The organism is Thermosynechococcus sp. Uc (assembly GCF_029335995.1).
In the GTDB taxonomy this organism is placed as follows: Bacteria; Cyanobacteriota; Cyanobacteriia; order Thermosynechococcales; family Thermosynechococcaceae; genus Thermosynechococcus.
This window is the reverse complement of the sequence record NZ_JARJMS020000093.1, coordinates 1-82551: the sequence shown is the minus strand read 5'-3', so window position 1 is coordinate 82551 and position 82551 is coordinate 1. Positions and strand designations below refer to the sequence as shown.

74 protein-coding genes, 1 tRNA gene and 4 pseudogenes are annotated in these 82551 nt (G+C 52.4%); 40 read left to right on the top strand and 39 right to left on the bottom strand.

Going from position 1 to position 82551, the window contains the following annotated elements; genetic code table 11:
• From P3X23_RS10695 to P3X23_RS10670, 6 genes are all read right to left on the bottom strand, one after another.
• Positions 1–888 (bottom strand): Hpt domain-containing protein (locus P3X23_RS10695; protein WP_300876499.1); only part of this gene is annotated, 888 nt, incomplete at its 3' end.
• Positions 888–3698 carry a methyl-accepting chemotaxis protein gene (locus P3X23_RS10690; RefSeq protein ID WP_300876497.1) on the bottom strand — a complete coding sequence of 937 codons (2811 nt, stop codon included), beginning with the start codon at positions 3696–3698 and terminating at the stop codon, positions 888–890. The genes P3X23_RS10695 and P3X23_RS10690, both read right to left, overlap by 1 nt.
• 33 nt (positions 3699–3731) lie before the next feature.
• Positions 3732–4247: a chemotaxis protein CheW gene (locus tag P3X23_RS10685; protein ID WP_300876494.1), complete on the bottom strand. Its 516-nt coding sequence runs from the start codon at positions 4245–4247 to the stop codon at positions 3732–3734.
• Positions 4248–4249: 2 nt separating this feature from the next.
• Positions 4250–4612, bottom strand: coding sequence for a response regulator (locus P3X23_RS10680; RefSeq protein WP_300876491.1), 363 nt, complete (start codon positions 4610–4612; stop codon positions 4250–4252).
• A 53-nt stretch (positions 4613–4665) separates the two neighbouring features.
• Positions 4666–5901 (bottom strand): response regulator, encoded by a 1236-nt coding sequence (locus P3X23_RS10675; RefSeq protein WP_300876488.1) that lies wholly within the window; start codon positions 5899–5901, stop codon positions 4666–4668.
• A 285-nt stretch (positions 5902–6186) separates the two neighbouring features.
• On the bottom strand, positions 6187–7953 hold the full coding sequence (locus tag P3X23_RS10670; protein ID WP_300876485.1) for an iron uptake porin: 1767 nt from the start codon (positions 7951–7953) through the stop codon (positions 6187–6189).
• A gap of 305 nt (positions 7954–8258) precedes the next feature.
• On the opposite strand from P3X23_RS10670, the gene P3X23_RS10665 reads away from it, so the two are divergent.
• Together P3X23_RS10665 and P3X23_RS10660 are read left to right on the top strand one after the other, a co-directional pair.
• Positions 8259–8432, top strand: a complete 174-nt coding sequence (locus P3X23_RS10665; RefSeq protein WP_300876483.1) for a hypothetical protein — start codon at positions 8259–8261, stop codon at positions 8430–8432.
• On the top strand, positions 8429–8572 hold the full coding sequence (locus P3X23_RS10660; protein WP_300876481.1) for a hypothetical protein: 144 nt from the start codon (positions 8429–8431) through the stop codon (positions 8570–8572). The genes P3X23_RS10665 and P3X23_RS10660 overlap by 4 nt, the downstream gene beginning before the upstream one ends.
• Positions 8573–8617: 45 nt before the next feature.
• On the opposite strand, the gene lipA is transcribed toward P3X23_RS10660, so the two are convergent.
• On the bottom strand, positions 8618–9505 hold the full coding sequence (gene lipA / locus P3X23_RS10655) for a lipoyl synthase (protein ID WP_300876479.1): 888 nt from the start codon (positions 9503–9505) through the stop codon (positions 8618–8620).
• Between the two features lie 173 nt (positions 9506–9678).
• On the opposite strand from lipA, the gene P3X23_RS10650 reads away from it, so the two are divergent.
• The 3 genes from P3X23_RS10650 to P3X23_RS10640 all read left to right on the top strand — a co-directional run bounded on the left by P3X23_RS10650 (position 9679) and on the right by P3X23_RS10640 (position 14311).
• The gene (locus tag P3X23_RS10650) at positions 9679–10647 is read left to right on the top strand and encodes a protochlorophyllide reductase (RefSeq protein WP_300876511.1); all 969 of its coding nucleotides are present in this window, start codon (positions 9679–9681) and stop codon (positions 10645–10647) included.
• Positions 10648–10726: 79 nt separating this feature from the next.
• Positions 10727–12169 (top strand): NADP-dependent phosphogluconate dehydrogenase, encoded by a 1443-nt coding sequence (gene gndA / locus P3X23_RS10645; protein WP_300876477.1) that lies wholly within the window; start codon positions 10727–10729, stop codon positions 12167–12169.
• 378 nt (positions 12170–12547) lie between these two features.
• A complete protein-coding gene (locus P3X23_RS10640) occupies positions 12548–14311 on the top strand; it encodes an ABC transporter ATP-binding protein (RefSeq protein ID WP_300876475.1) in 1764 nt (587 codons plus the stop codon).
• Here P3X23_RS10640 and glgB read toward each other — a convergent pair.
• The 4 genes from glgB to P3X23_RS10620 form a co-directional block, all read right to left on the bottom strand.
• A complete protein-coding gene (gene glgB / locus P3X23_RS10635) occupies positions 14308–16608 on the bottom strand; it encodes a 1,4-alpha-glucan branching enzyme (RefSeq protein WP_300876473.1) in 2301 nt (766 codons plus the stop codon). The two genes, P3X23_RS10640 and glgB, sit on opposite strands and share 4 nt — an antisense overlap.
• Positions 16609–16691: 83 nt before the next feature.
• Entirely contained in the window at positions 16692–17783 is a 1092-nt protein-coding gene (locus P3X23_RS10630; protein ID WP_367186608.1) for a quinone-dependent dihydroorotate dehydrogenase, read from the bottom strand.
• 38 nt (positions 17784–17821) lie between these two features.
• Entirely contained in the window at positions 17822–18364 is a 543-nt protein-coding gene (locus tag P3X23_RS10625; RefSeq protein ID WP_300876468.1) for a hypothetical protein, read from the bottom strand.
• A 157-nt stretch (positions 18365–18521) separates the two neighbouring features.
• Entirely contained in the window at positions 18522–19208 is a 687-nt protein-coding gene (locus tag P3X23_RS10620) for an energy-coupling factor ABC transporter ATP-binding protein (protein WP_300876508.1), read from the bottom strand.
• 63 nt (positions 19209–19271) lie between these two features.
• Between P3X23_RS10620 and P3X23_RS10615 the strand changes: the two genes are divergently transcribed.
• Positions 19272–21422 (top strand): HAD-IIB family hydrolase, encoded by a 2151-nt coding sequence (locus P3X23_RS10615; RefSeq protein ID WP_300876465.1) that lies wholly within the window; start codon positions 19272–19274, stop codon positions 21420–21422.
• Positions 21423–21557: 135 nt separating this feature from the next.
• On the opposite strand, the gene P3X23_RS10610 is transcribed toward P3X23_RS10615, so the two are convergent.
• Genes P3X23_RS10610 through P3X23_RS10600 form a run of 3 tightly spaced genes read right to left on the bottom strand, consistent with a single transcriptional unit; the run spans position 21558 to position 26016 of the window.
• Complete coding sequence (locus tag P3X23_RS10610) at positions 21558–21695, bottom strand: hypothetical protein (protein WP_300876463.1); 138 nt, start codon at positions 21693–21695, stop codon at positions 21558–21560.
• Positions 21696–21697: 2 nt separating this feature from the next.
• Complete coding sequence (locus tag P3X23_RS10605; RefSeq protein ID WP_300876461.1) at positions 21698–23740, bottom strand: putative PEP-binding protein; 2043 nt, start codon at positions 23738–23740, stop codon at positions 21698–21700.
• 44 nt (positions 23741–23784) lie between these two features.
• Entirely contained in the window at positions 23785–26016 is a 2232-nt protein-coding gene (locus tag P3X23_RS10600) for a bifunctional (p)ppGpp synthetase/guanosine-3',5'-bis(diphosphate) 3'-pyrophosphohydrolase (RefSeq protein ID WP_300876505.1), read from the bottom strand.
• Positions 26017–26549: 533 nt separating this feature from the next.
• On the opposite strand from P3X23_RS10600, the gene fabG reads away from it, so the two are divergent.
• Positions 26550–27287: a 3-oxoacyl-[acyl-carrier-protein] reductase gene (gene fabG / locus P3X23_RS10595; RefSeq protein WP_300876459.1), complete on the top strand. Its 738-nt coding sequence runs from the start codon at positions 26550–26552 to the stop codon at positions 27285–27287.
• Positions 27288–27312: 25 nt separating this feature from the next.
• The gene (locus P3X23_RS10590) at positions 27313–30042 is read left to right on the top strand and encodes a valine--tRNA ligase (protein ID WP_300876457.1); all 2730 of its coding nucleotides are present in this window, start codon (positions 27313–27315) and stop codon (positions 30040–30042) included.
• Between the two features lie 167 nt (positions 30043–30209).
• Here the strand turns inward: P3X23_RS10590 and P3X23_RS10585 are convergent, their stop codons facing one another.
• Genes P3X23_RS10585 through P3X23_RS10575 form a run of 3 tightly spaced genes read right to left on the bottom strand, consistent with a single transcriptional unit; the run spans position 30210 to position 32458 of the window.
• Entirely contained in the window at positions 30210–30566 is a 357-nt protein-coding gene (locus P3X23_RS10585) for a ribulose bisphosphate carboxylase small subunit (RefSeq protein WP_300876456.1), read from the bottom strand.
• Positions 30567–30596: 30 nt separating this feature from the next.
• Entirely contained in the window at positions 30597–30977 is a 381-nt protein-coding gene (locus tag P3X23_RS10580) for a chaperonin family protein RbcX (RefSeq protein WP_300876454.1), read from the bottom strand.
• 53 nt (positions 30978–31030) lie between these two features.
• Complete coding sequence (locus P3X23_RS10575) at positions 31031–32458, bottom strand: form I ribulose bisphosphate carboxylase large subunit (protein ID WP_300876452.1); 1428 nt, start codon at positions 32456–32458, stop codon at positions 31031–31033.
• 411 nt (positions 32459–32869) lie between these two features.
• On the opposite strand from P3X23_RS10575, the gene ylqF reads away from it, so the two are divergent.
• Positions 32870–33706, top strand: a complete 837-nt coding sequence (gene ylqF / locus P3X23_RS10570; protein ID WP_300876450.1) for a ribosome biogenesis GTPase YlqF — start codon at positions 32870–32872, stop codon at positions 33704–33706.
• A gap of 237 nt (positions 33707–33943) precedes the next feature.
• Here the strand turns inward: ylqF and P3X23_RS10565 are convergent, their stop codons facing one another.
• Positions 33944–34099, bottom strand: coding sequence for a hypothetical protein (locus P3X23_RS10565; RefSeq protein WP_300876448.1), 156 nt, complete (start codon positions 34097–34099; stop codon positions 33944–33946).
• A gap of 66 nt (positions 34100–34165) precedes the next feature.
• Here P3X23_RS10565 and P3X23_RS10560 point away from each other — a divergent pair, with 66 nt between their 5' ends.
• From P3X23_RS10560 to P3X23_RS10550, 3 genes are all read left to right on the top strand, one after another.
• Entirely contained in the window at positions 34166–34345 is a 180-nt protein-coding gene (locus P3X23_RS10560; RefSeq protein WP_300876446.1) for a hypothetical protein, read from the top strand.
• Between the two features lie 77 nt (positions 34346–34422).
• Positions 34423–34617, top strand: coding sequence for a hypothetical protein (locus tag P3X23_RS10555; RefSeq protein WP_300876444.1), 195 nt, complete (start codon positions 34423–34425; stop codon positions 34615–34617).
• Positions 34618–34802: 185 nt separating this feature from the next.
• Positions 34803–34964 carry a hypothetical protein gene (locus P3X23_RS10550; protein WP_300876442.1) on the top strand — a complete coding sequence of 54 codons (162 nt, stop codon included), beginning with the start codon at positions 34803–34805 and terminating at the stop codon, positions 34962–34964.
• On the opposite strand, the gene bchI is transcribed toward P3X23_RS10550, so the two are convergent.
• On the bottom strand, positions 34961–36022 hold the full coding sequence (gene bchI, locus P3X23_RS10545) for a magnesium chelatase ATPase subunit I (protein WP_367186603.1): 1062 nt from the start codon (positions 36020–36022) through the stop codon (positions 34961–34963). The two genes, P3X23_RS10550 and bchI, sit on opposite strands and share 4 nt — an antisense overlap.
• Positions 36023–36368: 346 nt before the next feature.
• On the opposite strand from bchI, the gene P3X23_RS10540 reads away from it, so the two are divergent.
• The 3 genes from P3X23_RS10540 to rsmI are packed head-to-tail and all read left to right on the top strand — an operon-like array spanning position 36369 to position 38320.
• On the top strand, positions 36369–36854 hold the full coding sequence (locus tag P3X23_RS10540; RefSeq protein ID WP_300876435.1) for an RNA-binding protein: 486 nt from the start codon (positions 36369–36371) through the stop codon (positions 36852–36854).
• Between the two features lie 18 nt (positions 36855–36872).
• Positions 36873–37475, top strand: coding sequence for a precorrin-6Y C5,15-methyltransferase subunit CbiT (gene cbiT, locus P3X23_RS10535; RefSeq protein WP_300876432.1), 603 nt, complete (start codon positions 36873–36875; stop codon positions 37473–37475).
• Positions 37475–38320, top strand: a complete 846-nt coding sequence (rsmI, locus tag P3X23_RS10530; RefSeq protein WP_300876429.1) for a 16S rRNA (cytidine(1402)-2'-O)-methyltransferase — start codon at positions 37475–37477, stop codon at positions 38318–38320. The genes cbiT and rsmI overlap by 1 nt, the downstream gene beginning before the upstream one ends.
• 132 nt (positions 38321–38452) lie before the next feature.
• Here the strand turns inward: rsmI and P3X23_RS10525 are convergent, their stop codons facing one another.
• The 7 genes from P3X23_RS10525 to P3X23_RS10495 all read right to left on the bottom strand — a co-directional run bounded on the left by P3X23_RS10525 (position 38453) and on the right by P3X23_RS10495 (position 44236).
• The gene (locus P3X23_RS10525) at positions 38453–39163 is read right to left on the bottom strand and encodes a class I SAM-dependent methyltransferase (protein WP_300876426.1); all 711 of its coding nucleotides are present in this window, start codon (positions 39161–39163) and stop codon (positions 38453–38455) included.
• Between the two features lie 34 nt (positions 39164–39197).
• A complete protein-coding gene (locus P3X23_RS10520; protein WP_300876502.1) occupies positions 39198–39968 on the bottom strand; it encodes a DUF268 domain-containing protein in 771 nt (256 codons plus the stop codon).
• 66 nt (positions 39969–40034) lie between these two features.
• Entirely contained in the window at positions 40035–40982 is a 948-nt protein-coding gene (gene cofG / locus P3X23_RS10515) for a 7,8-didemethyl-8-hydroxy-5-deazariboflavin synthase subunit CofG (RefSeq protein WP_300876424.1), read from the bottom strand.
• An 838-nt stretch (positions 40983–41820) separates the two neighbouring features.
• Positions 41821–42060 (bottom strand): hypothetical protein, encoded by a 240-nt coding sequence (locus P3X23_RS10510; protein WP_300876421.1) that lies wholly within the window; start codon positions 42058–42060, stop codon positions 41821–41823.
• An 11-nt stretch (positions 42061–42071) separates the two neighbouring features.
• Positions 42072–42317 (bottom strand): ferredoxin-thioredoxin reductase variable chain, encoded by a 246-nt coding sequence (locus P3X23_RS10505; protein ID WP_300876418.1) that lies wholly within the window; start codon positions 42315–42317, stop codon positions 42072–42074.
• A 119-nt stretch (positions 42318–42436) separates the two neighbouring features.
• Complete coding sequence (locus P3X23_RS10500; RefSeq protein ID WP_300876416.1) at positions 42437–43453, bottom strand: CHAD domain-containing protein; 1017 nt, start codon at positions 43451–43453, stop codon at positions 42437–42439.
• Between the two features lie 180 nt (positions 43454–43633).
• Positions 43634–44236 carry a superoxide dismutase gene (locus P3X23_RS10495; protein ID WP_300876413.1) on the bottom strand — a complete coding sequence of 201 codons (603 nt, stop codon included), beginning with the start codon at positions 44234–44236 and terminating at the stop codon, positions 43634–43636.
• 191 nt (positions 44237–44427) lie between these two features.
• On the opposite strand from P3X23_RS10495, the pseudogene P3X23_RS12055 reads away from it, so the two are divergent.
• The 6 genes and pseudogenes from P3X23_RS12055 to folP all read left to right on the top strand — a co-directional run.
• Positions 44428–44877: pseudogene (locus tag P3X23_RS12055) on the top strand (phosphoglucomutase/phosphomannomutase family protein); the annotation flags it as partial.
• A 28-nt stretch (positions 44878–44905) separates the two neighbouring features.
• Positions 44906–44950, top strand: a pseudogene (locus P3X23_RS12050) (hypothetical protein); the annotation flags it as partial.
• A gap of 8 nt (positions 44951–44958) precedes the next feature.
• A pseudogene (locus P3X23_RS12045) lies at positions 44959–45594 on the top strand (phosphoglucomutase/phosphomannomutase family protein); the annotation flags it as partial.
• Positions 45595–45606: 12 nt separating this feature from the next.
• Entirely contained in the window at positions 45607–45906 is a 300-nt protein-coding gene (locus tag P3X23_RS12040) for a hypothetical protein (RefSeq protein WP_367186607.1), read from the top strand.
• A gap of 78 nt (positions 45907–45984) precedes the next feature.
• Complete coding sequence (locus P3X23_RS10485; protein WP_300876406.1) at positions 45985–47415, top strand: MFS transporter; 1431 nt, start codon at positions 45985–45987, stop codon at positions 47413–47415.
• Positions 47412–48254 (top strand): dihydropteroate synthase, encoded by an 843-nt coding sequence (gene folP, locus P3X23_RS10480; protein WP_300876404.1) that lies wholly within the window; start codon positions 47412–47414, stop codon positions 48252–48254. Before P3X23_RS10485 ends, folP begins: the two co-directional genes overlap by 4 nt.
• A gap of 190 nt (positions 48255–48444) precedes the next feature.
• Here folP and P3X23_RS10475 read toward each other — a convergent pair whose 3' ends face one another.
• The 6 genes from P3X23_RS10475 to nuoH all read right to left on the bottom strand — a co-directional run bounded on the left by P3X23_RS10475 (position 48445) and on the right by nuoH (position 53381).
• Positions 48445–49458 (bottom strand): DUF3326 domain-containing protein, encoded by a 1014-nt coding sequence (locus P3X23_RS10475; protein WP_300876402.1) that lies wholly within the window; start codon positions 49456–49458, stop codon positions 48445–48447.
• Position 49459: 1 nt separating this feature from the next.
• Positions 49460–50629: an HhoA/HhoB/HtrA family serine endopeptidase gene (locus P3X23_RS10470; RefSeq protein WP_300876399.1), complete on the bottom strand. Its 1170-nt coding sequence runs from the start codon at positions 50627–50629 to the stop codon at positions 49460–49462.
• A gap of 76 nt (positions 50630–50705) precedes the next feature.
• On the bottom strand, positions 50706–51011 hold the full coding sequence (gene nuoK / locus P3X23_RS10465; protein WP_011056517.1) for an NADH-quinone oxidoreductase subunit NuoK: 306 nt from the start codon (positions 51009–51011) through the stop codon (positions 50706–50708).
• A gap of 9 nt (positions 51012–51020) precedes the next feature.
• Positions 51021–51623, bottom strand: a complete 603-nt coding sequence (locus tag P3X23_RS10460) for an NADH-quinone oxidoreductase subunit J (RefSeq protein WP_300876395.1) — start codon at positions 51621–51623, stop codon at positions 51021–51023.
• An 11-nt stretch (positions 51624–51634) separates the two neighbouring features.
• Positions 51635–52234 carry an NAD(P)H-quinone oxidoreductase subunit I gene (gene ndhI / locus P3X23_RS10455; RefSeq protein WP_300876392.1) on the bottom strand — a complete coding sequence of 200 codons (600 nt, stop codon included), beginning with the start codon at positions 52232–52234 and terminating at the stop codon, positions 51635–51637.
• 28 nt (positions 52235–52262) lie between these two features.
• On the bottom strand, positions 52263–53381 hold the full coding sequence (gene nuoH / locus P3X23_RS10450; protein ID WP_298611885.1) for an NADH-quinone oxidoreductase subunit NuoH: 1119 nt from the start codon (positions 53379–53381) through the stop codon (positions 52263–52265).
• Positions 53382–53763: 382 nt separating this feature from the next.
• Here nuoH and P3X23_RS10445 point away from each other — a divergent pair, with 382 nt between their 5' ends.
• The 7 genes and pseudogenes from P3X23_RS10445 (at position 53764) to bioB (ending at position 62149) form a co-directional block, all read left to right on the top strand.
• Positions 53764–55077, top strand: a complete 1314-nt coding sequence (locus P3X23_RS10445) for a dihydroorotase (RefSeq protein WP_300876389.1) — start codon at positions 53764–53766, stop codon at positions 55075–55077.
• Between the two features lie 86 nt (positions 55078–55163).
• On the top strand, positions 55164–56120 hold the full coding sequence (locus tag P3X23_RS10440; protein ID WP_300876387.1) for a UDP-glucuronic acid decarboxylase family protein: 957 nt from the start codon (positions 55164–55166) through the stop codon (positions 56118–56120).
• A gap of 137 nt (positions 56121–56257) precedes the next feature.
• Positions 56258–56545: pseudogene (locus tag P3X23_RS12035) on the top strand (RNA-guided endonuclease TnpB family protein); the annotation flags it as partial.
• A gap of 53 nt (positions 56546–56598) precedes the next feature.
• Positions 56599–57978, top strand: a complete 1380-nt coding sequence (locus P3X23_RS10435) for a UDP-glucose/GDP-mannose dehydrogenase family protein (RefSeq protein ID WP_300876385.1) — start codon at positions 56599–56601, stop codon at positions 57976–57978.
• Between the two features lie 2 nt (positions 57979–57980).
• Complete coding sequence (locus tag P3X23_RS10430; protein WP_300876382.1) at positions 57981–58628, top strand: ribonuclease HII; 648 nt, start codon at positions 57981–57983, stop codon at positions 58626–58628.
• A gap of 35 nt (positions 58629–58663) precedes the next feature.
• Positions 58664–61126: a phenylalanine--tRNA ligase subunit beta gene (pheT, locus tag P3X23_RS10425; protein ID WP_300876379.1), complete on the top strand. Its 2463-nt coding sequence runs from the start codon at positions 58664–58666 to the stop codon at positions 61124–61126.
• Between the two features lie 21 nt (positions 61127–61147).
• Positions 61148–62149, top strand: coding sequence for a biotin synthase BioB (bioB, locus tag P3X23_RS10420; protein ID WP_367186606.1), 1002 nt, complete (start codon positions 61148–61150; stop codon positions 62147–62149).
• A 150-nt stretch (positions 62150–62299) separates the two neighbouring features.
• Here the strand turns inward: bioB and ruvA are convergent, their stop codons facing one another.
• Both ruvA and P3X23_RS10410 read right to left on the bottom strand, forming a co-directional pair.
• Positions 62300–62947: a Holliday junction branch migration protein RuvA gene (gene ruvA / locus P3X23_RS10415; RefSeq protein ID WP_300876374.1), complete on the bottom strand. Its 648-nt coding sequence runs from the start codon at positions 62945–62947 to the stop codon at positions 62300–62302.
• Positions 62948–62988: 41 nt separating this feature from the next.
• Positions 62989–63060: transfer RNA gene (locus tag P3X23_RS10410), tRNA-Thr, on the bottom strand.
• 142 nt (positions 63061–63202) lie between these two features.
• On the opposite strand from P3X23_RS10410, the gene P3X23_RS10405 reads away from it, so the two are divergent.
• Genes P3X23_RS10405 through P3X23_RS10395 form a run of 3 tightly spaced genes read left to right on the top strand, consistent with a single transcriptional unit; the run spans position 63203 to position 66392 of the window.
• Positions 63203–64546 carry an adenylosuccinate synthase gene (locus P3X23_RS10405; RefSeq protein WP_300876371.1) on the top strand — a complete coding sequence of 448 codons (1344 nt, stop codon included), beginning with the start codon at positions 63203–63205 and terminating at the stop codon, positions 64544–64546.
• A 23-nt stretch (positions 64547–64569) separates the two neighbouring features.
• Complete coding sequence (gene rplY, locus P3X23_RS10400) at positions 64570–64875, top strand: 50S ribosomal protein L25 (protein ID WP_300876369.1); 306 nt, start codon at positions 64570–64572, stop codon at positions 64873–64875.
• 50 nt (positions 64876–64925) lie between these two features.
• Positions 64926–66392 carry a TldD/PmbA family protein gene (locus P3X23_RS10395; protein ID WP_300876366.1) on the top strand — a complete coding sequence of 489 codons (1467 nt, stop codon included), beginning with the start codon at positions 64926–64928 and terminating at the stop codon, positions 66390–66392.
• A gap of 231 nt (positions 66393–66623) precedes the next feature.
• Here the strand turns inward: P3X23_RS10395 and ftsH4 are convergent, their stop codons facing one another.
• Complete coding sequence (gene ftsH4, locus P3X23_RS10390) at positions 66624–68480, bottom strand: ATP-dependent zinc metalloprotease FtsH4 (RefSeq protein WP_300876364.1); 1857 nt, start codon at positions 68478–68480, stop codon at positions 66624–66626.
• 200 nt (positions 68481–68680) lie between these two features.
• Here ftsH4 and prfB point away from each other — a divergent pair.
• Positions 68681–69794 (top strand): peptide chain release factor 2 gene (prfB, locus tag P3X23_RS10385; protein WP_300876362.1). Its coding sequence is split into 2 segments (ribosomal slippage): positions 68681–68755 and positions 68757–69794, totalling 1113 coding nucleotides; the frame shifts between segments, so codons are not numbered across the junction.
• Positions 69795–69913: 119 nt separating this feature from the next.
• Here prfB and atpC read toward each other — a convergent pair.
• From atpC to P3X23_RS10370, 3 genes are all read right to left on the bottom strand, one after another.
• Complete coding sequence (gene atpC / locus P3X23_RS10380; protein WP_300876360.1) at positions 69914–70330, bottom strand: ATP synthase F1 subunit epsilon; 417 nt, start codon at positions 70328–70330, stop codon at positions 69914–69916.
• A gap of 69 nt (positions 70331–70399) precedes the next feature.
• Positions 70400–71848 (bottom strand): F0F1 ATP synthase subunit beta, encoded by a 1449-nt coding sequence (gene atpD / locus P3X23_RS10375; protein WP_300876359.1) that lies wholly within the window; start codon positions 71846–71848, stop codon positions 70400–70402.
• Between the two features lie 227 nt (positions 71849–72075).
• A complete protein-coding gene (locus P3X23_RS10370; protein ID WP_300876356.1) occupies positions 72076–72270 on the bottom strand; it encodes a DUF2862 domain-containing protein in 195 nt (64 codons plus the stop codon).
• Positions 72271–72342: 72 nt separating this feature from the next.
• Between P3X23_RS10370 and P3X23_RS10365 the strand changes: the two genes are divergently transcribed.
• The 6 genes from P3X23_RS10365 (at position 72343) to P3X23_RS10340 (ending at position 79625) form a co-directional block, all read left to right on the top strand.
• Positions 72343–73374 carry a D-alanine--D-alanine ligase family protein gene (locus P3X23_RS10365; RefSeq protein WP_300876353.1) on the top strand — a complete coding sequence of 344 codons (1032 nt, stop codon included), beginning with the start codon at positions 72343–72345 and terminating at the stop codon, positions 73372–73374.
• A 104-nt stretch (positions 73375–73478) separates the two neighbouring features.
• Positions 73479–74021 (top strand): 4Fe-4S binding protein, encoded by a 543-nt coding sequence (locus P3X23_RS10360; RefSeq protein ID WP_300876350.1) that lies wholly within the window; start codon positions 73479–73481, stop codon positions 74019–74021.
• Positions 74022–74077: 56 nt separating this feature from the next.
• Complete coding sequence (locus P3X23_RS10355) at positions 74078–74572, top strand: isoprenylcysteine carboxylmethyltransferase family protein (protein WP_300876347.1); 495 nt, start codon at positions 74078–74080, stop codon at positions 74570–74572.
• An 88-nt stretch (positions 74573–74660) separates the two neighbouring features.
• The gene (locus tag P3X23_RS10350) at positions 74661–77414 is read left to right on the top strand and encodes a CBS domain-containing protein (protein WP_300876344.1); all 2754 of its coding nucleotides are present in this window, start codon (positions 74661–74663) and stop codon (positions 77412–77414) included.
• Entirely contained in the window at positions 77411–78346 is a 936-nt protein-coding gene (locus P3X23_RS10345) for a DNA polymerase III subunit delta' (protein WP_300876341.1), read from the top strand. The genes P3X23_RS10350 and P3X23_RS10345 overlap by 4 nt, the downstream gene beginning before the upstream one ends.
• 25 nt (positions 78347–78371) lie before the next feature.
• Positions 78372–79625, top strand: a complete 1254-nt coding sequence (locus P3X23_RS10340; RefSeq protein ID WP_300876338.1) for an efflux RND transporter periplasmic adaptor subunit — start codon at positions 78372–78374, stop codon at positions 79623–79625.
• An 8-nt stretch (positions 79626–79633) separates the two neighbouring features.
• Here P3X23_RS10340 and P3X23_RS10335 read toward each other — a convergent pair whose 3' ends face one another.
• A complete protein-coding gene (locus P3X23_RS10335; protein ID WP_300876336.1) occupies positions 79634–81148 on the bottom strand; it encodes a pyruvate kinase in 1515 nt (504 codons plus the stop codon).
• A 378-nt stretch (positions 81149–81526) separates the two neighbouring features.
• On the opposite strand from P3X23_RS10335, the gene P3X23_RS10330 reads away from it, so the two are divergent.
• Positions 81527–81859, top strand: a complete 333-nt coding sequence (locus P3X23_RS10330) for a hypothetical protein (protein ID WP_300876333.1) — start codon at positions 81527–81529, stop codon at positions 81857–81859.
• Between the two features lie 49 nt (positions 81860–81908).
• Entirely contained in the window at positions 81909–82088 is a 180-nt protein-coding gene (locus P3X23_RS10325) for a hypothetical protein (protein WP_300876330.1), read from the top strand.
• Positions 82089–82551: the final 463 nt, after the last annotated feature.

The window sequence follows — 82551 nt, the reverse complement described above, 5'->3', positions numbered from 1 at the left end:
AGACAATAAATCTGCAAAGGAGAAAGATTCAACGTCAGCACTGGCAAAGTCTTCGACCCCTAGTTCTTGATTGAGGGTTGCCAGCGGTAAATCAATAATGGTTTGCTCCTCGTCCTCCTTTGCGTCATCGGTTTCAGGGGTTTCCAAGCGAGTGGGCAAAGCTTCCAGTTGACCAGTGATCACAAGGGCTTGACAGCGTCGCCATTGCTGCACAATGTGGGCACCCGCTTTGCTGACATCGCAGTTGGGTTGTTCTAGATAGGCACTGACGGAGGCACAAAATTCAGCAAATTGAGGTAGTTCGAGCATTTGCCCTAGGCCTTCCAATTCTTGGGCGGCGATCGCCAGCTCCTCCTTGAGGCAGGGCTGTCCGGGGGTTTGCAGCACCGTCTCCAGTCGTTGCAAGCAGGCCTCCACCTCAGTTTCAAAGAGAACTACCCGCACCTGCTGACCATCATCGCCGCTAAGGAGAGCCAAATCATCCTCCACTGTGACATCCCCTAGCCGTCCCTGCAACTCATTCAAAATCGGCTCCACTTGGGTGCGCCACCAACCCTCATTAGGTTCAACCCCTTGGCGATGGAGGGTAATCATTACTTGCAGTTGATCCGCTGCCTGAAGCAGCAGATGTTGTACCGTTACATCGTCACAGGGTCGCGATTTCAAGATCTTGAAGAAATCCTCAAGGCGATGTGCCAGTTCACTGAGGGACATAAAGCCCATCATTGCTGCCCCGCCTTTGATGGAGTGGGCCGCCCGCAGCACGCTATCCATCACCGTCGGCTGGTGAGACAATTGCAGTATCCCTGCTTCGATGGTTTGCAGGTAGTCCTGAGCTTCCTCGAGAAACTGGAGGCGGATCAATTCATCGGGGCCGGCAGCTGCCATTATTGCTCCTCGGTGCTGACCTTGAAGACATTGACAGACTCCTGAAGTTGCTGTGCTGCATGGGCTGTTGCCTGAAGGGATTCAGAAATTTGGTTGACCGTGCCGGAAAGCTCTGTCCACACCTTGGCAACTTCTCGCATTAAAACACCAATCACTTCTGAGGTGCGGGTTTGGGAAATGGTAGCCTCGGAAATCGAGCCAACAAGGTCATCAATTCGTTGTGACTCAGCCACAATCTTTTGCAGATTGTCTTTTGCTTCTTCAACCAAGCGGGTTCCCTCCACCACTTGGGCAGTCCCGGTTTCCATTGCACTGACCACTGCTTGGGTTTCCTGTTGAATGGTCTCGACAACTTGTTCGATTTCGCGGGTGGCTGCGGCTGAGCGTGCGGCCAATTCACCCACCTCTTCGGCAACCACAGCAAATCCTCGCCCCTCTTCGCCGGCACGGGCGGCCTCAATACTGGCATTGATGGCCAAGAGATTTGTTTGTAAGGCAATTTGATTAATTAAAGAGATAACTCTCGAGATTTGCTGTGAGGCTTCGCCAAGGCGTTTTACTTTCTTCGCCGCTTCGGCAATGGTTTCCCGCAACTGGAGAATACTTTGCACTGTCTTATCCATACTCTGCCCACCCTTGAGGGCGCGATCGCTTGCCTCGCGGGCAACTTCAGCAGCGGCTTGGGCACCCTTGGCCACACCTTGAATGGAGGTCACCATTTCCTCCACTGATTCTAACAGCCGTTCTACTTTTTTTCCTTGGCGGAAAGCCTCTTTTACCAAGCCCTGCATTCTTTGATCCTCCGCCAAAAGGGCACTGCTGACTCCCTCGGTTGTGGCTTTTACCCGCAGCACCAAATCCCGCAGGCCTTCAATGAGGGCATTAAAGATATCCGCTACGGTTCCCACTTCATCGGCAGTAATGTCTGCCCGCACTGTGAGATCTCCCTGGGCGGCTGCTTCGGCTTCATCCAGAAACTGAATCAATTGCTGCTGAATGCGATCAGTACGCTCTTTTTGCTGCTGCGCCAATTGCTGGGCTTTCTGCTGCGCCCGGATGGCTTCTTGAAGAAACACCTGGCGCTCTAAAGTCACTCCTAACTGAGTAGCCAACAGGGAAAAGTTATCTATTTGCGTTGGCTGCCACTGCCGCGGACCTGCACACTGGTGGGCAATGAGCAAGCCCAACAGAGAATCTCCTACCCGCACTGGCACCACAAGGTTGGCGCGCACCTGGAGGGGTTTGAGTTGGTTCAAGTGGCATTCTGTTAAACCCGCCTGAAAAATATCGGCGGTTGCTTGAATGCGCCCCCTGCGGTAAGCTTCAACCCAGTTTTGGCGGAAACAGGGGTCATCAATAACTCGATCTAGAGCCTTTGGCCAACCTTCGGCTACCGATTCAGCCACCACTCGACCCACAAAGTTTTCATCGAATTCGTAAAAAATGACGCGATCGCAGGCTAACAATTCTCGTCCTACTGTCACTGCCTCAGCAAGCACCTCTTGGCGCTGCGACTTTTCACTCAGCCGCAGAAAGGCATCCCGCAGCAAGGCTGCCTCTTGAGCATCTACTTGAATTTGACTCAAGGAAGCCTGTAGCTGATCAACCATTTGGTTCACAGTTTGGCTGAGGATGGCGAGCTCATCATTCCCTTGCACTGGCAAGTAGATGTCAAAATTGCCTGCGCTAATTTCCTCCACGGCTTGAATTAAACGTAACAGCGGTTGGACTTGCCGTCGGCTGAAGAAGACAGCAATTCCTGCAAGCAAGAACACAAATGCACACCCGCATAGAACCATTACCCAAGTAATTGTTTGTACGGGTTGTAGGATAGTGCTCTCATCAACTGCCAAGACAAGACTCTTAAAAGGAGCAGAAAGAGCCTGGGCAGCCACCACCACTGGTCTGTTGTTCAATTGCTGCCACCGCCGGCCTACGTCTTGAACGCCGAGTTGGGGAAGTACTGCCTCTAGGGGCTTTCCTTCTGCTTCAGCCTCAGAGGCAACAACAATCCGACCCTGCTGATTGACAAGGTAGAAGTTACGGGCTAAATTTTGGGGCGTTGTGTTTTGCAGAAAGCCTCTCAAGTTGGCAGCAGAGATACGAAGCCGCAAGACAGCTATAACCCGTTTAGTTTTCGCATCCAGAATTGGTGTCGCTACAAATAGACTAAGGGGTTTCTCAGGAAGAGAGAGTGCGGGTTCGAGGGTTAGGACGGATTGTTTAGTTTTTACAGCCAACTGAAAATACTCTTGCCGCTGCAAAACGTTATTCGGAAGCGGATTGTTCAAATTTGATTGGCCAAGAATAGTGCCGCGACCGTCGTTGGCGATTACGGCAGCGCTGTCGTAATTAGAAGAACTTTCAACGATTTTTTCTATCAAGGATGAGAGCGCTGCAACATTGACATTGCGCTGTTGGATATCTCCTAGGAATCTTAATTGCAGTTGGTAAGCCTCTAGTTCGGCATTCCCTAGTCGTTCTTTCAAATAATTGTTGAATTGAATCCCAATCACTCTTGCCTGCTCAGCTTGTGTCTGTAGGAGCTGGCGAATTAGCACCTGCCGCAAGCTCAAAATTGCCACTGAGCCAGTAATCAACAACGGTACAGTAGCAATGGCGATCGCCCCCAGTGTAATCTTGCGCCGCAAACTTCCACGCTTTTTCGGCGGCTGAGAACCCGCCGGCGGTGAGCCGCTAGTTTTGAGAGCACGAGTATCAGCGGCGGATTCCGTTGGCGGCTCAACTTGGTAGTTAAGAACCGAAGGAGGTAAAGGCGGTAGATCAATTGGCGGTTTAGCAGTAGTCATTGTTTACCTATCCCAGTTGCATGAATCATCAGCCTACCGAGCAGTTACAGGAACACACTTTGCCCAACAATGTTCGGCGATCGCCTCCCCATCGAGGATAAAAAACATTTCTTCTTCCAGACGGCAACAACCCTTCACATAGGGAACTAGCGCTGCACTGAGTGTACCCACAGGCGATTGAATTAAACTCTCAGAAAGACGAGCAATCCCACCCACTTGGTGCAGAGCCAGTGCTAAGTGCCCCTTAGAAGTTTGCAGTAATACAATCGTAAATAGCGAACTCTCCTCCAGTGGGTTGAGGCTCAACAAAAGAGCTAAATCAAACACCCAAACAATACGGTTACGAAAGTTCAGCAGTCCCATCACCACTGCGGGCATGTTAGGGATCAGCGTCAACTGTTGCGGCGGAATCACCAGCACCTGCTGAATCTGAGTCATCGGCAGCAATGCCGTTAATTGGTCGTGTACAACCAAGCGCAAGTAGGGCGTTCCTTGGGGGCGATCGCCTTGTCCTTCACTGTAATTCAACCAAGGTGCTGCCCCAATCATCACTACATCACCACCGACTTCAGTGCTCGCACAAGATCGTCACGGGTAAAGGGCTTGGTGACATAAGCATCTGCTCCCTGTTTCATTGCCCAAAGACGGTCTAATTCTTGGTTTTTAGAGCTACAGACCACCACTGGCAGCTTTTCCGTCTCCGGATTTTTCTTGAGTGCACGACAGAGTTCAAAGCCACTCATCTCCGGCATCACCACATCAGTAATCACCACATCTGGTTTATATTGGCTGATCTTTTCAAGTGCCTCCTTTGCCCCCAGCGCCTCAATAACCATATAGCCAGCTTCCCTGAGTAACGAACTGATGAAAGCCATTTCCGAGGGCATATCTTCCACAACTAAAACTTTCGTCATTCCTTCTCCCCTGCTTCTGTTCTATTCAGATTGTAATGCCAATATACTTCGTCCTAGCTTAAGTAGCGAAAGACCATTTTCAGCAACGCTTCTTGCGTAAAAGGCTTGGTCATGTAGTCCGTCGCCCCCACAAGGCGTGCTCTATCTCGATCAATGAGTCCTGTGTTACCCGTCACCATAATGATGGGTACCGACTTAAAGCGTTCATGGTTACGAATAACTTTGCAAAACTTATAACCGTCAATATTGGGCATCCCCACATCCAGCAAGATGAGATCCGGGTTGAGACGCATCACCTCCATGAGGGCTTTCACAGAATCATTGAGGGCAATCACCTCAAAGGCATCATCTGCCAAAAACCGCTTAATTTCATTGAGCATGGCCGGACTGTCATCAATACAGACAATCCGATAGGTGCGGTTGGGCACCTGAGAAGTAAAGAAGCCACTGCCTAAATCACCACTTTCCTCTGCCACTGCGGGCGCAGTTTCCTGCCACAAACTGGTATCAAAACTGGGCAGCAAATCAAAGGGGTGTTGCGGCTTTCGAACAACTACGGCTCCCTTCTCAATCAACGGCAAAAGGCTACGTACCAAGGTAATTTCATTTTGGTTGAGCAACACCGCCAAATGGCGAAAGCTAAAACCCCGTAGCATAGACCCCAAGCGTTGCTTCTGGTCTGGGGTTAAATTGACTTGGCTACCCCCAAAGAAGTAGGGACGCTGGAAAGGAGAAACAATTTTGTGGCCAAGACTCAGCCATTGCTGAATTTTTGACTTGCACTGCTGAATGAGTCGGCTGGGGTTAAAGCGGTTAACAATCGGCACCTCGACATAAGGCACTAACTGGTGATGACCACTTTTGAGATATAGAAACGACTCTAGGACTTCAACAATCAGCCCCTCCACCAATTGGTTAAACTGCTCTGGGGTAATGATGTGCTGAGTCAGCAACCAGCGCAGACTCTCATACTCATAAATGGGGGTTGGGGTATCGGCCTGTTCCCATTGCTGTCGTACTTGGACACGCAACTCGCGATTGAGTTCAGGAACTGTATGGCTCAGTTGCCGTAAATGGCGCTCAAAGCGATCGCCTGGCTCAATCGTGTGGGTAGCATAAATCAAGTCCCCCTGATCAAAGTAGAGAAACCATTGTTGCTGTTGAACACCAACCTTGAAACACCCTGTCCCTCCAGAACTGCTGAGTTGCTGAAGCAATGACTCAGGGTGAAGTGTTTCTATAAATTGTGGTGTTCCCCCAGCACTAAAACCGCGATCTGATGTCATCATATTAACCTCCAAGCTGCTACCCCCACCGAAGCCTCGTGAAACTCCAGCAGCAGCCAGTAACTTTGATAGGCAAACTAGTTGAGTTCTTGATCGATACCTTAAGTAAGATATGCTTAAGAATACCGATATATTGACTATATTAAACGGTATCAGTAAAAAGATGAAAGAAAACTTCAGAAAAATTAATGACTTTTACAAAGGACAGTAAACTAAATCCCCTTTCTCAAAAACAAAGATGAAAATTGAATTCCCCTCCCCTTTGAGGAGAGGGGCTAGGAATGAAGGTTAGAACGTAAACGTTGTACGAATCACACCTTGGAGAATCGGCTGACCGGAGATTACACCACCTCCATTGGTATTGTTGGGGTTGATGATTGCCGTAAAGATAGGCGTGATGCTGATGTTGTCACTGATAGGGAATTTGTAGAAGGCCTCTACGTTAAGTTGGGTGGCGTTATTACCAGCCGCAAAATTAGGCGCATCGTTGATAAACGGTGCACCCGCAGCAGCAGCTAAAACAGACCCCGGCACAAGGAGATCTTTGTAACCAATGCCGGCCATGAAATTATAGGCCGTCATACCGGCAGCCCCGAAACCGTTAGGAGCATCCGAAAAAGGCAAGGGCGACACACCCGGAAAATAACCACCCGGAATACTGGCAACACCAGCACGGCCAAAAATACCTAAGCGACCCAGATTCAGCTCAAAGTTAATCCCCCCTGCTCGAGCTTCGATGCCATAGGTCTTAGAGTAGGTACCCTGCAGACGAACTGCATAACTGTTTTTGCCACCACCGAACCGATTGGCATACTCTAGCTCTAATGAAGCTTGGAACGGATCACCTGCAAACCCCCCCCCCGGACTTGGTGGAGCAATGCCTGAAGCTGCACGATTTGCCTCACCCGCAAGATAAAGGGCACGGACAGTAAAGGGGCTTTCCTTGGGATTCCATTCAATAGCAGCGCCTGCACCCCCTAAGTAATTCATGGCATAGGGAACGATGAAGGGGTTATTGAGGAAAAAGTACGTACCAAAATCGCTGGCTCCATCATTTGCCCAGCTATTCTTGTCAATAATATCGCTGGGGTAAAATAGAGGCCCTGCAGTGATTGTAATGTCTTGAATAGGCTTGAAGCTGTAAGCTAGGCGGTCAAGCTCAACATTCGGACCGATAACAGACCAGTAGTACTGGCTAGGACTAAAGTAGGGAAGTGGTCCGACTGTATTGTCAAAGGTATCTCCTGCTCCTAGGGTTGAGCCTGTCTGCAATCCCAGGCCATAGGTACTAATGGCATCAAGACCACCATTTCCTGTAGAGAGGTTTATTTGCAGTAGGTCAGTGCCAGTGAAGCTGGTGTTCAGACTCAGAAGCACGGCAGCAATGACGGTGGGGTTTGTGTTACTAGGAGCAGGTCCAACAGGACTGACAGAAGGATTCGCACTACTGGGACGACCGCCGTACTGAACGGACATAACAGCCGTAGCTGTCAGTTTAGTAGTAGTTGAGAATTGAGTTGCTTCAAGGGCAGCAGTACGGGCTTCAAGGTTATCCATGCGACCGCGCAGTGTAGCGAGTTCAGTAGCAAACTCATTCATCAGCCGTTGCAAGGCTGCTAGGTCTTCCTTGGTGGCAAAGCGATCGCTAATTACATCGAGGCAGGCATTTAAAGCCGCTGCCATTTCATAACGGGTCGCGGCACGGTTGCCCCGGAAGGTGCCATCGGGATAACCCGCAATACAGCCGTATTTTTCAACAAGGGAAGCCAAGGCTTGGTAGGCCCAGTCGGTGGGGCGGACATCAGAAAGTTGAGAGACAGAGGTCACCTGCCCCATGGATTTTTCATCAGCCAGGAGCTGATTAACAGATGTAATGGTGCTAGAAGCGTCTGCAATGGTGTTGGCAGTAGGCGGTGCTTCAGAAACTTGGGAATGTTGTGGTTCAACAGCAATCAGGTTTTCAAAGTTAGCAGGTTCACTAGCGGTAGCAATGTTAGCCCCTGCAACCACACCCAGTAGGCTCAAGCCACCTGCTAACAGGTAAGTCTTTTTCACAATGTTACTCCTCACTCACGAGCATCTGGGTTCGGCAGAGCGATCAACTCATTCTGCTGTCTCCTAATACTTAGCTTACATAATACAGCTCCAATTTATTATGAGCCGACTATGCCAGTTTTGATAAATACCAAACACTTACTCTTTGATTTGTTAAATCTAGCCTGCCTTGCCGACAAAGTAGGAACTGCGCCCCAGGAGCCTTTCTGAGAGAGGTTGTGGAAACTAGAGAAGCACTGTGCGGTGGGTAGAGTGTAAAGTATAGCCGCAATCCACAACTCTAAATCTGGACGTAATGAAATGTAATGACCTCTCTCCTTGAAGAAAAACTGCGGGCAGCGTTTCCCCCGAAACAGGCACATCTACGCGGTAGTTATGAGTTTGATTTGGTCATTCGCGGTCAAGTCCATGGAGAGCTGGTTCTTGTACTTGGGGAAGTCAAAAGGAATATTACCGAATCTAAGGTGAAGCGATTTTGAGTCTTGTGGCTCAAGTGGAAGCGACTGAGGACATTCGCCCCCTGTTTTTTGGCTTTTGTGTTGAGGGTGCAGCCAAGGAGTTGATTCGTGAGCGGGGAGCTGTGATGGTCACTACAAGGGGCAAATACTTTCCTGAGTAAACCGTCACTTGAGCAGTGGGGACGAAAAACTTAATGGAGTATCCATCACGCTTCTTGGGTTGGCGTGGAGTCTGCTGCATGGTAGGAACTGCGCACAAGGGGGCCTGAACGCACATGAGAAAACCCTAGTTCCCGTGCGATATTGCCCAAGGTGTTAAATTCTTCAGGTGTCCAATACTTCACTACCGGTAAATGATTCAATGAGGGGGGTAGATATTGTCCTAAAGTCAGGCGATCGCACCCCACTGCTCGCAGGTCTTCTAGGGTTTGAATAACTTCTGCTTCGGTTTCCCCTAACCCCAGCATCAGTCCTGATTTGGTGGGAATGTGGGGGTTGAGTTCTTTGACAGTGGCTAAGACCCGCAGTGAACTGTCGTAGGTGGCACCACGACGCACCGGTCCTTGAAGGCGGCGGACGGTTTCAAGGTTGTGATTATAGCAGGCGGGCTTTGCAGCCACAATTTGAGCAATGCAGTCTCGTTGGGAGAGACGACCCCAATCCATGCGAAAGTCGGGGGTGAGGACTTCAATGTCGGTGTCTGAGCAGCGTTGACGAATCGCCTCCATGGTGGCTACAAATTGACCCGCCCCCTGATCCGGTAAATCATCCCGAGCCACAGAGGTTAAAACCACATAGCGCAATCCCAAGGCAGCCACAGCAGCAGCAATTTTTGCAGGTTCCTCCGGATCAACCGCAGCAGGCGCACGCCCCTTTTCCACTTGGCAAAAGGCACAGGCACGGGTACAGGTGGCACCCAAAAGTAGAAAGGTGGCGGTTTTGTGAGCATAGCATTCACCGCGATTGGGACAGCGCCCCTCTTCACAGATGGTGTGGATGCCATAGTGGCGCACGAGGCGTTGAACAGTGGAGAGTTCACTGGCTTTGCCAAGGGGTTTACGCAGCCACGGCGGCAAGGGTTGGGAGATCGTCATAGAGTCGGGTTAATCCTGAAAATAGGGGAAAAACGAACTAGATACAAAACTTGATTAACTATCGAGTCTATTTATTAAGTAACTGTAAATGATTGCAGGTGGTGCTTCTAGGGGGCGATCGCTTCTATGGCAGGATCAATAGCGACGTTACCGCAGGTATGCCACAGAAACCTATGAGTGATCAGCCACGCCCAACGGTCATTATTACCGGTGCATCCTCTGGAGTTGGATTGTATGCCACCAAAGCCTTAGCCAATCGGGGCTGGCACGTTGTTATGGCCTGCCGCAATCTTGAGAAAGCAGAGCAAGCCGCCAAAGACTTGCAAATTCCGCCGGAGGCCTATACGATTTTGCATTTAGACTTGTCCTCGTTGGCCAGCGTGCGCGGCTTTGTTGAGTCATTTCGGGCATTAAATCGCCCCTTGCGTGCCCTTGTCTGCAATGCCGCCGTCTATTACCCCTTGCTCAAAGAACCAATCTACAGTGTAGATGGCTATGAAATCAGTGTGGCTACCAACCATTTGGGACACTTTCTGTTGGCCAACCTCCTCCTCGATGATTTGAAGAACTCCCCTGAAAGCGATAAACGCTTGGTGATTCTCGGCACAGTGACAGCCAACCGCAAAGAACTCGGCGGTAAAATTCCCATTCCTGCTCCCCCTGATTTGGGCAACCTTGAAGGCTTTGAAAAGGGCTTCAAAAAACCGATCGCCATGATTAACGGCAAGCCCTTCAAGTCTGGTAAAGCCTACAAAGACAGCAAACTGTGCAATATGCTCACGGTGCGGGAACTGCATCGCCGCTTCCATGACTCGACGGGGATTGTCTTTAGCTCCTTGTATCCTGGTTGTGTGGCGGATACGCCTCTATTTCGCAACCACTTTCCCCTCTTCCGGAAGCTCTTCCCCCTCTTCCAGAAAAAAATTACTGGGGGCTATGTCAGCCAAGAACTGGCGGGTGAGCGCGTCGCAATGGTGGTGGCAGACCCAGAGTTTCGCCAGTCGGGGGTGCACTGGAGCTGGGGTAACCGCCAAAAAGAAGGCCGCAAAGCCTTTATCCAAGAACTCTCGGCGGAGGGCAGTGATGAGCAAAAAGCGCGCCGTCTTTGGGAGTTGAGCGAAAAACTTGTGGGGTTGGCCTAAAAGTTAATACCTTCTTCCATTCCTCTTGCTGACCTTGCCGCTATGGTGGAAGTGATCCTTGCCATTGCAGGACGGATGTATGTCACAGCAAGATTTTGGCGTTATTGGCCTCGCCGTCATGGGGGAAAACCTTGCCCTCAACGTGGAGCGAAATGGATTCTCAGTGGCGGTTTATAATCGCACGCCTGCCCGCACCGAAACCTTCATGGCTGAACGAGCCGCAGGCCGCCGCTTCAAGGCCACTTACAGTCTTGAGGAGTTTGTCGCATCCCTGTCGCGTCCCCGCCGCATCTTGGCGATGGTCAAAGCCGGCAAGCCCGTGGATGACCTGATCCAGCAACTCAAGCCACTTCTTGAACCCGGCGACATCCTCATTGATGGCGGCAACTCCCTCTACACAGATACTGAACGCCGTGTTGCTGAAATGGAGGCGGCAGGACTTTGCTTTTTTGGTATGGGGGTCAGCGGTGGTGAAGAAGGTGCCCTCAATGGTCCGAGTCTTATGCCCGGCGGTAGTCGTGAAGCCTACCAAGCCCTCGAACCAATTCTCACCAAAATTGCAGCCCAAGTGGATGATGGCCCCTGCGTTACCTACATTGGACCAGGGGGGTCGGGTCACTTTGTCAAGATGGTGCACAACGGTATTGAGTACGGCGATATGCAACTCATTGCCGAAGCCTATGACCTACTGAAAAACCTCCTAGGCCTCAACCACCAACAGCTCCATGAGGTCTTCAAAAGCTGGAATGAAACCCCCGAACTTAACTCATTTTTGATTGAAATTACTAGCCAGATTTTCACTTATATTGACCCAGAAACCCATCTGCCCCTGGTGGATGTGATTGTGGATGCCGCGGGTCAAAAGGGAACCGGTCGCTGGACCGTAGAAAGTGCCCTAGAAATGGGGGTGGCTATTCCAACAATTACCGCTGCTGTAAATGCCCGCATTATGTCCTCCATCAAAGCTGAGCGGATGGCGGCTGCCCAAGTCCTTCCTGCTCCTGCGGTGCATTTTAGCGGCAATACTGAAGAATTCATCGGCAAAATTCGCGATGCGCTCTACTGCTCAAAAATCTGCTCCTATGCCCAAGGGATGGCTCTAATTGCCAAAGGGTCGCAGGAACTGTTTGACAACCAACTTAACCTGAGCGAGATTGCTCGCATCTGGAAGGGGGGCTGTATTATTCGGGCTGGCTTCTTGGATAAGATCAAGCAGGCCTACAGCGAAAATCCCCAACTGGCCAATCTACTGCTGGCGCCGGAGTTTCGGCAAACAATCCTCGATAAACAGGCGGCGTGGCGGGAGGTCTTGGTGGAGGCGACCCGTGCTGGGATTGCGGTGCCTGCTTTTGCCGCATCGCTGGAGTACTTCGATAGCTATCGGCGCGATCGCCTGCCGCAAAATCTCACTCAAGCGCAGCGGGACTTCTTTGGTGCGCACACCTATGAGCGAATTGATAAACCGGGAACCTTCCATACCGAGTGGGTACCAATTCAGGAGGCAGGTAAAGCCTCCGTTTAAGCAGTGCCGCCGCGCATCCTACGCATGAACGCGAGGCGTCATATTCCCAGTTTCCCAGAAGCAGGCTGTAAAATCACCCGAAACGTAGGGAACAGGCTAAAAGTTGGCCTGAACAATTTCAGCCCCAAACCCACAGGCAGAAATGACCTAGGGTGCTGCAAAGGGAAACGTTCTTGGCAGTAGGCGAGAGCGCCGCCTCCCTCTCTGGTAACAGGATTGGGAAGCAACGATTGAATTGCGAGTTGCGTTCACCGGCAGGAAGTACAGTTGGGTGGGCGGCTTTCCTAGGGAGCAGTTCTTTAGCTTATCTTAAGTAAGAATTAGGCAAGTCAACCGCTTGCTTGCAATTATCCTGCACTTTGGGGAGGCCAAGACGCTTTGCATCCGTTTCTACAACTTTTGAAGCACAGCCAACGCTACCAACGCCAAGTGGGGCGTGCCTCCCTTTACTCCATTCTGAATAAAATTTTTGATCTTGCTCCCCCCGTTTTGATTGGCATTGCCGTGGACTTAGTGGTGAAGCGACAGGACTCCCTCTTTGCCCGTTGGGGGCTGGTGACCTTTGAGCAGCAACTCTTGGCCTTGGCGGGTCTTTCGTTTGTGATCTGGAGCTTGGAGTCGCTCTTTGAATACGCCTATGCCCGCAGTTGGCGCAACTTGGCACAGCAGATTCAACATGATTTGCGCCTTGAGGCCTATGCCCATGTCCAAGAGATGGACTTGGCCTTTTTTGAGGATCGCAGCAGTGGGGTGTTGCTCTCGATTCTCAACGATGACATTAACCAACTGGAGCGATTTTTGGATGGCGGAGCCAACGAGGTGTTGCAGGTTACAACCACGGTTCTTGTCATTGGCGGGATTTTCTTTTATTTGGCTCCAGGTGTGGCCATCTGGGGCATGCTGCCCATGCCCTTTATTCTTTGGGGATCGGTGATCTTTCAGCGGCAGCTTGCCCCTCGTTATGCCGATGTGCGGGAAAAGGCGGGACGTCTCAGTGAACGCTTGGCCAACAATATCACGGGCATTCAAACCATCAAGAGCTTTACTGCCGAAGCCTACGAGTTGGAGCGCTTGGCTTGGGATAGTGAAGCGTATCAACAGAGCAATCGCCGCGCCATTCGGCTGAGTGCGGCCTATATTCCCCTGATTCGCTTTGTGATTCTCTTTGGGTTTACGGGAACGCTGGTGTTGGGAGGCTTTGCTGCTTTTCAAGGGCACTTGGATGTGGGTGCCTACAGCACAATGGTCTATCTAATTCAACGGCTGCTCTGGCCCCTAACCCGTTTGGGGGAAACTCTGGATCAGTATCAGCGCGCCATGGCCTCAACGCAGCGGGTGCTGAATTTGCTGGAAACGCCGATCGCCATTCCTACGGGCGATCGCCCCCTCAATCCGCGCCATGTCAAAGGAGAGGTGCGCTTTGAATCCGTTAGCTTTGCCTATGGCGGGCGTTCCCCCGTTCTCACTGGGGTTAGTTTACATGTGCCTGCTGGTCAAACGATCGCCATTGTCGGCGCTACGGGATCCGGTAAAAGTACCCTTGTGAAATTGCTACTGCGCTTCTACGAGATACAGCAGGGGCGCATCCTCATTGATGGGGTGGATATTCGGGAGTATCGGCTGCGGGACTTGCGCGCTGCCATTGGCTGGGTGAGTCAAGATGTCTTTCTCTTTCACGGCACTGTCTTGGAAAACATTGCCTATGGCACTCCGGGGGCAACCCTTGCTGATGTTATCCACGCAGCAAAGCTGGCTGAAGCCCATGAATTTATCCAGGAACTCCCCCAAGGCTATGACACAGTGGTGGGGGAGCGGGGGCAAAAACTCTCTGGCGGTCAGCGACAACGGCTGGCGATCGCCCGTGCCCTTCTCAAAGACCCACCGATTCTTGTTTTGGATGAGGCCACGTCGGCAGTGGACAACGAAACCGAAGCCGCCATCCAGCGATCGCTAGCACACATCACGGCGCATCGTACCACCATTGCCATTGCCCACCGCCTCTCGACAATCCGCCATGCCGACTGCATCTATGTCCTTGAGCGCGGCAAAATGGTTGAACAGGGAACTCACGAGGCCTTGCTGGCTCAGCAAGGAGTCTATTATGGCCTCTGGCAAGTCCAAGCAGGCATTCTGGAGACTTAGGGTTGCAGGTTATAGCGCGCCCGCTCTGCTGCTGTCTTCTCTCGATCTAGTTTCAAGATCAGCACCGCCAAGGGGGGCAAGCAGAGATCTAAAGAATAGCGACGGTTGTGGTAAGGCCACTCATCTGCCCATTTACCGCCGAGGTTGCCCATATTGCTGCCGCCGTATTCACGGGCATCGCTGTTAAAGAGTTCACTGTAGAAACCATGCTCTGGTACACCAATGCGGTAGTGGCTATGGGGCTGCGGGGTAAAGTTACAGACGACAACGACAAAATCTTGATAGTCCTTGTCCCAGCGGATAAAGGAAACAACGCTATGGCGGTTATCGCTACAGTCAATCCACTCAAAGCCCTCCTGTTTGAAATCTTGGGTATAGAGGGCGGGTTGGGAACGGTAGAGGCGATTGAGATCCTCAAAGAAGCGTTTGGTTTGCTGGTGGGGTTCGTATTGCAGCAGGTGCCACTCTAAATCACTCCAGACATTCCACTCGCTCCATTGGGCAAACTCCATCCCCATAAACATTGTTTTCTTGCCGGGGTGAGTGAACATGTAGGCAAACAAACAGCGCAAATTGGCAAATTTTTGCCAGCGATCGCCGGGCATTTTGCCAATCATGCTACCCTTGCCGTGCACCACCTCATCGTGGGACAGGGCCAACATGAAGTTCTCGCTGTGGTGGTACCACATACTAAAGGTGACATTATTTTGGTGGAACTGGCGGAACCACGGATCCATGCTGAAGTAATCCAGAATATCGTGCATCCAGCCCATATTCCACTTCAAATTAAAGCCCAGCCCGCCCATGTAAGTTGGCCAAGAGACCATCGGCCACGCCGTTGACTCCTCAGCGATCGAGAGAATCCCCGGAAAGTAGCTAAAGATTACATGGTTGACTTGGCGCAGAAAGTTAGCCGCCTCTAAGTTCTCCCGCCCGCCGTATTCATTGGGAACCCACTCACCCTCCTTGCGGCCATAGTCAAGATAAAGCATCGAGGCCACCGCATCCACACGAATACCGTCAATGTGGTACTTGTCAAACCAAAAGAGGGCATTGGCCACTAGAAAATTGCGCACTTCGTGGCGACCATAGTTAAAGACAAGGGTGCCCCATTCCTTATGTTCGCCCTTGCGCGGATCCGCATGTTCGTAGAGGTGGGTGCCGTCAAAGAATGCAAGGCCGTGGCCATCCTTAGGAAAGTGCCCCGGTACCCAATCGACAATGACGCCAAGGCCGTTTTGGTGGCATTGATCTACGAAATACATAAAGTCCTGGGGACTGCCATAGCGAGAGGTGGGGGCATAGTAACCGGTCACTTGATAGCCCCAAGAGCCGTCGAAGGGATGCTCGGCAATGGGCAAAAGTTCAATATGGGTGTAGCCCAATTCCTTGACGTAGGGAATGAGTTTAGCCGCCAATTCGCGATAGGTGAGAAAGCGTGCCCAGGGCTTAAGTTCTGCCACCTGTACGGGTTCTTGGGGTTGACCATCGGCACCAATGGGCGGATTCTCCATTGAGGCGTGGAGCCACGATCCTAAATGCACCTCAAAGACAGAAATCGGTTGGGTGAGGGGGTCAGTGTGGCGCCGCTTTTCCAGCCAGTCGCCATCGTTCCATTCGTAGCTATTTAAGTCAGTGACAATGGAAGCGGTCTTGGGGCGTGGTTCTTGGTAAAAGCCGTAGGGGTCTGATTTTTCGTAGATGTGGCCGTCTTGGTTTTTAATTTCGTACTTATAGTGCTCGCCAACCCCCAAACCAGGGATAAAGAGTTCCCAGACGCCATTGCCGCGTCGTGCCATTTGGTGTTTGCGCCCATCCCAGTGGTTAAAGTTGCCAATGACAGAGACATTGCGGGCATTGGGTGCCCAGACGGCAAAATAAACGCCTGTGACCCCCTCCACCGTCAGTAGGTGCGCCCCCAGTTTCTCATAAATGCGGTGGTGATTGCCCTCGGCAAAGAGATGAATATCAAAATCCGTTAGCTTTGAGGAGCGGAAGGCATAGGGGTCATAGATGACGCGCTCGTGGCCATTTTCGTAGATTTTCAGTTGGTAATTATTGAGTTCCGCCACGGGAATGCGGCACTCGAAAAAGTGGGGGTGGTGAACCGGCGTCATCGGATATTCTTGCCGCAGCTCCGGACAGAGGACACTCACCCGTTCGGCGTTGGGTAAATAGGCGCGTACCGCCCACACGGATTGGCCATTCTCACTGATCTGATGACAGCCCAAAATTTCAAAGGGGTCGTGGTGCTGGTTGGAAACAATACGGTCAATCTGTTCGGGCGAAACGGTCATATTTTTATACTTTCGTAAAATATAGAGACAATACTATAGAAAAGTTAACAGTCAGAATGCTCCCCTTGACAAGGGCATAGATCCTATTTCTCTGGTTTCTCTTGATCGGCTGAGTGAGTTAGGAGTCCTTTGAGTAGCTCTCGCAGTAGGCTCGGTCCTTGGTAAATCCAACCGGTGTAGAGTTGCACCAGGGTGGCACCGGCCGCCAGTTTCTCAATCACATCCTCTGGCGTAAAAATACCCCCCACCCCAATAATCGGCAGTGTGCCTTGGGTCTGTTTGTGGATAAAGCGAATGACAGCAGTGGCGCGATCGCGCAAAGGTCTGCCACTCAGCCCTCCTGCCTCCTCCCCTGGCGATCGCCCCGTCTGAGGAATAATCTGGGTTTTCAGTCCCTCCCGTGCCACTGTGGTATTGGTAGCTACAATCCCAGCGAGTTCATAGGTTTGAATCAAATCAAGAATTGCCGCAATTTGCTCCCAACTCAGGTCGGGGGCAATTTTCAGGAGCAGGGGCTTGCGGGGGTAATTGGCGCTTTGTAGGGTTTCCAAAATGGGTTCCAGTTGTTCCTTTGCTTGCAGGTCCCGTAACCCCGGTGTGTTGGGAGAACTGACATTAATCACGAAGTAATCTCCTAGGGGATGGAGCCGGCGAAAACTTGCTAAGTAATCCTCTTTAGCGGATTCTAAGGGGGTAATTTTTGACTTGCCCAAGTTGATACCGATGGGAATTGTCGGGTCGGGCGATCGCGCCAACAGGGCAGCCATGGCCTCTGCGCCAGCGTTATTAAATCCCATGCGATTGATGGCAGCCAGATCCGCCGGTAAGCGAAAAAGGCGCGGACGGGAATTGCCAGGTTGAGGGTGCCAAGTGACGGTGCCCAACTCGGCAAAGCCGAAGCCAAAGGCTGACCAAACACTGCTGGCCACCCCATTTTTATCAAACCCCGCTGCCAAGCCAATCGGATTAGGAAAGCGCAACCCCCACACTTGCCGCTCTAAACGCGGGTCTGATAGAGCACAGCGTTGCTGGAGTTGCTGCCGTAGCCAAGTGCTTAAGCCATGATCTTGATTTAGCCACCCACAAAAGGAAATAAACTGCTGGTGCAGAAATTCTGGATCGGCCTGCAATCCCGAAAAGAGAAATGGCCGCAGTAGGTGGCGATAGAGATCAATGGCCATTTAGATTGGACTTGATTGGCAGCACTGCGACCCTAATCCAAATAGCCCATGAGGGCAGGGGAATCATCAATGATGTTGGAGGCAACGGGACGCTCTCCTGCCGAGTAGTAGGTTTCAGCAATGTGTAGGCCACTGGTGGTAATCGGACGAATGCCCATCCAATTGACCGTTTCTACAATTTCAAAGTTATCGGCAGCCACTGGACGTACCCCCATGATGTTGAGGGTTTCCACCACCCGGAAATTAGTTGCCACAATCGGGCGAATACCAGCGGCATTGATACTGTCATAAATTTGCAGGCCACTGCTGAGTACGGGACGCTCGCCGGCATCTTTAATCATGTGTACGACTTGCACGGGACTGGCTTCAATAGGGCGTAAACCAGCGCTATTAAAGGTTTGCCACACTACAATGTCGCTGGCTGTGGGTGTACCTGCGGGGGCGAGAGCTGTTTTTTCGGCAAGGGAGACCATTTGACCACCATTTTCCTTGCCAGGTGGGTTGTGGCGACGGCTGGGACGAGTGGCTTTGGCGGTGGGTTCTTCGGGGGGTGGGGTTTGGGGAGTTTCAGTCATGGCGATCGCTCCTAATGCAATAATTCAATCCTACAGGGGAATTCCTATGCAAGCATTCTATATCTATTGTCTTTAGATCATAGCAGCCAAAGAGGGATGTCAGGGGTTTGCGACATTGCTTTCGGCGTGGAAACGGTATTCAGCAACGGCTTGCTTGTTAGGCGTGAAGCAGAGGGAGCATCTCGGTGGGTGCCCCTTGGCCAATGACTTTGCCGCGATCAAGAACAATGGCACCATCCGCTTGCGCCAGTTCATCAAGGCGATGGGTAACCCATAGTGCTGTGATCCCTTGGGTATTGACCAGTTGGCGCACGTAGCCCAAGAGTTCCCGCTGACTATCGGGGTCAAGGAGGGCTGTGGGTTCATCGAGTAACAGCACCCGACAATGGCGAGCGATCGCCCCGGCAATGGCAACTCGCTGTTTTTGGCCGCCACTGAGGGCATAGATGGGACGGCGTTCTAGCCCCTGTAAATTCACCGCTTGCAAAGCGGCACTGACGCGCTCGCGCACTTGCCAATAGTTGAGCGCCTCGCCATTGAGACTAAAGGCAATATCCGCACCAACACTGGGCATCACCAGTTGGTGATCGGGATTCTGGAACACAAAGCCAAGGGGCTGCTCCACATAGACTTCGCCCCGTTGGGGCTGCAGGAGACCCCCTAAAATCTTTACCAGTGTTGATTTACCACTACCATTGCGGCCTAGGAGCATCCAGAGTTGCCCCCGAGGGATTTCTAGCGACACCCGATCCAACACCAAACCCTCTGGCGACCAGCCAAAGGAGACTTCCTTGAGATGAATTGCTGGGGGGATTATCGCCATGGCTTTTTGGACAATGCTCATGTTTTTCGGTAGGGTGGGGATGACCCTCAATTGGGTTATCCTGCACCAAGTAGGGGAGGAGCTATGCAAGAGGGATTATACATTGTCCTCATCAGTATTCATGGTTTGATTCGGGGCGATCGCCTAGAATTGGGACGCGATGCCGATACAGGAGGACAAACGCGCTATGTTGTCGAACTGGCAAAAAGCCTTGCAGCCCATCCCCGTGTTGCCCAAGTTGATTTAGTGACTCGCCTGATTGCCGATGCCAAAGTCAGTCCAGACTATGCTCAGCCCATTGAGCCAATCGGCGATCGCGCTCGCATTGTGCGACTTGCCTGCGGACCGCGCCGCTATTTACGCAAGGAGGTGCTCTGGCCCTACTTGGACGTATTTGCTGATGAACTGCTGCGGCATCTGCGCCAGTTTGGGCGTATGCCCGATGTTATTCACAGTCACTATGCCGATGCGGGTTATGTGGGCTGCCGCGTTGCCGGCTGGTTAGGAGTTCCCCTTGTTCACACCGGCCATTCCCTCGGACGGGTCAAACGACAACGACTTCTTGCCCAGGGCAGTAAACCCGATGTCATTGAGGAGCAATTTCACTTTACGACCCGCATTGAAGCCGAAGAGCAAACCCTTGCCAGCGCCGCACTGATTATTGCCAGTACCCATCAGGAAGTGGAAGAGCAGTATCGCCTCTACGATCAATACGACCCAGAGCGGATGGCGGTGATTCCGCCGGGGGTGGACACTAGCCGTTTCTATCCTGCTCCTGTTCCCAAGGATTTGCCGTTTCTCAAGGAATTGCGCCGCTTTTTAGTCGAGCCAGAAAAACCCTTTATCTTTTGCCTCTCCCGACCAGTACCGCGCAAGAATGTGGCCGCCCTGCTCAATGTCTATGGCAGCGATCGCTTCTTACAGGAGCAAGCGAATCTTGTCTTAGTTCTTGGCAATCGCACCGATATTAGCAAGATGGAGGCCGGCCCTCGCCAAGTATTCACGGAACTCTTTTTACTGGTCGATCGCTACGACCTCTACGGCAAAGTGGCCTATCCCAAGACCCACACCAGCGATGAAGTCCCCGATCTCTACCGTTTAGCAGCACAGCAGCGAGGGGTGTTTATCAATCCGGCCCTCACCGAACCCTTTGGCCTCACGCTCATTGAAGCCGCTGCCTGTGGATTGCCAATTTTGGCCACAGCGGATGGCGGGCCGCAGGAGATTATTCGTCACTGTTGCAATGGTTTACTCTTTGATGCCCTTGATCTAGAAGCAATTCGCCGTGCACTGCATCAAGCGTTTCAAAGTGAGAGCCGGTGGCAAACGTGGGCAGAAAATGGCCTCAAGGGAGTACAAGCCCACTACTCTTGGCGCAGCCATGTGGAGATGTATCTTCAAGCCCTTGATCAACTGTCGGAAAAATCGGTGTTGCCAGCCTTAAGTTTGCAACGGCAACCCAGCCAGTATCAAGGCAATCAATTCCCGACCATATTGACGCGGAACCGTCTGCTGACCCTTGAACGCCTATTGATTAGTGATATTGACAATACACTGATTGGTGATCGCGAAGCCCTTGAGCGACTCTTGACTCTCCTACAACGCCGTCCTGAAATGGGTTTTGGTGTCGCCACGGGGCGTCACCTAGAGCTGGCCTTAGCAGTTCTCGACGAATGGGGTGTGCCAATTCCCGATGTGTTAATTACTGCCGTCGGCAGTGAAATTCACTACGGCCCCCATCTTGTCCCTGATACGAGTTGGCAGCAGCACATTAGCTATCGCTGGGAACCGCAACGGGTAAAAGATACCTTAGCAGCGGTGCCGGGGTTAACGCTACAGCCTGCGGAAAATCAGCGCTCCTACAAAATCAGTTACAACGTTGATACGGCGGTCTTGCCCAGTATGACGCCCGTCCTCCGCTTACTGCGGCAGCACAAGCTCCATTGTCGGCCTATTTTCTCCCACAATCAGTTTTTGGATATTTTGCCCCTGCGCGCCTCTAAGGGGGATGCCCTGCGCTATCTTGCCCTCAAGTGGGGCTATCCGCTGCAAAAACTTTTGGTGGCTGGTGATTCTGGCAATGATGAGCAAATGCTGACGGGAAATACCCTTGCTGTTGTTGTGGGCAATCACAGTCCTGAATTGGAAAAGTTGCGCGATCGCCCCCACATTTACTTTGCCAAAGGCCACTATGCCCAAGGAATTCTCGAAGCAATCGAGCACTATAGCTTCTAACGAAAAACCTGCAACAGCGTCAAGCGGGCAATGGGTAACCCATCAGCATCTGAGCCGGCGCCTCTAGCGTTGGTTGCCGACTGGAATTGAGTTGGGGGTTGTCTTGCCTTGCTGGATTGAAGTCAGTGCCACCGTTCATCCATGCTGGCGTAACTTCGCAAGAATAGGCAGCGTGTATTCTGGTGTTGGACTATTATCAAAGGTCAAAGCCACGTAGTTAGCAGGAATTTTCGTTGCCTCGGCTTCACCGCTAAACAACACCAAGTTATCCACACTTAAAGCTGATCTAAAACCTGAGTGACAACTTCAGGACTAACAGAAATGCTATCAATACCCAACTCAACAAGCCAAGGGAGCCAATGGGGATACCGACTGGGAGCTTCGCCGCAAAGACTACAGCTTAGGTGATGAGCTTTGGCTTCCTGAATGAGTTGGGCGATCGCCCGTCTTACAGCGGAGTGATCTTCGTTGAACTCTGGCAAGGCAGCGTCGCGGTCAATGCCCAACAGCAGTTGGGTGAGATCATTGGTGCCAATGGTAATACCCGTAATTCCCAGCGGTGCCAATTCCGAGAGGAGAAAGAGAATAGCGGGCACTTCTGCCATGACCCAGAGTTCAACCCCTGCACTGGAGACAAGCCCATGCTCTGCCAGTGCCGTTTGACAATAGCTGACTTCGCGGGCACTGCGCACAAAGGGCAAGATAATGCGCAGCGGACAGCTGGATTCTAAGCGATGGGCAATCGCCAGCGCCGAGAGTTCCAGGTGAAACAGCTCTGGGCAATGGGGATAGCGACTGACGCCCCGCAGTCCCCAATCCGTTTCGGGTTCAAAGCGATGCCCCCCCAACAGTTGTCGATAATCTGCTGGCCGCAAATCCAACGTGCGATAAAAGAGGGGACGAGGAGCGATCGCCCGCATAAATTTACACAGGTGCTGTACCCAGCGATCGCGCAACTGCTCCGCTTCCCCCTGCTCCAACCAATGACAGGGATGGCGATGATCTAAAAAAGCAAGGAGCATTAGCTCGGAACGCAACAGGCCAATGCCATCACAGGGGAGCGATCGCAACAACCGCAGGGCATTCACTTGACTGACATTCACCATGAGTTTTAAGGGCAGCCGTTTCACCGCTGCTGGTGACGAGGTTTGGAGAGAGGGAGTAGCCACCACTGGCAACGGCTCTGACGGCAGTTGATAGATAGCGCCTCGATGACCATCGAGAAACAGTGTCATACCAGAACTGATCTGCTGCGTGGCATTAGCGACACCGACAATAGCAGGCCGTCCCAATTCCCGCGCCAAAATTGCTCCATGACTGGTTAGCCCGCCTTGCTCACAAATCACGCCCACAGCAGCACTCACTAGGGGCAGCCAGTGGGGCGGAATGGTTTGAGTCACTAAAATCCGTCCGGCAACGGCGGCGGGGGCACAAGGCTCGGTCACCACCAGGGCAGGAGCGATCGCCTGTCCTGGGGCAGCAGCTATGCCCTCAGCAATTAGCGTGCGTTCCAGCGGCTTCAGAGGGAGAGTTGCCGGTTGCGGCTCCGGCAAGCACTGTCCCCACCACACTTGGGTCTGACTGCGATGCCAAACCCACAGATGCGAGGGTGTCCCCCGACAGGCCTGCTGCAACTGTTGCTCTTGCGCGGGCGTCAGAGCAATTCCCCGCGGCGGTAAGGGGATACCTTGATGGGGGAGAGCCACACCGCTGGCGATCGCCTTCAGTGTTGGATTGGTTCTTATCCACCAGCCAGAGGCCACAATCGAACTTAAGGGGTAAAGCAAAATTGCCACCTTGATTTGACAAAAATCCCATCCCCGCTGCCAGTAGAGATACAGATTCTTGGCTCGCACTAGGGCGGCAAAAGTCTTTTCAATGGCTTGATGACACAGGGGCAAACTGGGGCATCTTAAAACGGTTCCACTGCCAACGCTCCAAGGCAGATCCTGCGTTTCTTGCCAAAGATAACTGGTGAGCACAAGATGAGACTCCCCCCCCTGTTGTTGCCAAAAGTGATGACACGCAGCAAAAACCATTTCTAACTCCCCCACATCCAAGGGCGGCAATTGATGGGTCATCTCCAGCGCCAGTGCCTTGAGATCTGACGCATTGGGGGGCAGCTCTTGCCAGCGATCGCAGGTCGCTTGCCACAGAGGAATCACTCCAGAGCGTAACTGTTGCCAGACCTTGGGGGAAATCAGCCAAATAGGATGAGGCGGGGGCAAGCGTTTTTGCGTCTCTTGCAGCGCAACTAGTGTCGAGGAGAGCGCTGCCGCTGGGTACTGCTGTAGGGGTTCTAGAAGGAGTGATGTCACAAATGCTCTTCCTTAATTGGGAGTTACTGAGCAGACAATCACACCTAAGAAGAACTCACTTCCATTTGCTGACGGCGACGAATGTTGAGAACATCAGTGATTTTTCTAATTTGCGCTAAGATATGATCTAATTGCTTTGCATTCACAATATCAATACACAAATCAATAATCGCTGTGCGCCCTGGATCTGTGTGGACATTGGCTCGCCGCACGTTGATTTGATTATCGGTTAAACGGGTCAAAATATCCTTGAGAATACCGACTCGATCAATCACCTCAATTTGCACATCCACAGGGTAGGTTTGGGGACGGCGTTGATTGACTTTAGTATTCCAACTTACTGGAATCAGGCGATCGCTAGATACCGACTCTAGGTTGCTACAGCCTTGACGATGAATGGAAATACCGCGACTCCCCAGCGTCACTACCCCAATAATCGGTTCATCGGGCACAGGACAGCAGCAGCCGGCAATGTGATAAACTAGTCCCTCCACCCCAAGAATGGGCGAATCACTGGGTTTTGTGGTAGCGGGGACACGGTTAACGGGGGCAGATTCTGAAGGTAATTCGGCCGGAGTTGTCTCTGAACGCCCTAGGGTAATTGCCCGCAGCCGATTTACCACTAGATTCAACGTAATTTCACCATAGCCCAAGGCAGCCACCAAATCATCCACGCTTTGATAGTTGCTGCGCTCTGCCACCTGCTGCATTTGAGGTGATTTGAGGAGAGCCTCCAAACCCACTTTACCCAATTCCTTCTCTAGCAACTCCCGTCCCCGCTGCAGGTTTTCATCGCGGCGCGATCGCTTGTACCACTGCCGAATACGGTTCCGTGCTGTTGTGGTTTTAACAAAGTTCAACCAATCCAAACTGGGGTGGGCAGTTTTTTGGGTAATAATCTCAACAATGTCCCCATTGCGCAGCGGCGTATCCAAGGGCACCATCCGATTGTTCACCCGTGCCCCGGCACAGTGATTTCCCACATCCGTATGAATATGGTAAGCAAAGTCGAGGGGTGTTGCTCCCTGTTGCAGCGCTAGGACATCTCCTTGGGGTGTAAAGACGTAGACCTCCTTATCAAAGAGATCATCGCGAATGCTGTCGAGATACTCTTGAGCATCCTTGAGGTCATTTTGCCAATCCAGCAATTGCCGCAGCCAAGTGAATTTTTGATCGCGGGCACTCCACTGTTGCGGTAACGAATGACCCGTTTCTTTGTACTTCCAGTGGGCAGCAATCCCATACTCAGAGACATGGTGCATCGCCAATGTGCGAATTTGCACCTCTAGGGGGCGTCCTCCCAAGCCAATCACCACAGTATGCAGCGATTGATACTGATTGGGTTTAGGCAGACTAATGTAGTCCTTAAAGCGTCCTGGCACGGAGAGAAAACAGTCATGGACAACCGCCAAGGCACGATAGCACTCATCCTTGGTGGCCACAAGGATGCGAATGCCCGCCACATCATAGATTTCGTGGAATTCTTTTTGCTGCCGCATCATTTTTTGGTAGATGCTGTAGAGGTGTTTGGGACGGCCACTAATTTCTAGGTAGCCAAAGCCCATCCCTGATAATCGCTCGTGAAGAATTTGAATCGCCTGCTGGAGTTGCGCCTCACGATTAGCGCGTTTTTCAGCCACCAGTTCCTGAATCCGACGGTAGGCCTCTGGCTCCAAATACTTAAAGGCCAAATCCTCCAGTTCCCACTTAATTCGCCAAATCCCCAAGCGGTTAGCCAAAGGGGCAAAGACATCGCGGGTTTCCTGGGCAATGGCACGGCGGCGGTCTTCAGGTAGATACTCAAGTGTGCGCATATTGTGCAGGCGATCGGCCAGCTTGACTACAATGACGCGAATATCCTGAGCCATCGCCAAAAACATGCGCCGGAAACTTTCCGCTTGCCGCTCCGTCTTACTAGAAAAATTAAACTTCGAAAGCTTGGTGACCCCCTCCACCAATCGCCGCACCTCAGCCCCAAAGTTGGCTTCTAACTCCTCCGCCGTAGTAGCCGTATCCTCAATCACATCATGAAGAAACCCCGCCGCTAAAAGTGCTGGCCCACCCCCCAAATCCCGCAAAATACTGGCAACAGCCACAGGGTGAGCAATATAGGGTTCTCCAGACGCACGCCGTTGTCCTTGGTGTAAGTCGTAGGCAAATTGAAACGCCCGACAGACTAAATCATCCCCATTCTCAGGATCCGGATTTTGCAGGCACGTCGCTAACCAATCGGGCAATTCAATGTCAGTCGGTAAGCTAGGTGCAAAAGCGTTCATGGCAGCAAGCGATCGCGAGAGCAGCACAGTGGATTGGAGTACGTCTATTTTAGCGAATCGGTGGGCAGCCTTGCGCTCTTGCTGCTCAATGTACCGCTTTGACCGCTCCACCATTGGCGATAAAGCACCGACTTTCCATAGAACTTGTTGACCCGCAGCTTGCAACTAGAGACAGACTTCAGACAGTTTTGCTAAGGATGACACGAAAGCTAGTAACAAAGACTGCAGTAAGCAGAAACAGCCATTGCTCTATGGCAGTTGAGGCGGCTGTTTGGCAGTGTGCCCAATGACCTTGAAAAACATATTGTCGGCTTTTTGTTCATCAAATCAAAGCCTTGGCAGCAGCACTCCTAGACTTCACTGAACTTGGGGAAGTGTCTGACTGGCTGGATTGCTCCGCCTAAAAATACTGCCTCATGTGTTGACCTAGTTGATCTAGACGTGCCCTAGCACCAAGAGGGGTAACATCCACTGTTAAAATTTGTGATGGACATTCATAGGTGTAGCATTTTTGCCCTTAGGAGAGAACGAATTTGAGCGAAGCAGCCGTTGCCATTGTTACTGGTGCCTCACGGGGAATTGGTCGGGCGATCGCCCTTGAACTGGCAAAAGAGGGAGCCACGGTGGTTGTCAACTACGCCCGTTCGGCTGAGGCCGCCCTTGAACTGGTGCAGACCATTGAACAACAAGGGGGAAAAGCCATTCCCATTGCTGCTGACGTTTCTATCCCTGAGCAAGTGGATGCTCTAGTGGCAAAAACACTGGAAACCTACGGCCGTGTGGATATCTTAGTCAACAATGCCGGCATTACCCGCGACACATTGCTGCTGCGCATGAGCCTAGAAGATTGGCAGGCAGTGATTAACCTGAACCTCACTGGGGTTTTTCTGTGTACCCGTGCTGTGAGCAAACCCATGCTAAAGCAAAGGCGGGGACGGATTATTAACATTGCTTCCGTAGCAGGACAAATGGGCAATCCCGGCCAAGCTAACTATAGTGCTGCCAAAGCGGGTGTGATTGGCTTTACAAAAACCGTTGCCAAGGAGCTAGCCAGTCGGGGCATTACTGTCAATGCTGTTGCCCCCGGCTTTATTGCCACGGAGATGACAGCGGGTCTAAAAGCCGAAGAAATTCTTAAATTTATTCCCTTGGGGCGGTATGGCGAACCCACGGAGGTGGCGGGCATGGTGCGCTTTTTGGCCTTGGATCCTGCTGCCACCTACATTACGGGGCAAGTCTTCAATGTGGATGGTGGTATGGTAATGGCCTAAGTGGCTTGGAGTAGTGCAGCAGCCCATGACCAACGCAATTACCCTTCCTAGTCAATACAATCCCAAGCAAACCGAAGCCAAGTGGCAACAGCTTTGGGAACGCAGCGGTGTCTTTCACGCTGATCCCAACCGTCCTGGCAAGCCCTACTGCATTGTCATTCCCCCCCCCAATGTCACCGGTAGTCTGCACATGGGGCACGCCTTTGAGCATGCCCTAATTGATGTGCTGATTCGTTACCACCGCATGATTGGCCGCAATGTCCTCTGGCTGCCGGGGACAGACCATGCCAGTATTGCTGTCAGCACCATTTTGGATCAACAGTTGCAGGCGGAGGGCACCAACCGCTTTGCCCTTGGCCGAGAGGCCTATCTCCAGCGGGCTTGGGCGTGGAAAGAAGCATCGGGAAATACAATTGTCAGCCAAATTCGCCGTTTGGGTCTATCGGTGGATTGGTCGCGGGAACGCTTCACCATGGATGAGGGGCTGTCGCGGGCAGTGCTGACTGCCTTTAATCGCCTCTACGCAGCAGGGCTAATCTATCGCGGTAAGTATTTGGTAAACTGGTGTCCCGCCAGCCAATCGGCAGTCTCAGACTTGGAGGTGGAAAACCGAGAGGTGCAGGGGCATCTCTGGCATTTTCGCTATCCGCTGGCGGATGGCTCAGGATATTTGGAGGTGGCAACAACCCGCCCGGAAACAATGCTAGGGGATACAGCGGTGGCGGTTCACCCGGAGGACGATCGCTACCGACATTTAATTGGTCAAACAGTACGCCTTCCCCTAGTGAATCGAGAAATTCCCGTGATTGGCGATCCGTTGGTGGATCCAACGTTTGGCACTGGCTGTGTCAAGGTCACCCCGGCTCATGACCCCAACGACTTTCTCATGGGGCAGCGTCATCACCTGCCCATGATTAACCTGATGAATAAGGATGGCACCCTCAATGAGAATGCAGGGGACTTTGCGGGTTTGGATCGCTTTGTTGCTCGCAAACAGGTGGTCGCCCGCCTAGAAGCAGAGGGCTTTTTGGTACGGGTGGAGGACTATAAACACACCGTCCCCTATAGCGATCGCGGCAAAGTGCCCATTGAACCTCTGCTTTCCACCCAATGGTTTGTAAAAATTCGCCCCTTGGCCGATGCTGCACTTCAAGCCTTAGATAAAAAGCATTCCCCCCGTTTCATTCCTGAGCGCTGGGCAAAGGTCTATCGCGATTGGCTAGTGAATCTGCGGGATTGGTGTATTTCACGGCAACTTTGGTGGGGACATCAAATTCCCGCTTGGTACGTAGTCAGTGAAACCAATGGCGAAGTGCGCGACGAAACCCCCTTTGTGGTCGCCATGGATGAAACCGAGGCTCGCCAGAAAGCGATCGCTCAATTTGGCGCTGACATCAAACTGCAGCAGGATCAGGACGTACTGGACACCTGGTTTTCCTCCGGCCTGTGGCCCTTTTCCACATTGGGCTGGCCTGAGGACACCCCCGACTATCGCCGCTACTACCCCAACACCACGCTTGTTACTGGATTTGACATCATCTTTTTCTGGGTAGCGCGGATGACAATGCTAGGGCAGTACTTCACCGCTAAAATCCCCTTCCGCGATGTCTATATCCATGGCTTGGTGCGGGATGAAAACAACAAAAAGATGTCCAAGTCCGCCAACAATGGTATTGACCCGCTCATTCTCATTGATAAATACGGCACCGATGCGCTCCGCTACAGCTTGGTCAAGGAAGTGGTGGGTGCAGGTCAGGACATTCGCTTGGCCTACAATCGCAAGACCGATGAGTCAGCCACAGTCGAGGCAGCTCGCAACTTTGCTAACAAGCTTTGGAATGCTTCCCGCTTTGTCCTTCTGAATCTGGAGGGGCAAACCCCCGCCCAATTGGGAACACCGCGGCGGCGGGATTTAACGGCTAGCGATCGCTGGATTCTCAGTCGCTACCATACCGCCATTCAAACCACCCGCACCCGCATTGAAAGCTATGGCCTTGGGGAAGCCGCTAAAGGACTCTATGAATTCATCTGGGGCGATTTCTGCGACTGGTACATTGAACTAGTTAAGCCGCGTTTGCAGGGAGAAAACCCCAAGGCCAAGCGCACCGCTCAGCAGGTGCTGGCCACAGTGCTGGATGGCACTCTGAAGTTGCTCCATCCTTTTATGCCCCACATTACCGAGGAAATCTGGCACACATTGCATCAGGTGGAAGACAGCCAAGTTTTGGCGGTACAACCCTACCCGAAAGTAAACCGCCGCGCCATTGCTCCTGATCTGGAAGCCCAGTTTAGCCTCTTGATTGAAACTATCCGCACAATTCGCAATCTACGGGCAGAGGCGGGAATTAAACCGGGAGTCTATGTTAGTGCTCTGATTGAAGCCAGTGCCGAGGAAGTACCGATTTTTGAAGCTGGGGCTGCCGATATTCAACATTTGGCTCGTTTGGAATCGCTGACGATTGGCACCGGACTGCAAATTCCGCCGCAGGTCTTTAGTGGCGTAGTGGGCAAGAGTGAGGTGCTCATTCCCCTCGCGGGGGTCGTGGATGTGGAGGCCTTGGTGAGCAAACTCCAGAAGGAGGGCGATCGCCTAACAGGAGAAATTCAATCTTTAACGGCTCGCCTCAACAACCCCAACTTTGTCAACAAAGCCCAACCAGAGGTAGTAGCCACAGCCCAAACCCAACTGGCCGCTGCCCAGCAACAACTGGCCATTATTGAACGCCGACTCCAGTCCCTGAGTCTCCATCCTTAAACTCACCCCTGACGAGTAGCCTAAAACGATAATTCCCACCGCTGCCATGATGGCTGTAGAGGAGGGCGATTGCTCAAGGCAAGAAAACGGTATGGCTCAACAAAAAATAGGGGGGCGTTGCCCCCTGAACTGCAATTCAACTGCAATGAACTGAGAAGGTCTTAGCCTTAATAGCGATAGCCACTGTAACCACTGTTGGCCTGATTGGGCTTATAGACAATGAAGCTCATCACTTGGCACTGTTTGATGTTGTCAAAGGCCACCACGCGGATGAAACAGTTGGGATACTCAGAACGGCACTGCTGTACCTCATTGAGCACCTCTTGGGCATTGGTGCAGTTAAAGAGGGGCAGCTTCCACATGGTCCAGTAGCGAATTTCTGCATCAGAGCTTTCGTTGAACTCCACGCAGGGGTGATAGCCCTGATCAATTGCATACTGAATTTGACGGGTAATTTGGGCATCGCTTAGGGGAGGGAGGTAAGAAAAGGTTTCGTAACGACGCTCTTTCGGCAGTGTTTTCATAGGTTCCTCAATTGGTTAACAATCAACAAATTATTCCGAAGTTTCTGGGGTGCTGCTCTCAACATTGGTCTCAGACACTTGGGTCATTCGCTCCAGTTGTTGACAGCGCTGCTGTAAATTGGCCTGCTGGATGCCTGCACGCAGCATTTCCGGTAGGTAGTCTGCCACCATCTCCGCGAGATGTTCGCGCACCGTAAGAATGCGAAAACCGAGATCGGGCTGTTCGCGAAAGAGAGCTTCCAAGTAGCGCTCGCCATCTTGGATACTTTCTTGACTCGTGAACTGGTGCAGCCAGAGAGATCGCGGTGGATCAGTCTCAGCCAACTGCCCAATCACGGTTCGCACGGCCTGATAGGTCAAGTAACTAATCAGGGTTTTGGTAGTTTGCTTTGCAATGTGCTTGACATCCATAGACCTGCGGGGAAATCGTTGCCACAGCTCCGATTGAACCCCCTCTGCCCCACCTAGATTGTGTCTTGCGCCTCAAACTCGAATTTGATTTCCTTCCAGAGTTCGCAGGCGGCAGCCAGTTCAGGACTCCAGCGGGCAGCTTCACGGATGATGTCGCCACCTTCGCGCATGAGGTCGCGGCCTTCATTACGAGCTTGGATACAGGCTTCAAGTGCCACACGGTTGGCCGTTGCCCCCGGTGCATTGCCCCAGGGGTGACCCAGAGTGCCACCGCCAAATTGCAGTACGGCATCATCGCCAAAAATGTCCACTAGGGCTGGCACGTGCCAGACGTGAATACCGCCGGAGGCAACCGCCATCACACCTGGCATTGAGGCCCAATCTTGGGTGAAGTAAATGCCACGGGAGCGATCTTGCTCAATATAATTTTCCCGCAGCAGATCCACAAAGCCCAGGGTGACGGCCTTATCCCCTTCGAGTTTACCGACCACCGTACCCGTGTGGATGTGATCACCGCCGGACATCCGCAGGCACTTGGCCAGGACGCGGAAGTGAATCCCATGGTTTTTCTGGCGGTCAATCACTGCGTGCATGGCGCGGTGAATGTGCAGGAGCATCCCGTTATCGCGACACCACTTAGACAAAGTGGTATTGGCTGTAAAACCGGCGGTGAGGAAGTCGTGCATGATGATGGGCATTCCCAGTTCTTTTGCAAACTCTGCCCGTTTTAGCATTTCTTCGCAGGTGGCAGCGGTCACGTTCAAGTAGTGACCTTTGATTTCGCCGGTTTCTGCTTGGGCTTTGTGAATAGCATCAGCAACAAATAGGAAGCGATCGCGCCAGCGCATGAAGGGTTGACTGTTGACGTTTTCATCATCTTTGGTGAAGTCCAACCCACCGCGCAGTGCTTCATAAACTGCACGACCGTAGTTTTTTGCCGACAGCCCCAGCTTGGGCTTAATTGTGCAGCCCAAAAGCGGGCGACCATACTTATTGAGTTTATCGCGCTCTACCTGAATGCCGTGGGGCGGGCCTTGGAAGGTTTTCAGGTAGGCCACTGGCAGGCGCAAATCTTCTAAGCGCAGAGCTTTGAGAGCCTTAAAGCCAAAGACGTTGCCAACAATCGAGGTGAGTAGGTTCGTTACCGAACCTTCTTCAAATAAATCAAGGGGATAGGCAATGTAGGCAATAAACTGATTGTCTTCGCCCGGCAGAGGTTCAATGTCGTAGCAGCGCCCCTTGTACCGATCTAGATCGGTGAGCAAATCAGTCCACACTGTGGTCCAGGTGCCGGTGGAGGATTCTGCAGCGACGGCGGCGGCGGCTTCCTCAAAGGGCACCCCTGGCTGTGGGGTCACACGGAAAGCCGCTAGAATATCCGTATCTTTGGGAGTGTAATCAGGGGTGTAGTAGGTCAGGCGGTAGTCCTTTACCCCTGCCTCATACCCAGCTTTCTGGGATTTCGATTGCGTATAGGCCATAGATGTTGTTCCTCTTTAACGGTTAGCGTGCCAGATAGAGCAGTCTCTACGGGCAACTTTTGCAATGGGTAATATGAACGCTACGATTCCCCCAAATGGGGCAAAATTTAGCAGTAGGGTACTTGGCGAGATGATAAAACCATCCACAAGCCTGTAGTGTTGTCGTAGGTCTTATGCTTAAGCATCAGCTTAGTTGATACCCAATGCAATAACTTTTGCTTTGGAGATTCTTAATTATTCTATAGGTTTGAGTTATCAATCTTTAGAGTTGTTTATGGGTTTCTAATCAGAAGGATATAATCCTAGGCCAATCTCTATTCAAAAATCACTAATCATTGCCTTGAATCAATTTAACAGCACCCAAGGGGGCGATCGCTCTATTGTTCTTCGAAGAAAGAGGGTGAAATCTCTATGAGTTCAATAATTCAGTGGTATCCCGGCCACATTGCCAAAGCAGAACGCGCCCTCAAAGAACAGCTCAAACAAGTGGACGTCATCTTTGAAGTGCGGGATGCACGGATACCCCTTGCCAGTTGCCATCCCCAAATTCGGCAGTGGGCCAGCGGCAAGCACCGCCTTTTGGTGCTTAATGGCATGGACAGAATTAGCGATCGCGATCGCCAGCAATGGCTAGCATGGTTTGAGGCACAGGGGGAAACGGTCTTTTTCACAAATGCGCAGCGGGGTGAAGGGATTCGCCGACTCCAACAGGCGGCAGTGCAGTCTGGGGCAGCAATGAACCAGCGTCGTCAACAGCGGGGCATGCAGGTAAGAGCGGTGCGTGCCGTTGTCTTGGGGTTTCCCAATGTTGGCAAATCAGCACTCATTAATCGCCTCCTACAGCAGCGGGTTGTCGAAAGTGCCGCCCGTCCCGGCGTGACACGGCAGTTGCGCTGGGTGCGCTTGTCGCCCACATTAGAACTTTTGGATGCCCCCGGTGTCTTGCCGATGAATTTCAAGGATCAAGACGCGGCGGTAAAACTGGCCATTTGTGATGACATTGGCCAAGCGGCCTACGATCCTTGCCGGGTGGCACCGATTCTAGTGGAGTTGTTGCACAAGTTAGGACACGCCGATCGCCTTAGCGATCGCTATGGTTTAGCTGTTACTGACACAGGGGAAACCTATCTGCACGATCTCGCCCACCACCGCTACCATGGGGACTTAGAGCGGGCGGCACGACACCTATTGCAGGACTACCGCCGCGGTTACTTGGGGGCGATCGCCCTTGAGCAACCTCCTCAGTAATATCCATAACTTAATGCAAATGAAGACAACACTGAATAATGACTGTGGGTAACCGACAGGTGGGCTGGCGGTGCAATGATGGTTGAAGAACATCCAGAGGTGATTCTCTGGGGAACCGATCAGCCCGACTCAGTGGATTGGTAATTTCGAGCCGCCGATACCTATTGGCTAGCGCAATTGATGGCGGGGGCAATTCGACAAAGATATCCTCATCTCAAAGTTGCAGTCTGGAAATGTTCAGTGGATGTGAACAATAGGCAACAACTGTGGAACTTTACAAAGAAACAGGTAGAGCAGTACATCGAGAATTTGCCAAAGTCCGACCACGGCAATTGGCAGTTGCACATTCAAACCAAAGGGTCTGTGCCGCAAATAGCGGATGCCTTGTCTCATACGTCGGTATCCCGTTAGCCAAATTATCCCCACGGAGCCAAGGCCATTTTTTGATTAACCAATCAGTTGGCCCGCTGTGCTGAAGGCTTTGAGGTGGTGTCCTTCAGTGAAGTATTTTGGCCCCTCGAGCGCGAGCGGATTGCCACCGCTTGGAAACGGGGTGACTTTACTGCCGCCAAGGTACTGCTTGAGGCCCATCGCGATCGCCATGAGGCGCTTTATCAATTGGCTGATGGCTCGCATTAGCCACAAACTGGAGCATTCCCCATTTTCTCAAGGCGATTCAGGGAGAAGACTGGCTGGATCAAAAGGCTACCAGAGCAGTGACTAGCAAAGCTCAACGGCGGGAGTGGTGTCAGGCAACGGTCATTCGCTGTCCCAACAGTGAGACGGCAGAGAGCAACTTTTTGAAAATATGGGAATATGAGCTATTGATTGAGCTGAGCTTGCAGCAGGGGAACTATACGGTGGCCTTGATGCAATTTGCCAAGATGCTGGAGCAACTCCTACTTTGGTAATGTAAACAGAAAAATTGGCATATTCAGGGAAGTGAAAGTGAAGAAAAGTATCGCGACCCAATATTGGGAGGACTGTGGCGAGCATGGCAAAAAGCAGAGCAGCGTCCAGAGGATGATTCCCTAGTTAAAAAAATGGCGCAGGTAATGGAGTTGTTCACCGCGATCGAGCAATCAGCCTTGAAAAGTTGAGTGAATTGGCAGATGCGCCCGCAGAAAAAATTCATCAAGGGTTGTTAAATCTACTGCGCCCAGTTTTCAATCAAGACCAACAGGATCAAGTGCCTGAGAAAGGGGTGGCGCGATCGCTCTACGAGTGGAGATTAGAGCGGTTGCAATCTTCAGCCTAGGCAGCAATCTCTACACCAAAGACCTCTCGGAAGACCTTGCTCACCTTATACCCAGAATCAATAGACTCTAGAGGATCTTTGCGCAGCCGGTGGCGCAGACAGAGGACAATGACCCGCGCAATATCTTCAACGGTGACCTCCGTGCGTCCCTCAAAAGCAGCTAGGGCCTTGGCAGCGCGATTGGTCACAATATCCCCCCGCAGGCCATCCACATCTAGCTCGGCGCACACTTGGGAAATTTTTACCCGCAGTTCGTGGTCAATGGTGACGCTGGGCAATAGAGCTTGGGCGGCAACTAACTTGGCCTGTAGCGCTTCCTGTTGGGCTTGATACTTTGCCAGAAAGGCTGCGGGGTTTTGATCAAATTGCGATCGCTGTTCCACAATTTCCACCCGCAGCGTAGGATCCTTTACTGTTCGAATCTCAGCATGCATGCCAAAGCGATCCAGTAGTTGCGGTCGCAGTTCGCCTTCCTCTGGGTTACCAGAACCAACTAAGACAAATCGTGCAGGGTGCCGAATGGAAATACCCTCGCGCTCAACAGTATTCCAGCCGGAGGCAGCCGCATCAAGCAAGACATCCACCAAGTGATCGTCGAGGAGGTTGACTTCATCCACATAGAGAATGCCGCGATTTGCTTTCGCCAAAAGTCCCGGCTCAAAGGCCTTCACCCCCTCAGCAAGCGCTTTTTCAATGTCAATTGTGCCGCACACCCGGTCTTCAGTTGCCCCTAACGGCAGATCCACCATGGGCACTTTTTTCTTAACGGTGTGAATTGGTTCACCCGCTGCCACAGCCACCTTCACGGCATCGCTCATCAGATCGGGATCGCTGGGGTGACTATTAAATGGATCATCGGCCACCACCTCGATTTCGGGTAGCAGATCCGCTAGGGCACGGATTGTAGTTGATTTGCCCGTACCGCGATCGCCCATGATCATGACGCCCCCAATTTTGGGGTCGATCACATTGAGCAACAGTGACAGTTTCATTTCATCCTGACCGACAATCGCCGCAAAGGGGAAAACAGGCCGACGAGGTAGAGCAGTCGCAGTCACAGGCATCCCATCGCAAAAACAGCATTGATTATTGTGCCATATCGCGTTTGCCCTGCCACGGCAAAATTTTCCCGCAAAATTCTAGCTCTAGGTGGAGAAACCGTGTTAGCCTAAGTAGAGATAACTTAAGAGCTAAGTGCGTACATTGCTTTTGCTCTGCTCCATCTATTGCGGTTCTCAACTAACAATAATCGCTGTGGACCAGACTAGTCATTTTACACCACCAATAGAGACGGCGGCTTTACGTGCCACTGTGGGACGTAGGCCTCAGTTGCGAGCGGTTTCTCACGCCCGACTGTCCATTTTTCAATCCTGTTGTTTTTAAGCTGCGTAAGGGAGGTTTTTTATGTCTGTACGTTTATATGTGGGCAATCTGCCGCGTGAACTGAGCCGCGAGGAACTAGAAGCCCTCTTTCATCAAGAGGTAGGCCAAATAGGTACCACTAAACTGATTACCGATCGCAAAACTGGCAAGTGCCGGGGGTTTGGCTTTGTCACCGTCGAGTCCGAGGAAGTAGCGGATCAGGTGATTGAGAAACTCAACGGCTACACCTTTAAGGACAATCCCCTCAAGATTGAGAAGGCCAACGACAAGCCCAAATCTGAAGCCAAAGAAAAAGAAAAAGAAGAAGTAGCGGCAGAAAAGCCCACTCCCAGTAACCGCAGCAACAATCGCAAAAATAACAAAAATAATGGGCGGCGTACCCAAGCGAATTCTGTGTCCACGGAATACGGCTCCATGGATACGGAAGCTGTTGAACCGGATCCCCGCTGGGCAGATGCCTTAGCACAACTCAAGGAACGGCTGCTCGCTCAAAGCAGTAACGCTTAAGTATTTTAGGCAGTTTCCATGACGGCGGATCCTTGGCCATTTGTTACTCCGGGTATCCCCGATAGTCTTTTTGAGCGATTGCCAGGTATTCCCCTCACCCAACGGGAAACGCGGTTATTGATGCTTTCGTATTTGCGGCTTGAGCCGGACTGCTGCCTTTGGGATGTGGGAGCAGGCACGGGTACAATTGCCGTTGAAGCAGCACGCTTGGCGAAACAGGGAAAGGTAATTGCGATTGAACGCGATGAGGAAGTTGTTGATCTCATTCAGCGCAATTGTGATCGCTTTGGCGTCAAAAATGTCCAGATTGTTGCCGGTTCAGCGCCAGATTGCTTTCCTCGGTTACGCGGTACACCGCAGCGCATTTGCCTTGAAGGGGGGCGCCCGATTAAAGAAGTTTTACTCCGAGCTTGGGAGTATCTTGCCCCCGGTGGCCGTTTGGTGGCGATCGCCAGCAGTTTGGAAAATCTCTATGCCCTCTCTGAAGGTTTCGCAACAGTCCAAGCCCGCAGTCTAGAGGTGGTGCAATCGGTGATTAATCGTCTGGAAACGCGGGGGGGACACCAAATTTTTGCAGCGGTGGAACCGATCTTTATTCTCAGTGGCGAAAAAATTTCCTGATGGGCATCGGACAATTGTGGGTAGTGGGTACCCCCATTGGTAACCTGGAGGACATAACTGCTCGTGCCCTGCGCATTCTCAAGGAGGTAGATCTCATTGCTGCGGAGGATACGCGCCACACCGGCCGCCTATTACAGCACTTTGGTATTATCACGCAACAAATTAGCCTCCATGAGCACAATATCCGACAGCGTGTCCCCCAACTGCTTCAGCGCCTAGAAGCAGGTCAGCAGATTGCCCTCGTCAGTGATGCGGGCCTGCCGGGGGTGTCCGATCCCGGCTATGAATTAATTACTGCCTGCATTGCCGCAGCCATTCCTGTGACGCCGATTCCCGGTGCAAACGCTGCCCTAACGGCCTTGATGGCCTCAGGATTACCCATGAATCGCTTTTGCTTTGAGGGCTTTTTGCCTGCCAAGGGGCGCGATCGCCAGCAGCGACTAGCCGCATTACAACAGGAAACTCGCACGATTCTTCTCTACGAAGCCCCCCATCGTTTGGTACAAACGGTAACAGAGCTATGTCAAGTATTAGGGAGCGATCGCCTGCTCGTACTTGCCCGTGAACTCACGAAGCGCCACGAAGAATTTTGGCGCGGCACGTTGGCTACTGCTTGTGCCCATCTCGCTGATCATCCTCCCCGCGGCGAGTACACCCTGGTGATAGGGGGAGCTACTTCCTCCTCTTCAGCCGTGGACTGGGAAGCTCTCAAAGAAGAACTAAGTGCCCTACTGGCGCAAGGCTTTTCTCTTACTCAAGCTAGCAGCCAGATAGCAACTCTTACTGGCTTGCCACGCCGGCGTATCTACCAACTGGGATTGGAGTTACGGCACAAAGAAAGTTAAAAGCAAGGAAACAAGCTAATTTTGATTGGTCTCAACAGCATCCAAGACAATCCCACCTCCCTCAAACAAGAGTTTGTAATTTCTTCGGCAGTTCACTCCTAATCACACAGTTCAGACTTTGGAAAGGCAAAATCAGCATCTTATAGCCAAACAGTGCCAGCCAAAACAGGCAAGCTCGGAAGCTTTTAGCCGTTTCCCCCGTAACAAGAAGTAAAGGCCACCAACAAGAGAGACAAGGTAGGAAATTGGCCAACTCCAGTCTCCATACTGTCGTGTCATTTGAGGCAATCTCATGAGCTCTTGCTCAAGATAGGCAAACCAATCGCCGTTGGGTGCCAACTCCTCAATTTTAAAACCATATCGTGGCAAGTGATATTCATACCAATACCGACTAAATCCAGTCGCGTAGTGGTAGGGCGCAAAATGAACTAGAGATGCGAAGGGAGCGGTGAGAATTAATTTGCCCCCTGTCTTCAGCAATCGGGAAAACTCTTCTAGAGCTTTGAGGGGATCGGGAATGTGCTCGAATACTTCACTACACAGGATTACATCAAAAGAGGCATCAGGCTCTGGAATCTCTGTAATGTCACAAACAAGATCAACTTTGCTAGTGTCCCAATTTCCTGTGTGCAGACCTTCCTTATTTCCTTGACCATCGTACTGACAAAAGTCCTGAGAAACGTAGATGAGATGATCACACAGGTGTTTATTCCTCAGTTCGCCGGCTCCGGCATCCAAGATTCTCAATCCGGGCGGAATAGAGTGTAACTTTTGTTCCAGCCACTTGCTGCGGCCAGTTTCATTTTTGCTCCCAAATAGGGAAGACAGTAATTGAGAAAACATTATTTTTGACTCCCTAACTAATGATCTAGATTGTTTACGCTTGCTTAATAAATGTAAAGATTCCAGGAGAGTAAGGCAACTTGGATAGCTGCTTCATGTCATGATTTGGCGTTGTGGATTCTACTAATGTATCGTTTCGATCTACATAGGCAAATTTATCTAGAATCAAGCCCAGATTGGTAGTCACTTCTAAAAGATACAGAGGGTCAATAATTCTATGGCCATTAAACTCAACTTTTTCTCTACCAATTGGTACAGAAAGGTAAAATAGTCCTTTTAGCTGAAGTAGTTCCGCCATTTTTTGCAGGCCAACTATATGTCCTTCTGGATTTATGGGATCACCGTAGCGCTCAAGCCCAAAGTGCTCTAAAGCATGCAGACACGAGAGAGAATCGCAATAGTTGCTCAAAGAAAAAGTCGGATTCATCAGATCTACCTGACGAAAGACAACATTTGGGATAGAGGATTTAAGAGGTCTAATATCAAAAACTTCAACTTCTCTAAAGCTGGCAACATGAGCAATAAAACCGTCTATTCGAGAGCCAATATCAACATGTCGCACTGGATGATTTTTAAAAATCCTTTGAGCAACGTACAAGTCTTGCCAAAAGTACTCTCCCTTTGCTATTCCTGCTTCCTCATACCAATCATGCAGACAGGGGAACAGTCCTAGGGAGCCTCGATAGTTTTTTTTGAATTGGATTAAATCCTTGAGGTAGCGAGGTATGCTGATTAAACCATGAACCAGCTGCAATAGGTTGATATGAATTCCCAGTTGCAGTAACAACCAATTAGGACTTAGCACTGCCAATCTCACTTCTATTTGCTAGAACAATAGGTTAGCATATTGCCTAATGACTGGCTGGCTGTTTTAGCAATAGCCCTGAGGAACTCTTCTCCTCAAAACAGGGGGGAGCCAATCTAGAAACTGAGGGTAAATCGGCAATCGGGGAACGAGTTCCCATCCCCAAGCCTGGAGCTGAGTTCTCAGTTGGTCAATGTCCATATGGGGATAGTCGGGATTGACATGATCTAGCGGGACAATGCCCCCCAAATCCCGCGCCCCTGCTTCTAGACATGCCCGCAAGAGCTTGTGCTGGGTAACCAGATTTGCCGGAATTTGAATCGTGATGTCTTGAGGCAGGAGCGATCGCGCCCAGCTCACCAGCTGTGGTAACTGGCTTAAATCAAATCCCAGTAGGGCTTCTTCCTGCCGCTGGCCGCGACTGTGGGGTTGCAGAATGACCTCCTGAATGTGTCCCCAACGCCGATGGCACTCAGCAATGGCGGTGAGGGTCTCTGCCCAGTCCTCGGGGTCTTCGCCAATCCCCAAGAGCAACCCCGTGGTGAAGGGAATGCCCAGTTCCCCTGCTTGTTCCAGTTGCCTCAAGCGCAGTTGGGGATCTTTGCTGGGGGCGTGGCGATGAACGGTGTGCAACAGTTTTGGGGTTAATTGTTCTAGCATGAGTCCCATCGAGGCATTCACCTGCTTGAGATAGGCCATTTCCGCTCGAGTGAGGGGACCGGCATTGGTGTGGGGCAAAAATCCACAGTCCAACGCCAGGGTGGCTAGCTCGTAAAGACGCTCCAACCATTGGGAGCGCTGAGGACTATCGGGAGCAACTTCGCCACTGAGAATGAGGATTTCGCGCACGTGCTCGGAGTCAAGAGCAGCAAGTTGTTTGGCGGCTGCCTCTACGCTTAACCAGCCGCTGCTGCCAATATCGCGGCGAAAGTTACAGTAAGTGCAGCGGTTAAAGCACTCGTAAGTGGGCACAAGGGTAAAGGCTGGACTGTAGGTTACTGTGCGATCGCCCATAGGAGCTAAACTCTAGTACTGACAATCGTATGCAATAGTGTGTAATAGTCTCATGGAAAACCTGAAACGGCTGGCAACCGCAACTGCTCTACCCGTGGCGAGTCCGTCCGGCAATGCTGGTACCACCTCTGGAAAGGTTCTAAAGGTGGTCGGGAAAGTTACGTTTACTAGAAGCAGGCTACAGTCTGCTTCTGGTAACTGTCAGATACGAATGCGTTCGGGGCAGGAAGAGAACAGTGTACACTTTTGTGCACTTTCTTGATAGCAGACGAACAAAGAGTGTCCTCCTCTGAGCGCCACTGCGTTCAAGGCGATGACTTCCTAAGCGACGGTCATCATTGTTGGAGTTACTATCAATCCGAATATCTGGATTGTCGCCAATCTCCAGCACATAGCTAGGTGGAACCTCCCTCTCTGCTGGGGGTGACATGTTCCAAGGACGCTCAAACATCACGGTGGCCTCTTGATCCCCAACTAGATTTTGCAAGGGCTGCTGGCCGACTAGGCGCAATCTGCCATCGGTGATCTGTTCATACAAGACGATTTGTTGATGGGTATGCGGTGGAGCGGTGGATGTGCCCCGGTTGCGTACCCCTCCTGTAATCCGGATTAAGAGTACATTTTGTTGACATCCGCCAAGGTCTCCTGCGCAAGTGGATAACAAGTGGATAAATTATTTACGACCATGGCGCCAATAGGGGTAAAGCTGTGAAAATTGATAGGGGAGGGTGCTTTCTAAGTCCCTATCTAGTTCTCAAGTCTTGCGGGAGCCTGTGCATTAATCTCGATCGCGCTCGGTTGTTACAGCTATGACCTAAGGGAGCAGAAAAGCTTGGTTTCAGTCGGCATAACGGGCGATCGCGAACACATAGAGAGCATGGACTGCCAACAACGTTAACCACACCAGTGTTACCGTCGGCATAAAGGGCACTGCCATAGGTTGCAATCGATGCCAAAACCAGCCACCGGAATTAAAAGCAGCAAAAAGGGCAACATGGACAGCAAAATTCATGCGATCGTCCAAGCGGCGATAGCTCGGATCACGGCGATCGGGCTTACGGGGCCAACGGGGAGGCATATCCAGCGTACCTAAATCACTTCCAGTTCGTCGGGGTGCAAATGGGCAATGAACTTAGGACTAAAGCGCACCTGAATTGGGTAGTTGGGACTAATCGGACGACCTTGCCAGTCGTTGAGGATGGCGCAAATTTCTCCTTCCATCCCTTGAAGGTCAAAGGGTTCGTTCCGATGCTCAGGATGGTGATAGACCACAGTGGGGGTCTTGACGCGCACCCGCAGACCGACACTTAAAGCTTTTTGCTCGATAACGCTCATTCGTTTTTTGTTCTCCTCGACTGGCAGGGGTTTTATGTTTATCGTCGCATACAGATTGGCAAGGGCGATCGCCCTAGGACAACTGAAAATCAATTGTTACCATTACTGCCCCCTCTCTCTCAGTTGGCAGAGGAGATCATCGAATGAGTAAAGGAGTTGCCATTGGTACTCATTGTTATTGGTGGCATCAGGAGCAAGGAGCGCACTTGATGGCGTTTTTCGGGACTGAGGTATTCCTGCTGGACGCAGCGCCAAGTTTGCCACTGGCGTGTCTGCTCAAGGGCAATCATTTCTGCGAGGCAAGGAGAGGCTTGGCGGAGGTTGAGTCCGAGTTGGGTACGGAAAAAGTCATGGAGGACAACGCCATCGTGAAGTGTACCTAAAAGTTCCTGCAACTGAGCAAAGGCATCCACCTGCTTGCTGAAGGCGTCTCCATAGACACTGCTAAAGAGTTCCATTTGATAGCGGACTCGCTTGGTTTGCTTGCGGAGATCGTGGAGTTCTTCACCCGCTGTTTGCAGCCACTGGGGCGGGTTACTCACCGCAAGGAAGATGGGGCGATCGCCCTGCCATTCAATGGCCACTTGCCACCCTGGATGCAGCAGCAGTTGACACACCAAAGGCAACAAAATATCCGGGGCAATCAGTTCCGTTGGCAAGTTGGCAATCTCACGATATTGCGGGGCAGCTAGCCATTCTTCTAGTCCCTGTTGCAATTTGCGATAGCGATCGCTCCGCAGCAGTTGGAGGGCTTTTTGCAGAAGTTCTGTGCGTTGTTTTTCAAGTTTCTTAATTAGTTTTGCCAGTTGTTGTTGCTCAGGGCGAGGCAAATGAGGGTAATACTGTTCCTTGAGCGCCAGCATCATTACATCTAAATCCCGTACGGGACTGAGGCTGCCCGCGATCGCCCGCACCCGCTGAATTGAAACCCCCTTGGGCAAACGCACTGTGTTGCAAAACACCTCCAGAGCTGTTCGCAGGCGGCGCAGACCCACCCGCATCTGGTGAATTGCTTCAACATCGCGGTCTCGAATTACCCCCGGCTCATGTTTGCTGATTTTGCGGTAGTACTTTTCAAAAGCGGCGTACGCGATATGCCCTAGGGTTTCCATAAGCCCCCCTTGCTCAACGCCCAAAGAAATACCACTATTAAATTAACGTTGATTAACGAAACTTGCTTTTATCTTAATCTTAACTTAACCATGTTATACGGCTGTGGCTGACTCACTCCTTGGCAATAAAAACCCCGCTCAACGAGAACGGGGGTCAGTGAAGTTATACAGTTGATACAGTAGTGGCAAATTAGATGAGGAATCTTAGGCAGCCGCTAGATTTTTGGCAACAAAGTCCCAATTCACCAGTTGGTTGAGGAAGTTATCAATGAAGTCGGGACGACGGTTTTGGTAGTCGAGGTAATAGGCGTGCTCCCACACGTCAAGGGTCAGCAGAGGCACTTGACCATGAACCAGCGGATTCTCCGCATTGGGGGTTTTGGTTACCTTCAGCGTACCAGCTTCGAGCACCAACCAAGCCCAGCCGCTGCCAAATTGAGTAGCAGCCGCATTTTTGAACTGGGACTTGAACTCGTCATAGCTACCAAAAGCACTGTTAATGCGAGCCGCTACATCTCCTGTGGGGGCACCACCACCGCCGGGCTTAAGGCTATTCCAGAAGAAGGTGTGATTCCACGCTTGAGCGGCATTGTTGAAAATGCCCACTTTGGCTGCATCGCCATAGGTTATGCGAATAACATCTTCAAGAGATTTGTCAGCCAGTTCAGTATCTTGGGTGAGTTTGTTGAGGTTGTCCACGTAGGCTTTATGGTGCTTGCCATAGTGAAATTCAAAAGTTTTCGCAGACATGCCATAGGGTTCAAGGGCACCTGGATCAAAGGGCAGGGGTTCTTGTACAAATGCCATAGTGTTCAATACCTCTCTAAAGGTGATGCAGGTCTAGGCTAGTAGGGGTTAATCATGTCCGAAAGGCACCTAGCAGCAGTGCCCATCGCCTAATTAACAATTCGCAATAATTATATCATTCTCATTTCCACTTCGGAAAAGGGCTGCACAACAGCATGATATGTTCAGAGGGGTTTTGAGTGTTGCGCTCTATGGTTGGTTCTGTCCTTCGCCTAGACCAAGTTTTGATTCCTGAGGATGCCCCCATTCGCTTTGGTACTGATGGCTGGCGCGGCATCATTGGTGCCGAATTTACCTTTAACCGTCTGCTGCGGGCAGCTAAAACAGCGGCGGTAGTCCTCTATCAAACCTATGGCAAGGGCATACCGCCTCGAATCATTGTTGGCTATGATCGCCGGTTTTTAGCGGAACAGTTTGCGGCAGCTGTTGCCCAGCTACTTGTCAGCCAAGGCTATGAGGTATGGCTTTCTAGTTGCGCAGCACCCACCCCCGCCTTTAGCTGGGCAGTCAAAGCGGCGGGAGCAATTGGTGGCTTGGTGATTACGGCAAGTCACAATCCTGCTATCTATGCAGGACTGAAGGTGAAGGGCGCCTTTGGCGGTTCAGTCCCCACAACCGTTACCCAAACTATCGAAGCACAGTTGGCTCAGGGAGACCCACCATTGGTATGTGAAGCAAAAACGGACTATCAAGTCTTTGATCCTTGGCCAAGCTATTGTGCAGCTTTGCGGAGTCATGTTGATCCAGCGCCGATTCGCGAGGCGATCGCCACGGGTAAACTCTTAGTCTGTGCCGATGTTATGCATGGGGTCGCCGCCGGTGGACTAGAGCGACTGTTGGATTTACCCCTACGGGAGTTTCGGCGCGATCGCGATCCCCTCTTTGGGGGCGGTGCCCCTGAACCGATTGGCCGGTATTTAACCGCAACCCAAGAGCAACTGCGGCAACAACAGAGCATGATTCCCACCGTCTGCCTAGTTTTTGACGGCGATGCCGATCGCTTGGCGGTGATTGATGGCGAGGGGGTGCTGTACACCGCCCAAGAAATTCTTCCCATCTTGATTGACCACTTAGTACAGCACAGTCCCCATCGGGGGGCAGTGATTAAATCCATCAGCAGCTCTGAGCTGGTGGCGCGGGTGGCAGCTCACCATGGGTTACCTGTAATTGAAACGCCGATTGGCTTCAAATACATTGGCGATCGCATGCTTGCTGGAGAAACCATCCTCTTAGGGGGTGAAGAATCCGGTGGGATTGGCTATGGCCACCATATTCCTGAGCGCGATGCGTTCCTTTCAGCTTTGTATCTTCTACAAGCACTGGTGACCTCGGGGTGGAGCGTAGGGGAATACTATCAGCACTTGCAGAAAATGACGAACTTTTACAGTGCCTACGATCGCCTTGATCTCCCCCTTGCCTCCTCCGCGCAGCGGCAAAAACTTGAGACGACACTAGCCGAGCATCCCTTCACCGAGATTTTAGATATGCCCGTTAGCCATTGGCACACCGTTGACGGCTACAAATTCCATCTTGTCAATGGCAGTTGGTTACTGATTCGCTTTAGTGGCACTGAACCCCTGCTCCGCCTCTACTGCCAAGGGAGAACCCCAGAAGAAGTGCAGCGCATTTTAGAATGGGCAAGTCAATGGGCAGTTTCAGTGGTTAGTTAGTGCCTCTACCCCAGCGGGTTGCCCAGCAACAACTGTGTAAATCCCAATCGTCATCTCCAAAATAATGGAAAAATCCTAATGTCAGCAGACCCCTCCAGCGAAAGTTCCGCCGCCAGTGTCCGCGCCCCCCTGCCCCTTTGGACAAAACTAGCCTTCGGTGCCGGCGATCTGGGAACCGCTATTACCGCCAACTTGCAGGTGTTTTTCTTGATGGTGTTCCTGACAAACGTGGCTGGACTCAGTGCCGGCCTCGCAGGAAGCGTGTTGATGATTGGCAAAATCTGGGATGCCATCAACGACCCAATCATTGGCTATTTGAGCGATCGCACCCCCAAGGGTAGGTGGGGACGCCGCCACATCTGGATGATCTCAGCAGCCATTCCCTTTGGCGTCTGTTTTTTCTTGAACTGGTGGGTACCGACAACGGATCAAACGCTCCTGTTTGCGTACTACATCATCATGGGCCTCCTGTTTAATACGTTTTATACTGCTGTGAACCTGCCCTACAGTGCCTTGACAGCGGAACTCACTGAGGACTACAACGAACGCACCAGTCTCAATAGTTTTCGCTTTGCCTTTTCCATTGGGGGCAGCATTGGTGCGTTACTGCTGGCACAACTGCTCTTCCGAGTCATTCAGGAACCGCCAACCCAATATATTGTCCTCGGGGGTATTGCTGCCGCATTATCGGTACTGCCTATTTACTGGTGTGTATGGGGAACCCAACAGCGCGTGCGCGAGTTTGAACAGCACACCCCTAGCAGTTGCCAAAGCCGCTTACCCCTGAAAACACAATTGCGCCTCGTCTTTCACAATCGTCCCTTCTTGCTGGTTATGGGGATTTACCTCTGCTCTTGGTTGGCGGTGCAAATGACAGCTTCCCTGATTCCCTTTTTTATTGGCGATTGGTTGCGAATGTCTCCCGCTGAATATACGCAGGTGGCACTCGTCGTTCAATCTACGGCAATGGGGATGCTCTTTGTTTGGAGTGCGGTGAGTCGCCGCTTGGGCAAGAAGGCCGTCTATTACATGGGTATGACATTGTGGATCATTGCTCAGGCGGGGTTGTTCTTGCTGCAGCCGGGGCAGACAGCGCTGGTCTATGTCTGCGCAATTCTGGCGGGGTTTGGGGTTTCGACGGCCTATCTTGTTCCCTGGTCAATGCTCCCCGATGTCATTGATCTAGACGAGCTCAACAGCGGCCAGCGGCGGGAAGGTATCTTCTATGCCTTTATGGTACTGTTACAAAAAGTGGGTCTTGCCCTTGCGCTGTTTCTTGTGGGTCAGGCACTGCAGTGGGCAGGATATCTTCCCACCATTGGCGGTGAAGCGCGACCTATTCAGCCTGCCTCGGCACTTTTAGCCATTCGCATTGCCATTGGACCGCTGCCGACCTTTTTTCTTATCCTTGGCATTGTCCTAGCTTACCTCTATCCCATTACTCAACCTGTCCACCAGGAAATTCTTTTCCGACTACAGGCGAAACGACAAGGAGAAACTGGTGCATGAAAGGCTGGTATGTGGGCGATCGCGCCCTCATTTGGGGAGAGCGCACCTATATCATGGGCATTTTGAATATCACCCCCGATAGTTTCAGCGACGGCGGAGATTTTTTTAATCCCGCCAGTGCCGTTGCCCATGCCTTAGAAATGGTGGCCGCTGGTGCTGATGTCATTGATGTGGGCGGTGAGTCCACTCGTCCCGGCGCCAGTGAAGTTCCCATTAGTGCGGAGTTGGCGCGGGTGTTGCCTGTCATTGAGGGCATCCGTCAGCAGTCCCAGATTCCCATCTCCATTGACACAACCCATGCGGTGGTTGCCCGTGCAGCAGTGGAAGTAGGTGCCAATATCGTCAACGATGTCTCAGGGGGACAGGCGGATTCCGAGATGTTTGCCACGGTCGCCGCATTGGGGGTGCCCTACATCCTCATGCATCGGCGGGGAACCCCAGCGACTATGCAGCAATTGACCAACTACGAGGATTTAATTGGCGATTTACTCTGCTATTTTCGGGAACAAACACAGCGGGCGATCACGAGCGGCATTGCTCCAGAACACCTGATGATTGACCCCGGCATTGGCTTTGCCAAAACCACACCCCAGAATCTGACCCTTTTGCGAGAGTTGCGCCAATTTCAAAGCCTTGGCTATCCTCTGCTGCTGGGGCCATCGCGCAAACGCTTTATTGGCGATGTCTTGAACCTACCCAACCCTAAAGACCGAGTTTGGGGTACCGCAGCCGTCTGCTGCCATGCTGTGGCCCAAGGAGTAGATATGGTGCGTGTCCACGATGTGGCGGCCATAGCGCAGGTGTGTCGGATGGCTGACCTGCTTTGGCGATCGCCCTAGGGAGACTCAAGCTGAGAGGGGGCTGTTCGCGGAGTTGCTGCCCCAACCAAAAGCCACTGCCAATGCACCGCCCACTGGTAATTGTGCTAGCTAGAACAGCACTAGCAATGGGTAACAGGGTCAACAGCTAGCCTCTTGAGTAGTGACCCTTTGGCAATGCGCTGGCTATGCACAGAAGGCAAAAATTTTTTCAGGTTGCTGTTGTGACGCTCTGCCAAGATACGCCCGCTTTCATCGCACTCAGCACGCCAATGGCTTCGGCATAGGACTGGCAAGGAATTGTCTCTATCCCTAGATCTGCACCTGTAACATTGAGGGTTGTGGTATTGTTGGCTACCGTCAGGATGGGGACGCCCTGATGGGCAAAGGCTAGAATTCCCCGGCCACCAAGAGCAGTGGCGGGTACAATTACAGCATCTACATCCTGTTGCCACAACGCCTGTGGGGTGGTTCGGCTATAGCGGGGAGCACAACTCAATCCCACCAACACCGAGGGCAAAAAGGTATAGCCAATTTCTTCGGCAAGGGCACGGGGATGCACAGTCTCCTCTAGGGGCAAGGGTTGCAAGGCGGGGGCATGGGCTGCTGGAATCTCAAAGTGCTGGACAACCAAGTGACTAATTACTGCTTCTGCCCCTGCTAGGGGATCCACGCCGTGACCACTGCGATAAGAGTGCAATGCTTCTGTGCCCGGGTCATCAGGAAAGCGGGTGACAATGGCGATCGCCTCCGCCTTAGCCGCTTGAATCAGCTTTTCTGCCGCCCGCAATAAACTGGCAGGGTTTGCCAGGGTGCCCCATGTTGCGCCGGAAGCAGCGGTTTGTAATTGCACTCCCAAAGGCTCATCTGTAATCACAGGTTCAGTGATGGTTAAACCCAAGGTGGCAGAACAGGCCGCCGCCGCTTGACGATGGCGAAGTTGCAGCTCCGGTTCAATGGCTGCATCTAGCAAAAGACCAATACGATTTGGACGCGGTGGCAACAACCCCCAACGGCCAACAGCAAATTCATCAAGGGCATAGCCTTCGACATACCACACATTGGGCAGTGGCCAATAGAGCATCGCCCCGTTGAGAACATTGGGGTGGGTAACTAGGCGATCGCACACCTGAGCTAAGGCACGGACGACAGGAATCGCATCGCCCGCATAGCCACCAATGGCAGCCCCAATTCCCGTTGGAATGATTAGAACTGCGGTCAGCACGTTAGCGACTGGCTTGGGCAGGGAGGGGAGCCGGCTGCACAGCCACAGTTAGGGTTTGACCGCTCCGGCTGACTTCCAGTTGCATCGTACGACCAATACCCGTGTTTTCCACCATTTGCTGCACTTGATCCGCTTTGGTGATGTTTTGGCCATTGATGCGACGGATGACATCCCCCGCTCGCAAACCGGCACGGGCTGCGGGTGAATTAGGGAGAACTTGCACAATCACCACCCCCACACTGTCTTGAAGACGGACCGGGCTACTGGGATTGGCATTGAGGCGTTGCTGCATTTCAGGACTGAGAGTGGCCATGCGAATGCCAAGGAAGGGGTGATCCACACGGCCATTGGCAATCAGTTGCTTAGCAATGCGCTGAGCTGTGTTAATGGGAATGGCAAACCCTAGCCCTTGAGCGCCGCCAATGATGGCAGTGTTCATGCCGATAACTTCCCCCCGCTGGTTTAATAGCGGCCCACCGGAGTTGCCGGGGTTAATTGCCGCATCGGTTTGAATGAAACCAACCCGCTTATCGGGCACACCAATATCGCCGCTGGAGCGGCCGGTGGCACTAATAATTCCCGCAGTCACTGTATTGTCCAGACCGAGGGGGTTACCGATGGCGATCGCCCACTCCCCAGGGCGCAAATTATCAGAATTGCCAAGACGCACCACTGGTAAATTGCTGGCATTCACTTTGACCACGGCCACATCAGTCAAACGATCTTGGCCGAGGACTTGACCCTCAAAGGTGCGGCCATCCTTGAGTGTTACTCGCACCCGGTTGGCACCATCCACCACGTGGGCATTGGTGAGGATCAAGCCATCACTGCTAATAATAAAACCTGATCCTACCCCCCGTTCTTCGCGACTGCGGGGGGGCATCATCGGCCCAAAAAATTCCTGAAAGAAGGGGTCATTAAAAATGGCCGGTACACGGGTTTGTACTGTACGGGAAGCATCAATCCGTACCACCGCAGGTCCTACTTGTTCAACAGCACGGGCAATAAAGTTAATGTCATTTCCTGCCGGTAGCGATGCCGGTAGCTGTGCCAAGCTAGGGGTCACTAAGGGCGTTGACGCTGGCATCAAATGGGTGGCAAACATTGCAGCGGCTGCCCCCAATGCCATTAACGACAGATAAGTGACCGATTTACCAAGACGCACTGTCATAGGTGATTGCCCTTTTGCTGACACTGGTTCTTGTAGTATGGACGGCAATTGAGGGAAGCAGGTTCCAGCTTCTAGCCTACCACTTCAGGAGATTGAATTTCTCCATGTCAACGGTGTCGCGGTTGCGATAAATGGCCAAAATAATCGCTAAACCCACAGCCGCTTCTGCCGCTGCCACAGTAATCACAAACACGGCAAAAACTTGCCCCTTAATTTGCTGGCCATCCAGATAGTTGGCAAAACCGATTAGGTTGAGGTTAACAGCATTTAGAAGCAACTCAATGGACATTAGCACGCGGACGGCATTGCGACTGGTAACCAAGCCATAGATGCCAATACAAAATAACAGTGCCGCCAAGATTAAAACATAGGTTAACTGCATCGTCTTCCTCTATTTTTCAGACAAAGCCACAGGTTCACGTGGACGTTCCGGTAACTCCAAGGGGGGAACCACCTCTTCTCCTAGGATGGGTTCAGGTTCCAACACCAGTTCGCGACGGGCGAGAACCACTGCGCCGATCAGAGCCATCAGCAGCAAGAGCGAAGCCAATTCAAAGGGTAAGAGAAAGTCACTAAAAAAGTGCTGGCCAATTGTTTTGATACTGTCAGTGATGGGTGGAAGAGCACTAATTTTCCAAGGGGTTTGCAAAATCATCTTTGCCAGCAGCGCAAAGACCCCAAAGGAGACCACCGCCGCGCCCCCCTGACGCAGCCAACGCCCCGGCACGGGCGTATAGGCCTCCCGCTTATTGACAAGCATGATTGCAAAGAGGATAAGAACATTCACTGCGCCGACATAGATGAGAATTTGTGCTGCTGAAACAAAGTCTGCATTCATGAGGATGTACAGCCCAGAGATACTCAAGAAGACACCCCCCAGCAAAAAGGCAGAATAGACCACGTTGTCGAGCAGCACAACGCCAAGGGCAGCAAGGATGACTGCCCCTGCCAGGGCAAAGAAGGTAACCGTTTGGGTCAGGGTGGCTAAGTCCACAGCAGCAACTCCTAGTTCTCAGACGTTTCAGCAGTCTTGGTCATATTGGCGATCGCCTCCGGACGCTCTCCCGCCCGTTGAGCCCCTGCGGGCAACTCATGGCCAGACATTACCCCTGCCGGCAGGTAAGCAAATTCACGAATTGGCGTTACCATCGGATCTTGAGTCACTTTATAGGGAATGCGCCCCATCGCTACACTGTCATAGTTCAGCTCATGGCGATCGTAGGTGGCTAGTTCGTACTCCTCTGTAACGGAGAGGCAGTTGGTGGGGCAGTACTCGACACAGTTGGCACAGAAAATGCACACTCCAAAGTCAATGCTGTAGTGCTTGAGTTCTTTCTTTTTAATCTCTTTGTTGAAGACCCAATCTACCACCGGCAGGTTAATAGGGCAAACGCGCACGCACACTTCACAGGCAATGCACTTATCAAATTCAAAGTGAATCCGCCCCCGAAATCGCTCTGAAGGAATGAGTTTCTCGTAGGGGTACTGCACAGTTATAGGTCGCCGTCGCATGTGATCAAAGGTCACCGATAGGCCTTGGCCAATATACTTGGCAGATTGCACTACCTCTTTGGCATAGTTGGTAATCTGATTGAGGAATTTCATGGGTCACCTCATGGAAATGGGGAGTTTGTTAACCGCCAAAGGCAAGGGGAAAGGCAAGCTTCAAGCCCGCTGTGAGCAACAAGTTCACCAGACCCACTGGGAGTAGGAATTTCCAGCCAAGATCTAGGAGTTGGTCAATGCGCACACGGGGAACTGTCCAACGCAGCAGAATTGCCAAAAAGACGAAAAAGTAAGCCTTTACTAAGGTCATTGTGATGCCCAACACCGCAAAGGCAATCTGCAAAAAGGGATTGGTTTCGGGAATGCCAAGGAGATGGGCAATAGTTTCTAAGGGAATTGGGAAGCTCCACCCTCCGAAGTACAAGACACTCACCAGAAGCGCTGAAAGCACCAAGTTGACATAGGCACCGAGGTAAAAGAGGGCAAATTTCATGCCTGCGTACTCCGTTTGGTAGCCGGCCACAAGCTCCTCCTCTGCTTCCGGCAGGTCAAAGGGGAGACGCTCGCATTCGGCCAAAGCCGCAATCCAAAAGATTAAAAAGCCAATTGGCTGCCGCCAAACATTCCAACTGAGGATGCCATAGGCCGACTGCTGCTCGACAATTTCCACCGTGCTTAGGCCATTGGACATCATGGCCACCGCCAACACTGCCAAGGCCAGGGGAATCTCATAGCTAATGGACTGGGCGGCTGCCCGCAGACCCCCCAACAGAGAGTATTTGTTGTTGGAAGCATAGCCCGACATCAGCAGGCCAATGGGGGCGATACTGGAAAGGGCAATCCAGAGGAAAACGCCCATCGCCAAGTTGGAGATCAGCAGGTTTTGACCAAAGGGGACAATAATATAGGACAAAAAGACAGGAATCACCACCACCGCTGGACCAAGGGTAAAAAGCCAGCGATCGCTATTCGCCGGGAGAACGTCTTCTTTGAAAATTAGTTTGAGGCCGTCAGCCAAGGGTGCCAAAATCCCTAAAGGGCCAATGTATTCAGGGCCAATACGCTGTTGCACCGCAGCAGAAATTTTCCGTTCGAGCCAAACTGCGACCAGCACGCCCACTGTAGCCACAATCAGCATCATCAACATTGGCAGGGGGAGCCATAGCAATTTGGCCAAATCATGGGAGAGGCCAAAGGATTCTAATGCACTAATGAATTGCCCCTGTAAGTCAATACCAGATTCCATAGCGATTTGATCGCGCCCCAGCTACAGACACGCTCTACAGTATAAAGGTTTTATTTCCGTTAAGAAGATAGATCTGAGACAAGTTTTTATCGTAGTAGCTATTACAGATGTTTATAGTTTACGAAAAATAGCGTAAAGCCCCCGGTTTAAGCGCAGGCTGAATTTATTCAACCGTGGTGAGGGTCATGACGGATTTTCATGTCCCTTAAGTCTAAAAGAAGCCTTGCCCGTAATAGACAAGGTTGACCCTAGGCCATCCCCTTAACTCCCTCCTGTTTTGAAAAACGGGGGAGTGTTAAAATTTTGTTTCTACTCTTCAAGTGCGACCAGTGGGTAGGAGAGGGCAAAAAGTAAGTTTCAAAGGATTTTCTAGGAGAGCAGGGTGGCGATCGCGATTCAAAATGCGGTGATTTGTACTCCAGAGGGGGAACTGCGGCAACAACAGGTGCGCCTTGAGGGCGATCGCATTGCAGAGGTGGCTGAAACCGTCACCGTGAATCCCGACGATACAGTAATTGAGGCAACGGGTTTAACCCTGCTGCCTGGTGTGATTGACCCCCAAGTGCATTTTCGCGAACCAGGCCTAGAGCACAAAGAGGATTTGTTCACCGCCAGTTGTGCCTGTGCCAAGGGGGGGGTCACCAGCTTTTTGGAAATGCCCAATACCCGTCCGCCGACAATTGATCAGGCCACCCTAGACGATAAACTAGCCCGCGCCGCCGCTAAATGTGTTGTGAACTATGGCTTTTTCATCGGTGCTACGAAGGACAACCTTGCCGTCCTCAACACTGTTTACCCCGTCTGTGGCATCAAGATTTTCATGGGGTCAATGCACGGCTCTCTCCTAGTGGATGAGGAGCCAATTTTAGACCGCATTTTCAGTGAAGGCAAACGTCTCATTGCTGTCCATGCCGAAGATCAAGGGCGGATCCGTGCCCGTCGCGAACAGTTTGCTGGCATGACCGATGTGGCAGTTCACTCACAAATTCAAGATGAGATTGCTGCCCTCAACGCCACCCAGCTCGCGATTCAGCTCTCCCGCAAGTATGAGCGCCGCCTGCACATTCTCCATCTTTCCACAGGCATTGAAGTGGACTTTCTGCGCCAGCACAAGCTCCCGTGGGTCACAGTGGAAGTCACCCCCCAACACCTGTTGCTGACTACAGAGGCCTACGCCAAAATTGGCTCCCTTGCCCAAATGAACCCGCCCCTGCGGACAGAGGCAGACAACAAAAAACTTTGGCAGGGACTATTGGATGGGGTGATTGATTTTATTGCCACGGATCATGCCCCCCACACCCTGGAGGAAAAGGCGCAGCCCTATCCCCAAAGTCCCTCTGGGATGCCGGGGGTGGAAACTGCTTTGCCCCTCCTGTTGACCCAAGCCATGGCTGGTCGCTGTACGGTGCCTCAGGTGGTGCGCTGGATGTCCACTGCGGTTGCTGCGGCCTACGAAATTCCCAATAAAGGCAAAATTGCCCCCGGCTATGATGCGGATCTCGTCCTCGTGGATTTGCAGACCTATCGCCCTGTGCGTCGTGAAGAATTACTGACCAAGTGCGGCTGGAGTCCCTTTGAGGGCTGGGCATTGACAGGGTGGCCTGTTTACACCTTTGTCAATGGGGAAATTGTCTTTAGTCACGGAACTGTGAATACTGCGGTGCGGGGGCAGGCTCTTAAATTTGGTTTGGGCTAGGCAATTGCCCCCTGAAATCAGAGATTGCTGGCTTCCTTTGAACTCGTGCTAATCTGAGGCAAGGGTATAGCATTTAGACAATAACAATGCGCATTCTGGTTACTGGTGGTGCTGGGTTTATTGGTTCCCATCTGGTTGATCGGTTAATGGAGGCAGGTCACGAGGTGATTTGCCTCGATAACTACTTCACGGGTACAAAGCGCAATCTCCTGCGTTGGCTGGGGCACCCGAATTTTGAGCTGATCCGCCACGATATCACTGACCCAATTCGCCTTGAAGTGGATCAAATCTATCACTTGGCCTGCCCCGCCTCCCCCGTTCACTACCAGTACAACCCCGTTAAAACCATTAAAACCAATGTCATGGGCACCCTCCACATGCTGGGGTTGGCCAAACGGGTGAAGGCGCGGTTTCTTCTTGCCTCCACATCAGAAGTCTATGGCGACCCGCTAGTGCATCCCCAAGCTGAGTCCTACTGGGGTCATGTCAATCCCATCGGCCTGCGGTCGTGCTATGACGAAGGTAAACGCGTTGCCGAAACCCTTACATTCGACTACCACCGCCAGAATAATGTGGATGTTCGGGTGGCACGGATTTTTAATACCTATGGCCCGCGGATGCAGGTCAATGATGGCCGAGTGGTGAGCAATTTTATTGTCCAAGCGTTACAGGGTGTTCCCCTCACCGTCTATGGGGATGGCTCCCAAACCCGCAGTTTTTGCTATGTCAGCGATTTGGTCGAAGGCTTGATTCGGCTGATGAATAGCGATTACATTGGCCCTGTGAACCTTGGCAACCCCGAGGAGTACACTGTGCTGGAGCTGGCGCAAAAAATCCAAGCCCTGATTAATCCAGGGGTGGAAATCCAGTTCAAGCCCCTGCCCAGTGATGACCCCCAGCGTCGTCGTCCCGACATTACCCTTGCCCGCACGGTGTTGGACTGGCAGCCAATTGTTCCCCTCCTAGAGGGGCTGCAGCGCACAATTCCCGACTTTGCCGAGCGGCTAGGTGTACCCTACACCCCTATGATCGTAGAGGTTTAGCAGAACCCGCAAGAATCCTCCGCTTTAGAAGCGCAAGATGAATTGCAGCAGCAACCTATGGTAAAGGGCTTATCGTAAATCCAGTTGACCCTAATGCTCAAAGTGGTCAAGGTGAGGCTCTACCCCAATCAGCAGCAAACGAAAACCAAGTCATCGCTGTGGAAAATCCCAATGTCAAAGGTATGGTCAAGAATCGCAACCTAGCTAAGGCCATCCGCCAAGTCGGTTGGGGAATGTTTTTGACGATACTTGGACTTGTTGAATTGTGGAACAAGCCCTGAGCGTGACATCAATGCTGCTATCAACATCCGAGAGAGGAACTACGACTCTTGAGCTGTGGGATGCGGGGCAAAGCCTTCTTCTGGGAAAGTCCAAGTGTAAGACCCAATCATAGAGGACGCAAGAAATCTACGGTTGGGCAATAAGCTGCTATTGAATCAAAGGTTACAATAGCGGTAGTTCACGGAGGTCACAAAGGATGCGGGTTTGTGTAATCGGCACCGGCTATGTGGGTCTGGTGACGGGGGTATGTTTAGCACATATTGGCCATGAGGTGCTTTGCATAGACAACAACATTGATAAAGTTAAGCTGCTGCAACAGGGGGAATCCCCAATTTATGAACCCGGCCTGACAGAGTTGCTCCGTGGTTGTATTGCCGGTGGCCGCATCAGTTTTAGTAGTGATCTTGGTGCTGGAGTGGCGTTTGGGGAAGTGCTCTTTATTGCCGTCGGCACACCTGCTTTGCCCAGTGGCGAAACGGATACCCGCTATGTGGAAGCCGTTGCCCGCGGCATTGGTGCCCATTTGCATGTGGGGTATAAAGTCATTGTCAATAAATCCACTGTGCCGATTGGCTCAGGGGACTGGGTGCGGATGATTATTCTAGATGGTGTTGTCGAGCGAGCACCGGAGTTAGCTGATGCGATTAAAGCTGGAGCCACCCATCCGCCTTTGGATTTTGATGTTGTCAGTAACCCTGAATTTCTGCGGGAAGGTTCAGCGGTCTATGACACCTTGAATCCTGATCGCATTGTCTTGGGCAGCAGTAGCCGCAAGGCCATTCAAATCATGCAAGAACTCTATGCACCAATCATTGAGCGCAAGTACGCAGTTGATCCCAGCTTACCCCCCGTGCCTGTTTTGGTGACGGATCTTAGTTCGGCAGAAATGATTAAGTACGCTGCTAATGCTTTTTTAGCAACTAAAATCAGCTTTATTAACGAAATTGCCAATATTTGCGATCGCGTGGGTGCAGATGTTGTTCAAGTGGCCAAGGGGATTGGTTTAGATTCCCGCATTGGTGAGAAATTTCTTCAAGCGGGCTTGGGTTGGGGCGGCTCCTGTTTTCCCAAGGATGTTTCGGCTTTAATTCACACGGCTGAGGACTATGGCTACGATGCCCAGTTGCTCAAAGCAGCAGTTCAAGTAAACCAGCGGCAACGCTTTATTGTCATTGAAAAACTGCAACAGGTGCTAAAAATCCTCAAGGGTAAAACCATTGGCCTTTTGGGGTTAACGTTTAAACCCAATACCGATGATCTGCGGGATGCCCCTGCCCTCAATCTGATTGAGGAGCTGTATCGCTTGGGTGCCAAGGTGAAGGCCTATGACCCCCTTGTGTCCCAGTCGGGTTTGCGATCGGGCCTTTCCCATGTGATTGTGGAAACGGATCTGCTGCACCTCGCCGACGGCTGTGATGCTCTGGTGCTAGTGACCGACTGGCCACAGTTCCAAGAGGTGGATTATGGGGAATTGGCCAAGGTAATGCACCAACCTGTGATCGTTGACGGCCGCAATTTCTTGGATCGCAAGGGGCTAGAGGCACTGGGCTTTCGCTATGTCGGGATTGGCCACTAGGTATGGAGCGACCCAATTTGATCTATGAGCAGACCTACTGGCAGCAGGGTTACTGCCGTATTGTTGGCGTGGATGAAGTGGGTCGCGGTTGTTTGGCAGGACCGGTGGTAGCGGCAGCCGTGATGTTGCCTGTGGACTGTGTGCCCCTTCCAGAGGTGCGGGATTCCAAGCAGTTGAGTGGCCGCCAGCGATCGCGCCTCTTTGCAGAGATTTGTAACCAGGCAATCGCTATTGCCATTGGCAGTGCTAGCGTGACGGAAATTGATCAGGTGAATATTCTGCAAGCCACCTATCGTGCGATGGCACGTGCCCTTGCGCGGGTTGCCCCTTGGGATTATGCCCTGATTGACGGCAAATTAACAAAAACGGCGCCCTTTGAAAAGGTAACGGCCATCGTTGGGGGCGATCGCCACAGCTACAGTATTGCCTGTGCTTCAATTATTGCCAAGGTGTGGCGCGATCGCCTTATGGCAGGTCTAGCCCGTTACTATCCCCAGTATGGCTGGGAACGCAATGTCGGCTATGGGACTCGCCAACACCGTCAAGCTCTTATCCAGTATGGCCTGACCCCTTGGCATCGGCGATCCTTCTTAAAATCCTTGCTGCATCCCGACTCACTTGTGGGATGTCATCAGAGGAGAGTAGGCTGAAAAATGGCAAAGTATGACGTTTCTTTGAGGATTCCATGCGGATTTCCCTTCGCTGGCTACGGGAATTAGTGGCTGTTGATCTGGATGTGGTGACTTTGGCCGATCGCCTGACGATGGCGGGGTTTGAAGTCGAAGAGATTGAAGATCGACGCACCTGGGCGGAAGGGGTTGTCGTGGGTTACATTTTGGCCTGTGAACCCCATCCTAACGCGCAGAAATTGCGGGTCTGCCAAGTGGATGTGGGTCAAGGAGAACCCCGCACCATTGTTTGTGGGGCACCTAATGCCGCAGCAGACTTGTATGTGCCAGTGGCATTGCCAGGAGCCTATTTAGCAAAAGTGGATCTGAAAATTCGACCGGCAAAACTGCGGGGCATCAAGTCTGAGGGCATGATTTGTTCTCTTGCTGAATTGGGTTTGGCAAAGGAATCTGAGGGTATTCACACCTTTACTCCAGGGGTAACAGTGGGTGAAGATGTGCGCCCCCTTCTTGGCTTGGATGATGTAATTTTGCACTTAACTTCGACGGCCAACCGTGCGGATGCCTTGAGTATGGTGGGGATTGCCCGCGAAGTAGCAGCACTCACGGGTGCTCCCTTGACGCTACCTACCCCAAGGGCGATCGCTCCGAAAAAGTCCCCTGCCAAGGCTCCTGTAGAGCTGGCGATCGCCGACCCTCAGGCTTGCCCAGCCTACTGTGGCACACTCATCACCAATGTTCAGATTGCGCCTTCGCCCCCGTGGCTGCAACAGCGCCTAGAGGCTGCTGGTTTGCGTGCCATCAATAATGTTGTGGACGTTACTAACTACATTCTCCTGAAATGGGGGCAGCCCCTCCATGCCTTTGATTGGGACCGCCTCCAGGCCGTTGCTGCCCAGACCCCAGTGACAGTGGGGGTGCGCTTTGCCAAGTCAGGAGAAACCCTGAAAACCCTTGATGGTGAGGAGCGGAGGTTGGACTCAGATCATCTGCTGATTACAGCCGGTGACGTACCCGTTGCCCTTGCGGGCGTGATGGGGGGTGAAGCCACAGAAGTTGACAGTGGTACAAAGAATGTATTCTTGGAAGCTGCACTTTTTGCTAGCCCAGTAATTCGGCGCTCAGCTCGCGCCCAAGGATTGCGCACAGAAGCCTCCGCTCGCTATGAACGGGGCGTGAACCCTGCAGAACTGGAGGCCGCCACCGCAGAAGCGATCGCCCTGCTAACCGAGCTTGCCCAAGGGACAGTTGCCTACACCACCCTAGTGGATCAGCGGCCCTCCTTGGAACGCACCCTGACTTTGCGCCTGGAACAAGTGCATCGCCTCTTGGGGGCAGTGGCTGCTGAAGACGAGAGCGACGAACTGGCCTACCTAGATGCAGCAACGGTAGAAGAGCTGCTGCACCGCCTAGGGTTTCGCCTTAGCCGCCAAAAAACCTTTGGGGAAGAACAAGTGGTGTGGTCTGTAACCGTGCCTCCCTACCGCTTCCGCGATATTGAGCGGGAGGTGGACTTAATTGAGGAAATTGCCCGGCTCTATGGCTACGATTCCTTTGAGGAAACCCTGCCAGCGCAAGCGGAAGTGGGTGCATTACCCCTAGAACTGACACTACTGCGGGAACTGCGGGCAGCCTTTCGGGGAGCGGGTCTAACCGAATTAATGCACTATTCTTGGGTCAAAGGGGGACAGCCCAATCAAGTGACGGTGGTGAATCCGCTGGTGGTGGAGTTTTCTTCACTGCGTACAGATCTCATTACTGGGCTAGTACAGGCCTTTCGCTACAACCAAGAACAGGGAAACCCGCCTCTGAATGGCTTTGAAATTGGCCGTGTCTTTGGCCAAGATGAGGAAGGTTTATGGGAAAGCGATCGCCTCGGTGGCATTATTGGTGGCGATCCTTGGCAGGGCAAATGGGTGCGTCGCTCTCAGCAGCCCCAGCCCTTAACTTGGTACGAAGCCAAGGGCATTTTGGAGAGTGTCTTTCAGCGGTTTGGTCTGGAGGTGGAATACCAAAGCGATCGCCAGGATGAACGGCTCCATCCGGGACGGACAGCGGCTCTCTGCTTGAATGGAGAACGCCTCGGTATTTTTGGCCAGTTACACCCCCAGTACGCAGCTACCCTAGACTTGCCGGCGGCGGTCTATGTCTTTGAACTGGATTTGGCGGTGCTCCTGAGCCGCCTTGAGGAACGCTATTGTCAAATCACTTTCCAACCCTTTTCAACCTATCCCGCCAGCGATCGCGACCTTGCCTTCTTTGCGCCAGCGGAACTCACTGTGGCTGAACTTAGCCGCACCATTTGGAGAGCCGCAGGAGGGCGCGACTCTCTCCTTGAGAGTGTGGAGGTTTTTGACGAGTACAGTGGGCCAGGTGTCCCTGAAGGGCAGCGCAGTTTGGCCTTGCGTCTCACATACCGCGCTAGCGATCGCACCCTCACTGAGGCAGAAGTGAATGAACTGCACCAGCGCATCCGCGATAGCCTAGCAGAAAAATATGCTATTACCCTCCGTAGCTAAAAGAAAAACCCCATGAGCACAGTGTTAACCAGTGATTGGCAAGCCCTTGCCGATTTGGCCCTAGCTGGCACATGCCTCAGCCGCGAGCAAGCCCGTGCAGTACTACAGGCTCCCGACACCGAACTCCTAAATCAATTGGCAGCAGCCTATCGCGTGCGCTACCACTACTGGGGCAATCGCGTACGGCTGCACTATCTCCTCAATGCCCAAAGCGGCCTGTGTTCCGAGGATTGCCACTACTGCTCACAATCAAGGATCTCCACCGCTGAGATTGAAAAGTACCCCCTACTCTCACAGGAAAAAATTCTTGCGGCTGCGGAACGTGCTGCCCAACTCAAAGCGGGTACGTTTTGCATGGTCATTTCCGGGCGATCCCCGACTGAAAAGGTCTTTGAGCAGGTGCTGGCGGCCATTGCCGCTATCAAGGAGCGCTACCCCCTAAAAATTTGTGCCTGTTTGGGTCTGCTCACCGCCGAGCAGACAGCGCGTCTTGCCGCCGCCGGCGTAGATCGGGTGAATCACAACCTGAATACCTCAGCAAACTTCCACGGTAACATTTGCACTACCCACACCTTTGGCGATCGCGACCAGACCTTGGCCAATATCCAAGCGGCCGGCATTACCACCTGCTCTGGGGGTATCTTGGGCATGGGAGAATCCGATGATGATGTCATTGATCTAGCCCTCGCACTGCGGCAGCGTCAGGTAACCAGTGTCCCTGTGAACTTTTTAATTCCTATTCCGGGCACACCCCTTGGGGAGCAGCACACCCTCAATCCGCGCCATTGTTTACGGATTCTTGTGCTCTTTCGTTTACTCCTGCCGCAGCAGGAGATTCGGATTGCCGGTGGGCGCGAAGTTCACTTGCGATCGCTCCAACCCTTAGGTCTTTATGCTGCCAACTCTATTTTTGTTGGCGATTACCTCACTACCCCCGGCCAAGCCCCCCACCAAGACTGGCAAATGATTGCCGATGCTGGTTTTGTCCTTGAGGATGCCGAAGGGCGTCCCCTGCCTCCCTGACCCCTAAACGCTGAAATGGAGACCATCCAAGGCCTAGTTGACCTCCTCCCCGGCCTTCAAGTCGGGGTCTCCTGCGCAAGTGGATGAGAGCAGGGATAATGGCTCTTGACGGTGCGGTTACTCATTACAAAACCTTTATTAACCCTGTCTTCAAATTGAATTGGTATAAGTATTAGTACTTAGCCAGCTGATTGTTTCCCGCAGCCATGCCTCTGGATCACGACTATTGGCAAGACTACTCATTTGACTGACGGCGGTAAGAGCAGCTTCAATCTCGCGATCGCTATAGCCTAAGGCCAACAGAGTCAACTCCAGTTCTTCACGAAGCGCTGCTGTGGGTACGCCGCAGGGAGCGGTTGTTAATCCCGTTTCCTGTCGCCAAGCACTCAGTGCTGCTTTGAGTTCAAGGGCAATACGTTCAGCGGTTTTATTGCCCACCCCCGGAGCACGACTAAGACGACGGGTATTGCCACTCACAATTGCCTGCACTAGTTCTGGCAGAGGTAGGGTATCTAGCAACGATAGTGCCATCTGGGGCCCAACCCCATTGACACGGATCAAACGCAGAAAGAGATCCCGCTCCGCTGCCGAGGCAAAGCCATAGAGGAGCATCTGATCTTCACGGACACTGAGATGGGTAAAAATCTGCACCACCTCAGCACTGGGTGGGTATTGCCGCAAAAGATGGGACGTAACGAGTAAGCGATACCCCACCCCATTCACCTCTAGGATGAGGGCAGAGCGATGACCGCCCTCGGATTGATGGGCAACAACAGTTCCTTTGAGGTAGGCAAACACAGTCTATTTTTGCTCGCGAATTCCTAGCCATAGAGTAATCAAGCCGATGATGAGATTCGAACTCATGACCGCTCGATTACGAATCGAGTGCTCTACCACTGAGCTACATCGGCATTCAAAGCATTATTTATGCTAGCACGATTGCCCCGAGGACGGGCAGGGCAGTGGAAAAATTTTTGCGATCGCGCGCTTGTGCGCATCTGCCCCAAGGGTTACAATAGACGATTGTGTTAATTAACGAGTTAAGAAAATCACTTGGCAAACGTCGTCGTTGTTGGTGCCCAGTGGGGCGATGAAGGTAAAGGCAAAATCACCGATCTCCTGAGCAAGTCTGCCGATGTGGTAGTCCGCTATCAGGGCGGTGTCAACGCAGGTCACACGATTGTCGTTAAAGACCAAACCCTGAAATTGCACCTGATTCCTTCAGGGATTCTCTACCCCGATACCCAGTGCATTATCGGGGCGGGAACGGTGGTGGATCCCAAGGTACTCCTTGAGGAACTAGAGCAACTGGAACAGTTGGGGGTAAGCACGGAGAATCTGCTGATTGCAGAAACGGCGCATGTTACGATGCCCTACCATCGTCAGTTGGATATTGCCGCTGAGGAGCGGCGGGGGGCACACCGCATTGGTACAACGGGACGCGGAATTGGCCCTACCTATGCCGATAAATCGGAGCGCGTAGGCATCCGTATGCTGGATTTGCTGGATGCGGAGCAGTTGGCTGCCAAGCTGGAGTGGGCGATCGCCCAAAAGAATTTGATCCTCGAAAAACTTTATGGGCTCGCTCCCCTCGAACCCCAGCCGATCATTGAAGAATACTGTGCCTACGGTGAGCGCCTGCGATCGCACATTGTCGATGGTTCCCTAGTGCTCGATGATGCCATCCGTCGGCGGCGCAATATTCTCTTTGAAGGTGCCCAAGGTACCCTCTTAGACCTCGATCACGGTACATATCCTTATGTCACCTCCTCCAATCCTGTGGCCGGGGGCGCCTGTGTTGGGGCTGGCATTGGTCCAACAATGATTGACCGTGTCATTGGTGTTGCCAAAGCCTATACCACTCGGGTTGGCGAAGGACCTTTTCCAACGGAACTCCTGGATGAGGTGGGAGAACTCTTGGGCACTCGCGGTGCTGAATTTGGCACCACAACTGGACGGCGCCGCCGCTGTGGCTGGTTTGATGCGGTGATTGGCCGCTACGCTGTGCGCATCAATGGTCTAGATTGCTTGGCAATTACGAAGCTCGATGTTTTGGATGAATTGCCAGAAATCAAAGTCTGTGTCGCCTACGATATTGACGGTGAGCGGTGTGAACACTTTCCCAGCAATGCCTTCAAATTTGCCCGCTGTCGTCCCATCTATGAAACCCTGCCGGGATGGCAGCAATCCACTAGTCATTGTCGCTCCCTTGACGATCTGCCCAAGGCGGCCTTGAACTATCTGAAGTTTTTGGCTGAAATTATGTCTGTTCCTATTGCAATTGTCTCCTTGGGAGCAGAGCGCAGCCAAACCATCATTGTTGAGGATCCTATTCACGGCCCGAAACGGGCACTCCTCAAAGATGATGGCACCCAAGTCCATCCCGTTTTATCTTAGTGATCTCAATTGGAGTTGCAGCAATGTCTCGTTCCTTAACCATCGAGGGGCAACTACGCCCTGCCAATGCTAAGCCCAATGCCCTGCGGCGTGAGGGCAAAACCCCCGCCGTCCTCTATGGCCCTACCATTGAATCCTCCATTGCCTTGGTGGTGGATAGCCATGCCGCTGAATTTCTGGTGCGGGATGCTCGTCCCCAGAAAACCCCAATTCAGCTTTCGATCCCCGATCTACCGTGGCAGGGAACAGTGGTACTCCAAGAGGTGCAAACCCACCCCGCCAAGGATACCCTCTATCACCTTTCCTTTTTAGCCAAGGCTGAAAACTAGCCTCTAGGGGGAATTTGCTATAGTGGGGATATGTTAAGTGATTGTTAACAATGCCAGCCACACTACTTCGTTCTGCAGATCTTGCCCATCTTAGCTATTCCCCCCAAGGCGATCGCTTTGATGACTCTTGGGAATCTCCCCTAGCCACTCTCTTGGGATTGGGGCGGGCGGCTGGCGCTGATTTTGTCGAGATTTTCTTAGAGCGCAACCACTACCTCAGTACCCTGGTCGAGGACGATCGCCTCACGAGTGTCTCTCCTCGCTTGAGCCTAGGAGCAGGTATTCGCGTTTTTCGCGGTATCAGCGATTGCTACGTGAGTACCAATGACCTTAGCTTCAAGGGGCTGCGGGCGGCTCTTGAAAAAGCCCTTGGCTTAATGGGCTTGCTCTTACCTAGTCCTCAAGCCTATGTGCCTGAAATTCACCTTGAACCACTGCGGGACTACGCTCAAGATCGCAAGGAAGGCTGGCTGGCCACCTGTAGTTCAATTGCTGAAGTGGCAGATATTCTGCTAGCGGGGAGCAATCTCCTGCGCCAAAAAACTCAGCATCTGCAATCCCGTCGCCTCAGTTATTTTCGCGATTGGCAAGAGGTGATGGTGGCCGCCAGTGATGGCACGTTTGGGCGCGATATTCGCCTCACCCAGTCGGCAGTGGCTTCTGTTCTTTGCGCTGACGGGGAACACCGCGCCTCCATTGGTGAGCGCCATGGCGATACCAGTAACCCTGACTTTTTGCGCCAGTGGGACTACACTGCCTTGACTGACACCGTTGCTGAAGCGGCCGGCAAAATGCTCTATGCCGACTATGTGGAATCGGGCACCTATCCCGTGATTATGGCCAACCAGTTTGGTGGTGTGATCTTCCATGAAGCCTGCGGTCACCTCTTGGAAACAACCCAAATTGAGCGAGGGACAACTCCCTTTGCCGATAAAAAAGGAGAAAAAATTGCCCACGAAAACTTAACTGCTTGGGATGAAGGAATCACTAGCGGTGCCTTTGGCAGTATTGACATGGACGATGAGGGGATGCCGGCACAGCGCACATTGCTGATTGAAAATGGCGTTCTCAAGAATTTCCTCAGCGATCGCGCTGGTTCGATGCGCACAGGGCACCCTCGCACGGGTAGTGGCCGCCGCCAAAGTTATACCTATGCCGCCGCTTCACGGATGCGCAATACCTATATCGCTCCCGGCGAGTACACAGTTGAGGACTTAATTGCGTCTGTCGATCGCGGCATTTACTGCAAACGCATGGGAGGTGGCAGCGTCGGTGCCACAGGTCAATTTAACTTCGCGGTTGAAGAAGCCTACTGGATTGAAAATGGCCAAATCAAATACCCCCTCAAGGGAGCGACACTGATTGGTGAAGCCAAGGAAATCATGCAGCGAATTTCTATGTCTGCTAACGATCTCGCCCTTGCCCCCGGCTTCTGTGGCTCGATTAGTGGTAGCATCTACGTCACCGTCGGTCAGCCCCATATCAAAGTGGACGCTATTACCGTGGGTGGCCGCTAAACTGATTACCTGCGGTTATGGTTTTGAGTAGAAATACCTAAAGATTTTATATGTGAATTTTTGTGACTCTGGCTACATTATCATAGAAAAAGAAGAGAAGCAAAGGCAGTGCAGCTTTTTCATCGCCCTCACCGCTTTCTGTGTGCCTTAACTTCTCTTCTGAGACAACAACATTGGACTGAATGACCAGTACTTACTGGTCTTTTTTTTGCTTTTTTAAGATGCCCTTGCCTAGGCAGCGGCTGGAGTTTTCACTTGGGCAAGAAGTTCGTGGAGTTCTTCACCCTCAATTACTTCTTTTTCCAAGAGTTTTTGGGCGATCGCTTCGAGAAGGTCACGGTTTTCCTTAAGAATGCTGAGCGCCTGTTGGTGGGCTGACTCGACAATTTCCTTGACCTCGCGATCAATGGCTTGAGCGGTTTCTTCACTCACTGCCCGCAACATCATGCCATTGTTCGTCAAAAAGCTCGACTGTTGTTGCTCAAAGGCGAGGGGGCCAAGGATTTTGCTCATGCCGTAGCTGCGCACCATCCGCTCCGCCAAATCCGTTGCCCGTTGCAGATCATTGGCTGCCCCAGTGGTGATTGTGCCAAAGACAATCTCCTCTGCCGATCGCCCCCCCAGCAATGTGGCAATTTGAGCACGCAATTCTTGCTCATCAAGAAGGAAGCGATCCTCTGTTGGCAACTGCAGCGTATAACCAAGAGCGGCCATACCACGGGGCACAATTGAGATTTTCTCCACGCGACCGCTCCCCGGCAGGACACAGCCAACAAGGGCATGCCCCACTTCGTGGTAAGCGACAATTTTCTTCTCCTTCTCGTTGAGGACACGGCTTTTCTTCTCAAGACCGGCCACAATGCGTTCAATTGCCTCGGCAAAGTCCTGTGGTGTCACCACTTCCCGTTGATTGCGAGCCGCGAGTAGGGCAGCTTCATTGACCAAGTTGGCCAAATCTGCGCCGGCAAACCCCGGTGTACGGGCGGCGATCGCGTGCAGATCCACTTCAGGGGCTAGTTTTACCTTTTTGGCATGGATTTTCAAAATTGCCTCCCGCCCACTCAAATCGGGGCGATCCACCAACACTTGGCGGTCAAACCGTCCAGGTCGCAGTAGGGCTGGATCAAGGGTTTCCGGTCGGTTCGTTGCCGCTAAAACAATGACCGTTGCCCCTGTGGCATCAAAGCCATCCATTTCCGTCAGCAGTTGGTTCAGGGTTTGCTCCCGCTCATCATTTCCGCCATAGAAGCCTGCACTGGAGCGCGATTTACCAATGGCATCCAATTCATCAATAAAGACAATACAGGGAGCCTGCTTTTTGGCCTGCTCAAAGAGATCTCGTACGCGGGCAGACCCTACGCCTACAAATAGCTCTACAAACTCCGATCCCGAAATTGAGAAAAAGGGTACATTGGCTTCGCCAGCAACTGCTTTGGCTAGTAAGGTTTTCCCTGTTCCCGGTGGCCCGACGAGCAGCACGCCTTTGGGAATGCGGGCACCAATTTGAATATAACGCTGGGGATTTTTTAGGAAATCAACAATTTCGACGAGTTCAGCCTTGGCTTCCTCAACCCCGGCAACATCGTCGAAGCGAATTCCTGTGTTTGCACCCTCAACATAGACCTTGGCACGGCTTTTACTGATGGAGAGAACGCCCTGCGGCCCGCCCCCCTGGCGACTGGCGAAGAATTGAAAAATTAGTACAAATATAATCGGCGGAATTACCCAGCCAAGGACATTCCACAGCCAACTGTTGCGGGGCGGGGGTGCCGCTGCAAATTCCACTCCCTGAGCTTCCAGTCGTTTGGGCAGCTCTAAGTCAAAGATGGGGGTGGTGGCCAAAACTTGGGCAGGGCGATCGCCTTTGGGTTTGAGTTGGTAAAGAATCTCGTTTTGACTGATATAGACGCGGTTCACCTCCCCTTCTTCCACTTGGTGGATAAACACACTATAGGGAACTTGAGGTGGGCGCGGTGAGAACAACTGGGGGAAGAACAGATTCAGTAGAAGAAAGCCTACCCCCAGCAATAGCAAAAAATTACCAATTTGACGGCTCCGCGGTGCTTGCGGCGAGTCTTTAATGGCCATAACGAAGGCTCCCCAGCGGTTACTTACTGTCCATAGTGACACTTGGAAGGAATGGAGGGCAAGGGTCAGAACTTTAAGATTGGTTCACTCCCGCTGTTGGCGAGTTGAGACATTGCCGGCAACATCGCAAAGATGGTTAGCCTTCTGCTACGATAGAAATAGTATTGTTCTTTAATAATCTAATCTTTTTTGCATCGTGCATGGTTGACCTAAGTAGTCTCAGACGCGATTTTTCCCTGTTGCGCGATCGCCTGGGTCATGCCCAGGACTATCTTTGACCCGGCCGCATTGAGGGCAAAAATTCACGACCTTGAACACACTGCGGCTCAACCTGATTTCTGGAGTGACCCGGCAACCGCCCAAGTCACACTACAACAGCTCACCGAAACTAAAGACACCCTCAGCCAGTTGCAGAATTGGCAAAAGCAACTTGAGCACGTAGAAACTGCCCTAGAGCTTCTTGAACTAGAAACAGATGAAAGTTTGGTAACAGAAGCAACAGCCCTGCTGAAAGACCTAGGAACCCAGTTGAGTCGCTGGGAACTGGAGCAGCTCCTAAAGGGAGTCTACGACAAAAATAACGCTATTCTAACAATCAATGCCGGCGCCGGCGGCACTGACGCTCAGGACTGGGCAGCAATGCTACTGCGCATGTACACCCGCTGGGCAGAGCGTCACGGTTACCAAACCCATCTGGCGGAACTGTCAGAAGGAGAGGAAGCGGGCATTAAGTCAGCCACCCTAGAGATTCGCGGCCGCTATGCCTACGGCTATCTGCGCTCGGAAAAGGGCACCCACCGTCTGGTGCGCATTTCTCCCTTTAATGCCAATGGTAAGCGGCAGACGAGTTTTGCCGGCGTCGATGTGATGCCAGAGTTAGATCAATCCGTTACAGTGGAAATTCCCGAGAGCGATTTGGAGATTACCACCTCCCGCAGTGGCGGCAAGGGCGGCCAAAACGTCAATAAGGTGGAAACGGCAGTGCGCATTGTCCACAAGCCAACAGGCTTAGCCGTCCGCTGCACCCAAGAGCGATCGCAACTGCAAAACAAGGAGAAAGCGCTCGCTATTCTCAAAGCAAAGCTATTGGTCATTGCCCAAGAGCAAAAAGCAAAGGAAATTGCCGATATTCGTGGCGATGCCGTTGAGGCTGCTTGGGGGAACCAAATTCGCAACTATGTCTTCCATCCCTACCAACTGGTTAAAGACCTGCGCACCGACGTGGAAACTACGGCTATTCAAGACGTGATGGACGGTGACCTCGATCCTTTTATCCAAGCCTACCTCCGTCAACAAACAGAGGAGTCCCACTAAGTCAGCGACCGCGCCACAAGGGGAGGGGGCTTTTCCGGTAATCTTTATAAAAACCTCCCCCTCAAGGGTTGGGGAGGTCTTGACTACAACTTGATCAAATGAAAGAGAACGTCAACAATCTAAATCTCCACCACACCCCCTGCAGCCTGTAGGCGAGCACGGGCACGGCGAAAGGCCTGGGTGGCTTGAATTTTTGCCTGCTTGGATTCGCCCTGTTCAGCCTTGGCAAGAGCCGCCTGCGCCTCAGCAAATTCGGCTTTGGCTTTTTCAAGGTCAATCATGTCGCCGCGCTCAGCCCCGTTGACAAGGATCGTCACTTCGTTGTTTTCAACTTCGGCAAAACCTCCCATAAGGGCGATCGCCACCCATTCGCGGTTCTGGCGCACCCGCATAACGCCTATTTCTAAGGCAGTTAAGAGGGGGGCATGATTTGAAAGAATGCCCAATTGCCCCGTCGTGCTGGGCAAAATGACTTCTTCGGCAGGGGCATCCCAAACGGTTTTATCGGGCGCAATTACCCGAACAGTCATCACCATAACGCTTCCTTTGCCACTCAATCGGAATCTAAGGGTGGGGCAAGCCACCCTCTATTACTGCTGCAGAACCTAGGCTTTCAGTTTTTCAGCTTTGGCTTTTGCTTCTTCGATATTGCCCACCATGTAGAAGGCTTGCTCTGGCAGATCATCCAGCTCACCGCTGAGGATCATCTGGAAGCCTTTGATGGTTTCTGCAAGGGGGACGTACTTCCCAGGGGCACCGGTAAAGACCTCCGCCACAAAGAAGGGCTGGGACAGGAAACGCTCAATTTTCCGTGCCCGTGCCACCGTGAGGCGGTCTTCTTCAGAGAGTTCATCGAGACCCAAAATGGCAATAATGTCTTGAAGCTCTTTGTAGCGCTGCAGTGTCGCTTGGACGGCTCGTGCTGTTTGATAGTGTTCTTGACCGACAATGTCTGGCTGCAGCATATTGGAGGTGGAGGCAAGGGGATCCACCGCAGGGTAAATCCCTTTAGCGGCCAGACTGCGGGAGAGCACGGTGGTACCATCCAAGTGAGCGAAGGTCGTTGCCGGCGCAGGGTCAGTTAAATCGTCCGCAGGCACATAAACCGCTTGAATCGAGGTAATCGAACCTTCGGTGGTGGAGGTAATTCGCTCCTGCAGCGCCCCCACATCTGTACCAAGGGTAGGCTGGTAACCTACGGCAGAGGGCATCCGACCCAAGAGTGCCGATACCTCTGAGCCTGCTTGTACAAAACGGAAGATGTTATCAATAAACAGCAGGACATCTTGTTTATTGACATCGCGGAAGTATTCGGCCATCGTTAACCCCGATAGACCCACACGCATCCGTGCACCGGGGGGTTCGTTCATTTGACCGTACACAAGGGCAATTTTTGATTTGCTGGGATCATCTTTATTGATGACACCCGATTCAATCATCTCGTTATAGAGGTCATTGCCTTCGCGGGTACGCTCGCCCACCCCAGCAAACACTGAGACACCGCCGTGTTGGGTGGCAATATTGTTGATAAGCTCCATCATGATCACGGTTTTGCCAACCCCAGCACCACCAAAGAGGCCGATTTTACCGCCACGGCGATAGGGGGTGAGTAGGTCAATCACCTTGATGCCCGTTTCAAACACTGAGGGCTTGGTTTCCAGTTGCGTAAAGCTGGGGGCAGGACGGTGAATGGGCAGGGTTTCAGTGGCATTGACAGCACCTTTTTCGTCCACGGGTTCACCCAGCACATTGAAGATGCGGCCAAGGGTGGCTGTCCCTACGGGCACGCTGATAGGGGCACCGGTGTCAACAACTTCCATCCCCCGCACTAAGCCATCGGTGCTGCTCATGGCAACGGCACGGACGCGGTTATCGCCTAGCAGTTGTTGCACTTCACAGGTAACCGCCACGTCTAGGCCGGCCTCGTTTTTGCCTTGAATCCGCAGGGCGTTGTAAATGGCGGGCATTTTGCCGCTGGGAAATTCAATGTCAACGACAGGGCCAATGACCTGAGTAATAAAGCCTACATTGGTTCGTTCTGCTGATATGACCATGGACGTTTGCCTACTGTCTAGGTAAATTCATTTGTGTTTTCTAGAGGGCGATCGCTCCCCAAGGGGCACAACGATCGAGACTGAAAGTGGAATACAGCGTTTGGTGCAAGCGCACCACAATACAACGTACCACTAATGCAGCCTTTTTCTATCGGATTCAGTCGGATCCAAGTTTGGGGTCCTATTGACCCAGCGCAGTTGCTGCGAAAAAGGCGGCAGGGCGGAAATTAACCAACGACTTCAATTTCGTCCTCAAAAAACCAAGTGCTGGAGCGGTCGTCAAAGGTGACAACGACGCCAACCCCACTGCCATCGGTCATCTTAAAACCGGTAATTTGACCCACTTGGCCGAGTTTTTGAATGATGTCTTGGGCGACGCGATCGCGAATTCGACAGACGCGCACTTTTTGCCCCACGTCCATAGCAACTCCCAAACTTTGTATAATCCTTGAAAATCGTACCAAGAAAGCGTCACATTCACACGGGTTTGCACTATGGGTCGGCTGCGGATTGGGCTACTGTTTGGGGGACGCTCACGGGAGCATGACGTTTCAGTGGTCTCGGCGGCAGCGATCGCCCAAGCCTTTGCCGAAGGCGACAATCGCGATCGCTATGAAGTAATGCCCATCTATATTCAAAAAGATGGCCGTTGGCGCCCCACAGACCATGTTGGCATTCCCGACGGTTCCGCAGTTGAAAACTCCCTGTGGCACTTTCCTGCGGTTGCGGAAAGCATTGATGTTTGGTTCCCAATCCTCCACGGCCCCAATGGTGAGGATGGCACAATTCAAGGCCTGCTGCAATTGATGCAACGCCCCTATGTGGGTTCAGGGGTGGCCGCCTCGGCCATTGGTATGGACAAAATTCTGATGAAAACAGTCTTTGGCGCGGTGGGCTTACCCCAAGTGCGCTATGTAGCCCTTCAGCGCAGTGACCTCTGGTCGGATCCCTGTCGTTACAACCATTTGTGCGATCGCATCGAAACCGAACTGGGCTATCCCTGCTTTGTGAAGCCCGCCAACCTTGGTTCCTCGGTGGGCATTGCCAAGGCAAAAAATCGCCAACAACTCACAACTGCCCTCGAAGCCGCCGCAGAACTAGATCGTCGCATTATTGTTGAAGCGGGTGTAGTGGCCCGTGAGCTAGAGTGTGCCGTTCTTGGCAATGACAAGCCTCAAGTCTCGGTGGTGGGAGAAATTACTTACAACAGTGAGTTTTACGACTACGAAACGAAGTACACCGACGGCCGCGCCCAACTCCATATCCCTGCGGAGATTCCCCCGGCAGTGAGTGAGCAGATCCGCACCATGTCCTTGCAGGCTTTTCAAGCCCTTGATGCCGCTGGTCTTGCCCGCTTTGATTTTTTCTACATCCCCAGCACAGGGGAAGTGTTGATGAACGAAGTGAATACGCTGCCGGGGTTTACCGCACTGAGTATGTATCCGCAACTGTGGGCCGCCAGTGGCGTGCCTTTTCCAGAGCTAGTCCATCGTTTGGTACAGTTGGCGCTAGAACGGCACGGCTAGGGAGTTCCCCTCATGTAAAGAACAATAAAGGCAGCGCATCAAGGTCTTGACTTATCTTACTAAATAACTCTATAGTTATATAAGACCATAGAGCTAGGCATCCTATGAAACAATCCTTGAGGGGCAAGCCCAGTCAATGGGCAACAATTTGGCTATTCTTTGCCATTGCAATTGGTGGTCTTTGGTATCCGTGGCTCGGTTACCTCATGCTAGCCATGATGCTGGGTATTCCAGTGTTGGCCTATTTTCGTAGCCGCTACTGGTGTGGTAACCTCTGCCCTCGTGGTGCCTTCCTTGACATTGTGCTTTATCACTTTAGCCCCCACCGTGCCTATCCGAAGCTGTTCAAAAAACAGAGTTTCCGCTGGGCTGTCTTTAGCTTCATCATGACTGTTTTTGCCATACGCATGGCGCTGACTTGGGGCAATTGGATGGCGGTGGGCGGCCTTTTTGTCAATATGTGTGTGGTTACCTCCATTGTGGCAATTCTCTTGGGGGTGATCTTTAACCAGCGGGCTTGGTGTGCAATTTGTCCTATGGGGACACTCCAGGAATCTCTGGGCAAGCTTGGCAGCGGTCGAACAAAAACCAAAAAAGCCAGTGCTAAAACAACAAAAGCCCTGCCCCCTGTAGAGCAGTTAGAATAGACGCGCGATCGCTAGAATCGCTAAAATGAAAATATCCGCTGAGCACGGCAACCAACGTGAATAAGCTACAACAGTGGGGCTTTGACAAAGACTGGTGGCGCAACCAACGGGGAGAATTTTGGGTCATTGGCCAAACGGTACTCAGTATTGGCTTTGTTCTCCTGCCAGTTGTACGCGTGGCTACGCTACCGTTTGCCGTGCGCTTAGGGTTAACCCTTGGTCTAGGTTTTATTGGTTTGAGCTTGGGCATCGCTGGTCTGTTTAGCCTAGGGAACAATTTGACGCCTCTTCCCCATCCCAAGGAGGACAGCCAATTAGTGACCACGGGGGTTTATGGTTGGGTGCGCCATCCCATCTATAGCAGTGTAATCTTTTTTGCATTGGCCTATGGGGTATGGCAAATGAGCCTCTCCCACGGATTGGGGGCGATCGCCCTTTTCATTTTCTTTGACCGCAAGGCGGCTCAAGAGGAGCAGTGGCTATCAGCTAAGTTTGAGGACTACGCCAACTATCGGCAGGCGGTGAAAAAACTAATTCCCTTCCTTTACTAATTCATTTTTGTCCTTTTGCTGGTTTTGCTGGAACACAACTTGCCGCAGACTGGATACAGGGTAGCCACCGTCCCCTTGTCAAACTCTCATGGATGTTGTCCTTTGTCATCAAGTTGCTGATTTTGATACCCTAGGGGCAGCCGTAGGTCTGACGCGCCTGTATCCGGGTACTAAAATTGTCCTGACGGGGGGAACTCACCCCAAGGTAAGGGAGTTTTTGGCCTATCACCGCGATGAGTATCCCCTTATTGAAGCAAGGGCAGTTAACCCTAGCCAATTGCGGCAAATTTGGGTAGTAGATACGCAGTGGCGCCGTCAGTTAGGGCAAGCCGCAGGATGGCTGGATCAGCCCCATGTCCAGATTGGTCTATACGATCATCATTTGGAGACAGCAGGGGATATTGTGCCGCAGCAGCAATGGTTAGAACCTGTTGGCGCCACCAGCACGATTCTCTGTGAACAGTTGCAGGCAAAAAAAATTACCCTTTCCCCCACAGAAGCAACGGTTTTGGCGTTGGGCATTCACGCCGATACTGGTTCTTTGACCTTTGAGCAAACCACGGTGCGGGATGTGCAGGCTCTGGCTTGGCTTTTGCAGGAAGGGGCAAATCAGCGGGCGATCGCTACCTATTCCGAGGCCGGCTTGAGTGCAGACCTGCAACCCTATCTGCGGCAGGCGTGGGCGAAGCTTCAGCAAGTGGTTCATCAGGGCTACCGGCTAGGCTGGGTACTGCTGCACACAGCGGAGTATCTCCCCGGTCTTTCACGATTAACCACCCAATTGGCAGATCTCAGTGAATGCGATGCCCTCCTCCTTGGGCATCAGTATCGGCAACATCATCTTGCAATTATTGCCCGCAGCCAAATTTCCAATGTCAATGTTGCCCATTTACTGGCTCCCCTTGGTGGGGGTGGTCATGCTCAAGCTGCTGCAGTAACCATTACCACAGACAATCCAGAGGCGCTGCTGCAAGAGCTATTTACAGCTCTCAAAGCACAGATTCCCCATCCACCCACAGCAGCAGAACTCATGTCCGCCCCCGTGCGAACGGTACGTCCAGAGACCTCCGTTGCCGATGCCCACCGCATCTTGCTGCGCTATGGTCATTCTGGTCTGTCGGTGGTGAGTGCAGAAGGGGAACTTCAGGGGATTATTTCACGGCGGGATTTGGATGTGGCGCTGCACCATGGGTTTGCCCATGCTCCGGTGAAAGGCTACATGAAAGCGCCCGTGCATACCATTTCACCCACAACACCCCTGCCCCAGATTCAAGCCCTGATGGTACAGTACGATATTGGGCGGTTGCCCGTGGTCAACGATCAAGGGGAGCTGGTGGGAATTGTGACCCGTACGGATGTATTGCGCCACCTCTATGCCCTGCGGCGGGAAACAGAAACAGCGTGTCCTTTGCCAACCTTAAACCTTTACGAGGCGCTGCAACAACGGCTCCCTGGGCAACTGTGGGTACTTTTGCAACGGGCGGCGGCAATCGCCAAGGAACACGCCTGGCAACTTTATCTTGTCGGCGGTGCCGTACGGGATCTGCTGCTGGCGATCGCCCAGGGGAATTCCTCCTTACCCACACGGGAGTTTGATTTAGTGGTGGATGGGGTGCAACAGGAGGAGGCCGCGGGGGTGCATTTGGCGCAAGCACTCCATGACCTCTACCCAGAGACCGATTTACAGATCTATGGTCAGTTTCAAACCGCTGCACTCCACTGGCCGAAGACGTCACCCTTGACAGGGTTTGCCGTAGATATTGCCACCGCCCGCAGTGAGTTTTATCCCTATCCGGCAGCGCATCCGGAAGTGGCAGCCAGTTCGATTCGCCAAGACCTCTACCGCCGCGACTTTACCATCAATGCCTTGGCCATGCGCCTGACGCCACCGCGCCACGGCGAGATTCTGGATTTTTTCGGTGGGCAGGAGGATTTGCAGCGGCGGTTGATTCGAGTGCTTCACCCCAACAGTTTTATTGAAGACCCGACGCGGATTTTTCGGGCGGTACGTTTTGCCGTGCGCCTTGGCTTTGACCTAGAGCTGCAAACCCGCCAGTACATTGAATATGCCCTGACAAGCGGTGTCTTTGCCACCCGCGATCGCCTTTCAGGCGCGCCCCGAAGGGGCGATCGCTCCACCTCAAAACGGCCTTCCCTCCAGAGTCGGCTGCGCAATGAACTGCGCCACATCCTTGAACTGCCCCTTGCGCCCACAGAACACTTTGGTGGTGAGCGTGCCTTAACAATGCTGGCGGAGTTGGGTGCCCTCGAATGTCTGGATCGCCAAGTCACCTTTGATGAGGCGGCCAAGGAACGCCTAAAATTGGTTTGGGAGTGGTGGCCAGAGGTTCCTGAGCGGCGGCAGTGGCAAACTTTTCCCCTGTGGGAACTAGAACTATTGGCATTGATTGTGACCGTCCCCACCGCTGGGGCGATCGCCCATCAACTGCAACTGGGGGAGCAAATCTGTGGGTGGCTCGACACTTTTCCTAACTTTCAAGAGGAATGGCAGACATTGCGGCAGAGCCAGCAACCACGCAGTTGCTACTGTAACTTTTTAGAACATCAGCCCCTCCCTCTAATTGTGCTGTTGGCAGCGGTGCAGCAGGCAAAGGGGAGTGAAGCAGCATTGTTGGATGTAACCCTTTTGCGGCAGTATCTCTGGCAGTGGCGGTTGCAAAAGCCCCCCTTGAATGGTTACGACCTGCAACAGTTAGGCTATGCCCGTGGACCGCAATTACGGCACATTCTCCTTGCCCTGCGCTCAGCGATGCTCGATGGCCTTGTCAGCGATCGCCCTAGTGCCATTGCCTATGTTGAAGCCCATTTTCCGAGGTCATGAATTGGTTTCAGCCAGTTATTGGTCAGCCAACCGCTGTCCAACTGTTAACCCATGCCCTTGAGCGCCAGCGCCTAGCACCTGCCTACCTTTTTGTTGGGCCTGAAGGCGTCGGCCGTGCCCTCACTGCCCGCTGCTTCCTCCAAGCCATTCTCGAGGAGGACAGTGACCTTAGCAATCACCCCGATGTTCTCTGGCTAGAACCCACCTACAGCGTTCAGGGGACACTCTACACCCGTCGCCAACTACTTGCAGCAAATAGGGAGATTCCCCGCAGCCCGCCTCAACTGCGCTTGGAGCAAATTCGCCAACTCAGCCGTCACCTCAGCCAACCGCCTATACGTGCCCCGCGATCGCTAGTGGTTTTGACCCATGCTGAAACGATGAATGAAGCCGCTGCCAATGCCCTGCTGAAAACCCTTGAGGAACCGGGGCGTGCCACGCTCATTCTCATTGCCTCCAGTTCCTCGGCTTTATTGAATACCATTGTTTCCCGCTGTCAGAAGATTCCCTTCTATCCCCTGAATCGTCAGGATATTGAACAGGTATTGAAACAGGTGGCGCCCCCTGAATTTTGGCATCAAGTCACTCCCGCCCTCCTAGCTTTGGGAGCAGGGTCGCCGGGGGCAATTCTGCAAGCGTGGCAAACATGGCAAGAGATTCCTGAGGCATTTTGCCATCTCGGTGAACGATTGAGTGCCCCCCTACCTCTACAAACGGCGCTGGAATTGGCACGGGACATCACCCAGTCCCTAGATGTGGAACGGCAGCTATGGCTTCTTAGTCTAATGCAGCAGCAGCTGTGGCAAGGGGAACAATTTCCGCAGTGTGTTTCAATGCTCCAGCAATTGGAGCGTGCCCGCCAGTATTTGCAGCAGTACGTTCAGCCTCGCCTTGTTTGGGAGGTATTACTGATGCAGTGGGGGACAGTGTGATAGGCTATCAGCAACAGTTGGGAAAATGACCAGATCAATCATGGCAAAGTACCAATGGCTGGGGGCAATCACGATTGCGGTGCTGTTGGCGGGATGCCACTCGGCAATGAGTCGCTTAGAATCACCGGCAGTCGCTCGTCCAGACCGTAAAGGGGTCACCGCCGATGTGGCTGTGGCACGGTTGGCGCCCTTGGCAGCGGGGGCAACTCTGACGGGTACCACACGCCCCTATCGTGAAGTAATGCTGCGTTCCCAAGTGGAAGGTCAAGTGATTCGCCTTGGGGTCGATGTGGGCGATCGCGTGCAATTGGGGCAATTGCTGGCGGAGGTGGATGCAGTTGTCCTCAAAAACGCGGTTTTTCAGGCAGAGGCTGAACTTGCCGCCCGCCGCAATGAAGTGATTCAAGCCCAAGCCGCTATCAACCGTGCCCGTACAGCTGTTGAAGAAGCCCGTCTTACCCTCCAACAGGCAGAAAGCGATGCCCAACGCCTTGAAACCCTGGTGCGGGACGGTGCCGTCTCAGCGCAAGCAGCGGAACAAGCCCGCACAACGGCGCAAACAGCACGGCAGGTGTTGCGCTCCCGTGAGGCAGAGGTGGTAACTGCTCAACAGGGGGTGGCCGTTGCCCAGGGACGGGTGCAAGCCCAACTAGCCTTTGTGCAACAGGCACGGGCACGTCTAAATCAAGCCCTTCTGCGATCGCCCCTAAATGGGGTGGTGCTAGAGCGACTCACCGAAGTGGGCAACCTGCTGCAGCCGGGGGGAGAGATTCTCCGCCTTGGGGATATTCGTCAACTTAAGGTTGTGGTAGAGGTCTCAGAACGGGAACTGGCCAGATTAGCCCCCGGCCAAGGGGCAACCGTCACCTTTGATGCCGTTCCCAATCGCACCTACCAGGGTCGGATTATCCGCATTTCACCCGCTGCTGCCGCTGCTCGCCTGATTCCTGTGGAAGTGGTGATTGACAATACCGATGAACGCTTAGGCAGTGGTTTGCTGGCGCGGGTAACTTTCCAGAGTGCTAATACGCCGCGCTTGCTGATTCCTCAGTCAGCTCTCAGTGGCTTTGAAGAAGGGCGGCTCTCCTCACGCAAGGGCAGCGTTTTTGTGGTCGTTGGCGATCGCGTGCAAGAACGGCCGGTTACCCTAGGACAACAGCACGGGGACAAGGTGGAGGTTCTCAGGGGATTGAACCCCGGCGAGCGCTATGTCCTCCGCGCTAGTCGCCCCCTGCGGGACGGCGATAGGATTCGCCCTAGCCTTCTCTCTGAAGGCTAACCAGAGGTTTATTGGCGCCCGATCGCCACTGTTTCAGTTTCACAGGGCTGCCACGAGTGCAATGCCCGCAGTTGTGGGGTTTTCTTCTGCTGGTGGGCTTCCATACGGGCAAGGACATCGTCGAGAATATCCACTGCCAATCCCACATAGGGACCTTTGTTGAGCATGACGCATTCCGCTCGCTCAGCCATAGCTGCATCGGTGATTTCCGCACGGGAGGGCACGCCTTTTTTCACCAAGTTTTCAAGGACTTGAGTTGCCCACACCACAGGCACATGCGCTGCTTCACATAGCCAGAGAATTTCCTCCTGCATTTCCGCCAAGCGTTGGTAGCCAATTTCAACAGCGAGATCGCCTCGGGCAATCATGACCCCAAAGGGTTGCCGACCCGCAGCTTGGATGATCATTTCTGGCAGTGCTCGAATTGCTTTTGGAGTCTCAATTTTGGCAATGATGCCCATCGGGCGATCGCCACAGTAATTTTCCAGCTCCCGTTGCAATAGAGCAATATCCTCCGCCGATTGGACAAAGGAGTAGCCAATTATATCGGCATGGCAACTGGCAAAGGCTAAATGCTGGCGATCGCTTTCCGTTAGAGGACACAGACGCAAATCACTGTCGGGGAAGTTCAAGCCCTTGGCCACTTTAAGTCGCTGCCCCTCCTTGCAGTGGGTAACCGTGAACTCAACCCCTTGCTCATCTTTGTGAATGATTTGGCCGCCAATGTGGCCATCATCAATCCAAATCCGCTGTCCCACCTCCAACTGGGGCAAAATTTCTGGCAATGAGCAGGTAAGTTGCGGGATTTCTGAGCCTTCAGGGCAAATTTGCCTTGTCAGCCGCAGGCGATCGCCCCGGTGGAGACGCACCATTGCAGGTGCAATTTCCGCAATACGCGGTTTGGGACCGCCCAGATCCATGAGAATCTTACAGGGTTGACCTGTTAACTGACTGGCCACTCGCAGGTGTCCAATCATTGCCTCCCAAGTGGCGGGGTCATCGTGGGCACAGTTGATGCGGGCGCAGTTCATCCCTTGGCGCAGGAGCGCCACACTCCACTGGGGATCTGTTCCCGCTTCAGTAGGTAATGTCACCATAATGCGGACATGACGTTTGCCGCGAATAGGACCGAAGAGTTCCTCGGTCTGGCGGCGCAGTTGGCAATCGCCCGCAAAAAAGGCATCTAAGGCGGGGCGGGGGGGCAATGCCTCATGGGTATGGCAAAGGGCGCCCAGCGTGTTAATCACCGCATCCAAATTGGGCAACACCCGTGACTCAATTCGTCCTAAGGACGATAACCCCCACGGCATCAAGGCCATTTGAATTGCCCGCAGATCCCGCCAACGCAAGGCCAAATAGTAGGCAAGATTGCGAGCACTAGGTATAAATTCGGGTCGCTTAATTTTTGAGTGCCACTGTTGAAAACGGGCTTCCCCCTCTTTAGTAATTTCCCGCCGCAGTTCTAATAGGCTATGGAGCAAGGCAATAGGTGAAGTTGGTACCGTCGGTGCCTCCAGCAACATGACCGCCTCCTAGATAGTTTTTAAGGGATTTCACGATTGGGGTAGATTCATAACAAAGCAAGATTTGATAAGAGTTTGTAGGAATTTTAATGATTGTTGAAAATCATTGACGAATGGCTTAACAATACCCCTCACCGCAAAACATAAATAAAAAGTTCCTTACATTAATGGGTTGCAACGAACAGTTGTGTAGGAACGACCGTGTTTTCTGACACAACTCTATCTATCTTTCAGTATATCTACCGACTTCTTTAGGGGAATCTTAATTTTCTCTGAAGCCAAAGGATTAAGAGTTACTACAAGCGTTGCAAACAGATTTTCCGGTTCTGTTATGTTCTCAATAGAGAGGTTGATTGTCTTGCCCTTACCAGTGCCCCTATGGATCGTTATCCCTCGTTACAGTTACTCAAATACTCCTATGAGTCCGCAGTGGCCTGGTGCCAAGAGCACGGCTGGACCGATCTTTTTATCGAGCAGTACCAGTATTGGGCATTTCCACCGGGGGGAGTGATGCCCTTGCCCTTGCCTACTGAGGGGCTGCAATTTATTGAACTGCCGGTTGCCCTATCAGCCCAGCAACGTCGCCTGCAGATTTTGGCACTGGCGATTGCCTTGATTACGATGGGCTTAAGTGGCTGGCTTCAGTCTTTGTTTCCGCTTGTTATTGGCTTTAGCTGCTGTGCCCTTTTGATGGCAGCCCAAGAACCCTAGTCTTGATTCTTGATAAACTAGGAGCTTGGCCTGCTCTCCAGCACATTCCTTGACCGGCTCATCTCCAGCAACAGAACAGCTACCGATTTTGCTCAGTGGGACGCAATTCTACAGTCCCGGCTATTCCTGCGGTGATGAGGTCGTAGGTGCCTGTGGTCGCCTTTTTGACCGCGAGCAACTGCCTTGGCTCTGTTGTCGCATTGCTTGGCGCAGCAAAGAACTCAGTTGACGGCGCATTCGCCGGCGGCTGATCCTTGATAGCGCCACAAAACGACATCCCAGCTATTGGGTACGCCACATCGAAACGGGGGCAATGATGGTGATCACCCTCTATTGGGTGGAGTTAAGCACTAGCGATCGCCAGTGGTGGAGCGGTCACCCTATCCGTCTTGAAGCGGTAGATTGAGCAGCAAGATTCCCCTTGGGGAGAGGGCAAGGCTTCCCGCCGATTAGCTCAACTTATTGGGAAAAAATTGCAAAAGCTGACCTATAGTTTTAGAATGTCTGTCAGCTTTAACTTAGGAGAAATTCTCAATTATGGAGAAAGTAAGTCGCCGTATCTTCCTGGGCATGGGGGCTGCAGCAACAGCCTATGTTGCCCACCACCTCTGGAATCAAGACGCTGAATCCAGCTATGCTCAGCAGAGACAAACAGGGGGGGTCATCAATGTCTATTCGGCACGACACTACGA

Excerpts from the sequence above, each read along its gene's own strand:
- P3X23_RS10690 (WP_300876497.1), bottom strand. The coding sequence starts at position 3,698 with ATGACTACTGCTAAACCGCCAATTGATCTACCGCCTTTACCTCCTTCG.
- P3X23_RS10685 (WP_300876494.1), bottom strand. The coding sequence starts at position 4,247 with ATGATTGGGGCAGCACCTTGGTTGAATTACAGTGAAGGACAAGGCGAT.
- P3X23_RS10680 (WP_300876491.1), bottom strand. The coding sequence starts at position 4,612 with ATGACGAAAGTTTTAGTTGTGGAAGATATGCCCTCGGAAATGGCTTTC.
- P3X23_RS10675 (WP_300876488.1), bottom strand. The coding sequence starts at position 5,901 with ATGATGACATCAGATCGCGGTTTTAGTGCTGGGGGAACACCACAATTT.
- P3X23_RS10665 (WP_300876483.1), top strand. The coding sequence starts at position 8,259 with ATGACCTCTCTCCTTGAAGAAAAACTGCGGGCAGCGTTTCCCCCGAAA.
- lipA (WP_300876479.1), bottom strand. The coding sequence starts at position 9,505 with ATGACGATCTCCCAACCCTTGCCGCCGTGGCTGCGTAAACCCCTTGGC.
- P3X23_RS10650 (WP_300876511.1), top strand. The coding sequence starts at position 9,679 with ATGAGTGATCAGCCACGCCCAACGGTCATTATTACCGGTGCATCCTCT.
- gndA (WP_300876477.1), top strand. The coding sequence starts at position 10,727 with ATGTCACAGCAAGATTTTGGCGTTATTGGCCTCGCCGTCATGGGGGAA.
- glgB (WP_300876473.1), bottom strand. The coding sequence starts at position 16,608 with ATGACCGTTTCGCCCGAACAGATTGACCGTATTGTTTCCAACCAGCAC.
- P3X23_RS10625 (WP_300876468.1), bottom strand. The coding sequence starts at position 18,364 with ATGACTGAAACTCCCCAAACCCCACCCCCCGAAGAACCCACCGCCAAA.
- P3X23_RS10620 (WP_300876508.1), bottom strand. The coding sequence starts at position 19,208 with ATGAGCATTGTCCAAAAAGCCATGGCGATAATCCCCCCAGCAATTCAT.
- P3X23_RS10615 (WP_300876465.1), top strand. The coding sequence starts at position 19,272 with ATGCAAGAGGGATTATACATTGTCCTCATCAGTATTCATGGTTTGATT.
- P3X23_RS10600 (WP_300876505.1), bottom strand. The coding sequence starts at position 26,016 with ATGAACGCTTTTGCACCTAGCTTACCGACTGACATTGAATTGCCCGAT.
- P3X23_RS10590 (WP_300876457.1), top strand. The coding sequence starts at position 27,313 with ATGACCAACGCAATTACCCTTCCTAGTCAATACAATCCCAAGCAAACC.
- P3X23_RS10585 (WP_300876456.1), bottom strand. The coding sequence starts at position 30,566 with ATGAAAACACTGCCGAAAGAGCGTCGTTACGAAACCTTTTCTTACCTC.
- P3X23_RS10580 (WP_300876454.1), bottom strand. The coding sequence starts at position 30,977 with ATGGATGTCAAGCACATTGCAAAGCAAACTACCAAAACCCTGATTAGT.
- P3X23_RS10575 (WP_300876452.1), bottom strand. The coding sequence starts at position 32,458 with ATGGCCTATACGCAATCGAAATCCCAGAAAGCTGGGTATGAGGCAGGG.
- ylqF (WP_300876450.1), top strand. The coding sequence starts at position 32,870 with ATGAGTTCAATAATTCAGTGGTATCCCGGCCACATTGCCAAAGCAGAA.
- P3X23_RS10565 (WP_300876448.1), bottom strand. The coding sequence starts at position 34,099 with ATGAGACAAGGCATCCGCTATTTGCGGCACAGACCCTTTGGTTTGAAT.
- P3X23_RS10540 (WP_300876435.1), top strand. The coding sequence starts at position 36,369 with ATGTCTGTACGTTTATATGTGGGCAATCTGCCGCGTGAACTGAGCCGC.
- cbiT (WP_300876432.1), top strand. The coding sequence starts at position 36,873 with ATGACGGCGGATCCTTGGCCATTTGTTACTCCGGGTATCCCCGATAGT.
- rsmI (WP_300876429.1), top strand. The coding sequence starts at position 37,475 with ATGGGCATCGGACAATTGTGGGTAGTGGGTACCCCCATTGGTAACCTG.
- P3X23_RS10525 (WP_300876426.1), bottom strand. The coding sequence starts at position 39,163 with ATGTTTTCTCAATTACTGTCTTCCCTATTTGGGAGCAAAAATGAAACT.
- cofG (WP_300876424.1), bottom strand. The coding sequence starts at position 40,982 with ATGGGCGATCGCACAGTAACCTACAGTCCAGCCTTTACCCTTGTGCCC.
- P3X23_RS10510 (WP_300876421.1), bottom strand. The coding sequence starts at position 42,060 with ATGCCTCCCCGTTGGCCCCGTAAGCCCGATCGCCGTGATCCGAGCTAT.
- P3X23_RS10505 (WP_300876418.1), bottom strand. The coding sequence starts at position 42,317 with ATGAGCGTTATCGAGCAAAAAGCTTTAAGTGTCGGTCTGCGGGTGCGC.
- P3X23_RS10495 (WP_300876413.1), bottom strand. The coding sequence starts at position 44,236 with ATGGCATTTGTACAAGAACCCCTGCCCTTTGATCCAGGTGCCCTTGAA.
- P3X23_RS12040 (WP_367186607.1), top strand. The coding sequence starts at position 45,607 with ATGACGAACTTTTACAGTGCCTACGATCGCCTTGATCTCCCCCTTGCC.
- P3X23_RS10485 (WP_300876406.1), top strand. The coding sequence starts at position 45,985 with ATGTCAGCAGACCCCTCCAGCGAAAGTTCCGCCGCCAGTGTCCGCGCC.
- folP (WP_300876404.1), top strand. The coding sequence starts at position 47,412 with ATGAAAGGCTGGTATGTGGGCGATCGCGCCCTCATTTGGGGAGAGCGC.
- P3X23_RS10470 (WP_300876399.1), bottom strand. The coding sequence starts at position 50,629 with ATGACAGTGCGTCTTGGTAAATCGGTCACTTATCTGTCGTTAATGGCA.
- nuoK (WP_011056517.1), bottom strand. The coding sequence starts at position 51,011 with ATGCAGTTAACCTATGTTTTAATCTTGGCGGCACTGTTATTTTGTATT.
- ndhI (WP_300876392.1), bottom strand. The coding sequence starts at position 52,234 with ATGAAATTCCTCAATCAGATTACCAACTATGCCAAAGAGGTAGTGCAA.
- nuoH (WP_298611885.1), bottom strand. The coding sequence starts at position 53,381 with ATGGAATCTGGTATTGACTTACAGGGGCAATTCATTAGTGCATTAGAA.
- P3X23_RS10440 (WP_300876387.1), top strand. The coding sequence starts at position 55,164 with ATGCGCATTCTGGTTACTGGTGGTGCTGGGTTTATTGGTTCCCATCTG.
- P3X23_RS10435 (WP_300876385.1), top strand. The coding sequence starts at position 56,599 with ATGCGGGTTTGTGTAATCGGCACCGGCTATGTGGGTCTGGTGACGGGG.
- P3X23_RS10430 (WP_300876382.1), top strand. The coding sequence starts at position 57,981 with ATGGAGCGACCCAATTTGATCTATGAGCAGACCTACTGGCAGCAGGGT.
- pheT (WP_300876379.1), top strand. The coding sequence starts at position 58,664 with ATGCGGATTTCCCTTCGCTGGCTACGGGAATTAGTGGCTGTTGATCTG.
- rplY (WP_300876369.1), top strand. The coding sequence starts at position 64,570 with ATGTCTCGTTCCTTAACCATCGAGGGGCAACTACGCCCTGCCAATGCT.
- P3X23_RS10395 (WP_300876366.1), top strand. The coding sequence starts at position 64,926 with ATGCCAGCCACACTACTTCGTTCTGCAGATCTTGCCCATCTTAGCTAT.
- ftsH4 (WP_300876364.1), bottom strand. The coding sequence starts at position 68,480 with ATGGCCATTAAAGACTCGCCGCAAGCACCGCGGAGCCGTCAAATTGGT.
- atpC (WP_300876360.1), bottom strand. The coding sequence starts at position 70,330 with ATGGTGATGACTGTTCGGGTAATTGCGCCCGATAAAACCGTTTGGGAT.
- atpD (WP_300876359.1), bottom strand. The coding sequence starts at position 71,848 with ATGGTCATATCAGCAGAACGAACCAATGTAGGCTTTATTACTCAGGTC.
- P3X23_RS10370 (WP_300876356.1), bottom strand. The coding sequence starts at position 72,270 with ATGGACGTGGGGCAAAAAGTGCGCGTCTGTCGAATTCGCGATCGCGTC.
- P3X23_RS10365 (WP_300876353.1), top strand. The coding sequence starts at position 72,343 with ATGGGTCGGCTGCGGATTGGGCTACTGTTTGGGGGACGCTCACGGGAG.
- P3X23_RS10360 (WP_300876350.1), top strand. The coding sequence starts at position 73,479 with ATGAAACAATCCTTGAGGGGCAAGCCCAGTCAATGGGCAACAATTTGG.
- P3X23_RS10350 (WP_300876344.1), top strand. The coding sequence starts at position 74,661 with ATGGATGTTGTCCTTTGTCATCAAGTTGCTGATTTTGATACCCTAGGG.
- P3X23_RS10345 (WP_300876341.1), top strand. The coding sequence starts at position 77,411 with ATGAATTGGTTTCAGCCAGTTATTGGTCAGCCAACCGCTGTCCAACTG.
- P3X23_RS10340 (WP_300876338.1), top strand. The coding sequence starts at position 78,372 with ATGACCAGATCAATCATGGCAAAGTACCAATGGCTGGGGGCAATCACG.
- P3X23_RS10335 (WP_300876336.1), bottom strand. The coding sequence starts at position 81,148 with ATGTTGCTGGAGGCACCGACGGTACCAACTTCACCTATTGCCTTGCTC.
- P3X23_RS10330 (WP_300876333.1), top strand. The coding sequence starts at position 81,527 with ATGGATCGTTATCCCTCGTTACAGTTACTCAAATACTCCTATGAGTCC.